Origin of the sequence: Sulfurimonas sp. HSL-1716 (assembly GCF_039645975.1) — a bacterium.
In the GTDB taxonomy this organism is placed as follows: domain Bacteria; phylum Campylobacterota; class Campylobacteria; order Campylobacterales; family Sulfurimonadaceae; genus Hydrocurvibacter; species Hydrocurvibacter sulfurireducens.
The window spans coordinates 1-115,343 of sequence record NZ_CP147918.1 but is presented as its reverse complement, the minus strand read 5'-3'; the positions used below and the strand labels follow the sequence as shown (position 1 = coordinate 115,343).

The 115,343-nt window shown below is 42.2% G+C and carries 116 protein-coding genes and 6 tRNA genes (1 of these 122 running past the window's edge); 39 read left to right on the top strand and 83 right to left on the bottom strand.

Annotated features, from left to right (window positions below; translation table 11 throughout):
• The 4 genes in view from WCY03_RS00610 to WCY03_RS00595 are tightly spaced (at most 1 nt apart) and all read right to left on the bottom strand, a layout consistent with a single transcriptional unit that may run on beyond the window.
• On the bottom strand, positions 1-684 hold the 5' portion of the coding sequence (locus WCY03_RS00610; RefSeq protein ID WP_345993069.1) for an ABC transporter ATP-binding protein. It extends 6 nt beyond the left edge of the window; the window shows 684 of its 690 coding nt (coding positions 1-684); its start codon is at positions 682-684; the stop codon falls past the left edge of the window.
• Between the two features lies 1 nt (position 685).
• Positions 686-1,834 carry an ABC transporter permease gene (locus WCY03_RS00605; protein WP_345993068.1) on the bottom strand — a complete coding sequence of 383 codons (1,149 nt, stop codon included), beginning with the start codon at positions 1,832-1,834 and terminating at the stop codon, positions 686-688.
• A complete protein-coding gene (locus WCY03_RS00600) occupies positions 1,831-2,976 on the bottom strand; it encodes an efflux RND transporter periplasmic adaptor subunit (protein WP_345993067.1) in 1,146 nt (381 codons plus the stop codon). Before WCY03_RS00600 ends, WCY03_RS00605 begins: the two co-directional genes overlap by 4 nt.
• On the bottom strand, positions 2,973-4,232 hold the full coding sequence (locus tag WCY03_RS00595; RefSeq protein WP_345993066.1) for a TolC family protein: 1,260 nt from the start codon (positions 4,230-4,232) through the stop codon (positions 2,973-2,975). Before WCY03_RS00595 ends, WCY03_RS00600 begins: the two co-directional genes overlap by 4 nt.
• A 236-nt stretch (positions 4,233-4,468) precedes the next feature.
• On the opposite strand from WCY03_RS00595, the gene WCY03_RS00590 reads away from it, so the two are divergent.
• A complete protein-coding gene (locus tag WCY03_RS00590; protein WP_345993065.1) occupies positions 4,469-5,038 on the top strand; it encodes a bifunctional precorrin-2 dehydrogenase/sirohydrochlorin ferrochelatase in 570 nt (189 codons plus the stop codon).
• On the top strand, positions 5,035-5,415 hold the full coding sequence (locus tag WCY03_RS00585) for a hypothetical protein (protein ID WP_345993064.1): 381 nt from the start codon (positions 5,035-5,037) through the stop codon (positions 5,413-5,415). The genes WCY03_RS00590 and WCY03_RS00585 overlap by 4 nt, the downstream gene beginning before the upstream one ends.
• 14 nt (positions 5,416-5,429) lie before the next feature.
• Here WCY03_RS00585 and WCY03_RS00580 read toward each other — a convergent pair whose 3' ends face one another.
• The 11 genes from WCY03_RS00580 to WCY03_RS00530 all read right to left on the bottom strand — a co-directional run bounded on the left by WCY03_RS00580 (position 5,430) and on the right by WCY03_RS00530 (position 14,882).
• Positions 5,430-5,717 carry a hypothetical protein gene (locus WCY03_RS00580; protein ID WP_345993063.1) on the bottom strand — a complete coding sequence of 96 codons (288 nt, stop codon included), beginning with the start codon at positions 5,715-5,717 and terminating at the stop codon, positions 5,430-5,432.
• Between the two features lie 8 nt (positions 5,718-5,725).
• Positions 5,726-6,112: a chaperone NapD gene (locus tag WCY03_RS00575; RefSeq protein WP_345993062.1), complete on the bottom strand. Its 387-nt coding sequence runs from the start codon at positions 6,110-6,112 to the stop codon at positions 5,726-5,728.
• A gap of 2 nt (positions 6,113-6,114) precedes the next feature.
• The gene (locus tag WCY03_RS00570) at positions 6,115-6,567 is read right to left on the bottom strand and encodes a PAS domain-containing protein (RefSeq protein ID WP_345993061.1); all 453 of its coding nucleotides are present in this window, start codon (positions 6,565-6,567) and stop codon (positions 6,115-6,117) included.
• An 11-nt stretch (positions 6,568-6,578) separates the two neighbouring features.
• Positions 6,579-7,529 (bottom strand): PQQ-binding-like beta-propeller repeat protein, encoded by a 951-nt coding sequence (locus WCY03_RS00565; RefSeq protein ID WP_345993060.1) that lies wholly within the window; start codon positions 7,527-7,529, stop codon positions 6,579-6,581.
• Entirely contained in the window at positions 7,526-8,008 is a 483-nt protein-coding gene (locus WCY03_RS00560; protein WP_345993059.1) for a ferredoxin-type protein NapF, read from the bottom strand. The genes WCY03_RS00565 and WCY03_RS00560 overlap by 4 nt, the downstream gene beginning before the upstream one ends.
• 5 nt (positions 8,009-8,013) lie before the next feature.
• The gene (locus WCY03_RS00555; protein ID WP_345993058.1) at positions 8,014-8,718 is read right to left on the bottom strand and encodes a nitrate reductase cytochrome c-type subunit; all 705 of its coding nucleotides are present in this window, start codon (positions 8,716-8,718) and stop codon (positions 8,014-8,016) included.
• A gap of 15 nt (positions 8,719-8,733) precedes the next feature.
• Positions 8,734-9,549 (bottom strand): quinol dehydrogenase ferredoxin subunit NapH, encoded by an 816-nt coding sequence (napH, locus tag WCY03_RS00550; RefSeq protein WP_345993057.1) that lies wholly within the window; start codon positions 9,547-9,549, stop codon positions 8,734-8,736.
• Positions 9,549-10,340, bottom strand: a complete 792-nt coding sequence (gene napG, locus WCY03_RS00545; RefSeq protein ID WP_345993056.1) for a ferredoxin-type protein NapG — start codon at positions 10,338-10,340, stop codon at positions 9,549-9,551. Before napG ends, napH begins: the two co-directional genes overlap by 1 nt.
• Before the next feature lie 25 nt (positions 10,341-10,365).
• Positions 10,366-13,179, bottom strand: coding sequence for a nitrate reductase catalytic subunit NapA (gene napA / locus WCY03_RS00540; protein WP_345993055.1), 2,814 nt, complete (start codon positions 13,177-13,179; stop codon positions 10,366-10,368).
• A 120-nt stretch (positions 13,180-13,299) separates the two neighbouring features.
• Complete coding sequence (locus WCY03_RS00535) at positions 13,300-14,298, bottom strand: type IV pili methyl-accepting chemotaxis transducer N-terminal domain-containing protein (protein ID WP_345993054.1); 999 nt, start codon at positions 14,296-14,298, stop codon at positions 13,300-13,302.
• Entirely contained in the window at positions 14,295-14,882 is a 588-nt protein-coding gene (locus tag WCY03_RS00530; RefSeq protein ID WP_345993053.1) for a Crp/Fnr family transcriptional regulator, read from the bottom strand. Before WCY03_RS00530 ends, WCY03_RS00535 begins: the two co-directional genes overlap by 4 nt.
• Before the next feature lie 193 nt (positions 14,883-15,075).
• Here WCY03_RS00530 and WCY03_RS00525 point away from each other — a divergent pair, with 193 nt between their 5' ends.
• Positions 15,076-16,392, top strand: a complete 1,317-nt coding sequence (locus WCY03_RS00525) for an alginate export family protein (protein ID WP_345993052.1) — start codon at positions 15,076-15,078, stop codon at positions 16,390-16,392.
• A gap of 134 nt (positions 16,393-16,526) precedes the next feature.
• Here WCY03_RS00525 and gltX read toward each other — a convergent pair whose 3' ends face one another.
• Positions 16,527-17,915, bottom strand: coding sequence for a glutamate--tRNA ligase (gene gltX / locus WCY03_RS00520; protein WP_345993051.1), 1,389 nt, complete (start codon positions 17,913-17,915; stop codon positions 16,527-16,529).
• 92 nt (positions 17,916-18,007) lie between these two features.
• Here gltX and WCY03_RS00515 point away from each other — a divergent pair, with 92 nt between their 5' ends.
• A complete protein-coding gene (locus WCY03_RS00515; RefSeq protein WP_345993050.1) occupies positions 18,008-18,844 on the top strand; it encodes a peptidylprolyl isomerase in 837 nt (278 codons plus the stop codon).
• 57 nt (positions 18,845-18,901) lie between these two features.
• Here the strand turns inward: WCY03_RS00515 and WCY03_RS00510 are convergent, their stop codons facing one another.
• Together WCY03_RS00510 and accB are read right to left on the bottom strand one after the other, a co-directional pair.
• Positions 18,902-20,242 (bottom strand): acetyl-CoA carboxylase biotin carboxylase subunit, encoded by a 1,341-nt coding sequence (locus WCY03_RS00510; protein ID WP_345993049.1) that lies wholly within the window; start codon positions 20,240-20,242, stop codon positions 18,902-18,904.
• A 3-nt stretch (positions 20,243-20,245) separates the two neighbouring features.
• The gene (gene accB / locus WCY03_RS00505; protein WP_345993048.1) at positions 20,246-20,695 is read right to left on the bottom strand and encodes an acetyl-CoA carboxylase biotin carboxyl carrier protein; all 450 of its coding nucleotides are present in this window, start codon (positions 20,693-20,695) and stop codon (positions 20,246-20,248) included.
• Between the two features lie 72 nt (positions 20,696-20,767).
• Between accB and WCY03_RS00500 the strand changes: the two genes are divergently transcribed.
• The 3 genes from WCY03_RS00500 to WCY03_RS00490 all read left to right on the top strand — a co-directional run bounded on the left by WCY03_RS00500 (position 20,768) and on the right by WCY03_RS00490 (position 22,350).
• Complete coding sequence (locus WCY03_RS00500; RefSeq protein WP_345993047.1) at positions 20,768-21,199, top strand: dCMP deaminase family protein; 432 nt, start codon at positions 20,768-20,770, stop codon at positions 21,197-21,199.
• Positions 21,200-21,241: 42 nt separating this feature from the next.
• Positions 21,242-21,745 carry a GAF domain-containing protein gene (locus WCY03_RS00495; RefSeq protein WP_345993046.1) on the top strand — a complete coding sequence of 168 codons (504 nt, stop codon included), beginning with the start codon at positions 21,242-21,244 and terminating at the stop codon, positions 21,743-21,745.
• A gap of 113 nt (positions 21,746-21,858) precedes the next feature.
• Entirely contained in the window at positions 21,859-22,350 is a 492-nt protein-coding gene (locus tag WCY03_RS00490) for a GAF domain-containing protein (protein ID WP_345993045.1), read from the top strand.
• 3 nt (positions 22,351-22,353) lie between these two features.
• On the opposite strand, the gene asnB is transcribed toward WCY03_RS00490, so the two are convergent.
• A complete protein-coding gene (asnB, locus tag WCY03_RS00485) occupies positions 22,354-24,153 on the bottom strand; it encodes an asparagine synthase (glutamine-hydrolyzing) (RefSeq protein ID WP_345993044.1) in 1,800 nt (599 codons plus the stop codon).
• On the bottom strand, positions 24,153-24,722 hold the full coding sequence (locus WCY03_RS00480) for a class I SAM-dependent methyltransferase (RefSeq protein WP_345993043.1): 570 nt from the start codon (positions 24,720-24,722) through the stop codon (positions 24,153-24,155). The genes asnB and WCY03_RS00480 overlap by 1 nt, the downstream gene beginning before the upstream one ends.
• 142 nt (positions 24,723-24,864) lie before the next feature.
• Here WCY03_RS00480 and WCY03_RS00475 point away from each other — a divergent pair, with 142 nt between their 5' ends.
• The 5 genes from WCY03_RS00475 (at position 24,865) to WCY03_RS00455 (ending at position 30,530) form a co-directional block, all read left to right on the top strand.
• Positions 24,865-25,803, top strand: coding sequence for a hypothetical protein (locus WCY03_RS00475; protein ID WP_345993042.1), 939 nt, complete (start codon positions 24,865-24,867; stop codon positions 25,801-25,803).
• Positions 25,804-25,856: 53 nt separating this feature from the next.
• Positions 25,857-27,197: a hypothetical protein gene (locus tag WCY03_RS00470; RefSeq protein ID WP_345993041.1), complete on the top strand. Its 1,341-nt coding sequence runs from the start codon at positions 25,857-25,859 to the stop codon at positions 27,195-27,197.
• Positions 27,198-27,214: 17 nt separating this feature from the next.
• A complete protein-coding gene (locus tag WCY03_RS00465; protein WP_345993040.1) occupies positions 27,215-28,237 on the top strand; it encodes an LPP20 family lipoprotein in 1,023 nt (340 codons plus the stop codon).
• A 119-nt stretch (positions 28,238-28,356) separates the two neighbouring features.
• Positions 28,357-29,103, top strand: a complete 747-nt coding sequence (locus WCY03_RS00460; protein ID WP_345993039.1) for a DUF481 domain-containing protein — start codon at positions 28,357-28,359, stop codon at positions 29,101-29,103.
• A gap of 11 nt (positions 29,104-29,114) precedes the next feature.
• Positions 29,115-30,530, top strand: coding sequence for an aldehyde dehydrogenase family protein (locus WCY03_RS00455; protein ID WP_345993038.1), 1,416 nt, complete (start codon positions 29,115-29,117; stop codon positions 30,528-30,530).
• 3 nt (positions 30,531-30,533) lie between these two features.
• On the opposite strand, the gene WCY03_RS00450 is transcribed toward WCY03_RS00455, so the two are convergent.
• Positions 30,534-31,775 (bottom strand): EAL domain-containing protein, encoded by a 1,242-nt coding sequence (locus tag WCY03_RS00450; protein WP_345993037.1) that lies wholly within the window; start codon positions 31,773-31,775, stop codon positions 30,534-30,536.
• Positions 31,776-31,962: 187 nt separating this feature from the next.
• Here WCY03_RS00450 and alaS point away from each other — a divergent pair, with 187 nt between their 5' ends.
• The 3 genes from alaS to maf are packed head-to-tail and all read left to right on the top strand — an operon-like array spanning position 31,963 to position 35,589.
• Positions 31,963-34,512 carry an alanine--tRNA ligase gene (gene alaS / locus WCY03_RS00445; protein WP_345993036.1) on the top strand — a complete coding sequence of 850 codons (2,550 nt, stop codon included), beginning with the start codon at positions 31,963-31,965 and terminating at the stop codon, positions 34,510-34,512.
• Complete coding sequence (locus WCY03_RS00440) at positions 34,512-35,048, top strand: hypothetical protein (protein WP_345993035.1); 537 nt, start codon at positions 34,512-34,514, stop codon at positions 35,046-35,048. The genes alaS and WCY03_RS00440 overlap by 1 nt, the downstream gene beginning before the upstream one ends.
• Positions 35,038-35,589: a septum formation inhibitor Maf gene (gene maf, locus WCY03_RS00435; RefSeq protein WP_345993034.1), complete on the top strand. Its 552-nt coding sequence runs from the start codon at positions 35,038-35,040 to the stop codon at positions 35,587-35,589. The genes WCY03_RS00440 and maf overlap by 11 nt, the downstream gene beginning before the upstream one ends.
• On the opposite strand, the gene WCY03_RS00430 is transcribed toward maf, so the two are convergent.
• The 17 genes from WCY03_RS00430 to rpmJ form a co-directional block, all read right to left on the bottom strand.
• A complete protein-coding gene (locus WCY03_RS00430; RefSeq protein WP_345993033.1) occupies positions 35,581-36,654 on the bottom strand; it encodes a methyl-accepting chemotaxis protein in 1,074 nt (357 codons plus the stop codon). The two genes, maf and WCY03_RS00430, sit on opposite strands and share 9 nt — an antisense overlap.
• 67 nt (positions 36,655-36,721) lie before the next feature.
• Positions 36,722-38,638 (bottom strand): transketolase, encoded by a 1,917-nt coding sequence (gene tkt, locus WCY03_RS00425; RefSeq protein WP_345993032.1) that lies wholly within the window; start codon positions 38,636-38,638, stop codon positions 36,722-36,724.
• Positions 38,639-38,643: 5 nt separating this feature from the next.
• Complete coding sequence (locus WCY03_RS00420) at positions 38,644-39,492, bottom strand: polyprenyl synthetase family protein (RefSeq protein ID WP_345993031.1); 849 nt, start codon at positions 39,490-39,492, stop codon at positions 38,644-38,646.
• A 12-nt stretch (positions 39,493-39,504) separates the two neighbouring features.
• Entirely contained in the window at positions 39,505-40,464 is a 960-nt protein-coding gene (locus WCY03_RS00415; protein WP_345993030.1) for a PDZ domain-containing protein, read from the bottom strand.
• Entirely contained in the window at positions 40,461-40,769 is a 309-nt protein-coding gene (locus WCY03_RS00410; protein ID WP_345993029.1) for a YbaB/EbfC family nucleoid-associated protein, read from the bottom strand. Before WCY03_RS00410 ends, WCY03_RS00415 begins: the two co-directional genes overlap by 4 nt.
• The gene (gene panD / locus WCY03_RS00405; RefSeq protein ID WP_345993028.1) at positions 40,770-41,135 is read right to left on the bottom strand and encodes an aspartate 1-decarboxylase; all 366 of its coding nucleotides are present in this window, start codon (positions 41,133-41,135) and stop codon (positions 40,770-40,772) included.
• A 17-nt stretch (positions 41,136-41,152) separates the two neighbouring features.
• Positions 41,153-41,527: a (2Fe-2S) ferredoxin domain-containing protein gene (locus WCY03_RS00400; RefSeq protein WP_345993026.1), complete on the bottom strand. Its 375-nt coding sequence runs from the start codon at positions 41,525-41,527 to the stop codon at positions 41,153-41,155.
• A gap of 116 nt (positions 41,528-41,643) precedes the next feature.
• Positions 41,644-42,939 carry a UDP-N-acetylmuramoyl-L-alanyl-D-glutamate--2,6-diaminopimelate ligase gene (locus tag WCY03_RS00395; RefSeq protein ID WP_345993025.1) on the bottom strand — a complete coding sequence of 432 codons (1,296 nt, stop codon included), beginning with the start codon at positions 42,937-42,939 and terminating at the stop codon, positions 41,644-41,646.
• Positions 42,929-43,522: a hypothetical protein gene (locus WCY03_RS00390; RefSeq protein WP_345993024.1), complete on the bottom strand. Its 594-nt coding sequence runs from the start codon at positions 43,520-43,522 to the stop codon at positions 42,929-42,931. Before WCY03_RS00390 ends, WCY03_RS00395 begins: the two co-directional genes overlap by 11 nt.
• Positions 43,523-43,536: 14 nt before the next feature.
• Positions 43,537-43,812 carry a NifU family protein gene (locus tag WCY03_RS00385; RefSeq protein ID WP_345993023.1) on the bottom strand — a complete coding sequence of 92 codons (276 nt, stop codon included), beginning with the start codon at positions 43,810-43,812 and terminating at the stop codon, positions 43,537-43,539.
• Between the two features lie 81 nt (positions 43,813-43,893).
• Positions 43,894-45,126, bottom strand: coding sequence for an aldo/keto reductase (locus WCY03_RS00380; protein WP_345993022.1), 1,233 nt, complete (start codon positions 45,124-45,126; stop codon positions 43,894-43,896).
• A gap of 124 nt (positions 45,127-45,250) precedes the next feature.
• Positions 45,251-45,601, bottom strand: a complete 351-nt coding sequence (gene rplQ / locus WCY03_RS00375) for a 50S ribosomal protein L17 (protein ID WP_345980061.1) — start codon at positions 45,599-45,601, stop codon at positions 45,251-45,253.
• A gap of 18 nt (positions 45,602-45,619) precedes the next feature.
• The gene (locus WCY03_RS00370; RefSeq protein WP_345993021.1) at positions 45,620-46,612 is read right to left on the bottom strand and encodes a DNA-directed RNA polymerase subunit alpha; all 993 of its coding nucleotides are present in this window, start codon (positions 46,610-46,612) and stop codon (positions 45,620-45,622) included.
• Positions 46,613-46,636: 24 nt separating this feature from the next.
• The gene (gene rpsD, locus WCY03_RS00365) at positions 46,637-47,263 is read right to left on the bottom strand and encodes a 30S ribosomal protein S4 (RefSeq protein WP_345993020.1); all 627 of its coding nucleotides are present in this window, start codon (positions 47,261-47,263) and stop codon (positions 46,637-46,639) included.
• Between the two features lie 11 nt (positions 47,264-47,274).
• On the bottom strand, positions 47,275-47,667 hold the full coding sequence (rpsK, locus tag WCY03_RS00360; RefSeq protein ID WP_345980058.1) for a 30S ribosomal protein S11: 393 nt from the start codon (positions 47,665-47,667) through the stop codon (positions 47,275-47,277).
• A gap of 11 nt (positions 47,668-47,678) precedes the next feature.
• Complete coding sequence (gene rpsM / locus WCY03_RS00355) at positions 47,679-48,041, bottom strand: 30S ribosomal protein S13 (protein WP_345993019.1); 363 nt, start codon at positions 48,039-48,041, stop codon at positions 47,679-47,681.
• A 2-nt stretch (positions 48,042-48,043) separates the two neighbouring features.
• Complete coding sequence (rpmJ, locus tag WCY03_RS00350; protein ID WP_345980056.1) at positions 48,044-48,157, bottom strand: 50S ribosomal protein L36; 114 nt, start codon at positions 48,155-48,157, stop codon at positions 48,044-48,046.
• 219 nt (positions 48,158-48,376) lie between these two features.
• Here rpmJ and WCY03_RS00345 point away from each other — a divergent pair, with 219 nt between their 5' ends.
• Complete coding sequence (locus tag WCY03_RS00345) at positions 48,377-49,222, top strand: S1-like domain-containing RNA-binding protein (RefSeq protein WP_345993018.1); 846 nt, start codon at positions 48,377-48,379, stop codon at positions 49,220-49,222.
• Between the two features lie 4 nt (positions 49,223-49,226).
• On the top strand, positions 49,227-49,436 hold the full coding sequence (locus WCY03_RS00340; protein ID WP_345993017.1) for a hypothetical protein: 210 nt from the start codon (positions 49,227-49,229) through the stop codon (positions 49,434-49,436).
• Positions 49,437-49,494: 58 nt separating this feature from the next.
• On the opposite strand, the gene WCY03_RS00335 is transcribed toward WCY03_RS00340, so the two are convergent.
• The gene (locus WCY03_RS00335) at positions 49,495-50,706 is read right to left on the bottom strand and encodes a porin (RefSeq protein ID WP_345993016.1); all 1,212 of its coding nucleotides are present in this window, start codon (positions 50,704-50,706) and stop codon (positions 49,495-49,497) included.
• Between the two features lie 401 nt (positions 50,707-51,107).
• Between WCY03_RS00335 and WCY03_RS00330 the strand changes: the two genes are divergently transcribed.
• Complete coding sequence (locus tag WCY03_RS00330) at positions 51,108-51,737, top strand: NAD(P)H-dependent oxidoreductase (RefSeq protein ID WP_345993015.1); 630 nt, start codon at positions 51,108-51,110, stop codon at positions 51,735-51,737.
• A gap of 17 nt (positions 51,738-51,754) precedes the next feature.
• On the opposite strand, the gene WCY03_RS00325 is transcribed toward WCY03_RS00330, so the two are convergent.
• Both WCY03_RS00325 and WCY03_RS00320 read right to left on the bottom strand, forming a co-directional pair.
• Positions 51,755-51,991 carry a DUF465 domain-containing protein gene (locus tag WCY03_RS00325; protein WP_345993014.1) on the bottom strand — a complete coding sequence of 79 codons (237 nt, stop codon included), beginning with the start codon at positions 51,989-51,991 and terminating at the stop codon, positions 51,755-51,757.
• A 48-nt stretch (positions 51,992-52,039) separates the two neighbouring features.
• The gene (locus WCY03_RS00320; RefSeq protein ID WP_345993013.1) at positions 52,040-52,498 is read right to left on the bottom strand and encodes a histidine phosphatase family protein; all 459 of its coding nucleotides are present in this window, start codon (positions 52,496-52,498) and stop codon (positions 52,040-52,042) included.
• Between the two features lie 113 nt (positions 52,499-52,611).
• Here WCY03_RS00320 and WCY03_RS00315 point away from each other — a divergent pair, with 113 nt between their 5' ends.
• Positions 52,612-54,408 (top strand): diguanylate cyclase, encoded by a 1,797-nt coding sequence (locus WCY03_RS00315; RefSeq protein WP_345993012.1) that lies wholly within the window; start codon positions 52,612-52,614, stop codon positions 54,406-54,408.
• A 3-nt stretch (positions 54,409-54,411) separates the two neighbouring features.
• Here WCY03_RS00315 and WCY03_RS00310 read toward each other — a convergent pair whose 3' ends face one another.
• The 10 genes from WCY03_RS00310 to WCY03_RS00265 form a co-directional block, all read right to left on the bottom strand.
• On the bottom strand, positions 54,412-56,010 hold the full coding sequence (locus WCY03_RS00310) for a cation:proton antiporter (RefSeq protein WP_345993011.1): 1,599 nt from the start codon (positions 56,008-56,010) through the stop codon (positions 54,412-54,414).
• A 95-nt stretch (positions 56,011-56,105) separates the two neighbouring features.
• Entirely contained in the window at positions 56,106-57,323 is a 1,218-nt protein-coding gene (trpB, locus tag WCY03_RS00305) for a tryptophan synthase subunit beta (RefSeq protein ID WP_345993010.1), read from the bottom strand.
• A gap of 65 nt (positions 57,324-57,388) precedes the next feature.
• Positions 57,389-57,649 (bottom strand): hypothetical protein, encoded by a 261-nt coding sequence (locus tag WCY03_RS00300; protein WP_345993009.1) that lies wholly within the window; start codon positions 57,647-57,649, stop codon positions 57,389-57,391.
• 63 nt (positions 57,650-57,712) lie between these two features.
• Positions 57,713-58,690, bottom strand: a complete 978-nt coding sequence (locus tag WCY03_RS00295) for a sensor domain-containing diguanylate cyclase (RefSeq protein WP_345993008.1) — start codon at positions 58,688-58,690, stop codon at positions 57,713-57,715.
• Between the two features lie 169 nt (positions 58,691-58,859).
• A tRNA-Asn gene (locus WCY03_RS00290) sits at positions 58,860-58,934 on the bottom strand.
• A 12-nt stretch (positions 58,935-58,946) separates the two neighbouring features.
• A tRNA-Ser gene (locus WCY03_RS00285) sits at positions 58,947-59,037 on the bottom strand.
• 34 nt (positions 59,038-59,071) lie between these two features.
• Positions 59,072-59,161, bottom strand: a tRNA-Ser gene (locus WCY03_RS00280).
• Between the two features lie 29 nt (positions 59,162-59,190).
• Positions 59,191-59,264: transfer RNA gene (locus WCY03_RS00275), tRNA-Cys, on the bottom strand.
• Between the two features lie 25 nt (positions 59,265-59,289).
• Positions 59,290-59,376, bottom strand: a tRNA-Leu gene (locus tag WCY03_RS00270).
• Between the two features lie 40 nt (positions 59,377-59,416).
• Positions 59,417-59,491: transfer RNA gene (locus WCY03_RS00265), tRNA-Gly, on the bottom strand.
• A gap of 131 nt (positions 59,492-59,622) precedes the next feature.
• Between WCY03_RS00265 and ilvD the strand changes: the two genes are divergently transcribed.
• Positions 59,623-61,308 carry a dihydroxy-acid dehydratase gene (ilvD, locus tag WCY03_RS00260; RefSeq protein ID WP_345993007.1) on the top strand — a complete coding sequence of 562 codons (1,686 nt, stop codon included), beginning with the start codon at positions 59,623-59,625 and terminating at the stop codon, positions 61,306-61,308.
• Between the two features lie 37 nt (positions 61,309-61,345).
• On the opposite strand, the gene WCY03_RS00255 is transcribed toward ilvD, so the two are convergent.
• Positions 61,346-63,568, bottom strand: coding sequence for a TIGR03545 family protein (locus tag WCY03_RS00255; protein WP_345993006.1), 2,223 nt, complete (start codon positions 63,566-63,568; stop codon positions 61,346-61,348).
• A 68-nt stretch (positions 63,569-63,636) separates the two neighbouring features.
• Between WCY03_RS00255 and WCY03_RS00250 the strand changes: the two genes are divergently transcribed.
• Positions 63,637-63,861 carry a hypothetical protein gene (locus WCY03_RS00250; protein WP_345993005.1) on the top strand — a complete coding sequence of 75 codons (225 nt, stop codon included), beginning with the start codon at positions 63,637-63,639 and terminating at the stop codon, positions 63,859-63,861.
• Here the strand turns inward: WCY03_RS00250 and WCY03_RS00245 are convergent.
• The 8 genes from WCY03_RS00245 to WCY03_RS00210 all read right to left on the bottom strand — a co-directional run bounded on the left by WCY03_RS00245 (position 63,858) and on the right by WCY03_RS00210 (position 70,622).
• Entirely contained in the window at positions 63,858-64,277 is a 420-nt protein-coding gene (locus tag WCY03_RS00245) for a hypothetical protein (RefSeq protein WP_345993004.1), read from the bottom strand. The two genes, WCY03_RS00250 and WCY03_RS00245, sit on opposite strands and share 4 nt — an antisense overlap.
• Positions 64,278-64,322: 45 nt before the next feature.
• Complete coding sequence (locus WCY03_RS00240; RefSeq protein ID WP_345993003.1) at positions 64,323-65,309, bottom strand: argininosuccinate synthase domain-containing protein; 987 nt, start codon at positions 65,307-65,309, stop codon at positions 64,323-64,325.
• 38 nt (positions 65,310-65,347) lie between these two features.
• Positions 65,348-66,997, bottom strand: coding sequence for a DNA primase (gene dnaG / locus WCY03_RS00235; protein ID WP_345993002.1), 1,650 nt, complete (start codon positions 66,995-66,997; stop codon positions 65,348-65,350).
• Positions 66,998-67,006: 9 nt separating this feature from the next.
• On the bottom strand, positions 67,007-67,597 hold the full coding sequence (locus WCY03_RS00230; protein ID WP_345993001.1) for a DNA-binding protein: 591 nt from the start codon (positions 67,595-67,597) through the stop codon (positions 67,007-67,009).
• A 9-nt stretch (positions 67,598-67,606) separates the two neighbouring features.
• Positions 67,607-68,107, bottom strand: coding sequence for a YajQ family cyclic di-GMP-binding protein (locus WCY03_RS00225; RefSeq protein WP_345993000.1), 501 nt, complete (start codon positions 68,105-68,107; stop codon positions 67,607-67,609).
• Between the two features lie 102 nt (positions 68,108-68,209).
• Entirely contained in the window at positions 68,210-68,899 is a 690-nt protein-coding gene (locus tag WCY03_RS00220; protein ID WP_345992999.1) for a 2Fe-2S iron-sulfur cluster-binding protein, read from the bottom strand.
• Entirely contained in the window at positions 68,896-69,054 is a 159-nt protein-coding gene (locus WCY03_RS00215) for a hypothetical protein (protein WP_345992998.1), read from the bottom strand. Before WCY03_RS00215 ends, WCY03_RS00220 begins: the two co-directional genes overlap by 4 nt.
• Positions 69,033-70,622 (bottom strand): FAD-dependent oxidoreductase, encoded by a 1,590-nt coding sequence (locus WCY03_RS00210; protein WP_345992997.1) that lies wholly within the window; start codon positions 70,620-70,622, stop codon positions 69,033-69,035. Before WCY03_RS00210 ends, WCY03_RS00215 begins: the two co-directional genes overlap by 22 nt.
• A 150-nt stretch (positions 70,623-70,772) precedes the next feature.
• On the opposite strand from WCY03_RS00210, the gene WCY03_RS00205 reads away from it, so the two are divergent.
• Both WCY03_RS00205 and WCY03_RS00200 read left to right on the top strand, forming a co-directional pair.
• Positions 70,773-71,204, top strand: coding sequence for a methyltransferase (locus WCY03_RS00205; RefSeq protein ID WP_345992996.1), 432 nt, complete (start codon positions 70,773-70,775; stop codon positions 71,202-71,204).
• Between the two features lie 9 nt (positions 71,205-71,213).
• Complete coding sequence (locus WCY03_RS00200) at positions 71,214-72,122, top strand: AEC family transporter (RefSeq protein WP_345992995.1); 909 nt, start codon at positions 71,214-71,216, stop codon at positions 72,120-72,122.
• Here the strand turns inward: WCY03_RS00200 and WCY03_RS00195 are convergent.
• From WCY03_RS00195 to purT, 3 genes are read right to left on the bottom strand one after another with little or no spacing between them, the layout of a single operon-like run.
• Complete coding sequence (locus WCY03_RS00195) at positions 72,119-72,523, bottom strand: VTT domain-containing protein (protein WP_345992994.1); 405 nt, start codon at positions 72,521-72,523, stop codon at positions 72,119-72,121. The genes WCY03_RS00200 and WCY03_RS00195 overlap by 4 nt on opposite strands.
• Entirely contained in the window at positions 72,520-73,440 is a 921-nt protein-coding gene (locus WCY03_RS00190) for a D-2-hydroxyacid dehydrogenase (RefSeq protein WP_345992993.1), read from the bottom strand. Before WCY03_RS00190 ends, WCY03_RS00195 begins: the two co-directional genes overlap by 4 nt.
• A gap of 2 nt (positions 73,441-73,442) precedes the next feature.
• Positions 73,443-74,606: a formate-dependent phosphoribosylglycinamide formyltransferase gene (purT, locus tag WCY03_RS00185; RefSeq protein ID WP_345992992.1), complete on the bottom strand. Its 1,164-nt coding sequence runs from the start codon at positions 74,604-74,606 to the stop codon at positions 73,443-73,445.
• Positions 74,607-74,690: 84 nt separating this feature from the next.
• Here purT and WCY03_RS00180 point away from each other — a divergent pair, with 84 nt between their 5' ends.
• Positions 74,691-76,958 (top strand): diguanylate cyclase, encoded by a 2,268-nt coding sequence (locus WCY03_RS00180; protein WP_345992991.1) that lies wholly within the window; start codon positions 74,691-74,693, stop codon positions 76,956-76,958.
• Here WCY03_RS00180 and WCY03_RS00175 read toward each other — a convergent pair.
• The 3 genes from WCY03_RS00175 to WCY03_RS00165 form a co-directional block, all read right to left on the bottom strand.
• The gene (locus WCY03_RS00175) at positions 76,939-77,604 is read right to left on the bottom strand and encodes a DUF234 domain-containing protein (RefSeq protein ID WP_345992990.1); all 666 of its coding nucleotides are present in this window, start codon (positions 77,602-77,604) and stop codon (positions 76,939-76,941) included. The two genes, WCY03_RS00180 and WCY03_RS00175, sit on opposite strands and share 20 nt — an antisense overlap.
• Before the next feature lie 309 nt (positions 77,605-77,913).
• On the bottom strand, positions 77,914-78,126 hold the full coding sequence (rpsU, locus tag WCY03_RS00170; RefSeq protein ID WP_345980027.1) for a 30S ribosomal protein S21: 213 nt from the start codon (positions 78,124-78,126) through the stop codon (positions 77,914-77,916).
• A 71-nt stretch (positions 78,127-78,197) separates the two neighbouring features.
• Positions 78,198-80,981, bottom strand: coding sequence for a helicase-related protein (locus tag WCY03_RS00165; protein ID WP_345992989.1), 2,784 nt, complete (start codon positions 80,979-80,981; stop codon positions 78,198-78,200).
• A gap of 203 nt (positions 80,982-81,184) precedes the next feature.
• Here WCY03_RS00165 and WCY03_RS00160 point away from each other — a divergent pair, with 203 nt between their 5' ends.
• Genes WCY03_RS00160 through WCY03_RS00150 form a run of 3 tightly spaced genes read left to right on the top strand, consistent with a single transcriptional unit; the run spans position 81,185 to position 82,629 of the window.
• Complete coding sequence (locus tag WCY03_RS00160) at positions 81,185-81,499, top strand: hypothetical protein (RefSeq protein ID WP_345994091.1); 315 nt, start codon at positions 81,185-81,187, stop codon at positions 81,497-81,499.
• The gene (locus tag WCY03_RS00155) at positions 81,489-81,812 is read left to right on the top strand and encodes a DUF309 domain-containing protein (protein ID WP_345992988.1); all 324 of its coding nucleotides are present in this window, start codon (positions 81,489-81,491) and stop codon (positions 81,810-81,812) included. Before WCY03_RS00160 ends, WCY03_RS00155 begins: the two co-directional genes overlap by 11 nt.
• The gene (locus WCY03_RS00150) at positions 81,805-82,629 is read left to right on the top strand and encodes a mechanosensitive ion channel domain-containing protein (RefSeq protein WP_345992987.1); all 825 of its coding nucleotides are present in this window, start codon (positions 81,805-81,807) and stop codon (positions 82,627-82,629) included. Before WCY03_RS00155 ends, WCY03_RS00150 begins: the two co-directional genes overlap by 8 nt.
• Here the strand turns inward: WCY03_RS00150 and WCY03_RS00145 are convergent.
• Both WCY03_RS00145 and WCY03_RS00140 read right to left on the bottom strand, forming a co-directional pair.
• Positions 82,626-83,735 carry an MFS transporter gene (locus tag WCY03_RS00145; RefSeq protein WP_345992986.1) on the bottom strand — a complete coding sequence of 370 codons (1,110 nt, stop codon included), beginning with the start codon at positions 83,733-83,735 and terminating at the stop codon, positions 82,626-82,628. The two genes, WCY03_RS00150 and WCY03_RS00145, sit on opposite strands and share 4 nt — an antisense overlap.
• A 4-nt stretch (positions 83,736-83,739) precedes the next feature.
• A complete protein-coding gene (locus tag WCY03_RS00140) occupies positions 83,740-84,204 on the bottom strand; it encodes an RDD family protein (RefSeq protein WP_345992985.1) in 465 nt (154 codons plus the stop codon).
• Positions 84,205-84,274: 70 nt separating this feature from the next.
• On the opposite strand from WCY03_RS00140, the gene WCY03_RS00135 reads away from it, so the two are divergent.
• The 4 genes from WCY03_RS00135 (at position 84,275) to WCY03_RS00120 (ending at position 90,422) form a co-directional block, all read left to right on the top strand.
• On the top strand, positions 84,275-86,137 hold the full coding sequence (locus WCY03_RS00135) for a diguanylate cyclase (protein ID WP_345992984.1): 1,863 nt from the start codon (positions 84,275-84,277) through the stop codon (positions 86,135-86,137).
• 209 nt (positions 86,138-86,346) lie between these two features.
• Positions 86,347-87,858 (top strand): DUF4080 domain-containing protein, encoded by a 1,512-nt coding sequence (locus tag WCY03_RS00130; RefSeq protein WP_345992983.1) that lies wholly within the window; start codon positions 86,347-86,349, stop codon positions 87,856-87,858.
• Positions 87,859-88,020: 162 nt separating this feature from the next.
• Positions 88,021-88,506, top strand: coding sequence for a transglutaminase-like cysteine peptidase (locus WCY03_RS00125; RefSeq protein WP_345992982.1), 486 nt, complete (start codon positions 88,021-88,023; stop codon positions 88,504-88,506).
• Entirely contained in the window at positions 88,503-90,422 is a 1,920-nt protein-coding gene (locus WCY03_RS00120; RefSeq protein WP_345992981.1) for a LapD/MoxY N-terminal periplasmic domain-containing protein, read from the top strand. Before WCY03_RS00125 ends, WCY03_RS00120 begins: the two co-directional genes overlap by 4 nt.
• Here WCY03_RS00120 and WCY03_RS00115 read toward each other — a convergent pair.
• Positions 90,419-90,871 carry a hypothetical protein gene (locus tag WCY03_RS00115; RefSeq protein ID WP_345992980.1) on the bottom strand — a complete coding sequence of 151 codons (453 nt, stop codon included), beginning with the start codon at positions 90,869-90,871 and terminating at the stop codon, positions 90,419-90,421. The genes WCY03_RS00120 and WCY03_RS00115 overlap by 4 nt on opposite strands.
• A gap of 255 nt (positions 90,872-91,126) precedes the next feature.
• Between WCY03_RS00115 and WCY03_RS00110 the strand changes: the two genes are divergently transcribed.
• The 4 genes from WCY03_RS00110 to flgE all read left to right on the top strand — a co-directional run bounded on the left by WCY03_RS00110 (position 91,127) and on the right by flgE (position 97,005).
• Positions 91,127-92,584 (top strand): flagellar hook-length control protein FliK, encoded by a 1,458-nt coding sequence (locus WCY03_RS00110; protein ID WP_345992979.1) that lies wholly within the window; start codon positions 91,127-91,129, stop codon positions 92,582-92,584.
• A 10-nt stretch (positions 92,585-92,594) separates the two neighbouring features.
• A complete protein-coding gene (locus WCY03_RS00105; protein ID WP_345992978.1) occupies positions 92,595-93,260 on the top strand; it encodes a FlgD immunoglobulin-like domain containing protein in 666 nt (221 codons plus the stop codon).
• A 2-nt stretch (positions 93,261-93,262) separates the two neighbouring features.
• A complete protein-coding gene (locus WCY03_RS00100; RefSeq protein ID WP_345992977.1) occupies positions 93,263-94,531 on the top strand; it encodes a flagellar hook-basal body complex protein in 1,269 nt (422 codons plus the stop codon).
• A gap of 68 nt (positions 94,532-94,599) precedes the next feature.
• Positions 94,600-97,005: a flagellar hook protein FlgE gene (flgE, locus tag WCY03_RS00095; protein ID WP_345992976.1), complete on the top strand. Its 2,406-nt coding sequence runs from the start codon at positions 94,600-94,602 to the stop codon at positions 97,003-97,005.
• Between the two features lie 22 nt (positions 97,006-97,027).
• On the opposite strand, the gene WCY03_RS00090 is transcribed toward flgE, so the two are convergent.
• Genes WCY03_RS00090 through WCY03_RS00080 form a run of 3 tightly spaced genes read right to left on the bottom strand, consistent with a single transcriptional unit; the run spans position 97,028 to position 99,184 of the window.
• Positions 97,028-98,125, bottom strand: a complete 1,098-nt coding sequence (locus WCY03_RS00090; protein WP_345992975.1) for a deoxyguanosinetriphosphate triphosphohydrolase — start codon at positions 98,123-98,125, stop codon at positions 97,028-97,030.
• On the bottom strand, positions 98,125-98,352 hold the full coding sequence (locus WCY03_RS00085) for a hypothetical protein (RefSeq protein WP_345992974.1): 228 nt from the start codon (positions 98,350-98,352) through the stop codon (positions 98,125-98,127). Before WCY03_RS00085 ends, WCY03_RS00090 begins: the two co-directional genes overlap by 1 nt.
• Positions 98,345-99,184 (bottom strand): FAD-dependent thymidylate synthase, encoded by an 840-nt coding sequence (locus WCY03_RS00080; protein ID WP_345992973.1) that lies wholly within the window; start codon positions 99,182-99,184, stop codon positions 98,345-98,347. The genes WCY03_RS00085 and WCY03_RS00080 overlap by 8 nt, the downstream gene beginning before the upstream one ends.
• A 79-nt stretch (positions 99,185-99,263) precedes the next feature.
• On the opposite strand from WCY03_RS00080, the gene WCY03_RS00075 reads away from it, so the two are divergent.
• Positions 99,264-99,713: a rhodanese-like domain-containing protein gene (locus WCY03_RS00075; protein ID WP_345992972.1), complete on the top strand. Its 450-nt coding sequence runs from the start codon at positions 99,264-99,266 to the stop codon at positions 99,711-99,713.
• Here the strand turns inward: WCY03_RS00075 and WCY03_RS00070 are convergent.
• The 5 genes from WCY03_RS00070 to typA form a co-directional block, all read right to left on the bottom strand.
• Complete coding sequence (locus WCY03_RS00070; RefSeq protein ID WP_345992971.1) at positions 99,710-100,351, bottom strand: protein-L-isoaspartate(D-aspartate) O-methyltransferase; 642 nt, start codon at positions 100,349-100,351, stop codon at positions 99,710-99,712. The genes WCY03_RS00075 and WCY03_RS00070 overlap by 4 nt on opposite strands.
• The gene (locus WCY03_RS00065) at positions 100,344-101,063 is read right to left on the bottom strand and encodes a carbon-nitrogen hydrolase family protein (protein WP_345992970.1); all 720 of its coding nucleotides are present in this window, start codon (positions 101,061-101,063) and stop codon (positions 100,344-100,346) included. The genes WCY03_RS00070 and WCY03_RS00065 overlap by 8 nt, the downstream gene beginning before the upstream one ends.
• A gap of 24 nt (positions 101,064-101,087) precedes the next feature.
• Positions 101,088-102,107: a ribonucleotide-diphosphate reductase subunit beta gene (locus WCY03_RS00060; RefSeq protein ID WP_345992969.1), complete on the bottom strand. Its 1,020-nt coding sequence runs from the start codon at positions 102,105-102,107 to the stop codon at positions 101,088-101,090.
• A gap of 90 nt (positions 102,108-102,197) precedes the next feature.
• Positions 102,198-102,614: a hypothetical protein gene (locus WCY03_RS00055; RefSeq protein WP_345992968.1), complete on the bottom strand. Its 417-nt coding sequence runs from the start codon at positions 102,612-102,614 to the stop codon at positions 102,198-102,200.
• Positions 102,615-102,747: 133 nt separating this feature from the next.
• Entirely contained in the window at positions 102,748-104,550 is a 1,803-nt protein-coding gene (gene typA, locus WCY03_RS00050; protein WP_345992967.1) for a translational GTPase TypA, read from the bottom strand.
• Positions 104,551-104,694: 144 nt separating this feature from the next.
• Here typA and WCY03_RS00045 point away from each other — a divergent pair, with 144 nt between their 5' ends.
• From WCY03_RS00045 to WCY03_RS00035, 3 genes are read left to right on the top strand one after another with little or no spacing between them, the layout of a single operon-like run.
• Positions 104,695-105,369, top strand: a complete 675-nt coding sequence (locus WCY03_RS00045) for a response regulator transcription factor (RefSeq protein WP_345992966.1) — start codon at positions 104,695-104,697, stop codon at positions 105,367-105,369.
• 12 nt (positions 105,370-105,381) lie between these two features.
• On the top strand, positions 105,382-106,773 hold the full coding sequence (locus WCY03_RS00040) for a HAMP domain-containing sensor histidine kinase (RefSeq protein ID WP_345992965.1): 1,392 nt from the start codon (positions 105,382-105,384) through the stop codon (positions 106,771-106,773).
• On the top strand, positions 106,770-108,017 hold the full coding sequence (locus WCY03_RS00035) for a CCA tRNA nucleotidyltransferase (protein ID WP_345992964.1): 1,248 nt from the start codon (positions 106,770-106,772) through the stop codon (positions 108,015-108,017). Before WCY03_RS00040 ends, WCY03_RS00035 begins: the two co-directional genes overlap by 4 nt.
• On the opposite strand, the gene WCY03_RS00030 is transcribed toward WCY03_RS00035, so the two are convergent.
• From WCY03_RS00030 to dnaA, 6 genes are all read right to left on the bottom strand, one after another.
• Positions 108,001-108,471, bottom strand: a complete 471-nt coding sequence (locus WCY03_RS00030) for a hypothetical protein (RefSeq protein WP_345992963.1) — start codon at positions 108,469-108,471, stop codon at positions 108,001-108,003. The genes WCY03_RS00035 and WCY03_RS00030 overlap by 17 nt on opposite strands.
• Before the next feature lie 23 nt (positions 108,472-108,494).
• Positions 108,495-108,878, bottom strand: coding sequence for a preQ(1) synthase (gene queF / locus WCY03_RS00025; protein ID WP_345992962.1), 384 nt, complete (start codon positions 108,876-108,878; stop codon positions 108,495-108,497).
• Positions 108,875-110,275: an EAL domain-containing protein gene (locus WCY03_RS00020; protein WP_345992961.1), complete on the bottom strand. Its 1,401-nt coding sequence runs from the start codon at positions 110,273-110,275 to the stop codon at positions 108,875-108,877. The genes queF and WCY03_RS00020 overlap by 4 nt, the downstream gene beginning before the upstream one ends.
• Positions 110,276-110,280: 5 nt before the next feature.
• Complete coding sequence (gene gyrB, locus WCY03_RS00015; protein WP_345992960.1) at positions 110,281-112,593, bottom strand: DNA topoisomerase (ATP-hydrolyzing) subunit B; 2,313 nt, start codon at positions 112,591-112,593, stop codon at positions 110,281-110,283.
• Between the two features lie 113 nt (positions 112,594-112,706).
• Positions 112,707-113,774: a DNA polymerase III subunit beta gene (gene dnaN, locus WCY03_RS00010; protein WP_345992959.1), complete on the bottom strand. Its 1,068-nt coding sequence runs from the start codon at positions 113,772-113,774 to the stop codon at positions 112,707-112,709.
• A 189-nt stretch (positions 113,775-113,963) separates the two neighbouring features.
• A complete protein-coding gene (gene dnaA, locus WCY03_RS00005; protein ID WP_345992958.1) occupies positions 113,964-115,280 on the bottom strand; it encodes a chromosomal replication initiator protein DnaA in 1,317 nt (438 codons plus the stop codon).
• Positions 115,281-115,343 lie beyond the last annotated feature (63 nt).

Genomic DNA, 115,343 nt, shown 5'->3' with positions numbered 1-115,343 from the left:
GAATATAATTTTTTTATTTTCGATCTTCATTACCCTGTCGCAATATTTTAGCATCCTTTCATCGTGAGTCACCATAATGATGGCCACATCCTGTTCTAAAGCTATCTTTTTTAGCATTTTCACCACACTAACGGCACGTTTTGTATCCAGCGCCGCGGTCGGCTCATCGGCAAGGATGATCTTTGGATTGTTTGCCAGAGCTCGGGCGATCGCAACTCTTTGATTCTGTCCTCCTGAGAGCTGAGAGGGCTTATTGTAAGCTTTATCGGCAATATCAAAATACTTTAACAGCTCCATGGCATCCGTTTTCGCTTTTTCATCGGAGATTCCGCCGGTCTGCGGTACCAAGGTAACGTTTTCTATGATATTTAAAAACGGGATCAGATAATGTGCTTGAAATATGAACCCTATCTTTTCACGGCGAATCTTTCTGGCATCATTTGTCAGCCAGCGGTTTTCATACACCTTTTCCTCTCCCAGCCATATCTCTCCCGAGGTCGGATCGATCACGCAGCCTATCATCATTAAAAGAGTGGTCTTTCCTGCTCCGCTGGGAGCGACGAGAGCGATCAGCTCTCCTTTGTATATGGTAAAGGAAGCTCCCTCTATGACGCTTACGAGATTGTCGTTTTTTCCAAACTCTTTTACAAGGTTCTCGACACGGATACTTTGCTTTGCATTCATCTCAACCTCCTATCGCAACCGTGGGATCCGCATGCATCACTTTGCCTACACCCACAAACGAAGCAAAAACGGAAGCGATCAAAACGACCGCAAAAAGAGACAGGGCATCGGGGATCTCCAATACGACCCTTTTAGGAAATTTGTCATAAATAAGATGAGAAAAAATATTCCCGAAGATAAAAGCGAAGAACCCGAGCAAAACGGTTTCCTGGACGATCATCTTTATGATAATGAGATCGGGTATCCCTATGAGCTTCATGATAGATATCTCTTTTATTTTTTCCAGAGTCATCGTATAGATGATAAGCCCTATGATAATAGTGGATACCACGACAAGGATCGCCGTAAAAAGCCCTATCTGTTTGGAAGCTTTTTCAACGACGTTTTTTGTCAAAATGGCGCTTTGCTGTGCATCGGTATAAACACTTTGATGTTTCCATCGCCGTATCCTCTGTGCCGTCTCTTTGATGTCATAACCTTTTTTTACGGTCGCTGCTACCGCGTTTACCGTATGGATATCTTTTTCTTCAAAGATTCCTCTGGCTCTGTCGTTTCTTATGTTTGCGTTTGAATAGCTAAACTGCAGCTGCTGGGCATCTTTGAGACTTATATATATGAGAGGCTCGCCGCCGGATGCGACCGCACCTCTGGTGGTGCCCACGACCGTATAAATATCTCTGCCTATCTTCAGTCTGTCATTGAGTTTAAAGCCTGTCTCAGAGGATACAACCGCTTCATAATGAGTCTTTTGCAGCATACGTCCGCTTACAAGAGTATTTGGATCTACAGGGTTTAAACTGCCCAAAGGATCAAATCCTACCGCCATTACTCGGACAGCCTGCCCTTTTATATAAAGCTGCATGTTTTGAAATGTCAAAGCTTCGGATTTGTCAATGCCGTCAATAACCTTTATGGTGTCTTTTAAATCTTCATGTATGCGGGAGGCTTCTGCAAACGGTCCTAAAGTATTCTCCTGAACGATCCACAGATCGGCATGTATATCTTTTAGCAGTATCTGCGCGTCTACCATCATTCCTCTATATACGCCTATCATGATCAAAACGATCCCAAGCAGCATCCCGACGCCCATGGCAGTCACAATAAACTTTCCCAAAGTATGGGAGATATCTTTTTGTGCCAGATTCATCATAAGCGGACCTTTATCCCTTCGCTCAGAGCTTTCTTCTTCGGATCCGATACGATGATCTTCGTAGTCTCGTCGATCCCCGATTTTATGCCTGCAAATCCGTTTGATTCGGCTATGATCTCAAGTATTTGAAAATGTGCCGTAGAACCCTTGACTACCCAGACACCGCTCTTTTTGTTTTTTTTAACAAGCAGTGCCGTATCCACGAGAAAGAGATCCTTTAAAACTTTTGTCGTGATGGATACTTGAGCCTGCTCGTTCAGATAAAAAGGGATCGGCAGATCGTCAAATGAGACATCAACCTCCCGTTCCTGGGTTACTGCGTCGCTTATTGCCGCTATCCTCGCGACTTTGCCTTCAAACTTTTTATCTTCCTGAGAACGAAGGGTTATGAGGGCTTTCTGACCGGCTTTGATATCCGCGCTTATCCGTTCATCTACGTAGGCCTTGATCCATACGCTTTTTGGATCCGCTATTTTCACTATACTCTGTGTCGGCAATACATTTTGAGCGGCTTGAACATTTTTTGATACGACATAACCACTGATGGGTGCATAGATATGATATCTTGAAAGCCTGACCTCCATCGCTTTTATATTTCGTTTTGCTCTTTTGATCTCTGCGTCGCTTGAATTGGCGCGAGCCCTGCTTGCAGCTATCTGTGCATTTATGCTTTGCAGATCAGCAGCAGCTTTGTCATATTCTGCCTTTGCCGCGTATCTTTGTTTGTAAAGTTTCTCATATCTGTCATACGTGATCTTTATCAGCTCTTTTTGGGCTTTTAGACTTCGCGTTTCTTCTCTTAAAGCGATCGACTCGGATCTCGCTTTTGCCAGCGAAGCTTTCGCTTCTTCGAGCTGCAAAGGAAGATCGACAGGATCTACGGTCGCTATCAATGCGCCTTTTTTTATCCATCGGCCCTGATCCGTCAAGATATCGGTGATCTTTCCGCCGGTCTGTGCACCGATCTGATAAATATCTTTTGCATCTACGGTACCTATCCCGAAAACTTGAACACGGAGATATCCTTTTTTGGGATTTACTATCCGGTATGTCGTTTTTGGGATATAAACTTTAAAGTAAAAAAGTGCCGATCCTGCCATCATGAGTACAGTTATCGTAAGTAGTTTTTTCCAGTTCTTCATTTTTGTACTCCTGTAAGATATTTAATACGGTTTTGCGCCATCGCAATACCGTAGTATGCTTCCAAAATCTCTAATTTTGACGAAAGATACGAGCTCATGGCATCTAGCACTTCTATATATGTGGACAAGCCCTCTTTGTATCTGGCTTCAAGCAGCTTCTTCGTACTGAGGGAGGCTTCGAGCTGGGCATGTTTTGCCTGCAGCGTATTTTTGTACTGCGCAAGATCTATTATGAGCCCTTCAAGCTCTTCGCTAAGCGCTAGAGATTTGGAGGCTTTTGCCTCTTTTGCGGCGGCTGTCTCGATGCGGGATATCTGTTCTTGCGCGCTTATTTGCGATCCCGTATAGATGGGTATGTTCAAAGTCACTCCGACAACGCCCGTATCGTAAGCGTTTAAAGTATCAAAACGGGTATATGAGGCGACGGCGTCTATCGAACCGTAATGCGCGGCTTTTGCCGATCGATGTAAAAGAGTGTCTTTTTGTATGGTTTTATCGTAGATCTTGAGCTGGATATTATTTTCAAGCATCTCCTGTTTTAATTTTTTTCTGTTTTTCTCCAGATCTTTTACTTCCGTTAAAAGATTGTTTTCGAACTCGGCTTCAAAATCGATTTGCTCAGCGGTATATAAAGAGAGTGTCGCTATCGTTTTCATATAGGAGGACTCTGCCGCTCCCAACGCATCTTTTGCCGCATAAAACGCAGACAAAAACCTTGTCGAGTCCGAAGTGGTTTTCAATCCCTGCTCCACAAACGCTTCGGCCTGCTCATAAAGCTCTTTTTTTGCCTGCATATCTTTTTTCCGCACTCTAATGATCTCTTTTTGTATCACAACCGTCTCATAAAGCGATTCGACCCTGTATATCATAAGGTTCTTTGCCTCTTCGACGGAAAGCCGTGCAATATCCTTCTGAAGATCTGCCGAGTGTATCAAAGATGTCGTTTTTGAAAAATCCCAAACCTTTTGACGCAGAGCTACGCCAGCCTGCCAACCGCCCTCTTCAACGGTGCGAAACTTACCGTTTTGAGGCAGAGCGAATGTACGCCGAAAATCATACTCCGCTTCAAAATCGATATGCGGCAGGTATGCAGAACGGGCAAGCTGATAGTTTTGTTCGCTCTTTGATACCTCCAGCATAAAAGTTTTGATATCAGGATGAGAATACAGTGTTTTTTCTATGCACTCTTGCATGGTCACCGTCTGTGCCCACAACGACGATATCATTGCTGTTAAAAAAAAGAGGTGTTTCCTCATGACAAAATCCTGTTTCGCAGATTTTGATATGGTATACTCTTAATGTTATTGGAACATTAATACCAAAAAAAACCAAAGACATAGTTACGCTATAATTTTTACGAAGATCTCATTTACGTTTACAAGGGATCGGCAGCAGCTGATATTGACTTGTGTCAAGCCAAAGATCATACTCTTTTGGATATGCTGTCTCTAGTAATTTAATGATTTTTTACAATATGAAAAAAGGTTGTGTTTTGAGCTATTTTCCGGCTTTTATGAAATTGGACGGACGTAAGATACTGATTGTCGGCGGCGGTAAGATCGCATATGAAAAGCTGGAGCATCTCTTATGTTTTACAACGGACATAGAAGTGATCGCCCAATCCTACAGTGCACCGATGCTTGAACGTATCAAAGAAAGAAACCTTGCATACGAACAGCGTGCATACCTCCAAGGAGACATCGAAGGCTTTTCTATCGTCATCGTTGCCGTGGACAACATCCCTTTACAAGCCGAAATATTTGAAGAATCAAAGAAACACAACTGCCTATGCAATGCCGTAGATTCGGTAGACTATTGTGATTTTATCTTTCCTGCATATATCAAGAAAGATGATCTAACCATAGCGATCTCGACTTCCGGAGCCTCTCCGGCACTGGCAAAACATCTCAAGAAATATCTGTTTGATCTGATCCCTTCGGGGATCTCTGATTTTTTACGCGAGATGAAGCAGCTGCGTTCCTCCCTTCCAAAAGGAAAAGAACGTATGCAGATGCTTGACAAAAAAGCACAAGATTATATTAATACATGGAGAAGATCATGAGCAACGTTAAAAGAGGATTGTTTTTTGGAGCATTATTTGCATTCCTGGTTATGGGAGTTGTCGCTATGAAACAGGCTATGCCCGAAGCAAAAAACCCGCATATGTACAAAGAGCTGAAAGTATATATGCCTTATACCCTTGAGAAGACCATAGGCGGTCTATCGATAATAGATAAACGTGACGGCAGTAAAGAATCGCCTAGTGCCGCGGATGTAATGCTGCGTCTTGACGAGTTGGAAAAAAACTGGGGGAAAAAACATCTTAAAGTAGTCGACAACGATGTCGTGATATTAAACGACGCAAATCAAAGCGTCGCAAAAATATTTATCAAAGATAAAAAAGAACGCGCTTTTCTAAAACGCTTTTTTGGCATCTAAAGATTCTATAAGTATTACTTCATAGAATCTATACTTTTGCCTGTTTCTTTTTCGACCTCTTGTTTTAATTCGGCCATCTTAAATCTGATGTCATCCATAACATAAGGCGGAACGTCCTGGTCTTTGTACCAGTTAACGGAATCGACATGACCGCCGTATTTTTTGCCGAGCTCTTCGACCATTTTCGTATACTCATCTATACTTTTGCAAATAACGACTTCGCTATCAACCATGTCTTTGAGTTCAATAAACCATTTTTGATCTTCATCGACCTTTATGGTCGACGTAAATATAACACTCATACTTCCACTTACCTTTCTGTCGTATCAAAAGTTTTTGCAAAAGCTTCCAGATCTTTTTTCTTCAAGTCACCGTTATACACGATTTGAGAAGGATCGACGATCTCGTTGTCCAAGACTTTAGGCACGACTTCACCGTCTTCAATGACCTTCATATGTCTTTCTAGTTCCTCTTCGCTGTAGGACATATGCATATCTGCTGCTATCACATGCGGAAGCTCTTCGATCACACGAAGTTTTTTTAACTCGTCTGAAACACTTTCTCCCTCAATCGTAACGACGATACGCCCTTTTTCATCATGGATATGATAATCACATACACCGCAGTTCTTGAGGCTTTCAAGAACCTCATCCAAATATTTCGGTACTGTTTGTACTACTATACTTGATACATTCATAACTAAATCTCCTTTTCATAAATAATTTTTCTTATATCTTCGCCATTATCTTTACGTATTTTATCATACAGCTTCTGATACTTTAATTTGTCTTCGGCACCTATCGGAGTTCTTAAAGATTTGTACTCGACAAGTTCACCGTTTTTATAAACACCCGAGACTATCGTGTGGACCCAATAAAATCCTCTGTCTTTACGAAAGTTCTTTACGATTCCTACCCATTGTTTTTCAGCTTTTATAGTATTCCATAGATCAGCAAAAACGGAACGCGGCATGTCAGGATGTCTTATGATGTTATGGGATCTGCCGATAAGCTCGTCCATACTATAACCGCTTATCTCGCAAAATGTCTCGTTTGCATAGGTTATGATACCGCTCAGATCTGTTCTGGATATGATCAATTCGTTTTGTGGGATCTCCGTTTCAATTAAGAATTCGCTTTCATAAAACACCATGCCAAACTCCGTTATTTAATTTCATAGATATTGATTATCTTGTTGTTGCTAGACACTAAAAACTCGTTTTCATTGATGAAAATTATATGAGCGGGAGTCATTTTATTTCCACCGAACGTTCCGATCTCTGTTTTTGTTGCAGTGTTGAAAATCGTCACATTGCCGTTCTCGTCACTTGAATATCCTGCCAGTTTACCGCTTGGAGAGAGACCTACGCTGTATATCATAAAATCCGAACTTTTATAGTATGCGGAGTTTGTGTTTCGATTATAGATCACGGTTCTTCTGTCCTGCCCCGCACTGACGATGATCCCTTTTTTATAATCAACCTGAAAGACGTTATCCAGATTCTCTCCCGTCAGTGTTTTTATCAAAGCACCGTTTTTCGTGTCAATAATCTTTAAATCTCCGCTCTCATCGGCTACGACCACTCTGTCTTTTCTTTCGTTCAATGCAAAATCAGAGAATTTCGATCCTCCTGCGGGTACACGCCAGTTCTGTTTTCCTTTTTTGATGTCGTACGATATCAGTTCATCGCCCAAAAGCCCCAGCAATATCGTATCTTTGTCTAAGAATTTCGCCTTCTCTATGGAAAGAGACATGGATGAGGGAATGACGATCTTGTTCTTACCGTCTTCATTTATATAGACCCTTCTATATCCATGTTCGGCTTCTGAGAGGATCAGCAAACGGTCTTTATCGACATCGACGGAGTATATTTTGGCATCGACGAGATCGCCCATAAAGTCTTTTACTTTATCCACTTTTATGGTCTTTAAAAGTTTATCGTTGCGCATATCAAAAATATCCAGACTGCTCTGCGTCGTACCGACATACAGTTTGCCGTCATGGATAACCATATCCGTCACCCCGCCCGTTGCCGTATATGTAAGACATGGATTTAGTATCGATCTGGCGAACAGCGTACCCGTAAACAGTACTATAAATAGAAATTTTTTCATTCAATCACCTTTATGTCTATCGATGCCGCAGGACAGACATTGATGCAAAAGCCGCAAGCCGTGCATTTGGAATCATCGATAACTGGCATGAACATCGCCTGAAAATCAATGGCGTTGTCAAGACATGGATCTTTACACGTAAAGCACATAATACCGCTCCAACTGTAACATTTTTTTTTGTTTATTACAACCTTGGCGTTAATATTCTTTTTATTTTCTAAAACAAGAACCCCGTATTCGCAGCTGTGGGCACACTCATCACAATATGTACAGCCGTTTTTTGAGAAATCGATATACGGTGTCTTATCGCCCGCGATCTTTATAATCTCCTCTTTACAGACAGTAGCGCATTTGCCGTCGCATTTTTCGCACTCGCTGTAAAAAAGAGACTCGTCTTCATAATAAGGCGGTCTGATGTAACTCTCTTTCTTCTTTTTGATCGAAGAAGTAAGAGAGCTGAAAAGCTCTCTTCTATTCATAATGATTAATGTCCAAACAACGGCTTACCGGCTGGAGAATTTTCATTAGCAACATCTTTTGCAGTTACGCTTGAATCTTTACCGAGTGTATCTAGATCATCGGTAACAACTTCATTCCAGTGTGATCTGTACGCACCGTCTTTACTTATGTACTGTGGTTGGAATTTATTTTCAGTAACAAGTTTTGCATTTGCCTGCGGAGCATGACATTGTGAACAGTTAAATCTTCCCGGGTATACATCGCTTATTTTTTTGATGCTTACCTGATTTTGAAGATTATCAACCCCTTTTACAAGTTTGCCGTCAACGATTTTGTTAACCGGTCTCATATCCAAAAAGTGTGACTGCGGGATCGGTGTTGCACCCATGCTAGACGCAACATCCGGCATATGACAGCTTAAACATTGGTTGTTGCCTTTTTTGATCGGAAGCATACCGTCAGTGTCATGCGGGATCATAGGCGGAGCATCCTGGAACGCTCTTTTGATTTTTTTACTTGTTCCCGGTGCATCTGTACAGTACAGTGCCACAGGTACCGTAGTACCTTTCTCGGTGTATAAACTTGTATTTCTATAGCTCAACGCTTCTTCTGAAATTTTCGGCTTTGCAGTTGCCTCGTTTGCCGGCGTTGCATTTGAACCGCTACCACACCCAATCATTAGAAGTGCCGTAGTAGCCAAACCGATAGTTATCTTACTTATTGTTTTCATCTCACTCTCCTACTATTATTTTTTTACTAGTGACTTAATAGAAAATCCTAAAGCATCATCATCGCATACCTCTATACATCTCGCACAGTTCGTACACTCTCCCGATAGGACAGGCAAGCTTTCTTTGCCTACCATACCGAGAACCTGTTGCTCAGGACAAACGACTTTACATTTCATACATAATGTACAATTAGCCTCATTATGATGCACTCTTATTAAACTAAATTTACCAAGCAGCGAATAAAATCCGCCTAGCGGACATACATGACCGCACCATCCGTTTTTTAAAATCAAAAGGTCGAACAAAAATATGACGACTATTGCCGCCCAGCCGAATCCCAGACCGAACACGATCCCTCTATGAACCATAGATATAGGAGATATAAACTCAAAGGCCGTCAGTCCCATAACCGCAGAGATCACAAGGCTTAGACCCAATGCCCAGTACCTGATGTTTCTCGAAGCCGGCTGTTTATTGCCTTGTACGCGCTTAATATCAAGAACTCTTCTTGTATAGTTGGCCGCATCGGTTACCATATTTATAGGGCAGACCCAGCTGCAAAACGCTCTGCCGCCGATCAATAGATAAAATATTGTCGTCACAGCTACGCCTATCAGCAGGTCCGTTGCCAAAGTTGCACCCGCAGCAAGCATTTGTAATGCTGCATAAGGATCACTCACCGGGATCGTATTAAATATTTTCGACGAGCTGAGATTACCTCTTAAAACGGTCCAGCCCCAAACATTTCCACCAAAATATAAAACCAAAAGTCCTACCTGCGTCAATCTTCTTAAAATAAGATATCTATAGTTTTCCCATAGCTTTACCATTAGTATAAATCCTTCAGCCCGCTATTTAAAGAATCTATCGCACTTTTTTTGTTTATTTCCGTCGTGCTTTTGATCGCTTTAGCGTTTTTCAACCGTTTCTCGTCTTTTTTATCCCAGCCTTTTATATAATAATCTCCGGCTTTACCCATCGCTACTTCACGAGGAAGTATATGGATGGCGGGTTTTTCTGTTACACAGGCATGCTCACAAAGACCGCAGCCCGTACAAGCGTTGCTGTGTACGATCGGTGTCATATATGCGTGCTTGCCCGTTCTTTCGTTTTTCTGGTATTCGATCGTAATCGCTTCACCGAAAATCGGACATGCTCTGTAACATGCATCACACTGGATACCCCAAAAAGCGATACAACTCTCCGCATCCACTACAGCAAGTCCCATATCGGCGACTTTGATGTTTAGATGTCCGTCGGTCGTTACGCTCTTTTCATTCAATGCTCCCGTCGGACAGACAGGTACACAAGGAATATCAGGACACATATAGCAAGGGATATCCCTAGGAATAAAGTACGGCGTTCCAAGAGGTCTGTGATCTCCCGGACGAGCCAGCATCAACGTATCGTAAGGACAAGCTTCAACACAAAGCCCGCACTTTATACATGTACGAAGAAAATCTTTCTCTTTTAAAGCTCCCGGCGGACGTAAGAGCAATTGAGAGGCTTTCGCCTCATCAATAAATGCGCTCCATACAAATCCTCCAAGTACCGTGATTCCGACACCTTGAGCCATATTGAAGATAAACTTTCTTCTATCGCTGATATTCTTTTTTTCCATTACAGGATATTCCTTACGCTACTACTTACGCTTTATAAATTTTTACGGCACATTTTTTATAGTCTGTTTGTTTAGACATAGGACAAGTTGCATCCAATGTGACCTTGTTTATAAATACACGCTCATCGAACCATGGAACAAATACAAGACCGCGTCTAGGTCTATTTCTACCACGTGTTTCAACACGAGCTTTGACCTTACCACGGCGAGATTCTATCCATGCAAGTTCGCCTTGTTTGATACCTTTGTCTTCTGCATCTTTAGGGTGCATATAACATAGAGCTTCCGGTACTGCACGATATAGTTCAGGTACACGCATAGTCATTGTTCCTGAGTGCCAGTGCTCTAGTACACGACCTGTACATAACCAAGTGTTGTACTCTGCATCCGGTTTTTCCGGTGGATCCATATATGGACGTGCAAATATCTTCGCTTTGTTTTTCAGAGCTGTTTTAGTTTTGTTTTTAACGCCGTTTAGATCACCATACGGTAATGCTTTTGCAATTTTTCCATAGAATGCAAACTCATCGTTTGTACCTTTTGTTTCTTTTGCAGCATACGGATCGTATTTCGCGTTGAATCTCCATGGAGTTTCTTTTCCGTCAACAACCGGCCATTTAAGACCACGAACTTTGTGGTAAACATCAAACGGTGCCAAGTCATGTCCATGACCGCGCCCGAATGCAGCATACTCTTCCCAAAGGTATTTTTGGATAAAGAATCCGTATCCTTTAAATACTTTTCCGTCAGAACCGACGACATTTCTGCTGTCTCCGTATCCTTCAGAGTTGTCATAACCTTGTTGAATAGGATCGTTTTGATCAAGTTTGTATGCTTTTGCGATTTTATTTGCAAAAAGGATTTCATACATAGTAGTGTCACCACTGTATCCCATCTCTCTAGCTTTGTCTCTTACGTCTGCCAATGGAGTTTTTCTTGGACCTGAAGGAGCATATCCTCCCCATAGATCATCTACAGTAAAGCGTTTTGAAAGCTCAACCCATTGCCAAGTATCACTCATCGCGTCACCTACCGGAAGAACTTGTTGTCTCCAGTGTTGTGTACGGCGTTCTGCATTTCCGTATGCACCCCATTTTTCATAGATCATCGCCGATGGCAAGATAAGATCTGAAACTTTTGCAGATATACCAGGATATCCGTCAGAAGTTACGATAAAGTTATCCATTTCACGAGCTGCTTTGATCCAGTGGCTTGCATTCGCAGAATCTTGATAAGCGTTACAAACGTTAACCCACGCGAATTTAATCAGTCCGTCTTCGATATCTCTATGGATTTTCATGATGTGCTGTACACCGACACCGTTTAGAGTACCGTCAGGTATCATCCATTTTTTCTCAGCGATTTTTCTGTGAGCAGGAACTTTAACCATCAAGTCTGCAGGAAGTCTGTGTGTAAACGTACCGACTTCACGTGCAGTACCACAAGCTGAAGGCTGTCCAGTCAATGAGAACGCACCAGAACCAGGTCTAGCTTGTTTGTTTAGCATAAAGTGAACGTTATAAGCTAGAGTATTGTCCCAGCTTCCGCGAGTATGTTGGTTCATACCCATTGTCCAGAAAGATACTACTTTTCTGTCTTTTTCTATGTATAGATCTGCAAGAGCTTGAAGTTTTTTCTTGAACTCTTCAATATCTTCATCAGGGTCACCTTTTGAAATCGATGCTACATAGTCAAGTGTATACGGCTCTAATGATTTTTTGTACTCCTCAAAAGAGATCTCCCAGTGAGCAAGAGTACCCGCAGTATTTTTCATAGTATCACCGGCTTTATATCCGTACGGTGCCAATGCAGGAGCTTCAGTATCAGAAACTGCTTTACTCATCTCTTTAGAGTAAGTTTCCATCTCTTTTGCATTGTATTTGCCTTCTTTGTAAGACTTTTCGCCTGCTCTTCTCATACCGTATCCGATGTTAACAGGACCGGCTGCGAAAACAATATGTTTCTTAATGAAATCCCAATCGATCACGTCTGGATGATTGTATACGATCTCTCTTGCTACATAGTTCCAAAGTGCAAGGTCGGTATTTGGAGTAAAGATGATCTCGATATCTGCCAAATCCGATGTTCTGTGTGTATAAGTCTGGATAGAAACAACTTTTACACGATCCGGTGCAGTCAGTTTTCTGTCAGTTACACGAGACCAAAGGATCGGGTGCATTTCCGCCATGTTTGAACCCCAAGAGATAACAGTATCTGTAAGTTCGATATCGTCATAACAACCTGAAGGCTCATCGATTCCGAATGTTTGATAGAAACCGACAACCGCAGATGCCATACAGTGACGAGCATTCGGATCGATCGCATTAGAACGGAAACCTGCTTTCATCATTTTTTGAGCTGCATACCCTTCCATGATTGTATATTGTCCCGATGCAAATACACCGACACCTTCAGGACCGCTCTCTTTTAGAGCTTTACGGATATTTTTTTCCATTTCGTCAAAAGCTCTTTTCCAAGAAACAGGAGCAAACTCTCCATGTTTATCGAACTCGCCTTTGCTGTTTACTCTTAAAAGCGGTTGCGTCAGACGATCCGCTCCATACATGATTTTTGCATTAAAGTAACCTTTGATACAGTTAAGCCCGCGATTAACAGGCGCTGCAGGGTCTCCTTTAACAGCAACAATCTTACCGTTTTTGGTTGCCATCATAATACCACAACCGGTACCACAGAAACGACAAGCCGCCTTATCCCATCTCCATCCTGCTTCCGCTTCGTCAGCAGCAGCTTTAAGATCCGATGGTATTGATATGCCTACAGCCGCTGCCGCAGATGCTGCAGCAGAACTTTTTAGGAAATCTCTTCTTGAGAATGACATAATTCCCTCCCCTATTATTAAGATTTAAATTTTACCTTCAAATCCTATCATTATTTTAAACTACTGTACTTGATGTAGATCAAAAATGAAATCTTCGTTTAAGAATAGGGAGTAATCTGTTTATTTTGGGGTACACTCTATAAGCAGTTTGTTCAGCTCGTCGCTTAAGCGTTTCAATTTATTTGTCGAGCTGAAAAGTTCTTCCGTAGATTGAATAGCCATATCTTCGCTCGCGCTTAAATGTTTGAGTAAAAGAGTATTGTCCGAGAGCTCGTCTAAAATATAGTTCAGCTCTTCTGTTATCTCTTCAAGTTTTACAGAAGCATGTTTTGACTGCGATACCGCTTCGTTAGAATGTTCTATCGCGCTGTTTATCTTGTTTATAAACAGGTTCACGATATCGCTCATCTCTACTATCTCGCTCTCCACTACGTTGTTCAATGGTTTTAACTCGACATTGTTCGGCAGGCTGGAGAGACTTTTAGTGTGCTCTATAAAAGTCAGGGCATTGGACTCCATGCTTCTTAGTTTCGATATGATATATATTATTAAAACGATAAGGATAAAACCTGCACTGTATTGAAGGTTTTCTATATTTTTTATCTTGTTCTCACTCAGCTCCGTAAGCATAGCCACGACCCGGTCAACCTCTTTTAACAAAACCGTATTGTTGACGAATATATTGTCTACAAGCCCTTTTAGCTCAGGACTGTTTTGATCTTCGCCCGCTATTTGTTTAAACCTTACTATATCGTTGTAAAAACCGTTCCACAGATGATCGACCTTATCCAGCTGAACGGATATCGGAGATTCGGAAAGTTCTAAAATATCCTGCAGTCCTTCATACTGTTTGATATATTTGAAGTTTTTCATAAATTCGTTTGTGGAAACATCCAGATCCGTATAGTTTGCGTTCTTGCTGTAATATATGTAAAAGATATCTTTTGTGATCTTTTGCGTAAGCATCCTCTGCTTTCCGGCTATATTGATAAGCAGGGCATCTTTTGTGTTTTTTTGATTAAGATATATACTGATACTGATAAGACTGAGCATCAGTGTCACCAGTACGGCGCCGTAGATCTTTATCTTCGTTGTGATTTTGATGTTTTGTTTTTTCATTGGTCGTTTCCGGTAAAAATATTTCGTAGCTCGGTTCTGTTTACGATAACTACATCCGTTTTTTGAAGATCTATAACCTTTTGTCTTTTTAGTTTATGAAGTATTCTGGATAAGGTCTCCGGCTGTATATGCAGCATTGCTGATACGTCTTGTCTTTTCAGTTTATTAAAGGTTTGCAGATCCTCATACAGCATGTATGTCACTCTGGCCGTCGCATCGAATATCAACTCTCTGTTTATGATGCAGTGCAGTTCATGCGTTTGGCGCAATATCTCTTCAATAAACTTGTCCGTCAAGAGGCTTGTATATATGAAATGTTCTTTAAACTGTTCATAATCTACCTCTAATACTATACTGTCCTCTACGAACTCGGTATTTGCATAACAATGGATATCATTGTTACTTAACGACGAAATCTCCGAGATCAGTTTGTTTTTATAGACATAGCTCAAAAATATCTCGTTCTCGTATCTGTCCACTTTATAAGTCCTAAGCAGACCCTCGACCAAAAAGAATATTTTATTGCTTATATCATCTTCATAATATAATACATACCCCTTTGGGTACTGATGTATTACCGACATTTCACTCAACTTTAAAAGGTTGTCTTCGTTCAAACTTTTAAAGAAATCCAATAATTTAATATAATCCAATGTATTTGTCATTAATAGTATAATACCAAATTAAATTAAGATTTTCTTGATGTAAATCAAATTAATTGTAATGCATCAGTGTTATAATTTCCGCTGATCCTATATTTTAACACAAGGAAATGAAATGAAAAGATTGTTATTATCGATGGCTGCAGTGCCGTTGATTCTAGGGGGGTTAAGTGTTAGCGCGAGTGCTGATGGACTGAACATATTAAGCAACGTAAAAGCTAAAGGGGAGATCCGTGCTCGTTATGAGAACGCAGATGTAAAAGACAACAACTTGGACAGAGCGCAAGCTTTTACTACTCGTACTACTTTAGGCATTAGTGCGGACCTTTTACAAGTTGACGGACTTTCTGCTTACTTGGAAGCGACAAGCGTTAACGCTTTCGGTTATAAAAATTATAACAGTACTGATAACGGTAAAACGCAATATGATTTTATCAAAGATCCACAAACAGCTCGTATGACTCAAGGGTATGTCGATTATAAAATGGGCAAAACTTTGGTACGTGCAGGTCGCCAAATGGTAAATCTTGACAACCAACGTTTTATCGGTGCGGTAGGCTGGAGACAAATGTTTCAAACATTTGATGCGGTTGCCGTTGTAGATAACAGTATCGACAACCTTTCACTTTTAGCCGCTTATGTGTATGGAAGAAACACTATCCTTGCAGATACGGAAGCAACAGATACAAAATCTGTTTTACTACATGCTTCATACAAAGTAATGCCTGAGCTGACTATCACTGCATACGACTATATGCTCTCTTTACACGGATATGGTAGCGACACTTACGGTGCTGCTTTAACAGGAAACATAGATGCAGGCATGGCAAAACTTAACTACCGTGCAGAGTATGCAAAACAAACTGATGCATCAATTAAATATCAAGAAAATTCAACAAATTATACTGGTACTACCGCGTCTACTCAAGCTGAGTATAAAAATCTCTACAAAGCTGACGCGCAATACTATAACTTGGATTTAGGCGCTAATATCTCTGGCGTATTAGTCGGTGCAAACTATGAGTACTTAAGTGGTAAAAAGATTGGTGAACCTGCTGGAGGAAAAACAGCATTTGCTACGCCTCTTGCAACTGGTCATGCATTCAACGGTTGGGCAGATATGTTTTTATCTACACCGACAGGCGGTTTGATCGATACAAACGTTCGTCTTGGTTATAAAGCAAAAGGTTTCGGTAAACTTTTAGGTGTTTATCATTCATTTAGCGCTGATAAAGATATGGCTAAAACAAGCGGAACTACAAAAGATCTCGGTTCAGAGTTCGATGCTGTATACGTAAACAAAATCCCTGGCGTAAATAACCTTACAGGTATGGTAAAATATGCGTCTTACAACAAAGGGAAAGCAACTGGTTATACACATGACAAAACTGTTACTTGGTTGATGCTTGACTACAAATTCGCTACAAAATAATCGTAGAGGATAACGACCTATTTTAAAAGCAAAGAAATTTCTCCTTCTTTGCTTTTACCCGCCATTCTTACAATCCAATCTTTCTGATCGTCTAAGCTATTAAAATTTATATAATCACTAAAAAGTTATATTATTTAGCTGTTTGCTTCTATTGCAGAGGTTATGCGCTGCAATGTTTCATCACGTCCGATCACGGACATCACGACATCCAGACCTGGACCCGAGAGTTTTCCCAGCAGCGCTACGCGCAGAGGCTGGCCTATCTTGCCAAAGCCGATGGCTCTCTCATTTACAAGCTCTTCCATCACGCGGTGGTAGTCAATTGGAAGATGAAGATCTTCGCTCTTTTTCAGTCTCGCAGCAAAGTCGTTCAATATCTCGAAAGAATCCTCTTTAAAAGCTTTCTTGACCGCTTTTTCATCATATACGACGGGTGCTCCCAGGACTTCACTGATCAGATCGGCGAGATCCTGCAATGTTTTTGCGCGCTCTTTTAAAGCGTCTAGCAATATCTCTCTTTTATCATGCGAGGAGAGCACCAATCCGAAATACTCCAGCAGTTCGGAAAGCTCGGGATTTTGCATGTTTTTTATGTAATGTGCGCTCAGCCAATCGAGTTTATCGACATTGTAGATGGAGGCCGAACGGTTGATATCCTTGGGATCAAAAAGCTCCATCATCTCCGTCATAGAGAATATCTCCTGATCTCCGTGGCTCCATCCAAGACGAACCAGGAAGTTTAAAAGTGCTTCGGGTGTATAACCGAGATTTTTGTACTCCATGACATCGGTAGCTCCGTCGCGTTTGCTTAGCTTTTTTCCTTGAGAGTTATGGATCATCGGCACATGATAGAATTTGGGTATCTCAAAACCTAAAGCTTCATAGACCACCATCTGTTTTGGCGTGTTTGAGAGATGATCGTCACCGCGGATGACCGTATTTATACCCATAAGTGCATCATCGATAGCCACGACAAAGTTGTATGTCGGACTTCCGTCGGCTCTGGCAATGATGAAATCATCAAGAATATCTTTTACCTCAAAGGTTACATCCCCTTTGATGCCGTCTTGCACCGTTATGCTTCCTTCTAGCGGAGCCTTTATGCGCACGACCGGCTCGACACCCTCCGGCGGAGTTCCCGTAAAATCGCGGTACCGCCCGTCGTACATCGCACGTTCTTTACGTGCCATCTGCTCTTCTCGAAGCTCGTTAAGCTCCTCTTTTGACATATAACAGTTGTAAGCTTTACCCTCGTCTAGCAGTTTTTGGATATATCTTTTGTAGATATCCATACGCTTTGACTGATACTCGATTTCGCCGTCATGCGAGAGTCCTAGCCACTTAAATGCCGCAACAATAGCATCCGCCGCTTCTTGAGAGTTACGGGTTAAGTCGGTGTCTTCTATGCGCAAGATGAATTTACCGCCGTTTTTTTTGGCCCAAAGATATGAAAAAAGTGCGGTTCTAAGGCCTCCGATATGCAGATATCCCGTAGGTGAGGGTGCAAAACGTGTAACAACCATAATAAGCCTTTTTATAAAGTATGTAATTTTAGATAATCATTGGTTAAAAGCGGGTAAAATAAGATTTCAAATTAAATTAAAAAGCGACTTACATGTATAAAATCATATTTTTGATACTTTTCTCTCTGGCTCTGAATGCAAAAATGGTTGACGGCGTAGCCATCTTGGTACAGGATGACCCCATAACGACGATGGACATAAAAAAGATGATGCATGACTCCCATCTGGATCAGAGCAAAAGCATAGATATTCTCATAAGAAAAAAACTGCAAGAACAGGAGATACGATCACGTAAAATAGAAGTGAGCAATGATGAAGTGATCGATGAGATAAAAAATATGGCACGCCAAAACAATATGAACGTCAACCAGTTTTATGAAGCTGTCGCCAACAGCGAGAACCTGACATCTTCAGAAATACAAAAGAAGATCAAAGAGCGTCTCGTCAACGAAAAACTTTTCCAATCCATCGCGTTTTCTCATATGGAAGAGCCCGATGAGCAGGAGATAAAAGATTATTACGAACTCAACAAAGCGAAGTTTAACCACCCGCAGAGCTTTACAACGATCGTATACGAATCTAAACGCAAAGATCTGCTTCAAGAAAAGATAGACAATCCAATGTTCTATTCACCCGAGATATCACACCGTGATCAGACCCTCGAATACAAAAAGATATCGCCCCAGCTAGCAGAGATGCTGGAAAAAACTCCCGTAAACGGATTCTCCGCCGTTATTCCAAACGGTAAGGACGGCTATCTCAGCTTTTATGTCCAAAGCGTTGCTAAAAACAAAGAGACGCCTCTTGAAGATATAAAAGCTCAGGTCACGAATATGATCATGAACGATAAACGAGAACAGGTTTTAAAAGAGTATTTTGACCGCGCAAGACTAAACGCGAACATACAAACGATAAGAATGCCCGAGTAAAAAATAGAAAATTAACGAAGAGAGAAGATATATGAACATAAGTTCATATATCGGTTTTTAGCCTTTATACCCGTCTAAGTATTTCGTATCGAAGTTGTTGCTTAGGAAATCGGGGTTTTTCATCATCTTTTTATGAAACGGTATCGTGGTCTTGATACCGCTTACCTGAAACTCGCTCAAAGCTCTGTGCATTCTAGCGATCGCCTCAGCTCTGTCTTTGCCGTAAACGATAAGCTTTCCTATCATCGAGTCATACGTCGGAGGCACGATATAGTTTGCATGCGCATGCGTATCTATACGAACATCTTTTCCGCCCGGTGCTATCCAGGTGCTTATCTTTCCTGGACATGGAAGAAATTTGATCGGATCTTCTGCCGTGATACGGCACTCGATAGAATGTCCATGAAGAGTTATCTCCTCTTGTTTTGGGAGCTCTTTGCCTTCTGCTACTTCTATCATCATTTTGACAAGATCAAGCCCGCTTACCATTTCAGAAACGGTATGTTCTACCTGAAGACGCGTGTTCATCTCCATAAAATAGAAGTTCAGGTCAGCATCGAGCAGGAACTCAAAAGTTCCGGCACCCTCATACTTGATGAACTCGCCTGCACGAACTGCCGCGTCATGAAGCCTTGTTCTTACTTCGGGAGTCAACACGACGGCCGGAGACTCTTCTATGAGTTTTTGATGTCGACGCTGCATGGAACAGTCGCGCTCACCTACATGGATCACGTTTCCATGAGAATCTGCCATGATCTGAACTTCGATATGACGAGGATTTTTGATGAATTTTTCCATATAGATGGTTCCGTCGCCAAACGCAGTGATCGCTTCGCTCTCAGCTGCTAAAAATGCGTTTTCAAGGTAGCTTTCGTCTTCAACGACACGCATACCGCGCCCGCCGCCGCCCTGAGCGGCTTTTAAGATGACCGGATAGCCGACCTCTTTTGCTCTTTTCTTTGCATCTTTAATGTCGGTGATCGCACCGTCACTTCCCGGGACTACGGGAACATTCGCTTTGACCATAACATCTTTTGCTTTTGATTTGTCGCTCATAAGAACCATGATCTCAGGAGTCGGTCCTATGAATTTGATCTTATGATGCGTACATATCTCGACGAAATGCTGATTTTCACTTAAAAAACCGTACCCCGGAAAGATCGCGTCACAACCGCTGATCTCCGCGGCAGATATGATGGAAGGGATATTCAGATAACTCTGAGAGCTCGGTCCGCCGCCGACACAGATAGCTGCATCAGCCAGTTTTAGATATTCACTGCCTTTGTCTGCCGTCGAGTAGATAGCGACAGCTTCTTTGCCCATCTCTTTGATCGTTCTGATCGCACGAAGAGCTATCTCACCGCGATTTGCAACAAGTATACGTTTTATTTCTGCCATCGATTAAATCTTTTCTACTACAAATAACGGCATATCATATTCGACCGGCTGACCGTCACTCACCAATACGTCAAGGATCTTACAGTCAAATTCGGCTTCAAGCTCGTTCATGATCTTCATCGCTTCGAGTATCGCCAGAGCCTGACCTTTTTTAACGGTATCTCCTTTTTTAACGAATGCAGGAGAGTCCGGTGACGGAGATGCATAAAAAGTACCGACCATTGGAGAAAGGATCATATCGCCAGAAATTTCGACAGCAGTTTCACTTGGGGCTGCAACTGCAGCGACGGGTGCAGCAGCAACAGGTGCAGCAGCGACGGCAGTCACGGGAGCCGCAACGGCACCGACTGCTTTTTCAAGTTCTATACTAAATTCATCTTTCGCAATTTTTAATCTACTTAAACCACTTTCATCAAATTCGCGCATAAGCGCCTTTATCTGTTTCATGTCCATTTTAAGTCTCCAAAATATATATTAAAATTTTGCGATATAATACCATAACAAATATTAAATTTCAGGGCAGATATGCTAAGCGATATAAATTTTATCAATATAGCCACAGAGATTGCAAGCGCTTCAAAATGTGTCTCTAAGCAGGTAGGTGCCGTCATCGTAAAAGACGGAAGAATACTCAGCACGGGCTACAACGGAACACCCGCAGGATATACAAACTGTAACGACCATTGGGACGGAGAGTATACAAAAGAGCATCACGATTGGTCCAAGACCTACGAGATCCATGCCGAGATGAATGCGATCATCTGGGCTGCAAGAAAAGGAATAAGCGTAGAGGGAGCGACCATCTACGTTACGCTGGAACCCTGCAGCGAATGCAGCAAGAACCTTATCGCCAGCGGTATAAAACGCATAGTGTACGCAAAATCTTACGAACATACACATTCGGAAGTCATCTCAAAATTTATAAAAGACAACGGTGTTGTTATAGAAAAACTCTAATATCTCTATAACATCCGTAAATAATAGCAGCGGAGAAAGATTATGGATAACAGTTCTAGATATGCAAAATTGACGGAATTTGGAAAAAAACTGTTAGGAAAACCCTCTTTGAACGACGGCTTGGTCTTGATCTCAAAAACGGCAAAAGACCTGCTTAACGCCGACAGATGTTCGATCTACATATACGACAGTGAAAAAAACGAGTTATGGACAACATTCGCAGACGGAATAAGCAGGATAAGAATATCCGCCGATGAGGGTTTGGCCGGATATACTATAAAAGAGAGAAAACCCATCATCAGCAATGACCCTTACAAAGACAGCAGATTTTTAAAAGAGATAGACCATAAAACCGGCTACATCACAAAAAACATAGCGACTTCTCCTGTCTTTAGTTCGGACAGAAAGATCATCGGTGTTTTGCAGCTTTTAAATAAAGAGGGCGGTTTCAACAAGGAAGATACAAGATTTATGATATTCTTTTCTCACTATATCAGTACCTATCTGGAACTGGCGTCGATGTTTGAAGATGAAAACGAAGAATAAAAGATGCAGGAGAAAACTTTCAAGAAAAGGGTATAATTACCCCTATGCGATCAAAATAAAACAGCGGACAAACAATAGAAGAATTAAAAAACAACTACTAATGAGGATGAGAGATGCAAAGGTTTACGGAAATAGCGAAATTTGGTAAGCAGCTTATTGAGACGCCCCATATGGATAATGCCCTTGAGCTGATATCTATCGAAGCCAAAAGACTGCTCAACTGTGAAAGATGTTCCATATTCCTTGTCGATTACGATGCCGATATGCTTTGGACAAAACACAGCGACGGGATCGGCCGCATCGCTATATCCATAGACTCCGGAATCGTCGGACATACTTTTAAATCAAAAACTCCTCAGCTTGTAAACGACCCTTACAACAATGAATTCTTTATGCCAAACATCGATAAAAAAACAGGCTTTGTGACAAGAAACATCATTACCACGCTTATTTTCGACTCAAATCACGAGATCATAGGAATAATTCAGCTTCTTAACAAAATAGACGGTGATTTTACTGCCGAAGATATGAAAATATTGAACTTTTTTTCCAACTATGTCAGCGGTCCGCTGGAACTATCCCTCATACAGGAAAAATCGATCTGAATTTTATAGCAGGTTCTTCTTGATCCACCAAGAGAGTACGTAGAGTCCCCAGACATGCTGTTTAAATCTTCCTCTTTCTGCCCGTTCGATATATTTTTCCAACACCTCTTTTTTAAACATCCCCGTCTGCTCGTTCACTTCTTTGATCAGAGATATTCTTCCCGAAGCCATAAGCCATTCCATATAGGGGTTTGAGAAACCTTTCTTCTTACGTTTTAGTATCTCTTCGTTCAAATAGGGTGAAGCGATCTTTTTTAGGATCGATTTTGTGATACCGTCTTTATAACGCAGACTTGGAGCAAGCCCAAATATGTTCTCTGCCAGATGATGATCCAAAAAAGGCGTACGCGATTCTATGGAGTGCGCCATACTCACATGATCGAGCTTTCTCAAAAAATGTTCCGCCTGAAAGATGTTTAGATCAACATAGCTGTACCAGGTACTCTCATCGGTATGCAGACTGCTCTCAAATCTGTCTCTGTAGGGTTTGAGATATTTCAAAGATTCATTGTCTCTTATGTTTTGACGTAACAGTTCGTTCTTTTGCAGATCCGTGAATTTTTCTCCGGAAGTACGAAACAAAAGCGTATCTTCCCAGATACGCTTATACCATTCCCACTCCCTGTTCATCGAAAAGTTTGAACGAAAATATTTCTTGAGCCAGTTTTTATGCATAAGTCCCGAAGCTTTTTGTATATCGAGGTACTCAAAATACTGCCTGTAGCCCAAAAAGAGCTCATCACTTCCCTCTCCGCTCATCACGACTCTGTACCCCTCTTTTTCAATCTCTTCAAAAAGCAGATACAAGGGAATCGCAGCAGGATCGTTCAACGGCTCGTCAAGAGTATCGAACACTCTGTCGCTTGCTTCTATAAACCTGTTTTTATCTATCTCGACGACGCTGTTTCTTACACCCAAAAATTCTGCCGTCACAGCCGCATTTTTGCGTTCGTCGTAATTACGGTATTCATCGTATCCCAGCGTAAAAGTATGCAGCAAATGCCCCCTCTTTTTTGCAATGGCTGCGATAAAAGCACTGTCTATTCCGCCTGAAAGAAGCGAAGCTGCCGGCACAGAGGAGTTTAAACGTATACTGATCGAATCAAAAAGACTCTTTTCTATCAGCTTTAAGGCAGTATCTTCATTACTTATCAAGTCCGGCTTTACATTCAAAATATCATAATAGCGTTTTATCTCAATCCTATTGTGCCTGTATGTAAGATACTCTCCAGCAGCGAGTTTTTGTATCCCTTTGAAAAAAGTGTGCGGCGGCGTGGGTGCCAAAAACGAAAGATAGCTTAAAAGTGCGTCATTATCCAGACTGCGGTGTTTTAAAAACGGGACAAGTGCCTTGATCTCCGAAGCAAACACAAAGCTTTTTCCTTGATGGTAATACAGAGGTTTTTTGCCGAACCTGTCGCGAAAAAGATAAAGCGTATCGCCGTCTTTGATCGCTATAGCAAACATTCCGCGAATATGCCGGACGAAATCTACCCCCCATCTGAGATACGCGGCCATCAGCACTTCGCTGTCTCCGCTGCTTTGATACTCGAACTCCAGTTCGCGCTTGAGCTCTAAAAAATTATATATCTCGCCGTTGAAGCTTACAATGATATCCTTGTGGCGCAGCGGCTGGCGCGCGGTTGCAGATGTGTCCATGATGCTTAGAAGATTGTGTGCGAAAAAGAGGTCGTTTTCTTGTACGACACCGCAAAAATCCGGTCCGCGATGCTGCATCAGTGACAAGGCATATCTCGCTTTTTGCTCTTCGTACTCTCCGATTATGCCAAATATTGCACACATTACTTATACATCCCCACCGACATGTCTTTTTGCAGGTACCCTTTTCGTATCTCTATCTTCGCACCCAATTGGCGAGCGAGTTCTCTGATCTCTTTCTCTTTAAAATAATTATACACCAGAGATTCGTCTTCCCCTTCTAAAATATTAAAAAGAAATCCTTTTTCCGACGCGCCGTAACAGTTGCGTATGAACTGGTACGTCTCGAACTTCTGAAGTATGTTCATCGCCCCGCTGCACAGATAATAATCCGCATGCGGAAGTTCGTCCGTACAGGCATCGAGCTTTAATATCTCGCATCCGGTCCTGTTTTTTGCTTCTTTGACCATCTCGTCCATTACGTCTATGCCCGTATAGCGCAGCGGTTTTTGTTTCATGTAGCCGTACATGTCCCCAAATCCACAGCCGACATCTACAATTCTGCATGCGGTTATATCCTCTTTTAACAGTGAAAGAAGGATCTTGAACCTTATCTCCTGATTGCGCTCGCTGTTCCAGTGCAGAGCCCTGCAAGTAAACCCGTGCTTTTCCAGCGATGCTTTGTAAAATTTTTCGTTCTCTATTCTTGGCATGAACTCTTCTAAAATATTTTTTGTAGTGTATCAAAACTATCTTTTAAGATTACAATACATTTATCTTGTTTTCAGTCATCTTTAAATCTGAACAAATTATACTTGTTAATTATTATTAACATTACTTATAGAGGAGAGTGTTTTGTATCGTAAATATCTAGTTTTAGCCCTTAGTTTCAGTGCACTGCTTCTTACGGGATGTGCAGCAGGCGCAAAGATAGCCATCCCTTCATATTCGCCGCCGAGGGAGGAAGCAAAGATCAAAAAAATGATCACCAAAGACGATAAGATCCCAGAAGGTGCATATATAGCTATTGCCATAAACCCCGATGTACTGAACATAAAAAGAGCTCTCCCGAAAATGAGAGATTATCTTATAGACAATATCAAGACCAAGCTTACGCAGACAAACTTCATCGCACTCAATCCAATAGCAGGAGAAAACGATGTCGTCTTGATCATGAGCGTAGAGAACTACCAGTACAATACGACGGCACATAAGCGCTCGCTGGAGCTTGAGATAAACTTCACTCTTTCACGCGGAGCGGAGGAGTTTTTGTCCAAATCGTACAAGACGTCTAAAAATCGCCAGTCAAAAGACGTCATAAGACTGCCGTCTGAAGCAGAGCTCGCGTCCGAAGCGGCAAAAGACGTCGTAGAAGATTTCGTGGCAGACATATCCCCGCTCAAAACTTTTCAGCTGCGTGAGTTCAAAGCGCTTCCCGATGATATCTCTTACGCGATAGATTACGCCAAACGAAGAAATTACAGCGGTGCGATAAAAGCTATGGAAAGCTATAAAGGCGGACGCGATATGAATTTCTACTATGATCTTGCAATCCTGTACGAGGCGCAGGCAAGCGTGAGCGAAAACCTGCAAGGACTGGAAAAAGCGGACGAATACTATAATATGGCTTTAAGCAAAGGCGGTTCAAAAGATACGCTTGTCATATCTGCAAAAGCACGTTTTGACAACTTTTATGAACTTTTGAAAAAGACCAAGGCTCAAGATGCAAAAAATCAGGGATTGATCAAAAACCGAAACGGGGAACTTGGCAGATCTGCCGATGAGTTTGAATAAATATATAAATAACAAAGGAAATAGATAAACAAATGGTGAGATTAAGATCTGTAATGATTCAGATAAGTGCAGCAGCTGCGCTTCTTGTAAATATGACCGGGTGCAGCGCCATAAAAGAAAGCTTGGCTAGCCAGGTAGAGGTTCCTACGCTTGAAAAACAGGTGAACCGTGTCGCTATCGGAATGACGATAGTCCGTGAGAACAACGTTATGAGCAATTTGATGGAGATATCGGGAGATGCGGTATGGCCGCGCCTGATCGCAGCGGATCTCAATGCTACCGAGCAAAAATATCTCGCGGCAGTCTTAAAGAAAGATCCCTATTATATGACCGTTCGTTACAGTGAGCCCATTCAGCGCAAGATGCTCGGCTGTTCGGCAGGCATGAAACAGCTCAACGATATGACGGGATTTGATATAAGTGCCATCGCCGGCGCCGTAGCGGACCCTATCTCTCCGCTCACGTACAGAGCCGTGCAAAAACTCGAAATCCTATACGGCAAAAACAGAGCAAACTGGCCCGATCCGTTTGAGTTCGATCCGGCGGCGGAAAATTTCCTCTCTTTTAAAAATGCGAAACTAAAATTGGTCGAGGCAAGTACGACCGATGCCTACAAAACGCTTGACGAAGCATTGATCGCACTTACTCCGACAAACTATCAAAAGGATCTGACCCAGGCAAAAGACGAGATGCTAAAAGCACAAAAAAACGTCGCTTCGCTAAAAGGGCAGGAGGGATCTTTAAAAACCGTACTAAATCAGGATCAAGAAAAAAGATCGACTCCTGCAAAAAATCCCGGTTATACTCCGCTGAGCGAACAGGATAAAAAAAATATAAACGATCAGTTAAATGATCTGGCGGCACAGATCACTCAAGCCGAAGCGGATGCCGATGAAAAACAAAAAATATATTTTACCCTCTTAGACGATGCTTCGACGGCTTTAAAATCCGATATCAAGCTGGATAAGGAACAGGTAAAGCTTGCCCGTAACGTGAATATCGTTTCAAAAGAGATTGAAAACGGCGCAGATGAAGCATACTCCGCATTCGGGGTCGCTCTTGCAAACGTAGGCACACAGCCGATACTGCAGAATTTTCCGACAGAATTGGTATCTCTAGCCCGTGCGGCTGCGCGATTCCCTCGATTCGCCGAACAGTTCAAAATACGTATAGAACGTCTAACGAAGAATGCCCTGTATTTCCTGCCTAACATGGGAATGGGGTCATACTACGCGCATAAACAAGCAGCGGTCGCAGCCAAATACGAAGAGATCACAAACATCATAGTCGAAGCAGCGGATGCTAAGGCAGAAGCGGACAAAGCCTCTGTACAAGATGCAAAAGAGCAAAAAAACGAGGACAATGCAACATCTACACAGCAAGATGTAAAATAAACGATATAGGAGACAACATGAAAAAACTTAGAATGATTGCACTGTTTTTAGGATTGCTGATATTTGCGTCATGTAACGGAGCTTCTGAGTCTCTGCCGCAAAATACGGCGGCTGCGGCATGGATAAACTCGCCGCCTGGCGATACGCCTGCATACTACTACGGCGTTGGCGAAGGCAAAACGCAGACCGATGCCAAAAATAACGCTCTTGCGGATATCTCATCACGTATCTCCGTCTCGGTAGATTCTACATTCACCTCAAGCCTTTCTGCTTCAAGGCTCGGCGATAACGAAGATGTCTTAAGCAAGGTAAAACAGGATGTCGTAACAAAAGCAAAAGAGATAGAATACTCCAACGTCGGCATAGAAGAGAGCTACGATGACGGAAAAAGATGGCATGTTTTAGTAAAAGTGAACAGGGAAGATCTTGCGCGTACTTACATCACAAAGCTAAAAAAAGTGGATGAACGGATAATGAACGAATGGGAAATATTCTCAAGTTCTACCGTTTTTGAAAAACTAAAGCTCAGCAATAAAATAAACGCCATGCTAAACGAAACCGATAATTACTTTCCCATCATCAAGATCATAAAACCGAACTTCAATGATTCCAGATATCTTAGCAGATATAAGATGTACACAAAAGAGATAAGAGAAGCTCAAAACGATCTTGTCTTTAAAATACAATCGGACGAAAACTCAAAATCTCTTGCATCTCTGATACGCTCCGAGCTGAGTCTGGAAAACTTTAAGTTCAGCGACAGGGCATATAACGTCTTGATAAAGATACGAACCCATGCCGTAGCAAAAAGGATAGCATCTGCAAACCCGCAGTTCGCAAAGATGGTCTGGGCGTTTAGAACGACGACGATCGAAGCTTACGACAAAACGGGCAAACGCGTCTCCAATGCGGTCGTCAAAACAAAATCCGGTTCGCCTGACGGATTCAGCGATGCTCTGCAGCGCACAAAAAAATATGAAGATATCATCGCACGCGAAGGGATCATCTCTTTTATAACCAACGGAAATCAGAAAAAATAACTCCAAAATACTCTTTACATGTAATCATAATCTTTGCTTACATGTAAACCCTAAAACTTCATCTTAGCATACTCAAATCTCCTTTTCAGTAGAATGGCATAATTTAAAAAAGGATAGAGATGCGTTTATTAGTACTACTTCTCACTTGTTTAACATTTTCATATGCCGTCGTTTCGATAGAACCCGTAGAGATAGGGAAAAAACCCGGGGTTAGCGGGGAGCTCGAAGCCTCTTTTGAGACCACAAGAGGAAATACCGAAAAAGACGAATACAAAGGCGGTATAAACATACAGTACGACAGCAATGAAAGCTACGTCACATGGGGTGAATTCACCGCGAACTACGCAGAAGCTTCAGGCGTGAAAAACACCAACAAAACCTATGCGCATCTACGATATATTCATACATATCTCGACAATAAAGATATCAATTGGGAGACTTTCGTGCAATCTGAGACGAACGAGTTCACCAAGATTCAAGAACGCTTTTTACTTGGAGGAGGTCTGCGTTTTCATCTGCTTGACAAGGCGATCGGAAATGCTTTTGTCGGAACGGGACTCTTTTACGAACACATAGACTATACCACCTCTTTTGACAAAAAAGAGGACAATGCCAGAGCAAATATCTACCTCTCCTACTCCAAAAAACTTGGCAAAGATGCAAATATCGCATATATCGGATATTATCAGCCGAGGATCGATAGTTTTGATGACTATATTATCTCAAATGCGGCCGAACTGAAAGTACATGTCTATCTTAAACTTTTCATATCGCTGAAACTGTTTTATAATATAGATTCAAAACCGGCTTTGGGCGTAAAGAAAGAGGATTTCTCGCAAACAACGAGTCTGATATATACATTTTAGGAGGTCTTGATATGGATGCAAAGATATATTTCGGTTCAACAGAGGACACGAAAGAGGTTTTTTCCGACAGACGCAGTCCCTTTAGCGGCGAAGTGGTGAGCCGTGCTCCCCTATGCAGTGCCGATGATGCAAAAAAAGCACTCAAAATAGCGCAAAACGCAGCCAAAGAAGCAAAACACTCGACGCTTTGGCAAAGGTGTTCATGGCTTTTGGACGTCGCCTCCAAACTGCGCGAGAACAAAGAGGATATCGCAAATACTATAACCGATGAAGTGGGCAAACCCATAACTTTCTCGCGTATCGAAGTGGAACGTGCCATAGAAACCATCACACTCAGCGCGGAGACGATGAGAACGATGCACGGCGAAACAATCAACACCGATGCAATGCCAAGCGGAAGAAAAGCGGTCTCCTATTTTGTTAGAGAGCCTGCCGGAGTAGTAGTGGCTATCACTCCTTTTAATTTTCCGCTGAACCTCATAGCCCATAAACTTGCCCCCGCGCTCGTCTCGGGCAATGCCGTAGTCTTAAAACCGACACCCGAAGCACCTCTGACGGCATATAAGTTTGCAAAACTCTTTATAGAGAGTAAATATGCCATCAAAGATGCCCTTAGCGTCGTTTACGGCGATGCGGAAGTGGGAAGCGCGCTTATAACCAGCGATATCCCCAGAGTCGTCAGCTTTACTGGAAGCGTACCTGTCGGTGAGATCATCACCAAAAGCGCAGGGATCAAAAAAGTAAGTCTGGAACTCGGAGGCAATGCCGCAACCTACATAGATAAAAGCGCCGACCTTGCATACACGGCGCAAAAATGTGCGTTGGGCGCTTTTGTGAACTCCGGACAAGTCTGTATCTCTTTGCAGCGTATCTACGTAAACAGTGAAATATATGAAGAGTTCGCCGCCAAAATGGCAAAAGAGACCGCCAAACTCACAGTCGGTTCTCCTTACCACGAAGATACGTTTATGGGACCGCTGATAGACGAAGACGCCGTCGCCAGAGCAAAAAACTGGGTAGAAAGCGCCGTAAGCGAAGGTGCTTCCTCTCTTTTGGAGGTCAAAACAGACCAACGGCTTTTTTGGCCATGCGTCATGACGAACGTCACGGATGAGATGAAGATCGTCTGCGAAGAGGTGTTCGCACCAATCGTATCGCTTATCAGGGTAGATGATTTTGACACTGCAAAAGCGAAAATGAACGATTCTCCTTACGGCTTGCAGTTCTCTGTCTTTACAAATGACCTCTCTCTTGCCAAACGTGCGATCGAAGAACTTGAAGCAGGCGGTATCATCATAAACGACATACCGACGTTACGATTTGACATACAGCCCTACGGAGGCGTAAAACTAAGCGGTGTCGGACGAGAAGGTCCGCGCTTTGCCATTGAAGAGATGACAGAGATAAAATCTGTCGTTATTAACTAAACCCTAGCTTGAAAGGCCGGGGTTCTCAAAGCTGTTTACCTCTTTTATACTTTGAAGGACGATATTTTTAATCACATTGTCTTGAAGTCTATGTCTTTTTTCAAACTCGGATATCGCATATGTATCAAACGCTTCTATGTCGCGCACCAATGAAAATATGTCACCAAGAATTCCCTCATCGTAAAGGATCGCATATTTCACCTCATCGGAAACATGCATATCCTCAAGTACCGTCTCCAGTTTCACGCTGAAAATGGTATCTACAAGAGAGAGCACTCCCACAAAATAAGCTTCTCCCATCATATTGCTGCCTGCATTTTTATCTACTGCTTTTAGGATGTTTTCCATCAGTTCCGTTCTGCTTTTCACCATAAGCATAAGAGGTGATTTCATGTTGTCTTTGGAAACGGATTTTGAATATATCATAAGCATAAGCCATTGTGCAAGCGGTATGCGGCCGACAAGAACCAGAATATGATGAATGGACGAGATCCTTTGTCTAAAATGAAAAACACCCGAGTTTATGAACTGCAGAAGCTTGACCGTTATCTCATGATTTGCTTCGAACTCTTTTGTAATCTCATCTATGCTCACATCTTCTAAAAGAAGATTATAAAGTTTCAGTATGTGCGATTGCGACGGTTCATATCTTTCATTTTCTATGATCTTGGGTTCTGCAAAAAAATATCCTTCAAACCATTCGCAGCCAAGCTCTTTTGCCAATATATAATCTTTTGTCGTCTCTATTTTCGTAGCGATAACCGTAATATTATATGACTTTAGCTTTTTTATAATATCCTTTACATTGGAGGGCATCCCCCTCTCAAAGTCTATCTCCATATGAGTCAGTTCTTTAAAGATTACGGCATATCTGTCCATCTCCAGCAAACTTGCATTGTTGATACACAGCTGATAGCCTTTTGCATGCAGCTGCCGTATCCGCTCGACCACTCTTTCGCTCATATCTTCCTTACTGAGCAAAGAGAAGATAAAAAACTCTTTGGGCACAGTAAAGATTATGTCATGCATCAAAAATTTTTCATCGATCTTTATAAAAGCTTTATGATCTCCAAGCAGAGATTTTGTTCCAAATACGTTTAAAACACTGTTTATGACCGAAGCGCTCGCATGTCTGTCTCCGTCTATATTGCTCTGCTTGTTTTTATCTCTGTATAAGATCTCATAAGCACATATAGCGGAATTACTGTCAACTATCGGCTGACGTCCCAAATATACATTTTCCATCTTCAATCCTTCGCACAGCTCCCGCAAAACTCATTTTTGTAACGGGAATTTTATAAGAGAACCGCCTTTTCAACAAACAATTTTAATCACTGTATGTTGGTTTCGTTTTTATTATATTCAAGATTATATAAAAGATTAATTGCAAATAAGATATAATCGCCAAATTTTACATGCGAGAATAACTATTATGGATATCAGAGAAGAGTTTTTAAAATTTTTTGAATCGAAAAATCATGCAAGAGTAGAGAGTGCTCCTCTTGTTCCAGATGATGCGACGCTGCTGTTTAACAATGCGGGGATGGTTCCGTTCAAATCGATTTTTACGGGAGAGGTTCCTGCCCCTGCAAATCCGCGTGCTACGTCATGCCAGACCTGCGTACGCGCCGGAGGAAAACACAATGACTTGGAAAACGTAGGGCACACCGCACGCCACCATACATTCTTTGAGATGCTTGGAAACTTCAGCTTCGGCGATTACTTCAAAGAGGACGCCATAGCCTACGCATGGGAGTTTATAACCGAAGTACTGAAGCTCGATAAAGACAAACTCTGGGTAACGGTCCATGACAGCGATGACGAAGCCGAGCTTATCTGGCAGAAACATATCGCAAAAGAGCGCATCATGCGCCTGGGTGATGATGATAACTTCTGGCAGATGGGTGACACGGGTCCATGCGGTCCGTGCAGCGAGATATTTTACGATCAGGGAGCAGAACACTTCAACGGACCCGAAGACAAAATGGGAGGAGAGGGAGACAGATTTTTAGAGATCTGGAACCTTGTGTTCATGCAGTATGAGCGCGATGCAAAAGGCAATCTGCATCCGCTTCCAAAACCGTCCATCGACACGGGAATGGGGCTGGAGCGAGTCGTAGCCATTACCGAAGGTGCTACAAGCAACTACGGCTCATCTTTGTTTATGCCTCTTATAAACCAAGTTTCGCAGATGATAAAAAAAGAGTACGTCTACGAGAGCGGTGCATCTTTTCGGGTCATCGCAGATCACATCCGTACGGCAACCTTCCTGCTTGCTCAAGGTGTGAACTTCTCAAACGAAGGGCGCGGCTACGTTCTTCGCCGTATCCTCCGCCGCGGTGTACGCCATGGGTATCTTTTAGGATTTAAAAAACCGTTTATGTACAAACTTGTCGATACCCTTATCTCCGTTATGGGTAAAGAGTATGGATACTTAACCGAGAAGGCCGATGCCGTCAAAGAGCAGATAGAGCTCGAAGAGGCAAGATTTTTTAAAACCATAGAGTCGGGAATAGAACTTTTCAATGAAGAGCTGAAAAATACACAAGAGATTTTCAGCGGAGAGGTGGCGTTCAAGCTTTATGATACTTTCGGTTTCCCTCTGGATCTCACAGAAGACATGCTCAAAGAGAAACATCTCAAACTCGACAGCAAAACATTCGATGCGCTTATGGAAGAACAGAGAACTCGTGCAAAAGCTGCATGGAAAGGCAGCGGCGACGAACATGCCGCAGGAGATTTCAAGACGCTGTTGGAAAAGTTCGGAGAAAACAGTTTTGTCGGTTATGAAAACCGTTCATACGATTCAAAAGTTCTGGCACTGCTCAGCGAAGATTTTGTAAACGTCGAGCAGATTCATGCAAGACACACGGGCTGGGTACTTTTAGACAACACTCCGTTTTATGCGCAAAGCGGCGGACAGGCAGGAGATATCGGTGTCTTGAGCGGGTATGCAAAAGTGCTTGATACCAAAAAATTCCATGGGCTTATCCTGAGCCATATCGAACTAACGGAAACTTTACAGGTAGGTGACACCGTCAAAGCCGTGGTTGACATCTCAAGGGGCGAAGTGACAAAACACCACTCTGCGACCCACCTGCTTCACGCAGCGCTTTACGAAACTCTGGGATCGCATATATCCCAAGCGGGCTCGCTTGTCGAAGCCACGCGTCTGAGATTCGATTTTTCACATCCAAAAGCGCTTACTGCCGATGAGATAGCTCAGATAGAAGAAACCGTCAACTTCCAGATCATGCACTCCATCTCGGGAATGACCAAAGAGATGGATATCGAAGAAGCGAAAAACAGCGGAGCAAAAGCCCAGTTCGGCGAAAAATACGGCGACAGGGTCAGAGTCGTCAGTTTCGGCGACGCTTCGGTAGAGTTCTGCGGCGGGACGCACGTTCAAAACACAACCGAGATAGGAACGTTCATCATCGTAAAAGAGAGCGGCGTGAGTGCGGGTGTCAGACGTATCGAAGCGGTCTGCGGCAATGCGGCGTACAACTACATAAAAGCACAGCGCCACACTCTAAATACGGCAAAAGAGAGTGTCAAGAACCAAGACCTGCTTGCAGGCATAGAGAGACTCAAAGAGCAGGTGCATACGCTCAAAAATGAACTGGTAGAAGCACATAATGCTTCAAAAGAGAAGATAGACGTTCAAATGATCGGAGCAACGGCTGTCGTGATCGAGCAGATAACTGCCGGGGACATCAAAGAGCGTATTGACGAGCTTAAAAATCAACACGAATCTATCTGCGCGATGCTTTTCCAGGTAAAAGAGGACAAAGTTCTCATCGCAGCGGGGATCAAAAATTCTGCCGTTAAGGCGGGCGATTGGATCAAGATAGTAGCTCCTGTTCTTGGCGGCGGCGGCGGCGGAAGACCGGACTTCGCACAGGCGGGAGGAAAAGACGTAACAAAGCTTCCTGAAGCCAAAGAGGTTGCAAACGACTTCATAACGAAAGCTTTGTCCTAATGAAGCATCTTATCTATGCAGTCTTTGCCGAATACAAGAACATCGTCGTCTTTTTGCACATCCTCAGCGCCGTTATCTGGGTCGGAGGAATGATCGCTATGCGTTTTGCGGCACACCAATCCATCCAGATGATAGACAGTGTTCCCGAAAAAATAGAACGCTCTTCATATGCACTCAAAAGACTCTTTAGCATCGTTGCTCCGTTTGTCGTCATCCTTATAATCACGGCTGTGATCATGGCCGTAGGATACGGCTTTAGAGATTCCGCGGTGGATGCGAGCGGACATGTTTTAAACAACTACGCTATGTTTGTCTACAACATGGTGCATGTAAAAGAATCTCTCTGGGTCGTTATGACGGTGAACTTCCTTGCGATGGTTCTAAAGCGCAACAAGGCCGCAAACCTTATTTTAAACGGCGATCTTATCGAAGCTGCTTCAAAACTTAAGTTTATCGCCAAATATATGGTTCCTCTCAATATACTTCTGGGACTTGCCGCGATCTATCTGGGCGTATTTTTGAGAAATGCGTATTAGGCTTGCCTCCTCTTCACAGACCCGTGCAAAACTTTTAAAGAATGCCGGTATAGAGTTCCTGCAAGAAAGTGTAGAATTCGATGAAGATTCCATTGTCGCCAAAGATGCAAAGAACTTCGTTTATCTGGCAACACTGGGAAAATATGAGGTCAACTTCAAACATTTCGGTATCGACGAACATCCTCTTTTAGTAGCCGATACGGTCGTATCCACAGGCGGCAATATCTTAAGAAAAGCGCGCTGCGCAGACGAAGCCAGAAATATTCTTCTAACCCAAAGCGGCAGCATCACTTCCATCATTACCTGCTTGATCTATCACAGCAAAGAGGTAAAGATCATAGATATATCATCCACTGATTATCTGTTTGAGAAATTTGACGAAGACGCCATGGAAAAGTACATTGCAAGCGGCACATGGCGGGGAAAAGCCGGTGCCTGTATGGTAGAGGGGTTTTGTAAAAAATATATAAAAGAGGTTCGCGGCTTTGAAAGTACTGCGATGGGGCTCACCATCGAAGTATTTAAGCCCTACCTACTTTGAAGCATCCCTGACGGCTGCTAAAAGAACTTCAAACGCTTCATCGCTTGATTTTTCCACATCTTTCATTCGTGCGAGTCCTTCGTTCTCTTTTCCTGATGTCCAAAGCTCAACCTCTTGTTTGATACCCTGATGAACGTTCGAATGGTGTCTTGATATGACGTTTACTTCTTTTCCATGATCTTTTAAAAGCGTATCTGTTATAGTAGCGAACCATTTGCCGAATCTACAGCTGTGCTCATCAACCACATCGATAGAAGTTTGATCTATCATGGCTTTATAGCCTTTTAGTTTAAGTGCTATATGATCGATCTTTCCGTTACTTACATGCAGCTCGTTCGTAAGAGCTTCTGTACTTTTTTGGATGCTTCTCGAGTTGCGTCTGACAGCAGAAACATTCTCTCTGAACCCGTCAAGAATATCCATGACTTTACCTGTCTCTTCCATGAACGTATTGCTTATCTCCATCATAGAGTTTGAGTTTTGTTTAAGTCCGTTTATATTTATCTCGACCTCTTGCGTCGCTTTTTGAGTACGTTCGGCAAGCTTTCTTACCTCATCGGCAACAACGGCAAAACCGCGTCCGTGTTCACCCGCGCGCGCGGCTTCGATGGCGGCATTCAAAGCAAGCAGGTTGGTCTGATCGGATATATCTTTGATAAGGTTGATAATATCGGCGATCGACATAACGCTCGAATTTAAAGAGTTGGAATCATCTCCGAGCTGGTTGGAGTATTGCTGGATACTATCGATCGAATTCGCGATAGTATTTGTCTCCTCCTCTACATTTTCCATTCTATTGACCGTCTTGTCGTTCAATTCATTGATCGAAAGAAGTTTTTGAAGATTGTCTTCGATTATTTTTTGCAAGAACAGCGTACCTGCACTGTAGCTGTCAATAATCTCATCTACCAGCTCCGGTGTCTTACCTTCGTCTTTTGGTTTAGAACTTTCACTTTGCAAATGTGCTATTTTGCTTTTTAATTCTTCATTTTCCGTCTGAAGAGCTGCCAATTCGGCTTCATACTTTCTCTCTATCTCTGCAATCTTAGCACCTGAGCCAAACATAAACAATTCCTCCGATCATTATAATTTAAAATATTTTATCACAAATAAAAAATTTTTATGGTAAAACTTATATTTTTTCGACTATCTTTTGAGCCGTAAAACCGAATTTTTCAAACAGATCCCCCGCAGGTGCAGATGCACCGAAACTGTTCATGCAGATAACTTCATCGGCAAACCTGTACCATTCCATTCCGCGGGCAGCTTCGATGGCTATTTTTTTCGTATCTGGTATTATGATACCCTCTATATACTCTCTATCCTGCTCTATAAAAAGATCAAAACACGGTACGCTGACAACATTTACTTTTTTACCCTGTGCATTTAAAAGTTCTTTTGTTTTCAGCGCCACTTCTACCTCGGATCCCGATGCCATCAGTGTTATCTTCGCATCGTTGTCAGAAGCTAAAAGATATCCGCCTTTTGCCATATCGCCTTTTACGCACTCAGGCAGGACGGGGAGATTCTGACGAGAACAGACGAACGCGGACGGAGAGTTTTTCATAGAGAGCGCCACTTTCCAAGCTGCAATGTTTTCTGCGCCGTCAGCCGGACGCCATACATAAAAGTTCGGCAGCGCTCTAAATTGGCTCAGATGCTCTATCGGCTGGTGTGTCGGGCCGTCTTCACCCACACCGATGCTGTCATGCGTCCAGATAAAGAACTGCTGGATACCGCTTAAAGCAGCTATACGGGTAGATGGCTTCATATAGTCGGAAAACACAAAGAACGTCGATGAAAAAGGCATTAGCGGTCCGTATAGGGCCATAGCGTTCACGATAGACGCCATAGCGTGTTCACGGATACCGAAGTAAATATTTCTTCCTTTTGGAAATACGCCCATATCGTTTAGCGTCGTTTTGTTTGACGGGCCAAGGTCAGCCGAACCTCCCAAAAAGCTTGGAAGCGCGCGGGCGATAGCGTTCATGATCTTGCCGTTCGTGTTACGGGTAGCATCCGCCTTGTCAAAAACAGGCCATTGGATTTTTGAGAAATCAGGGTTTTGCAATGCGTCAAGCGCGGAGTTTTGTTCCATCAAAGGCATCGTCTTTTGGCTGTGGATCCATTCGCGCTCCAGCAAGTCGCCCTTTTCTATCGCACATCTGAATCTTGCCATCACGTCTTCTGGAACAAAGAATTTCATCTGCGGATCAAAACCTGCTTTTTCTTTTGCTTCTTTTATAACGGCATCACCGAGCGGAGCACCGTGAGAATGGTGTGAACCCTCCAGCTCGCACGCGCCTTTTGCGATCGTAGTATGTGCTATGATAAGGGCAGGTTTTGCGCTTGCTTTTGCACTCTCTATGGCACTGTTTATCTCCTCGTAGTCATGCCCGTCACATTCAAAGACGTCCCACTCCTGCGATTGGAATCTTTGTCGTATATCTTCACTGATACTAAGAGATGTAGAACCCTCTATCGTGATGCAGTTTGAATCGTAGATAAGGATCAGATTGTCCAGCTTGTTGTGTCCCGCGATCGAACATGCCTCATAACTGATCCCCTCTTCCAGATCACCGTCGCCGCATAGACAGTATACGTTATGATCTATCAGTTTGGCGGTCTCGCTGTTTACCTGAGCTCCGACGAACTTGCTTGCCATAGAAAAGCCTACGGCATTGGCTACACCCTGTCCCAGCGGACCCGTCGTTATCTCTATGCCCTTCGTATGCCCGTATTCCGGATGCCCAGGTGTTTTAGAATCCAGCTGGCGAAAGTTCTCAAGGTCTTCTACCTCTAAGCCGTACCCCCAAAGGTAGTAAAGAGAGTAGATAAGCCCCGTTGCATGTCCTCCTGAAAACACTAACCTGTCGCGGTTGAGCCATGAAGGATTTTTCGGATTATGGCGAAGATGTTCACTCAAGACCACCGCAACATCTGCCAGACCCATCGGTGCACCCGGGTGTCCTGAATTTGCGGCCTGAACCATATCTGCTGCTAAAAATCTTATACTGTCTGCCATCTTTTGGCGCATCTCGTTTGCCATGTTGTCTATCCTTTATGTCTGTTTATGTAGTTTGTTAAAAGCGGTGAAAGTTCTTTATAAAGTCTTTCATCGAAACTCTGCATCATCTGTGTTAGTTCATCAGCCAAATCGTCAGCTTCTTTCATCGCCTCGTCAAGTCCAAGCACCGTCACGAAACTGTTCTTGCCGTCATCATTGTTCGTTGTTTTTCCAGCTTCATCGTCGGTTTGCGTCACATCCAGGATATCGTCTTGGATCTGAAACAAAAGCCCGAGTTTGATCCCAAAATCATATATTTCCTCTTCAAGTTTTTCTTCACCTGCTATTATCGCACCCATCTTCAAAGAAGCGGCGATCAGCTTCGCCGTTTTGTTTATATGCAAGAGTTTTATCTTGTCCACGGAAAGTGGCTGATTTTCAAAATAACAGTCTATCGCCTGCCCCAGTACCATACCCGTAACCCCGCCGTTTACGGAAAGCTCGCGGATAAGTCTCACTCTCGTATTGTCGCTGAAAGGAGCGTTGCTGAGTATCTCAAATGCGTAAGTATTCAAGGCGTCGCCGGCAAGTATCGCAGTAACCTCGTCATAGCTTACATGCAAAGTCGGATGCCCGCGGCGAAGCGAGGCATCGTCCATTGCGGGCAGATCGTCATGAATCAGCGAATAGGTATGAAGCATCTCTATTGCAAGCGCGGCATGCATTGCTCCTTCCGTCAAAAGCGGATTAAATGCGTTTACGACGCCCAAAAGGAGTGCCGGACGGAAACGCTTACCGCCTGCTTGCAGCATACTGTGCAATGCATCCTCGTAATACGGATGAAAACTCGGTGCTTTTGGTAAATGACGCTGTAAAAAAGTTTCAAAATTATGCATAAGGAATTTTAACTAATTTATATGCACAAAAAACTGAAATCCGTCTCTTTGAAAGAGAAAAACCATATCTTCCGTTTTCGTTCCGATAGCAGCAGGAATATCATCTAACGAACCTATTTTATTGCCGTTTATACTAAGCAGTTCATCACCTTTTTTCAATCCGTATCCTACAACACTTTTAAGAGTCAGATCATCATTGAAGTAAAACCCTTTTTGTTCTAAAAAAGTATCGCTTATCAAGCCGCCGCCGAATCTTTTATATATCTTCACATCGAAATTGAGGCTCTTTTTATCTCTTAAAATCTTTATTTTGTGAAGCGATCCGATCTTTGCAAACAGTATGTTCTGCATAAAGCGCTCTGCACTTGCGATCTTTTTTCCGTCAAACTCTACGACGATGTCTGCGACATGAAACGGGTTGCCTTTCAAAAAGGGATCGATCTTCGTAATACATCTTTTTTCATCGATTCTTATACCGATATCTCCGTAATCACTGCTTTTTGTGTTTAAGAAGTGAGAGAGGTAGCTTTTTTGTATGATACCTCTGGACGTTACAAGTCCTTCCAGATTGCAGCAGCTGCTGCTGAGAAAACTAGGAACAAAAGGAACTTCACTGAATTTCGCCAAGCTGTCAAGGCCCAGCTGCGCAGCGGTGATCTTTCCTTCTAGTGCCATCTTGTCATCGACCACGGCCAAGCCGGAAGGAAGATGCGTGCTAATCTTAAACGGATAACGAAATCCTTCCAGCCCGCTGATAAGATACAGCCCCAGAAATTTGTCCGCTTTTATGATATTGCCGACAGGCAGTGACTCTGAAAAGACCAGTCTTTGAGTTTTGCTGACGGGTATATAAAGCGAATTATTTACAATGGAGTGCGAATCTTTTATTTTTTGTTCGCAGGAGAAATATCCGCCTTTGCATGAGGCCAAAAGCGGTGTCAGTGTAAAGAGAAAAAGAAAAAAATATCTCATTTTGAGCCAAATGGGTTTATGCCGCCGAGCATTCCCATCGCACTGTTTTGTTTATTTTGCTCAACCATCTTTAAAAGATCGTTGTAAGCACCTATAAGAAGTATCTGCAAAGCTTCTTTGTCTTCCAAAAGAGAATCGTCTATCAAGAGGTCGATAACCTCTCCTTTGCCGTTTGCGACTATTTCGACCATTCCTCCGCCGGTTTTGACGGTAAAGGTTTTAGAATCCAGCTCGGCTTCAAACTGCTTGGCTTGTTCTTGCATGGAGGATAACATTTTTGCCATATCTCCCATATTTTCAAACATTTAGATGCTCTCTGCTATAGAATCTATATTGTTGTCTTCATCTACGATAACGACTCTGGGTTTGTAACCCTCAAGCTCTTTTTCATCATACGTCGCATACGCTACGATGATCACTTTATCGCCTTTGTGAACTTTACGCGCAGCAGCACCGTTTAAACAGATATCGCGTTTGCCGCGTTCTCCTAAAATGATGTATGTTGAAAATCTTTCACCGTTGTTGATATTTAATATCTCGACCTTTTGCCCTACACGCATCTTCGAAGCTTCCAAAAGCTCTTCGTCGATCGTGATCGAACCGACATAGTTCAAATTGGCATCCGTCACTGTCGCACGGTGTATCTTGCTATATAACATCTCTATCGTCATATTCTTAACCTTAAAATTTAGCGTCCCATCTGAGCTTGCATATCAGACGGAGATATCGGGGCATCCCAGAGTTCATCGGAGATCACATACTCCTCGACTATTTTTCCGCCGATGATATGTTCATCGATTATACGCTCAATCTTCGCTTTATCCAGGCCGACATACATCGTATGTCCCGGTTCCACCAGCATCACCGGTCCGACATTACAGCGATTCAGACATGAAGTACGAATGGGTTGAACTGTTCCCATTATACCTTTTTGCATCAAAGTTTGCGCTAAAAATTGAAATAAGTCTTGTGTATCGGGATTAACACACGACGGTTTTGGCATACCCGGAGGCGATGACTGCTCGCACTTGAAAATATAAAAAGCCGGTTGAGGAATTCCCATGATAATAGTTCTCCATCTAAAATTTCGCGAATTATAGCAAAATTACTATGATAATCTTTAGTATATGCCACTTAAAACACAGATATAAGCAACTTTTCAATCTAAATGAGAAAAATTTACTTGATATGAAGCAGTTCTCTTACAACTTCTCGATCGTCAAAAGGCAGATATTCGTCATAGATGATCTGATATGCTTCGTCGCCTTTTCCAAGGATAACGACGACCTCATCGTTCTCCTGTTCGTCCAGCGCCATCTCTATGGCGCGTTTTCTGTTTGGCTCGACTACGACATTGCTTTTGTCCTCTATGCCCTCGAGTATCTCTTGTATGATCTCATCGGGATCTTCATGGCGCGGGTTATCGCTTGTTATATATATCTTTTTTGCAAGGCCGGAAGCGACTTTCCCCATCAATGGACGCTTTGATCTGTCTCTGTCTCCGCCTGCGCCGAAAACCACAAGGAGCTCTTTTTCTTTCAATGCATTGAGAACCTGTGCCATTCCATCAGGCGTGTGCGCAAAATCCACTATCACGTTAGGCGTCTGACAGACCTGTTCCATTCTGCCGCTTACACCCGCAAAATTATCCACGACGTCGGCTATCTCTTCTAAACTCTTATCCGTCACAATATCCACTGCAGCAATCGCCGCTAAAAGATTGTAAAGATTGAAAAAACCGTGAAGCGACGCTTGAAAAGGAACGACTTTATGAAAGTTTTGGATAATACCGCTTGAGCCTTCGTTCAACGAGTATGCCATCAGTTTGTATGTAGCGGGATTTTCTATACCGTAGGTAAAGGTATTCTTGATATTAAACGACGCTTTGGGCTCATCTTTGTTGATGAGCTTTTTACTTTCGTCTTGAAAAAAACTGTTTTTTACCAAAGTATATTCGGCTAATGATTTATGAAAATCAAGATGGTCCTGAGTTATGTTCGTCAGAATCTTTAGCTCAAAATCTATCCCTTCGATACGTTTTTGCACGATCGCATGCGAGCTGACTTCCATGACAAAATATTCACATCCTTCACGCACGGCCTGATAGATATGGCGATAGGTGTTTAAAACGCTCGGTGTAGTAAGAGACTTGCCTTCACCGACCCCATCGTTTAAAAAGAATCCTCTTGTTCCCTGCATCGCCGCTTTATAGCCTAAATCAAGCAGCATGGAGTAAATGGCGCTGGCCGTCGTCGTTTTCCCGTTGGTACCCGTGATCCCTATAATCTTGATACGGTCAAGCCCGAAAAGATGAGCGATATCTTTTACTTCGATGATCGAACAGGCACCCTTGTCTATGGCAGATGACAGATATTTTTCATTCTGAAAGGTTTTAACAAAAGCCGTCTCTTCATCACATTCTTCGGAGTTTTCCGTTACATATCTATATGGCTGGTTTGGAAGTTCAATTTTCAATATTTCTCGCTTGTGCCAAGCGTTTTAGCAACTCTCTTAGCTGGTTATCGTTAGGGTATACCGAAAGTGCGCTTTCTAGGTATGAAAGCGCCATCTCTTTAAATCCGTTATTCATCAGTTTGCCTAAAAAGTCGACAAAATCCTCTTTTTCTGAGATTATCACTTTTGTCGAGAACATTATGTTCTCAAAAACTCTTTTAAAATCACCCTCATCTTTTACTAAAGAGAGAAAATCTTTATAAAGTATCCCGTTTTCCTGTTCCAATCTATCTTTTAAAGGCTGTGCAAAAACTGTTTTTAGCTGATCGAGCGTTCCGTCGATGGTTTCAAGGATCTCGGATATGACCTGATCTGCCTGCTCTTTATCTTCATCTTTTAATATCGTATAATAATCAAAAAGAGCTTCGGCGCCGTCCTCTCCGCTCATTGCCATCTCGGCGAGTATCGCACCGTTGTACGCCTCTTTGGAATCCGGATAATCATGCAGTACTTCGGCAAAATATCTTAATGCCTTGTCATAATCCGATTTTAAAAAACTGTCATTTGCAAGAGATAGAGTTTTATATTTACTGATTTTACTCATGCATTTTTCCTAATTTATAATTTATCTATATCGTTTTCCATACCTATGGGTACATTAATAACTGTCAATTCTGGATGTATATCCATTTTAAGCTGTCTTTCTACACCGTATTTCAGTGTATTTCCGCTGCTTCCGCATCCCACGCATGCACCGCGAAGCTGTACATACACGGTAGAATTTTTAACTGTAATAAAAACTATATCTCCTCCGTCAAGCGCAAGCGACGGACGAACTTTTTCTATTACGTTCTTAACCGGTTCTATTAACTCTTCATCTGTAAACGGTATCATCTTACACCTTATATATATTATATATTTATTTCATAAAATATGAAAATATTGCTTAACAAGTGATAAAAGATATTTTTTCTGTCAATTTTTAAGGAGTTCGTCCCGAATTGACAATATATCTGCGACATATATCGGCTTTCTGGCTCCGACCAAAACATAATCGATATTTTCGTTATCGAGCAAAAATCTAAATGCGCAGTGCTGCAAAGAAGTCCTGCATGACTTAAACTCCTCTTTTAACGCGATTCTTGTGTTTTTTGCGCATTCATAGGCCACCATTTTGCCATATTCTTGCAAAAAAAGATCTATAAGCTCGATCAAAACAGCTCTGTTTTCTTCATCAACCGACTGCAGAGATCTTTTAATATGAGGAACTATCTGCGAATACAAAAACAGATCATATTCACCGATCCATCCGTATTTATGTTTGCTTTGATCCAACTGGGAGATCAGGTTGGATATCGCTCTTAAAGGCTCATTGTCAGTCATTTCAAGCAATTCGTTTAGATGATAATAATACTCTCTTGGTTCCTCATAATCCGCCAGTCTGAACATTCGTTTTTCTTTTTGAGCGTTCAGAGGACGGTTTGCAAGAACTCTGAGCCCATTTTCTTTCGCCCAGGCTGCACATCTCAGCCCTTCGGTTTCAAGCATGTTTATCGGCAGTTCTATGGTCGTAAACCCGTGCTTTTTATTTCTCAGCTCCCGTGCCGCATCGGCCGCAAGCGTCAAAAGATCTTCATACGGCAGGAACTCTTCGTCATCGTGATGTTTGGAAAAGCTGTTCGAACTGATGCCGTAACTTTTGATCCTGCCCGTTCGTATCTCCTCTTCCAATGCCAAAAAAGCATCGAAAAGCCGCCGATACATCCCCTCTAGTCTCTCCTCTTTCTCTACACCGCGGTTTATACCGTCTAAGATATAATATTCGGGATTATGGAGCAGCAGACAGTCTATACTTTCAATCTCTAGTCTCTCGAGCGACTGTGATATCTGATCTTTTATAAATGATTGGGAGATAGAGTGATAGCAGTTTTGGCTGTACTCAACAACCTCTTCGAATCGATTTTCATTGTGACGCATCAGCGTCGATCCTTGTATATAGCCTGCTTTAGAGACGATCTCGACACCATTTATCTCCTCATCGCTAAGAAGTTTCATAGCCTTTGCGATCGCCCGTTCGGCTTCGCCGTCCATATAATTAGTAGAGGTATCTATTACTTTAATACCGCCTGCAATAGCTTCGCGCAGTGCTTGAATATGCTGAGGGTTGTGTTCGCTTATCCTGTACGTACCAAATCCGAAATCTGCCATAATATTCTCTTTTAGATAATTGAAACATCTAAACAGAACTGTTGTTCATAGATTTCAATTAATTCTTAATTCTATTGTAGTATGAAAGTTTCGGGCAGAGCCCGAGAAGAGTCGAATCAGCAGATTATACTAATTCGATAAACGCCATAGTAGTAGCATCACCACGACGAATACGAGTTCTTGTTATACGTGTGTATCCACCTGCACGTTCTACATACTGCGGAGCTATTTCGTTAACAAGTTTTTTTGTTGCTTCTTTGTTTTGTAAAGCTGCAAATACTGCACGGTGAGCGTTCGCGTCGCCTTTACCGGCAGTTGTGATTAGTTTTTCAACAAATGAACGAAGCTCTTTTGCTTTTGGTACAGTTGTCTCTATCTTACCATTTTCAATTAATGCAATACTTAGGTTTTTAAGAAGCGCTCCACGGTGAGCACTTGTACGACCAAGTTTGCGGTATCCATGACGATGTCTCATCTAAAATCCTCTTTAAGCTTACTCAGCTTCTATTTTCTTTTTTAATGAACTTACCAAATCATCTGAAAGATCAGCACCGACTGCAAAACCGAACTCTTGCACTTTCTCTAGTATCTCTTCGAATGATTTTTTACCTAAATTCTTAACATTTTTAAGATCGCTTTCACTCATTAAAACGATCTCGCCGATCATCTTGATGTTTGAACGATCCAAACAGTTAAAACTTCTAGCACTTAGACCCAGCTCTTCGATACGAGCCGTAAGTTTTTTCAGTTCTGCACTCTCTTCTGCACGTTCGATAGAAACAGGAGTTTTTATACTGATCTCACTGTTAAACACTGCAAGCTGCGCATACATAACCTCTAAAGAGTTTCTAAACGCGTCAAGCGGTGAAATCTGCCCGTCTGTGACTATGTTAAGTACAACTTTTTCAAAGTTCGGATTGTCTTCTACCAAAACATTTTCTATTTTATAAGTTGCTCTGCGTACCGGAGTGAAGAAGGTATCAAGAGCGATATAACCCTCTTTCAGGCTGTCTCTGATATCTTCGCTCGGTACATATCCGATACCTTGGTTTATGATGATGCTAAAGTTTAGCGTTGCATCTTCATTTAGCGTTGCAAGGAATGCTTCAGGAGTAACAACTTCTACTTCATCACTATTAAGATCACTCCCTTTTATTTCGCATGGACCTACAAAACTGTAGTTTGCTTCAACCGCCGTTGCACCGTTTTTTAGTTTAAAACGGATACCTTTTAAGTTGATAATAAAATCAGAAATATCTTCAAGCATACCGCGCACCGAGTCGAACTCATGCTTAGCACCCTCTATTTTAATAGCTATCGGAGCGTATCCGACAGAACTACTTAATAGGAAACGGCGAAGCGGGTGAGCTAAAGATACAGCATAACCCGTCTCGAATGGATAAGCGATGATATTCGCTTCGTTATCACTGATCTGCTCAACCACAAACTCTTGCGGAAGAAGCGGAGTAGTTTTTATCTTGTTCATTCTCAAGCGCCTTTTTTTGATTTATTATTTCGAGTAAAGCTCAACGATTAAACGTTCTTCTACCGGAATTATAACCTCTTCACGTTCTGGTAAACGTGTAAAGATTCCAAACACTTTATCAGCATCAATATCAACCCATGGAGCCAAACCTGTTTGGTTCGTCAACTCGATTGCACGAAGAATCTGAGGATTTTTCTTGCTTTTTTCACGGATCTCAACTTTTTGACCAGGTTTAACAGCGTATGATGGGATATCAACGCGTTTACCGTCAACAAGGACATGACCATGATTTACTAATTGGCGTGCAAAACGACGTGTACTAGCAAATCCCATGCGATAAAGTACGTTATCCAAACGAGTCTCTAAAAGAGTAATAAGGATCGAACCTGTATTGCCGTTACGGCGGTTAGCTTCTTGGAACAATGTACGGAACTGCTTTTCAGAAACACCGTACATGAACTTCGCTTTTTGTTTTTCGTTTAACTGTAAACCATACTCAGATATTTTTTTACGACGCTGACCGTGTTGTCCCGGTGCATAAGGACGTTTGTCTAAAGCTGATTTTCCAGCCAGACGACGTTCACCTTTAAGCGCCAAACTTACACCGAATCTACGTTCGATTTTTTCTACTGGACCTCTATATCTTGCCATCAGTAATCTCCTTAAACTCTACGACGTTTTGGTGCACGGCAACCGTTATGCGGTAATGGTGTAACATCTTTCATGAATGTAACACGGATACCTTCGATAGCACCTACGGCCTTAACCGCTGTCTCACGACCTGAACCAGGACCTTGAACTCTAATACCCAGCTCTTTTATACCATGAACTTTTGCTTTTTCTACTGCTGCTTCAACTGCTTGTTGCGCTGCAAACGGAGTAGATTTTTTGGAACCTTTAAAACCAAGACTTCCAGCAGAACTCCATGCGATCATATTACCCATTTCGTCAGTAATAGTTACAAGAGTATTATTAAATGATGCAGAGATGTGAACCACACCGCGTGCAATGTTCTTTTTTACTACTTTTTTACGTACAGCTTTTCTTTTTGCCATCTAATAATTCCTTACGCTGAGCCGACAGTTTTACGCTTACCTTTACGAGTACGCGCGTTTGTCTTAGTTTTTTGTCCACGACATGGTAATCCACGGCGGTGGCGAAGTCCACGATAAGAACCTAGTTCCATCAATGCTTTAATATCCATTGCAACTTGTTTACGAAGATCACCCTCGACGATGTGAGAATCTCTGATCTCTTTCGTGATAGCCGCAACATCTTCTGAGTCTAATTCATGAACGCGTTTATCAGGATTGATTCCTGTAGCTTCTAGAATTTGACGTGATTTGTGAAGACCGATACCATAAATGTATGTCAGTCCGTACTCTACGCGTTTTTTCTTAGGTAAGTCCACACCTGCGATACGTGCCATTCTTATCCTTGTCTCTGTTTATGTTTAGGATTTTTACAGATCACTCTGACGATCCCTTTTCTCTTAACGACTTTACAATCGTCACACATCTTCTTTACTGAAGCGCGTACTTTCATTGAAAGCTCCTGTTCTTTAAATCTTTGCCGCTTATTGAGGTTAAATACCTTTAACCAATACTTGTGTCTACACCAACTTGTACAGATACAAACATTCACTTATTGTGTACAAAACAGCAAAGCGGATGCGCATTATATCAGAATAAATGTAAAATATATATTAAACGAAAATTGATGCGGATACTGATATAATGCCCCTATTACATGTAAAGGTATCTTTTGACTCAAAACGAACATATTCTTATCGGCCGCGTAAACACGCTCTTGGTCGACAGGTATACCTCTCCGGGGCTTTATCTCGTCGCAGCAGACGGTGAAGACGTACTTCTTCCGAATCAATATTATAATGAAAGCATGAAGGTCGGCGATCTGCTTGACGTGTTCGTATATACGGACAGCGAAGACCGTTTGGTTTCAACGACACTTAGACCGGCGGCAATGGTAGACGAGTTCGGACTTTTCGAGGTAGTGGATACGACAAAATTCGGAGCGTTCGTGAACTGGGGACTTCCAAAAGACCTTTTTGTCCCTAAAGCTCTGCAAAAGCAGCCATTTCAAATCGGCGATAAAAAGCTGCTCCGCATCGTCATCGACGAGCAGACGGACAGGCTCATCGGAACTCAAAAATTTGTTAAATATCTTGATGACAAACCAAAAGGGCTTTTTCGCAACAGCGCAGTCGAGATACTTATATATGACGAAAGTCCGCTTGGATATAAATGTATAGTCGATAACAGGTATAACGGGCTTGTATATAGAAACGAAGTGTTTGAGAGCGTCCATATAGGCGATAAAAGAACGGGGTACGTCAAAAATATCCGAAATGACGGGAACATCGATATATCGCTGCAAAAAATTGGGCAGGAGAGAAAAGATGATTCCTCTACAAAAGTATTAGAGCTTATAAAACAAAACGGAGGAAGTATGCCCTACAACTACAAAAGCGATGCCCAGCTTATCACGGATGCTTTTGGTATGAGCAAAAAAGTATTTAAACACTCGTTGACCGTCTTACAGGAAAAAAATCTCATCGAGGTCAAGGATACGGGGATATATTTAAAGTAAACGCATGGCTAAAAAGAAGAAACCTACAATCGAACTGAGCGATAAGAAAATATCGTTCACAAGAGATAATACGACCTATAAACTTATCCGTTTTTATCAAAAAGATATGACCGTTGATGTGATGGTATATGAAAGCGACGTAAAACAGGGTCAGCAGAAAATAGCTTTCGCACAACTGCCAAAAGAGTTAAAAAAAGAGCTGCATCCGAATTAAAAATGAGGAGAGCCGCCCGAAGGCGGCAGGAAATGAAATAGTAATAAAGACCGTTTATTTAAAACGCGTAGTTAAGCTGCATACTGATGCTTGATTGATGATGCTTAGTTGTAATGTCCTGACTTGCAAAATTTGTAAACGTTTCTTTTGTTTCCGGAGCATACGCATACGCCAAGTCAAGAGAAGTCGTTTTACTGAAATTATATGTACCACCCACAGCTATATGAGATTGAACTATAGCAGGGAATCCCAAAAGATTAAATGTGTTTATAACCGGTCCTGATAAATTTACACTATTTGTAAATGTTGCAGACTTTTCAGAAATTGGACTTTTAGAGTAGTTATAACCAATACGCGCAGACCAATCATCTGTCGCATACTCATAACCGACAGAGATAACGTTTTGATCATCCCATTCAAAATCTTCATACCCTTTTGCAGACGACCATTTAATCTGTTTATAATCAACTGCTACCGTGCTTTCTCCAAATTTGTAACTTGCACCAATACCGATTTCTGCAGGAGTAGAGAGTTTATCATTTGTATACCCGCCATTGAAAGGAGTTACTGCAGTAGACAATACGCCTTTGTATTCCATATCTATTTGAGATTTATAAACCGCTCCTACAGTCAAGCCTGACATTTCATACGCCAACCCTATGCTATATCCGAACTCCAGATCCTGTGCTACTCCTGCACCAACGATTACCGATGTATTTGGGTTTTCATAGTTGATATCTAAAGATCCATATTGGATAATTGGCGTCACAGCCACACTCAATCCGTTATTTTTATAGGCCAGAGGCACACCGAACTGCATGATCTGCAGGTTTGTGACCATTTGCATTTGTGTACCGCCACTTGCAGCAACAGCTGTAGTACGATAATCAACACCCATACCGCCGGTTCCCCACATACCGATACCCCAGTAGAAGTTATCATTTACTTTTGAAGCTAAAGAAACCTCCGGGATAACGTTCATATCAGCAGCACTATTTGCACTCGAATCTGGACCGCCTAAATTATTTGTGTTGCTAACTTTCGGCATGAACAAAGTACCGCCGAATGAGATCTCTGTTCCCTCTACAGATGTGATCAAAGCAGGGTTTACCAAAGCCGATTCGGCACCATGACTCATACCGATACCAGTTCCTGCCATACCGCGGGTTTTTGCACCTTCACCGATAAGTGTTGCACCGTTTGTCGCGAACGCAGAAGTCGTTCCTAGAGCTAAAGCAGCTGCTACTGCTAATTTGATTGTTTTTTTCATTTTATCTCCATTTAGAGGTTTAATAGATTTTGTTCAAACGATTCGTTAGTTCGTTTTGACTACAAGCATTATAAGTGAGGAAAAATTAGCTGAAACTTAAACTAAATTTAAGAATAATAAGCGTTTATTATACGTTCTATAAAAAATATCAAAAAAAATTGATTTATGATAGTAGATATAATAAAAACTTATCAAAAGCAACCAAAAAGTTCATTATTGTTGTTTTTTTAACAAAAATAAACTTTTTGATAAATTTCACTGTTTTTTTGAATATTATCAAATTTTTATCACAATTGTGAATATTTGTAACATTTTTATCACATTGCTATATAATTTGTTAACAAACTCTTTTTTATAATAGAGTATTATTATCTAAAAGAACGAACAAAACAGGAGATATTATGAAAAATGAATTTGTAAATGCCATGAATTTCAGACATGCCTGCAAGATATTTGACGAGAACAAAAAAATATCGCAAGAAGATATGCATTATATTATGGAGATGGGAAGGATATCGCCCTCATCCTTCGGTATGGAAGCCTGGAAATTTTTAGTCATTACCAACGAGGAGCTCAAGGCAAAGCTTCGTCCCGTATGCTGGGATCAACCGCAGATAACCACTTGTTCGCATCTTGTTGCCGTGCTTGCAGGGATCGAAAACGTCAAACCGCAAAGCGGCATACCTAAAAAACGGTTTCAAAGACGCAATATGCCCGATGACAAACTTGACTTTTACCTCAACCTTTACGAAGATCATTTAAAAGAGACATTGAGCAGCGATGAAAATATATATGCATGGACGGCGAAACAGACATATATCGCAGCGGCAAACATGATGACTGCTGCGGCATTTATAGGCATAGATTCCTGCCCGATAGAGGGGATGGACATAAATGCCGCCGAAGAGATACTCGGTCTTGACACTACGAAGTATAGATTGTCTATGTTCTTACCGTTCGGGTATAGGATAAAAGAACAATCCAAGCAACTCAGACTGCCTTATGAGGATATAGTAGAATATATAAGATAATCCATCATAGCGATGGATTATAGATTGTGCTCTTTTTTGTAGTTCAAGATGATAGCGTACGCTTCGTCTTTTAGTTTCAATTTCTCTTTTTTAAGTTTTTCCAGCTCGATGTCGGTTAGAGGCATATCACCGTTTTCGCCTTTTGCAATCTTATCATCGAGTTCGTTATGACGATCAAAAATCTTTAAAAAATGAGCGTTTGCCGCTTCATTTTCTTTCATATGTGTAATAATGTCGCGATATTCGTGTAGCATTGGTGTTCCTTGGTATATTTTTAAAATCTTAACATATTTATACTTACTTTAGCGGTATCTTTTGGGATAATCAAAAGATATAAGTTCTTTACTTTGAGGATCGATTTCAACTATCCCGCACGTCGGAATGTTCTCATGAAAACCGACCAAACGCTCTATGAACATGTTTAATCCGGGATTGTGCCCGATGATAAAGACCGTTTTATATTTATGATCGATATTTTCGATTATTTCCTGCAAGTCTTTCACATCTGCTTCGTATATCCGCTCTTCATATACTATAGGTTTCGTGAAATTCACCGCTTCGGCGATGATCTGTGCAGTTCTTTTTGCTCTGAGCGCGGGGCTGGATATGATAAGATCGGGGATGACACCTTTTTTTCTAAGCAGTGCACCCATAAAAGGGGCGTCTTTTTCCCCTCTTTTGTTCAAGGGTCTGTCATAATCATCTAATGCCAGATCTTTCCAGCTTGATTTTGCATGTCTTATAAAATAAAATCTTTTCATAACATATATTTGACTAAAATAATACTGATAATCCACTTAATTAAAAACAATGATAAAATATGAAAAAAAGGAGACGGCTATCTTTAGCATAAAAGATATCTTACCGAAACAATATGTTTAAAATACTCTTTTTCACTCTTTCGCTGATGCTTTTTTCATATGCCGATACATTAAGATTGGATCCGCAGATGAAAGGGGTGGCAACCTCTTCAAACATCTCTTTTTTTGAAGATACTACGAAAAAGATGAATATCAAAGAGATCATGACGCAAAATTTTAAAAGAGGAACTCCTTTTCGTACGAATAAAGGAGCAAGCCGGTCTGATTGGTGGATAAGACTTCATGTCCAAAATCCCACGGACAAAGCCATAGAGTGGGTATTAAAATTCAATTACCGTCAATTCGACACGATGGAAAGCTGGCAATTCGACGATACAGGCCTTCTGCTTGCCCACTCTATAAAAGGCGACCACTATCTAAACGTATCTAAAACATCTTTCAGTCAACGCAATACATTTGATTTTATTACCTCATCAAAAGCAAAAAACACGATCTATATTAAGCTCTCCTACGCCGATGCCGGGGTCATGGAGATGTTTAACTCCGTCTGGAGCAAAAAGGAGTTCATAAGTTCGCAACACTTTTACATCGATCTTCTGGTAGGGATCATGAGTGCTCTTGGCATATTGCTTTTTTACAATATCTTTATCTGGTTCATTCTTCGAAAAAAAGAGTACTTTTGGTATAACGCTTACCTTATAGGCGTTATCTTCGCCATATTGACCTTTAATCAGGTGGGGGCAATCTATTTATGGGGCTCATCACCTTACCTTATCGATATGATGCCTTTTATCTCTGCTGTGATCATGTTCATCTCTTTCATGCAGTTTACACGCACGTTCTTGGAAACGAACAAACTTTTACCTACCGTAGACGAGCTTTTAAAAGTATTGATCCTAGTAAATATAATAGGTATCGTCTTAGCCCATATCGGCTGGCGCCTTTTGGCCATACAGATGATTCAAGCCATCTCTTTTACCTTTATGTTCTTTCCTCTCATAGGCCTTGTGCTCTGGCATCGCGGATACAAGATCGCAAGAGGCTACACGATAGCTTCAAGTGTTCTCTCGATCACCGTTATAATCTCTATTTTGCGCGTATCTGGGATAGTAGAGACCAGCGAATTTCTGTTTTGGATAGGAAGATTCGGATTTATTCTCGAAGGGGTACTGCTCTCCATAGCTCTTGCGGACAGAATCACGATCTTGGAACATAACTACAAAAACGAACAGGAAAAGGTCAAGCACACTTTAGAAGAAGCAAAAAAAGCGTTGTCGTCCGAAGTAAAAAAACGAACGCATGAGCTGGAAACTCAGACAAAAAAAGCCGAAAAGCTCGCTAGAATAGATGAGATGACCGGTATATGGAACAGAAGGGCTTTTTTAGAACACGGAGAAAGACTAATAACGGACACAGCCTCTTATCAGGCTCCTTTTTCTTTAATCATCATCGATATAGACCATTTTAAAAAAGTAAACGACTCTTACGGACACGAAGCCGGTGATCTGGTACTTAAAATATTTTCACAAGAGATCAAAAATAACATGCGCGATACCGACTTTTTCGCAAGAATAGGAGGAGAGGAGTTTGTAATCCTGCTTCCAAATACCACCTCCAAGCAGGCTTTGAAAAAAGCGGACCTGTTATTAGAAAAAATAAATAAGATGGATATTCCTTATAACGGATCTGTTTTAAGGGTCACGGTCAGTATGGGTGTCGCGGAATTCATTCATACGGATGACAACATCTATACACTGCTCTCAAAAGCCGATAAGGCACTTTACAGTGTGAAAAATAGCGGACGTAACGGCATCCGTCTGTATCATAGCAAGATTTCAGAGGAAGAGTAAAGATCATTTGTTCAGTGCATGGTTTACCAGCAAATTCGATATCTCATGGCTTACGTCTACAAACTCCAGTTCATTCAAATCTTTCAAGCTTTTCTTCTCTTCTGCGCTGTCTACTTTTATGATTATGTTCGCATGCGGAGAAAAGCCCAGTATCGCTTCGCTGATTAGCCGTTTGTTATGTTCACTGCTTACCGTTATGATGACGGCTTTTGCCTCATCCACGGCCAAAGATTCCAAAACGGGCAGTTTGTTGAGATGCCCGAAATATGCCATATACCCAAGTTTTCTGGCTAAAAGAACATGTTTCAAGTTATCCGAGATGATGATAAAATCTGCATTTTTTGCTTGCAGTTCGGCTGCAATCCTTCTTCCCAAAGTCGAATACCCCGCAACAATGATATGGTTTTTTAGCCCGATAGGAGTAATGACGTCCGACTCGTAAAACTCTTTTTCAAAATAGGATGAGAGTTTGTAGATATTGCTCAGCACTATAGGTGTCAATATCATCGAGATGACACTCACCAGTATTAAAAAGCTCGCCGTTTCATGGCTTATAAGCTTATGAGAATCGGCAAGGGCAAAAACCGCAAAAGAGAATTCGCCGATCTGGGCCAATGCCAAAGCGGTCTTTGCAGAGGTGTTTTTATCCGAATTTCGTCTGATAATCGCATAGATGACGATCGATTTAAAAAGCATGGCAAGCACAAAAATAAAGATGATGATATGTATGTTTTGCAAAAAATAGACCACATCTATCTTTGTCCCCACACCGAAGAAAAAGACACCAAGCAGCAGATCTTTATAGCTTACGATGTCCGACTCGACTTTCACGTTGTATTTGGTATCGGCGATAATCATCCCTGCTATAAAAGCTCCCAGCGAGTAGGTAAACCCCATAGTATGCGCCAGCAAAGCAGTTCCTATCACGATAGAGAAAACGGAACCCAAAAACAGCTCCTCTATCTGCGTTTTTGCCGAAAATTGAAGCAGTGCGTTTACTATCTTTTCTCCGACGGTAAACATAAAAGCAACTACTAAAACAGCCGATATCATCGTTTGCAACAGCACTTCGCCTATGGAAAGATGATGGTTAGACAAAAAAGTGATAAGCAGCAAGATGGGGATGACGGCAAGATCTTGAAATATAAGTATACCCATCGATTTCTGCCCGTAAGGCGTGAGAATATCTTTTGATCTTTTCAGATATGTCAGTACGATGGCGGTCGATGAGAGCGAAAACGCCAAAGAGACGATAAGCGAAGTATTGAAATCCAGTTTAAAGAGATAATAGGAAAGCAGAAATATCACTACCACACTCAGCAGCACCTGCAGCAGACCGTTTGTGAGCAGGATATCCCTCATCTTTTTTATTTTGCCGAAACTCAGCTCCAATCCGATGGTAAACATCAAAAAGACGATGCCGAACTCTCCGATGAGTTCAAGCGAGTAGATATTCAGCCCGTTAAAACCGAAGATATAACTGATGATAGTCCCCGTAAGGATATACCCGATAATGTGCGACACGCCGAATCTTTTGAGGATGATGTTAAGCACCGTCGCGATAGCCAAGGTTAAAAATATTGCAAGTAGTAGATTTTCCATAAACGAATTATAGACCGATTGCGATGAAACTTTGGAAAAAGAGTGTATAAAAACTATGCAGTATAAGCAGCCGTTTTACTTAACGGCCGCTCTTTTTAAAACTTTGCGTTTGGGATCGGATAGTTCTCAACGACAAAATCTATATCTTTGTCGCCGCGGCCGCTTAGGTTGACAAGGATCGTTTTGTCTTTTGGCAGCTCTCTTGCCAGTTTCATCGCGTAAGCGACGGCATGTGCCGATTCAAGTGCAGGGATGATACCTTCAAGCTGAGAAAGTTTATAAAACGCATCGACCGCTTCTTCATCATTGCTTAGTCCCACTTTTGTGCGCCCTATCTCTTTTAAATACGCTTGTTCCGGGCCGACAGATGGGTAGTCGATGCCCGAACCGATGGAGTAAACGGGTGCGGGTTCGCCGTTGGCGTCTTTGAGCATTATGGAATTGAACCCGTGCATAACGCCTTCGCTTCCGTATGTAAGCGTCGCCGAATGATCTCCGAGCTTCTCGCCTCTTCCCATAGGCTCTACGCCGTAAAGGTTCACCTCTTTGTCATCGATGAATGCCGAGAAAATCCCCATAGCGTTGCTTCCTCCTCCTACACATGCCACTATGTTGTCGGGCAGTCTGTCTTCGTGTTCAAAGAACTGTTCTTTTGCTTCAAAGCCTATGACCGATTGAAAATCCCGCACCATCATGGGAAAAGGGTGAGGCCCTACCACAGAACCGATACAGTAGATGGCAGTGTCTGCTTGTGGAACATAACTTTCAAAAGCACTGTCGACCGCTTCTTTAAGTGTTTTTAGACCATGAGTCGCAGGAATAACGTTCGCACCCAATATTTTCATACGCACAACGTTGGGATGCTCTTTTTGAATATCCACTTCCCCCATATGTATCTCACACTCCAGTCCAAAGTACGCCGCAGCCGTTGCCAGTGCCACACCATGCTGCCCCGCACCCGTCTCTGCGATCACCTTTTTTTTGCCGAGATGCTTTGCCAGTATCACTTCTGCCATACAGTGGTTGAGCTTGTGAGCGCCTGAGTGGTTCAGGTCTTCGCGTTTAAGGTATATCTTTGCACCGCCGCAATGTTCGGTAAGGTTTTTTGCGAACGAGATGGGAGTCGGGCGTCCTTGGTAATGTTTTCGGACATATTTCAACTCCTCTATAAAAGCGGGAGAATTTTTAAGTTCCTTGTATGCTTTTGTGATCTCGGCAAAGGGGCCTTCCAAAACAGGGGGAATGAAAGAACCCCCGTATTTACCGAAAAAGCCCTTTTCATCCGGATGAGATTCTAAGTACGACTGCTTCATAGCATTTCCTCATATAATTGATTTTGATTATTATAGAGAAATGCTCTTTAGTGTTTTTTTAATGGCTACTTTTTATCACTGTTTTTGTATTGATTCTTGTACTCGTTTTGGTACTGGTTTCTTATCTGCTCTTTGTCGCCCGTACCGTCTTTGAGACGTTTTTGATCTTGAGTCTTTGTTTTTGTTTGCGTAGTGTCTTTATACATCGACTTGTGCATTGAGCTTTGTCCGCCCATACCGCCGCCCATGCCGCCACCGCCGCCTCTTGCTTCAAGAGAAAGTGTTCCGAGTAATAATACAGAAAGAATAATTAACATAGTTTTCATGGCTAATCCTTTTTTTGGTATATATAAGTATAAAACAAAACTGTTAGCGGAGTGTTAATTTTGTCATGAAGATATCTTATTGCGGCCGGAGTGTTTTGATTGATACATTTTATCGTCGACGCGCTTTAATAAGTTCTGAAGAGATTCATCTTTGCTATACTCGACCACTCCCAAGCTGATGGTCACCTGGTTTACATCTTTAAACCGATGGGAAGCAACAGCACTTTTAACTCTTTGGGCAACTTCCAGTGCATCGGAGAGATCGGAAAATGGCAATAAAACAAGAAACTCTTCCCCGCCGTATCTTCCTATTTTATCGATCTCTCTGATCACTTGGCTTATAACTTGCGTGGATTCTTTTAACACATAGTCCCCCGCATCATGACCGAAAGTATCGTTTATTTGTTTAAAATGGTCAAAATCGTACATAATAATCGAGAGCGGTTCCTCTTTACGTTTTGTGCGGTTGATCTCCTCTTCAATCTGGTTCATGATAGAGTAGCGGTTGTAGCACTCTGTTAAAATATCTGTCGTAGCAAGTTTTTCAAACTCAAGCTTTTTCTGCTGAAGAGCTTTTTCTGCATTTATTCTGTCCGTGATGTCCTCAAGGATCCCCTCTATCCACAATAACTTGCCCGAGCTGTCGTTAACGGCATGATCTGCCACTCTGACAAATCGTTCTTCTTTACGAACGGGATGGATAAACGACATAATGGTCAAATCGCTGTGCTGCTGTCCGCTTTCATAGGCTTCAAGACTTTTTGTCCCCACTTCAAAAGAGTCGCCCGTCCACTCCAAAATCCCGTCAAAAGTTTTTCCTAAAATCTCTTTTGGAGGAACGCCGAGTATATTTTCCATGTTTTGACTGAAATAGACAAATTTCAAATCCGCACCCATACGGTATGCAAAAAAATTCTCTCCCAGATCTTCGACGATAGATTCATATTTTTCTTTAGCTTCGATCAGCTTTTGCTGCTGTTTGCGAAATCTGAAATAAATAAAGATGATCAACAAAACTAAGATCAGAATAATATATATCATTTGTTTTTCTCGCCGTTAATTAACAATCATTATATCTAAATAATTATAACTTATTCAGATATATAACATCTGCGATAAAGAGGATTTTATTTGAATGCATTGATGTAAATAAGTATGCCGGATCAATTTTAAGTTTTATTTGAAAGTTTGTTATTTAGGGGTTTTAAAGTGGCTCCGAATACTGGATTCGAACCAGTGGCCAAGTGATTAACAGTCACCTACTCTACCGCTGAGCTAATTCGGAATATGCCAAAAGTGGTGGACAGAGAGGGATTCGAACCCTCGGTACCGTTACCAGTACGCATCCTTAGCAGGGATGTGGTTTCAGCCAACTCACCCATCTATCCAAGTTTTTATCGATTATTTTTTTGTCAGTATCAGTGGTGGACAGGGTGGGATTCGAACCCACGGAGGTATGACCCTCGCCGGTTTTCAAGACCGGTGCATTCAACCAAGCTCTGCCACCTGTCCACTAAAATTTTTGTAAGCTATTGATAATATGGAGGCGCCACCCGGATTTGAACCGGGGATAGAAGCTTTGCAGGCTCCGGCCTTACCACTTGGCGATGGCGCCGCGGTTCATATTATTTTCAATATTATGGTGCCCGGAGCCGGACTTGAACCGGCACAGTGTTACCACCGAGGGATTTTAAGTCCCTTGCGTCTACCGATTTCGCCATCCGGGCAGATACATACTTATTAAACAAAAAATAATTTCTTAATTAATGGAGCGGGAAACGAGGTTCGAACTCGCGACCCCAACCTTGGCAAGGTTGTGCTCTACCACTGAGCTATTCCCGCAATTACAACAAAATTACTAACTGTTGGGGCGGAAGTATAGCAAATTTTTTTTGTGATGTAAAGAGTTTTTAGTGATTTTTTTCAAAAAGTGTTATAATCGCATTAATATAATAAATTTAACAAGGATTTTTATGCGCAGCGACACAATAAAAAAGGGATTTGACCGCACTCCGCACCGTTCACTCTTGCGTGCGACGGGACTAAAAGACGAAGATTTCAACAAGCCGTTTATAGGCGTTGCAAACTCTTATATAGATATCATTCCGGGGCATTTTTTCTTACAAGAATATGGACGTATCGTCAAAGATGCCATCCGCGAAGCGGGAGGGGTTCCTTTTGAGTTCAATACTATAGGTGTAGACGACGGAATCGCAATGGGGCACGACGGTATGCTTTACTCTCTTCCTTCACGCGAACTTATCGCAGACTCCATCGAAACCGTTATGAACGCACACAAACTCGATGCGATGATATGTATCCCTAACTGCGACAAGATCGTACCCGGTATGCTTATGGGAGCGCTCCGCGTCAACGTACCGACCATATTCGTCTCGGGCGGTCCTATGAAAGCGGGCCACAAGAAAGACGGTACGCCTATCGACCTTGCCACCGCTTTTGAAGCCGTAGGTCAGCATGCCGAAGGCAATATGAGCGATGAAGAGCTTTACGAGATAGAGTGCGAAGCTTGTCCGAGCGGAGGAAGCTGTTCGGGAATGTTTACCGCAAACTCCATGAACACCCTTTGCGAAGCTATGGGTGTCGCCCTTCCCGGTAACGGTACCGTCTTGGCTATGACGCCAGAGCGTATAGAGATGGTAAAAACCGCGGCTAAGCGTATCGTCGAGATGGCAAAAAGCGAAGACAGCAAATGGAACATGCGCAATATCGTCAATGCCGACGCGATCCACAACGCTTTTGTCATAGATATGGCTATGGGCGGATCGTCTAATACGGTTTTGCATATGCTTGCTATCGCCAAAGAAGCCCAAGTGGATTTTGATATAACCAACATCAACACGATCGGCCAGAAAGTAGCGCACATCGCTAAGATATCGCCGTCACTTTCTACCGTGCATATGGACGACATCAACCGTGCCGGCGGTGTAAACGCTGTTATGAAAGAGGTCAGCCGCCGCGGAGACATCCTTCGCACGAATGTCATGACCGTTACCGGAGAAACACTTGCCCAGCGCATCAAGGATGCCGATATCAAAGATACGAACATTATCCACAGAAATGAGGACGCCTTCTCCCAAGTGGGCGGTCTTTCTATCCTTTTTGGCAATCTTGCCGAAGAGGGCGCGGTCGTTAAAACAGCCGGTATCGTACCGGGTATGCGCCAGTTCAAAGGCACTGCCGTATGTTTCAATTCACAGCAGGAAGCCATCGCCGGCATCATGGGCCACAAAGTAAAAGCCGGAGATGTCGTCGTCATACGCTACGAAGGACCAAAAGGCGGACCGGGAATGCAGGAGATGCTCGCACCTACGGCACTGATACAGGGAATGGGACTTGGAGAGAGCGTCGCACTCATCACTGACGGACGTTTCTCAGGAGCGACTCACGGTGCAAGCATAGGACATGTAAGCCCGGAAGCAGCTGAGGGCGGTATGATAGGTCTCATTGAAGACGGTGACGAGATAGAGCTGGACGTCGATGCCCACCTGCTTCAACTGAATGTGGATGCTGAAGTCTTGGAGCGCCGCCGTCTTCACTTTAAACCTGTAAAAAAAGAGATTCCTTCAAAATGGCTCAAACGTTACAGCTTACTCGTCTCCAACGCTTCAAACGGTGCAGCTTTAAAAACCGAGCTGTAACCGCTAAAGATTGCCCCTTAAAGGGGCAGAATAATCCTTAAAACGGAAGCAATCCTTTTAACATACTTCCCGAAGAACCTTTGCCAAGACCGCTTGACTGTGAGAGAAGTCCGTCAAGAGCTCCGCTTTGCGAACCTACAAGCGAATTGATATCAGGCAGTCCCGATGCAGTTCCGCCTAAGCCTTTTAGCTGATCTTTCATCTTATCGTTTAACATCGTTTTAAGTTGTGCTTCATATTTTTTCGCCTCTTTGGCAAAGACACCGTTTAACGCTTCCGATATCTTTTTATCCAAGTCAGTGCTTACATGTACTGCGGGAGTCTCCAAACTTCCCGTCGCATCCGTTTTTACATGAAAGTTTTTTACACTTGAAAGCGTATCGTTTACGATATCGGCATATTTTTTATCAAGACCCTCAAGAGAGATAACGGCATTTTTAAAATTAAAACTGCTCGCTAACTGCAATTTCGAGAGGTCATAAATATCTGCTTTACCTTCAAGGGCGATGTTGCTCTTTTTGATGCTGAGCGATGAGAGGGCAAGATCGTTTGAAGCGATGTTTTTTGCACTGAATACGACACTTTCATGTGCTTCTTTTCCCAGTCTGTCGTCTTTACCGTTCAATGCGAACTTCTGAACGACATCACCGTCACTTGTCACTTTAAACGTGGTGACCTTGCCTAAAAGCTTTTGATCATCCGTTATATCGTTGATAACACCCGTAAAACTCTGCGTTTTAAACTTTCCGCCGAGTTCGACTTTTGCTACGTAGATATCAGGTGAAGGAGTGTTCTCTTTGAACTTGATCCACCTTCCCTCTCCGCGCGGAGGTTTTGGAGGCTCGATCTTCTTCTCGGTTTTCATGTAAGGTGCCGCCAGCGCATAGTATCTTTTCGCCATCGCTATATAGTGTTTTACCCTGTCGCCGAATACCGCTCCCACGACGTTGATCGCACCGTTGCCGTCAAGCGAATAAGTGCTTTTGAGGTTTTTATAATCATCAGCCGGAGCGTTTTTCACCTCAGCCATCAGTGCTTTGATGTGCGCCTGATCTTTTGCGAAGTCCTTTTTGATAGATGCCAGCTTTGCTTTGTCTGCATCTATTTTCTTTTTAAACTCCGCTATTTTATCTTTGAGCTTCAAAAGCTCTGCCGGATCTTTTGATGAAGAAGCCGATTTGATGGCATCGAGATCTTTTTTATAACCTTCAAGCGCATCGGCACCGAACTGCTCTTTTGAGATCTTTTCCCATTTCGCTTTTATCTCCCCTATCTCCTTTTGAGCCTTGTCGTAGACTTTTACGGATTTAAGATCAGCGTTTGCCAATACCTCTTTTGGAGTAGGGAGTTTAATATCGGGCATCTTAAAAGCCGATTCTGTTTTTGAAAGTTTTTTTGCCGTTTGTTCTTTTGTGGCGAGGTGTTTTGGATTTGAACTCGGCGTATCGAAACCGATGCCCGTCATCTGTACCAATTCCATATGCTTTTTATGCAAAAGCAGTGCATTAAAATCAAGATCGGCGATGATATCGGCGATACTTACGCTGTTCGTCTTCCCGTCGTTATTTTGGACTTCAAGACCGTTTACATGTAAAGAAGCATCGCTAAAACTTGTCTTCACGCTTTTAATAAGAACATCTTTTCCCGTGGCTTTTGAAATCCCTTTTTCAAGTGAAAGTTTTATAACAGGGTCTATAACGAACATTGCTGTGACTGTAACCAAGGCTCCGAGTCCAGCAAACACACCCACACCCAAGATGCGAAAAGCAGAATCTTTCTTCTCGCTTTTTTTCAAGATACCGAGTTTTGCCAAAAGCGGATATCTGTCCAGAAATGCGCTTATCTTGTCGCGAGAGGTAAGAATAATCCTGTTTAGGACTATATATAGAGGAAGCGCCAATATCGCAGCTGCTGCAAACGAGCCCAAAACTATGGTGTTATTAAAATATGTCAGACGCATAATGCCGCTGTTATACATCGATGTCCACAAGCCCTTTAAAGCCGCTGCGTTTAAAAGCCAATAGCCGAAAGATTCAAAGAGAGGATCAAAGATATACCCCACACCTGCAAAAAATGCGGCCGAGATCAAAAACAGCCCGAAATGGATGTTAAGCAGCAGTGCCAAGAAGAAAATCACTACGGTCTGTATCCCGCTTATGGGGGTCAGTCCCATGATCATACCCAAAACTATCGCCAATGTTACCTGCCAAGGAGTCTGTCCTGAATTTAACGCTTTGAACAGCTTGATTATAAACTTCATTATGTTATCCTTATAGATAATTTATCTGATAGTTTAACATAGTTATCTTTTTTGTCGATGTGAGTCTTATGAAAAATATTGTATTGATTTTATTAATGTTTGTCTTTACCTTTGCGAACGACCAAAGTGAATGTGAAAAGAGGGATTTTATTCCAAAAAGCAAAAATACGGCAAAAAAAAGCGAGATCCAATGCCGCTGCGTCTGCGACAAAAAAATCTCCAACCTGCAGAGGATGAAGACGGCCATAGAGTTTTATAAAAATTCTAAGATATATAAGTTTTCCAACCGCTAGGCGTCGAGTCTGTCTCTATCCAAAAACAGCAGATCTGTCGAAAAGTTTTTGCTTATGTTCGTCTGCAGTTCTTCTAAGAGAGTGTATGAGTCTTCACCGTCTATAGGATAACTCACCATAGAAGATTCTATATATGAAGCAAAGAACTCTTCAAACATATCCTTTACTATGGTTGCACCGTATTTGTCGGTGTACTGCAAGATAAAAAAATAATGGTTCTCATATGACAAGATAGCATCCGATGAACGCAGAATCTGCTCCAGACTGACAGATATCAGCCCTTGCGAAAAATCCGCAAAGTTACAGTATAAAACCGTCATGCTCTCGGCTCTGTTCTCATCTACCCTTTTTGCAAGTCCTATGCTTAGCGTAAGCAAAGAGATAATATCTTTAAATGGAAATTTGACCCCTGCCATAGAAATTCCTTATTTTATGATTAGCCTAGTATATATTTAATATTCTTATAAAATAGTAAAAGGCTTTATCTCCTCTCTTGAAGCCAAAGGAGAGAACTCCGCTTCTTCGTTGTCAAAAGAGACGACATATTTCTCATCCGCTTTTGTTTTACAGTATGTAAGCACGATTCTTGCCGCCAGTTCTCTATCTTTTGGCGTAGCGGATTTAGAAAGCAGAGAGTGCGGCCCCGGTATGCCGACGGTTCTTAGATGTATAAATTTATCGTTATCTATCTCCTGAAGTTTTTCATTCTCCTCTTTATTGCGTCCTACTACGAGCTTTGATCCGTCGAGCAGACGAAGATGGCGGCCGTATTTTAAAACAGGGATGTCTTTTATCGCAAACGTATCGTAAGCGATAAAATCCCTTATCTTTTTTGCAAAATTTTCGTCCGTGAGCAGACATCCGCCGCCGGGACTTTCAAAGTCTTTCAAGCCAAACTTCTCCACCAGCTCGAACTGTCTGTCGCGGCTTCTTCCCATGATCGCTTCGAGCTTTTCTCTCTCAACCAGCCCCTCTTGCTCGGCGATCGTCGGTGCCAAAAGTTTTGCAGACATCGGACGCAGAAGAAGCCCGTCGCAGTTGCTTTCGTTTAAAACGGTCTGCAGCGCGTCTTTGTTCTGACTCATCGGACGCTGTCCCAGAACCTCGCCGCTGATGAGAAAGCTCGCTCCCACATCGGACATGATCCGTTTTGCCACCTCAAACATCTTTGAATGACAGTCTATGCAGGGATTGAAATGTTTGCCGTAACCGTATTTCGGGCTGAAAAGAACATCTTGCAGATACTCGCTTTGGATATCGATGATACGAAGCTCCGCTCCCACTTGATCACACAGGTTTTTCATATGTTCATACCTGTCTTTCGTAGCACCGAAACCCGTGTTGATGTTACACGCGATAACATCTATACCCTGATCGATAATGAGCTTGATAGCGAGTATGGAATCCAGACCGCCGCTAAAGAGTGCGATCGCTTTTGTTTTTGACATATTTTTCCTTGATAAGGCACATGGGCCGCTTAAGGAGATCACCCCTCGTAAGCGACTAGTTCACCTCTTTGTAATTTTGTAATTTTACCACGAATAGAGCGTATCAAAAAGGCTTTTTGCTCAAATGCCATATCCGACTTCAGTTGTATTTTTTTATACTCCTGATTATAATGTTTGATTAAAAAATTGATAAGTTCTGCTTTTAGTTCATCATAGCTTTTATGAGAGATTATACTCTCGTCCACGGAGATAGCCATCAGCTCCGGTGCTTCTGTTTGACCCGAGATAGCAAGCCGAAACTCCCTTTGATGAAACTGCAGGATCGAAGGATCGATGGCATCGAGTATCTGATCTGTCAGTTCCGGGTATTCCAAAACCGTCTTGATAAGCGAGAGTTCCCACATATCTTTTTGCGGCGTACGCACATCTTTTTTGTTCGAATAAACAAGATTGTGCGTATTGACGTTCACGACCGACGAGCTTATGCCGAGCTTTTGGGCAACTTTGCCGCGATACTCCTCTTGAAGCAGCGCAGGAAGCGTCTTTAGATATCCTACCGCCTCTTCGAGTGCGCTGTGTTTTGCTTTTGGATCTCTGATATCGTAACTTTCGATAATATGGTCCACGACAAAATCTATGAACGGTTTTGGACGTCTGAACAGATTGTTCAGCTCCTCTATCTGACCGTTTTTTACCATATCCGCAGGGTCCATACCGCCGCTAAAGAGCACTACCCCGCCGCTAAAGCCGGAAGTGCTTAAAAGCTTTGCCGCTTTTAGGGCGGCGGCGGCTCCCGCACTGTCTCCGTCATATGCCATCACCACTTTAGGTTCACCTTTTCTCAGCAGCGGAAGATGTTCTGGTGTAAGCGCCGTTCCGAGTGTCGCCACGGCATTGGTAAATCCCGTCTGATGCAGCATGATAACATCGAGATAACCCTCTGTTATGATGATCTGCTGTTTTTTATGGATGCTTTCTTTTGCAAAGTTATAAGCATACAAAAGCCTCGATTTATTAAAAAGCTTCGTTTGTGGAGAGTTAACGTACTTTGCCTGATGCCCCGAGATCGTACGTCCGCCAAAACCGACGATGGTACCGTTTGTCGCCTGAATAGGAAAAGTTATGCGCTCTATGAACCTCGCAAAGCTCTTGCCGTTGTCATGTCCTGCCACACCGACCTCGATGGCTTCGTTCATCGTAAACATATTTTTTTGTATATATGAAATCGTCTGTACCGAGCCCGGTGCATACCCGATACCGAATTTTTCTATACTTGATTCAAATATACCGCGATCTTTCAAATATGACAGCGCTTCTTTATTATGGGTCAAAAGCGTCTGGTAGTACTCATTTAGCCTATCGAGAAGCGGTGAGCGTTTCTGCTGGTTTTTGTTATCCGTATAACGAAGAGAAAAGTTGTACTGACCGGCGAGTTTCTCTATGGCTTCGGGATAGCTCAGCTTTTCATATTCCATCACAAAACGGATACTGTCGCCTCCCGCGCCGCACCCGAAACAGTGGTATATCTGTTTCGAAGGACTTACGACGAAACTCGGCGATTTTTCATCATGAAAAGGACATGGCGCTTTGAAGTTTGCGCCATTTTTTTTCAGTTCTATGTAGGATCCGACGACGTCAAGAATGTCGAGTCTGGCCTTTAACTGCTCTATTGAGTCATTGGATATCATCTAGGTCTTTCAAATAATATCGCTGTAACCGTACTTTTTCGGGTTTACAAAAAGTTTATTCTCTTTTATGATGATCCTGTCATCTTTACTTGCGAGCTTTTTAAATCGCGCTATCACTTTTTCCTGTCTTTTTTGTTTCAGCCCCAGCGATTTTAGATATTTCTTAAGGGATATTTCCCCCTCATCAGAAACATCAATGATTTCGACACTGGAGATATCGTTTGGCATGCTCTGCGCCAAAAATTTTGTAGAGATCGTCTGAAGAATACTTTTTAGCTGTTCGTCTTTCTCTTTATAGATGTTCTCTATCTTGATGCGCTCCTCTATGAGCATCTGTTCTTTTTGATCACGCAGCGAAGAGTTATTTCTTTCCAAACGTTCGACTTTTTCCTGAAGCGTTTTGTTCTGCTCTTCCAAAAATGCATAATACTTGTCGTCGCCTGCAGATGTTTTTACGTCTTTTTTCACATCATCGACTATAACATATTTGACGCCGTGTTCTACTATGGACGCCAGTGTTCCGCGTCTGATACGGTTATGAACAGCTTCTTTGGATACTTTGAAATGGTCCGCTGCTTCTTGAATCGTAAGTTTTGCCATCATCTTCTCCTAACGCATATTTTCATAAACCAGGGGAGCTTCCCATTCCATAGACCGTATAGCTTTCATGACTTTTTGAAGATCGTCTATCTGTTTGGATTTAACACGGATAGCATCACCCTCTATTGCAGCAGTCACTTTGAGTTTTAGGTTTTTTATCTCGGCAACGATCTTTTTGGCCTCTTTTGACTCTATGTAGTCGACCACCTTGTATGTCGCTTTTCTCGTATTGCCGCTTGCGTTTTCTATTTTTGCCTCTTCGAGTACTTTTGAAGAAAGAGAGCGTTTTAGAAGTTTTGATATCACGATATCGTAAAGCGCTTCGAGTTTGTTGTCGCTAGAAGCCACAAGGACTAACGCCTTCTCTTTCTCTTTGTAGCTCACCTCGTACGGCGTGCCTTTAAAGTCATACCTGTTCGCAACCTCTTTATCGACTAGATTAATGGCATCTTTAAACGCCTGCATATCGATCTTTGCCGAAATATCAAAAGAGTGTTCTTTTGCTGCCATAACATCCCCTCACAACTGTTTTAGTAATTATAACAGATAAAGCTTATCCTCCAATTATGATGCTTATAAGAGATTTTCATATCTTCTTCGATTCCGACTGCGTCAAAAAGACAATCCGCCTCCGAAACTTGATGCAAAATTCGGATCCATATATCCCATCATGCCGCTTTTGTTTCTCAGCATCACGATATCCTGTTTTGGAGCGATCCCCTGAGGACACACCAAGACACACTCGTTGCAAAGCGTACAATCGTAGATGCCGTTTGTCTGCACTGCCGCGATCGTTGCGGAGATATCTTTTTGTCTGACATCGGCTGCATACTTCCAAGACCTCGTCAATGCAAAAGGACCGATAAACTCGCCATTTACCGCATACACAGGACAGGCGCTGTAGCATGATCCGCACAATATGCAGTCGCTTTGCAATTCGTTTAACTCGGCGTCTTTAACGCTTACATGAAGATTATCCGAAGTCGGTATACCCCATGCACGAGCCACTTTATTAAATGCATACGCTTTATCCATATCTACCACTAAATCACGTAATACAGGAGCATTTCTCAGAGGCTCTATAAGATCGCCGTCTTGCAGTTTATAAGCACACGCCAGTACCTCCTTGCCGTTTACCCTCATGGCACAACTGCCGCAGACACTACTTCTGCATCCCGATGAAAATGCCAAGGTGCTGTCCTGTTTTGTTTTTATATGGCTTAAAATTTCCAGAAGAGTAATATCGCTTTGTTCGACATCATAACTGACGAATTCATCGCCTCTTTTAATATCAACTCTCATTCGTCGCATTGCTCTCTTTCGTAAAAATCATCATCCATCAATTCGTCTTCGCAACACCCTTCGCCCCAGTTGTCGTCTTCTTCACCGTAGACACAATTCGATTGTACTTTCTCCTGAGTATTTTCAAGAGTTTCTATTTCATTAAATCTATACACAGCTCATCTCCGTTTTTATAGTAAATCGTATTTGTTTGAAATGCATCATCCTCGTTTGGCATATCCTCACGGAAATGTGCGCCTCTGCTCTCTTTACGCTTTATCGCTCCAGCAGCCACACTGAGAGCGATCTCTATCATGTTTTTAAACTCCAAGAACTCTACTAACTCCGTGTTATAGACTGAGTTTGTATCTCTCACACCCATTAAAGGAATCTGCTCTTTTAGCTTTTGAACAAAAGAGAGTGCAGTTAAGAGCCTTGGCTCATCACGTTTGATGCCGACATTTTCATAAAAACACTCAGCCAGTTCATCTCTTTTTTTATAAAAATCGACGCTGCCTGCAGAGTTTTTCACATCCTTTAAAAAGTCATCATGACTTTGGTGTCCTGCTGGAGTATGCGTACTCTGCTTTGCAAAAGATGAAGCGTTTTTACCTGCCTCTCGTCCAAAGACGATAAGTTCCAAAAGCGAGTTTCCGCCAAGCCTGTTTGCTCCGTGGACTTTATGGTTTGCACACTCTCCAACGGCGAAAAGACCTTTAATGTTCGTCTGCGAATCCGCATCCACCGCAATACCGCCCATCGTATAGTGAGCGACCGGTTTTATAGGAATAAGATCATACACGGGGTCGACGTTTTCATACAGCTTTGCAAGCTTTCTCTCTTGAGGAAGCTGATGGTCTATGAACTTCTCTCCCAGATGGCGGATATCTATGTAAACCTCACCGCTTTTTTGTATCTCTTCATGTATTGCACGGCTGACCTTATCCCGCGGTGCAAGCTCATCTGTGAAACGCTCGCCCTCTTTGTTTAAAAGATGACCGCCTTCACCTCTGGCACTCTCAGAAATAAGGATGGATGAATTTTTGAGTCCCGTCGGGTGAAACTGTACGAATTCCATATCGCTGAGTTTTGCACCTGCTCTTAATGCCGCCGCTATGCCATCACCCGTAGAACCGACGGCATTGGTCGAGTTTTTACCGTAGAGACGGCTGTATCCGCCGGTCGCAAGTATCACGCTTTTTGCGTGGTGCGTCTCTGTCTCACCCGTTTTCATATTGAGCACGACCGCTCCACCGACTTCGCCGTCCTCTACAATGAGTTCAAGCAGAAACCTTTCGCTCAGCATCTCTATGTCGTTTGCATTGCACTGATCGTACAGTGTATGAAGAATTTTGAGTCCTGTATAATCCTGAGCGTAACACGCGCGCGGCGCACTCGCTCCGCCAAGACGACGTTGAGCGATGTTGCCGTTTTCATCTCTGCTAAAAGGTACGCCTATGCGGTCAAGCCATAAAACCGCATCGACGCCTTCGTCACAGAGCTTTTTCACCATCTTCTCGTCCGCGATGCCGTGAGCCGATTTGAGCGTGTTTTCGTAATGGCTCTCTTTGCTGTCTTCTTTCGCATTGGACAAAGCCGCATTTATGCCGCCTTGAGCCATGCAGGTTTGTGAACGGGTAGGGTAGTTTTTTGTCAGTACTTTGACATCGGCACCCGATTCTTTGGCGCTCAGCGCGGCTACAAGACCTGCACCTCCAGCTCCGATAACTAAAACATCTTCCATATAAACCCCTGCTTATAAGTATAAAAAATAGAGATATACCGCATCACCTATGAAATATATATCTATCTTCTTGTAAAAGCGATTTTACAAAACCCCAACTTTATATATGGTATTGTTTTGAAATTAGAGTAAATCTGCTAAGATTACTGTATGAAAAGCCGTATCTTAGTATTTATCCAGTTTGCCACAATATTTTTGATGCTGCTGCCTCTTGGCGGTGACATCAAGCATCCGTACGCTGGGATCGTGTTGATCCTCGTCGGGCTTCTCATCGGTCTTGGGGCTTTGTACAAAAACAGGCTCGGCAATTTCAATATAAGGCCCGATATAAAAGAGAACTGCGTATTTATAAACGACGGCATATATGCTTACATAAGGCACCCGATGTATTCATCGGTATTGACGGGTATGTTCGGCGTCCTCATAGCGTATGCCAACATCTACACTGCATTTTTGTACTTGATACTTTTCATCGATCTTCTCGTAAAAATGTTTTACGAAGAATCTTTATGGCACTGCAAAGATGAAAGATATGATGCCTATGCCAAAAACACCTACCGCCTCGTGCCGTATATTTTTTAAGGGTCAAGCTTGAGTTCTATTATCTATTCTATCCTCAGCGTCTATATCTTCATAGCAATGGGATTTCTTGCAAAGATGAGCTTTAAAGAGAAAATCGACGACAAAACCATTACCATCATCAACGTCTATTTTCTGCAGGTGTTTTTGACTTTCTGGGGTCTGCTGCTTCGCCCCGTGGACATCACTCTGCTTTATGCACCGAGCGTGTACTTTGTCATTGTGCTCATCGTACTTTTTGCATCTGTAGTTACGGCAAGAAAGATGTTTTCTGATCAAAAAGAACGCTCTATCGCTACGGTTGCCGCCATCATAGGCAACACCGGCAATCTCGGGATCCCTCTTAACATCGCTATCTTCGGTGAGGCTTCCATTCCCTACACGACGGTCGTGAACCTCGTAAACGTCTTTGTGGTCTATACGTTTGGAGTTTATTATTATTCGCGCGGAAACTTCGATGTGAAGACTTCGGTAAAGAACATCGTAAAGCTTCCGATCCTCTGGGCGGCCATTATCGCCATTACCCTCAGCGTAAACGGCTACAGACCGAGCGAAACCATAGAGACGATGCTGATGATGGGCGCATACGCCTCTATGACGATGCAGCTCTTTTTGTTCGGCATCTATCTTTACGGCACAAAAGTTCAGGAGATCAGCAAACGGCTCATTGCCCTTGTGGTATCTGTGAAGTTCATCGTCTTACCTCTTGTAGCATTCTTGGTACTTATGCAGCTCGACCTTTCACCGATGATAAAAGGGCTTGTATTCATAGAACTGATGATGCCCCTCGCAGTGGCCAACGTCAATCTCGCTTCGCTTTACGACTGTTCACCGAAGGTCGTGACGGCGTTAGTGTTTATGACTTCGGTTATGTTTCTGGGAGTTGTATTTATTGCTACGAAGATCATTACGTTTTTTTAACTAAAATACAAAACAGCCACGTACCTAGCAACTCTTAAACTCGCCGCAATAACCAAAAAATAAAAGAAGTTGAGTCTCACCATTCCGGCAACCAAAGTGAGCGGATCACCGATGATGGGAAGCCAGGAGAGTAAAAGGGCGTAGTAGCCGTAATTGTGTCCTACATGGTAAGCTTTTTTACCGCTCTTGCTCTTTAAGAGTTTGTCTTTTGTTTTCTCATAGAGGAAGTAGCCGAGATAATAATTTAATATGACGGCTAAAATATTTCCCGCCGATGCCGCAAGAAGTGCGGTATGTTTGTCCAATCCTCCCTCGACCGCCGTGAACAGGGCTATCTCTGAGGAGAAAGGAAGAATGGTCGCGGCCAAAAAAGCCGAGAAAAAAAGCGAAAGGGCTATCAAAGTGAACGGATGTTCTCTATGGTAGAGGCGATGAGCGTGTCACGCGCTTCTTTGGACGTCCAAGCGATGTGCGGGGTTATATAAAGATTGTCTTTGTTCTTTACATGCAAAAGCGGATGTCCCTCCTCTATCGGCTCGCGGGACAGTACGTCCAGACCCAAAGATATCTTTCTTTCGTCTATGATCTTTGCCGCATCCGCTTCGTTTATGATCCCTCCGCGCCCGAGATTCAATATGACGACACCCTCTTTACATCCGAGCATCTTTTCATAATCGAGCAGGTTTGCGGTCATCTCGTTTAACGGCGCGTGGATAGTGATAATGTCGCTTTGTCTTAAAAGCTCGTCAAGTTCGACGCTTTTAAACTCGGAATCCAGATTTTTTCCGCTTGTCGAAAAATAGCTGACATCGGCTCCAAAAGCCTTTGCCAAGAGGGCCACTTTTCTACCGATCGTTCCAAGTCCGATGATCCCCCATTTTTTACCGCTGATCTCAAAGAAAGGACGGCTCACATCGGTGAATATCCCGCTTCTGCTCCAAGCTCCGCTCTTTACGCTCTCATCATAGTATCTTGAATGCCCGATGAGATAAAACAGCATGGAAAAAGTGTGCTGTACAACGGAGTCCGTCGAATAACCGGCGACGTTTCTGACCTCAATACCACGCTCTTTTGCGGCCTTTAGATCGACATTGTTCATCCCGGTGGCGGCGATGCAGATAAGTTTGAGATTTTTGCTCTTTTGCATAGTGTCGGCGGTTATAACGACCTTGTTTGTCACTATAACATCGGCGTCGGCTATGCGCTCGTCGAGTTCATCCGGTGCCGTCATTTGATATATACTGACCTTGCCGAGCTCGTCAAACCCGCTTAGATCGGTATCCCCGAACGTCACGGCATCGAGTAAGATTATCTTCATTTTTAGACGTCTTTGATCTTTGTTATAAGTTCGCGGGCCTGTGCGAGCGCGGCATCCACTTCATCGAGCACAAGTGCAACTGCCATACGGCGTCCTTTATGCGATTCGGGTTTGCTGAAGATTCTGACAAAGGAGTTTGTACTAAAAAGAGTTTCATCCGCATCGACTATCGGCGCATAAGAATGTTTTTGTGATTTAAAGGCCGCAGACGCTCCGTCTCCGTAAAACGTAAAGCCTAAAGGAAGGCCCAAAACCGCGCGCAGGTGAAGCGCAAACTCGCTCTGGCTTTGCGTGATGAGCGTCACCATCCCCGTATCGTGCGGGCGGGGACTAACTTCGCTGAAATAGACCTCATCCCCTTTAACGAACATCTCTACTCCGAAAAGCCCGCGCCCGCCCAAACCGTCGGTTATCTTTTTTGCGATCTCCTGAGCATTTGCTTTTGCTTTGTCACTCATACGCATCGGCTGCCATGAGAAGACATAATCCCCGTCACGCTGCTCATGACCTATAGGTTCGCAAAAAACCGTTTCTTTGCCGTTACGGACCGTTAGCATCGTTATCTCATAGTCAAAATCGACGAATGCTTCGACGATAAGCTCGCTTGCATCGCCTCTGGCTTCCTTTGCCATCTCCCAGGACTTCTCAACGTCTTCAGCACTTCTTGCTACGCTTTGTCCGTGACCGGAGCTGCTCATAACGGGTTTTACCACACAGGGAAATCCGAGTCTTTGTGCCGCTTCTTTCAGACCTTCAAGCGTGCTGACGAACTCGTAAGGACCTGTTTTAAGACCAAGTTCTTCCGCAGCAAAACGGCGGATGTTCTTACGGTTCATCGTTTTGTTTACCGCATCGGCATTGGGAATAACGTTAAAACCCTCTTTCTCGGCATCAAAAAGAGCCTCTATACTGATCGCCTCTATCTCGGGCAGAATATAGTCCGGTTTTTCACGTCTGATGATCTCAAGCACTGCTTCGCGGTCTTGCATATTTACGACATAGCTTCTATGGGCTACGTGATGTGCAGGAGCGTTTTGGTATCTGTCCACTGCTATGACTTCAAGCCCTAGGCGCTGCGCTTCTATGGCTACCTCTTTGCCGAGCTCACCCGAACCAAGAAGCATGATACGCTTTGAATTACTTTTTAACGGAGCAGAAAATTGCATTAAAAATCCTATATTAAAATTATCGCAATTGTAACATAAGTGCCTAGCAGAAAAAATTAATCTATCTTTTGATAAAATCCTGAAATGTTGAAAGTTATTATATTTTATATTTTATTGGTGTTTTCGTCTCTTTATGCGGATAATAAGCTGCAAAACGTAACGCTCCAGCTGCAATGGAAACATCAGTTCGAGTATGCCGGATTTTATGCTGCTGAGGAGAAGGGTTTTTACAAAGAGGTAGGTCTTGACGTAAGCTTTAAAGAGTTTAAAAACGGCATGCATCCGGTAGACGACGTTTTAGATACCAAAAACGCATACGGCATAACCTATTCCGATCTGATCGTAGATTATCTCGACGGAAAACCCGTAGTCTTCGTAGCAAATTTTTTTAAGCACTCGCCGCTTGTCCTTGTCGCTCAAAGCAACATAAAACTTCCCAGCGATCTTAAAGGCAAAAAGATCATGGGGATAGAAAACACCATAAAAAGTACGGCTTTTTTGATGATGTTCAAAGATTTCGGCATGAATCTTGGCAGCTTTACCAATGTACCTCCGAGCTTTAAGATCGACGACTTCGTAAATAAAAAGATCGACGCTATGGTCGTTTTTTCCACAAATGAACTTTTTTATCTTGACAAAGCCTGCGTAAAGTACAATGTCTTTAATCCCTCGAGCTACGGAACCGAGTTTTACGACGTCAATCTTTTCACGTCAAGAGACGAGCTCATAAACCATCCAAGAAGAGTAGAAAATTTCAAAAATGCAAGCATAAGAGGATGGCAGTATGCATTGACGCATAAAGAGGAGATCATAGACCTCATCTTGAAAAAATATAATACGCAGCACAAATCCCGTGCAGCGTTGGAGTTCGAAGCCAATCAGATCCAGCATGCCGTTCTTCCTTCCATCTTTCCCATAGGAAGTATAGACCCCGTGCGGGTAAGGATGATGGCCGAAGATTTCAAAGAGATGGGTCTTGTATCGACGGAAACCGCGTTGGATTTTAGCAACTTTATCTATGAAGACAAACATTATGCAAGCGACCTTACAAAGGAGGAGAAAAGCTTTCTTATCTCAAAAGGACCTATCAAGATGTGCGCCGACCCCGACTGGATGCCTTTTGAAGGGATCAAAGACGGCAGACACATAGGTATAGCGGCCGACTTTTTCAATCTCATCAGAAAAAAATCCGACATCAAGATAGAACTTTATCCTACAAAAACATGGCAGCAAAGCGTCAATGCCGCAAAAACGAGAAAGTGCGACATCTTCTCTCTCGCATCTTCGACACCCAGCCGTTTAAAATACATGCAGTTTACCGATCCGTACATAAAGCTGCCTCTTGTTCTCGCTACAAAAATGGATAAACCCTACACATACAATTTTTATGCACTCAAAGACAAAAAGATCGGCGTCGTAGGAGGTTATGCTATCGGTGAGATACTTCGCCGCAAATACCCCAATATGGATATCGTAGACGTAAAAAATATTCACGATGGATTGAAAAAAGTCGAGAGAGGCGAACTCTACGGATATGTCGACAATCTGATGGTACTGGCATATACAATCCAGCATGAATTTACCGGGCTTTTAAAAATATCCTCAAGAGTAAACGAGAATGTCGCCCTTGCGATAGGTACAAGAAACGACGAACCGCTTCTTCATACGATATTTGAAAAACTGGTCCATACGGTTTCGGAAAAAGAGAAACAGGAGATCTACAACCAATGGGTCTCTGTAGAGGAAACAAAAGAGATGAACTACGGTTTCATAATCAAACTGCTTTCTGTCATATTGATCATATCTCTGGCGTTTTTATACCACTACTTCAGACTAAAAAAATACAGTGCCGAGTTAAAACGATTATCTGTCACAGATTCTTTGACGGGCATTTATAATAGGATGAAGACGGACGATATCTTGCAATACCAATACGACCTTTTCTCAAGATATAAAACACCGTGCGGAGTCATTATGCTTGATATCGACCATTTTAAAGAGGTAAACGATACGTACGGCCATCAAACGGGAGATTACGTGCTCCAGCAGTTCGCTCAAATATTGAAAAACAGTATCAGATCCACCGACATAGCAGGCCGCTGGGGCGGAGAAGAGTTTTTGATCATCTGTCCCAACACGAACATAGAACAGGTGGAAAATGTCGCGAACAACATAAAAGACAAAATAGCCGCTTACCATTTCGCAAACAATGTAAAGCATCTGACGGCGAGTTTCGGCGTCAGCTGTTTTGGTGACCGAAAAAATATAGACGATGTGATAAAAGCTGCCGATTCTGCCTTGTATACATCAAAAGAAAAAGGCAGAAATCAGGTTACAAAAGCAGAGATTTAAAATTTTTAAGAGTAAAAAGTCTGACATTCTCGCTCTTTAAAGATTTCAGTTCGTTTGAAAAACCTCTTTTTGCGACGATAACGAAAACATCCGCTTTGAGTCTTGCTCTTTTTGAAAGCTCCTGAAGCTTTGCTATCTCGCTCTTTTTGAGCTTTGCATTCGTGTATCTGCATGAACCGACGATCACTTTTTTAGATACCGTTTTTGCAAAAAGATCGATCTCCGTTTCTCTGTCCCAATAGGATGCTATCTCGGTTATCGCATCATCGGCGAAACTTTTTTTGACGACTTCAAAAGAAAGCTCTTTGAACACCGCCTCGCGCAGCTCGGCTATCTTATTCTCATATCTTTGGTTGAACTCGTCATAATTACCCTCTTTGATCCCTTTGAATATCGGTGCGACAAAGGCAAACCAAAACCTCAAAAAAGGGGTCGTGAAAAGAAGCTTGTCGCTTATCCTCTCGTCATTCACCCAGCTTGTGAACTGTTTTCTTGATCTGAGCAGTCTGACAATGCGGGTATCCATCAGCTTTTTAGCAATCTCACCGGCGTTCTCATCGGATATCCTGGCTCTTTTAAATGCGGAATGAATACGTCCATCCCCCATAGCCAGACCCGTAAGCACTGCACTGTACTCCACGTCCACAAGATGAGAGACCTGCTTATGAAGGAAATTATAGTTTGTAAGGATATGTTCTACAATAAGTTCATACAGAGGTTTTTTGATATCTATCTTGATATCCGCTCCGCCAAAAACAGTGAAATATTCCAGTGCTGCTTCAAGGTCGTCGAACTTGTTTTTTGTATAAAATGAGCGAAACTGTTCGGATAATGGATTGTTAATTGAAAAAATGGTCTAGCCTTTTTTATAGGTGTCGTTAAAATTATATCAGATTAAACGGTTGGCAGAAGGAGAGTTTACAGAGGTGAGCAAAAAGCCCCGAAGGGCTAATTACTACAGGCGTGATTCATAACGTCTCATCATATAAAGACGTTTTAGCATTTTCTTACGAGCGCTAATTTTGTCTTTCTTACGCTTTTCGGTCTCTGTTTCATGGAAACGGCGAGCACGAGCTTCAGTAACAATCAGATTTCTATCTGTTTGTTTCTTGAAACGGCGGTAAGCTGCATCAAAATTATCGTCATGACGTAATACGATACCAGGCATTCACATCACCCACTTTCTTTAAAATTTTTGAACGCGAATTGTAGCATAATAATCGCAAAAATACCAGTCCCTCATCTTTTACTGCTTTTATGCTTATAGTTCTTTCTAAAACAGCTCTGACAAATGCCGTAATTGGAGTTGAGCGGAAGCGGCTTCGTACAGAGTTTACATCTTGGAACGAAATGGCTGTTTTTAAGCGAGTTTTCTATATATCTGTTTAAAACACCCCTGAAATGCCTTGCATTGTCCGCATCTACGAAGAAATCTTCAAATCTGTAACTGAGCCACAGATACAGCGTGATCTCTTTGACCCGATCCTCTATCTCAAGCAGCTCGTCCATCGTGCTTGCAAACTCGCTTTTGAGTTCCGGCGGAAGGTAATAGATAGGCTCACGCTGTTCGAGTTTGTGGACGTAGCGCTCAAAAGACGCCATGATGTAGGGTGATTTTAAAGTTAGCGGAGCGGAAGCCAGATGATACTTCTCGGCGATATCGAGATTGTAGCCGTCGACTATCTTCGCGGCTTCAAGCATTGTTTCTATGTTTTCAGCGGTAAAGGGTCCGTCAAACTTCATGTTCTCTACAAAGAACTCCAATATCTTTGCCAGCGAATTTTCTTCCAAAATGGAGCCTACCAGCCTGATATGATCGAGATTTGCCATCACTTTAAAAGGAATATCCACCTCTTTGGCGGGTTTTGACATATTTTTTTCTATCACATGCAAAGCGTCGTTTTTAAGCGCACCGACATACCCTATTTCGTTTAGTCCGTATCTTCCCGCACGCCCCGCAATCTGATGCACTTCCGAAGGGGTAAGAAACCTGTCTTTTTCTCCGTCGAATTTCACAACCTTTGAAAAAAGTATGGTCTTGATGGGAAGGTTCATCCCCATCGCTATCGCATCGGTAGCTATTAAAATATCGGTCTCTTTTTCACGGAATCTTCTAGCTTCTTCGCGTCTTACTTCCGGCGAAAGGTTTCCGTAAACAACACTTACTTTGAAGTTGCGTGAGAAGTTCTGCTTCAAACGCAGAACATCCTTTCTTGAAAATGCGATGATGGCCGTCGCAGGTCTGACATCAGCGATAGCGGTTGCCGTTGTGAGCAGCTTGAGAGGGTTTTTTCTCTCGAATTCGACGATGGTGAGTTTTTCTCCCAGATACTTGGCAAGCTCGATTATCGCTTCTTTGGCGTTGACCGAACCCGTCATGATGATCTTTTTTGCCGGTGCCCCGATGATGGCGTTTGCCCACGCCCAGCCGCGGTCGCGGTCGTCTATCATCTGTACTTCGTCGATGACGCACACATCTACGTCGACATCGAAGTTAAGCATCTCTATGGTCGAACTGATATGTGTCGCTTCTTCATTTATGAGCTGTTCCTCTCCCGTAATAAGCGAAGCATCCACACCGCTTGCGTTCAAGTCCTCATACCCTTCCAGCGCCAAGAGTCTTAAAGGTGCAAGATAATAACCCGTATCCGCATTTTTTAAGACTTTCAAAGCCTCGTAGGTCTTTCCGCTGTTAGTCGGTCCGATATGCAGTATCAGCTCTCTTTTCATGGAGCGTGCAAGCGGAAAAAGATTTTTAAAATCTCTTATCGTACGTGCAAGAAGCATCTGGCGCTGTCTTTTTAAAAGCTGTTCCTGGATAGATTTGTTAAAAGCGTAAATGATCTTTCTCTGCGTCTTTGGAGAGATGGACAGAGTGTTGTCCAGGTATATGAACAGATGTTCATATACCATCTCCAAAAGCTCTGCTCTTGGCAGCAGCAGCAGGGTTGAGGCTTTTTGGCACTCCTCTACAAGCAGGTTAAACTCGGACCTGAAATCCTCTTCCTGTTCAGTTCTGGCTTTTTTAATCAATCTGTCGAGAGAGAACTTTTCACCCCTCCAGATGTTCTTTAGTATCTTTTGAAGTTCTATGGTCGTATGCACTTCATAATCGATACTTTTGTCAAGCTCGTTAAAGACGAACTTGGCATCCGTGATCAAAACGACATCCGCTTCGCTTACATAAAGATCGCTTACATCCGCATTGGCTTTTAAAACGGCTTTTAAAACATTTTTGTTCAGAGGAGGAAGCTTCAGATCAGCCGTAGGGTTTGCAGTTTTTAAAGCATTTAGTATCTGTTCGTCGCTTAAGTAAGGGTGCGGCTGCTTAAGATTCTTGACAAACTCGTCCACATCCTTCTGTTTTTTATCGGCAGTTCTTTGTTTTAAAGAGGATATCTTTTTGATCAAAGACTCCTCATCCTTTTGCATCAGCTCGTCAATATCTATCATAGCTGTTTTTAAGACCGTTATCTTTTTAAAGCTCTGCTCTTTGAAGGTAATGGCTACAGAAGCGTTGAACTCCAGCCTGTCCTCAAGATCAAACGTCCCCTCAAGCGCTTTTTGCAGTCTCTGTTTTTTCTTCTCAAATCGCAGGTGCTGAAGCTTGGACTCTATTTTTGCATAGCTTATCTTTTTTGTCCTGACATCCAAAAATATCCCGAAAAGTTCCACTCTCTCTTCCGGAGTGATGTCTTTGAACTCTTCTAAAAGAGACTCTATCTTCTCCTCTTTTTCCATGCTCGGCTCTGCTGGGGCAAGCGGAGGATAGAGGATCTTGTCCTCAATAAAAAAATGCAGTATATCCTCGCGCACCGTCATATCGCCTGTAGACCAAAGCTGGCGAAGCGCGCGAAGAAGCTCTTTTTTTGTAAATTCTACGTCATACAGACCTATTGTGTGAGCAAGCTCGATGAGAGTCTTCTCTCCTACCCGCTCTATACCGACATCAAATGGATCACCGCCAAAAAAGTTTCGTATTTTTATATTTATCTTCGTCGATTTTTTATTTTTCTTTGCCATACGAAATTGTATCCTATTACAGACATCTTAGATGCCTCTATAAAGTATAAATATTATACTATATCCTGTAGGCAAATCGAGGCTGAAAACAATAAATACGCAATATAATAAAGCGTAACAAGTGAAAAACTAGGTTTTACTCTTAAAGAGGGAGTAAATCTAATAATATATAATTTCTAAAAAAGTAAAATATGGGAGAGAATATGGATTTTCCTGATGAATGGACGCAAAAGGAATACCTTGCAAACAAACAAAAACTCGAAAAAGAGGGTATAAAAGTTCTGCTAATAGACACCATACTCTCCTCCATAGAAAAAGCCGACAGTGTCGTCTACAACCCTTACGAACTCAAAAAAGAACCAAAAGGAAGCGTCTTCGTCTTTTACTGCGATACGGGAAAATCGACCCTTGACAGACTGCCGGAGTTCAGAAAAAAATTCCCCGATCATATCTGCATCTCTTTAAAGGGAGGAAGAGGCTATTGGAGGAAAAACTTGACGGCGGCAGATGAACGCTAAGTATCTCGACGAGTTCTTGAAATGTCTTGAGGAAAAGCGTTTTTACGATGCTCACGATGCGCTTGAAGCGCTCTGGTTTCCGCACCGTTTCGAAAAAAATAACGAGATCGCCCTTCTAAAAGGCTATATCAACGCGGCGGTAAGCTTTGAACTCATAAAGCGCGGAAGAAAAGATTCAGCTCAAAAGGTTTACAATAATTACCTGAAATATAAAGATTTACGCCCGCAGATAGACTCCGTATATTCGCATAAATATGCAGAGATAGAAAAAAAGATAGAAAAGCTAAAACAAGAGGTGTCATCAGATGTTTAATTCACATGATTATACGAAATATATAGATATGGCCGTAAACTACGTCAGCGAATACAGTTTCAAAGTCTTCGGTGCACTGGCGATCTTCATCATCGGACGATGGGCTGCGCACAAGATAACGGCCGTATCAAAAAAGCTGATGATAAAATCAAAGCTCGACAAGACCCTGGTTGAGTTCAGCGAGAGCATCGTCTACTTCATCCTTTTGCTCGCCGTCATCATGGCAGCGCTCAATACACTGGGCGTGGCGACGACATCCATCGTAGCGGTTTTCGGTGCCGTGGGTCTGGCCGTAGGTCTTGCTTTAAAAGATTCACTTTCAAACATCGGTGCAGCGGTGCTTATCATGATGTTTCGCCCCTTTAAGATCGGGGATGTCATAGATGCAGGCGGAGCACACGGAACGGTAGAGGATATCAACCTCTTCTCCACGACCATCAGTCCCGTCGATAACAGAACGATAATCGTCCCCAACTCCAGAATAATAGCCGCAAACATAACGAACTTTTCTAAAAAAGAGCAGCGCAGGATAGACCATATCATAGGTATCGGATACGATGCCGACCTCAAGCTCGCAAAAAGCGTCCTTTTGGAGATCTTGGGAAACAACGAACGGATACTCAAAGAGCCGGCTCCCTTTGTCGGTGTGAGCGAACTGGGAGAAAGCAGTGTAAACTTCACGGTTCGTGCCTGGGTGAAAACGGATGATTTCGGAGAGGTTAATTTTGCTCTTTTAGAGGAGATAAAGCTGACGTTTGACGAAAAAGGGATCACCATCCCTTATCCGCAGATGGACATCCATATAAATAACGACTAGCTTGCATATGCTGTTTTTTTTGCTTCATGCCTTACAAATAAAAATGCGGTAAACGCTACAAACGCAGAACTCAAAAACAGGTACGTGCTGAAATACTCATATACGTACCCGCTGTAAAGTGCACCCGTAAATCCGCCGAGTCCGTACGTTATGCCCAAAAAAAACTGCTGTGCGAGCTTTCTTTTTTTATAAAGCGTGAACAGATAGCTGATCGCCGCCGAATGAAAAAGCGCAAAAGAGAGGGCATGGATGGACTGTGTAAAAAACGATACTGCAAGGCTCTGCGGGAACAAAAACAGAAGCAGCCACCTTAGAGCGGTCATAAAAGTCGTGAACTGAAGGATACCGAGCAGGTTTTTTTGCAAAAGACGGCCCTGAAAAAAGAGCATGAACACCTCCATGACTACGCCGAAGCTCCATAGATAAATAGTCATGTCCATACCGATGCCGTGATCCGTTTCATAGATAGTAAAGAAGTTGTAAAAAGGACCGAAGCTCACCTGCATCAGCGTTAGTCCCGCCCACAAGCTCCAATGGGAAAAGATATTTATGTTCCCGCTTTGCGAAGTATCGGTATCTTCACTCTCTCCCGATTCGTTTTTTGCCACCAGATACCCGAATATTGCCGTCATTACACTCATAAAGATGAGATAAAATACGGCGATATCCACACCGCTGAGGTATTTCACAAGGACGAGCGCCACGACGATAAAACCGATGGAACCAAAAAGCCTCACCTTTCCGTAACGCTCTTTTGTTATGACGCTGAGCGCTATCACCTCCACATAAGGCAGAAGAAGACTCAGCCCGATCCCAAAAAGAATGTTTGTAAATACCAGTGCATAAAAATTATGAAGAGCCGCATAAAAGAGTACGGATGAAACGACTATGATCAAAAGAGCGGAGTTAAACGCTTTTTTGTTGAGCTTCATCCCTTTAATGAAAGCAAAAGGCACCAAAAAGCGCACAAGCGGAGCGGTTGCGAAAACTATACCTATCTCGACACCGCTGTATCCGAGCATGGAGAGGACTTTGGGCAAAAAGATGACATAGATGCCGACAATAGCGAAGTAAAAAAAATAAAAAGCTGAAATCAGAATCTGCATAAAATCAAGAGCGGTTCTCTACCTCGACCGTAGAGCTTAAAATATCATGCAAAGCACGCTTGTCTTTTCTGTAAAAAGGAAGCAGCAGACCCAAAAGGGTCGTGGCGGTAAACAAAAAGGCCGCAAAACGCCAAAATGCTCGCAAAAACGAGATATTGTGCAGGGTTTTTGCATCTACGACTTTCATATCGTAAGCTTTTTTACCCGGAGTCTGACCCGTTCTTGCGATAAATACCGCATAGATGATCCCGTACAGGGTCACCCCGCTGAACTGCGCAAGCGCAGAGGCTTGAAACGCCTCTTTTCCGTTTAGAACGACGTAAGTGATGATATAGAGTATAGGTGTATATATCATGAACAGATCGGTTATGAAACCTTTTATCTTATCGGTATACTTCGGGTAAACGACGCGCTGTTTTGCGTCAAAACTCTTATTGATCTTTTTTTGTTTTAATTTTCGCCATCTCATGGCGTAATTATAGCCTACTTTATTTTCATATCGATATTAATGTTATAATACATATAAGAGGGGTTTACTTATGAAAAATAAAAACTTTAAACTGGTATTTACTCTGTATTTCATTATTTTCGGTGTTTTCATAACAGCTCTAAGTACTCTCATCAGCTACAACGTACATATGGTCAATATACAAGACGTCATAGAGCGTTATGCGCAAGAGATCTCCTACAGCAAAATCAACGACTACCTCAAACCAAATATCGACAAAATGAACTTCCTCGCAGAAGCCCTAGCCAACGATAAGACGCTTATAAACTACGTAAAAACCAAAGACCCGAAAAAACTGGCCGAACTGAACAATCTCTTCTTGACCGTTGCCAACTCGGAAAAAAATATCATGCAGGTCAGATATATAGATGCAAAAGGAAAAGAGATGATCCGCGTCGATAGGGACAACATGCAAAGCTTTCCCCATATAATCCCCCGGGCAAAACTACAGGATAAAAGTCTGCGCGATTATTTTATAGCCATAAAACAGATGAACAAACAGAAGATCTGGCACTCCGACATCGACTTAAACATAGAAAACGGTAAGATAGAAGTTCCCTACAGACCTACCTTCAGGATCGCCGTTCCTCTTTTTGAGGATAATAAATTTGCCGGAACCGTTATCTTAAACATGCTCGTCCACCAGATGTTCTCCGCTATTCAGAGTTCGCCTATCTTCAATATCTACATCATCGACAAAGACGGCAATTATATCGTTCATCCCGATGAAAAATATTCATGGAACAAATATACCGAAGTCAAAAGAAAACTGTACGAAGATTTTCCAAAAAGTGCTTCAAACATCCTCTCCGGCGGCATAAAAGGAAAAAACTTTTTTGCGTATAAACTGAACCAGATTTTGCAAAACGACGATGGAGCCGTCTTGCTGCTGCAGCCGAAAAAAGAGATAGAAAGATCTCTAAAAAATGAAAATCTGCTCACATCGGCCATCGTGGCTCTGCTGAGCGTTCTTTTAAGTATTCCTCTTGCCATGTATGCGGCAAGGGCACCTTCGAAACTTCAAAAAACACTTCAAGACACCAACCTCGATCTGCAGCGTTTTGCACAAATCATCGACAAATACGTCATCACGGCGACCACTAATCTAAACGGTTTCATCACGGATGTCAGCAGCGCTTTTTCCAAAACGAGCGGTTACTCCAAAAAAGAGCTCCTCAACCAAAACATGAATATCATAAAAGACGAGGATACCCCAAGAAGCGTATATAAAGATATCTGGGACACCATCTTAAGCGGCCGCCAATGGAACGGAGAGATCAAGAACAAAACAAAAAACGGCGAAAGCTACTGGCTGGAGCAGACAATCTTCCCCATCAAAACCATAGATGACAAGACAATCTCCTTTATGTCGGTAGGCACAGAAATCACGGCTAAAAAAAGACTGGAGGTCATCTCTACGATCGACAAACTGACCAACGTCTTTAACAGACGCAGAATCGACGAACTTTTAAGTCTGGAAATAGAAAAAGCGCGAAGATACGGCGAAGTATTCTCTCTTGTTCTCATAGATATCGATCACTTTAAAAAAGTCAACGACACCTTCGGTCATCATACGGGTGACGAAGTTTTAAAAGGTGTGGCCGCTATTTTGCAAAACAATATCCGAAAACTCGATTTTCTGGGAAGATACGGAGGAGAAGAGTTTATGATAATCTGTCCGGAAACCGGTAAAGACGGTACTATGAGCCTCGCTGAGGATATCAGAAGAAAAATAGACGAGCATGCCTTTGCCACGGTCGATCATGTGACGATAAGTATGGGCGTTACAACCTACCGAGACAAAGAGGATGATGAGGCTTCGCTCTTTAAAAAATGTGATGCCGCTCTTTATCTGGCAAAAAACGAAGGAAGGAACAGAGTTGTTCACAAATAATTTTTATATAACATTTACAAACCGTTAACTTAATCATCTTATACTTTTAAATCTCAAATATGTTCTCCCCTTAACATTTTTGAAGATTTTCATTTTATACACTCCTTAAAAATTTAAAGTGTGGCTAAGCCGATTTACCCCCTTTACTTCGCTTAGCCCCTTTTTATCAAACTCCTCTCAGTTACATCCAAATTTGATATAATCCCGATATGAATATAATTTTAACTACTTTGAACTCGCGTTTTACACATTCATCACTCGGACTCAGATATATTTGTGCAAATATGCAGGAACTTGCAAAAAAAACGAAGATCCTTGAGTTCAGTATCAATGACGCCATTCAGAGTATTGCTGAAAAGATACTCGACGAAACTCCCTTTATCGTAGGCATAGGCGTATATATCTGGAATGCCGGCGAAGTAAAAGAACTCATAGAAATTATAAAAAAGGTTGCTCCAAAAACCGTCATCATCCTAGGCGGCCCAGAAGTAAGCCATGAGCCTTTTCGCGTCGATTACACCAAAGCAGATTTTATCATCCAAGGCGAGGGCGACACCGCATTTTACAGGCTTGCAAAAAAGATAGTTTCGGGTGAAAAAACGGATGAGCGCATTATAAAACCCGTTATGGAAAACCTCAAAAAATTAGCGCTGCCTTATCGACTCTATACTGATGACGATATTAAAAACCGCTACATCTATGTCGAAGCTTCGCGCGGATGCCCCTTTATGTGCGAGTTTTGTCTCTCTTCGATAGATAAAAAGATACGCAACTTCGATCTGGACATACTTATAGAGGAGTTTGAGGAACTGTGGCGAAGAGGAGCGAGAAACTTCAAGTTCGTGGACAGGACGTTTAACATAAATATACATCTTGCAAACAGGATACTCGATTTCTTTTTGAGCAGGGATGAAAAATTCTTTGCACATTTTGAAGTCATCCCCGATCATTTTCCCGATTCCATAAAAGAGAAGATCTCTCTTTTTGGTCCTGGAGCTTTGCAGCTTGAGATCGGCATTCAAACACTCAACGGCGAGATCGCAGACAACATCAGCAGACCTATGAACTTTGAGAAAATAAAAGAGAATATCGAGTTCTTGGAAAAAGAGACAAATGCACATATCCATCTGGACCTCATTGTAGGGCTTCCCGGCGAAGATCTGAAGAGTTTTGGCAAAAACCTCGATACACTGGTAAAAATGAGCAGCTGCGAGATCCAGATAGGCATTCTAAAAAAACTCTCCGGCACGACCATATCACGCCATGACAAAATTTTTGAAATGGTTTACTCAAACACCCCGCCTTACGATATTTTAAAAAATGCACAACTCAGCTTCAAAGATATACAAAACATGAAAAGATTCTCAAGATTTTGGGATATCTACTATAACAGCGGAAACTTTAAAGACTCCATGCAGTTATTAAAAACGGACGATGCCGTTTATGAGAATTTTTATGATTTTAGCTTGTGGATATATGAACAGACCTCATCCACATATAAAATATCGCTGGACAGACAGGCATCACTCCTTTTTATATATCTTACTGAAAAGAAAAATCTGAACAAAGACACTGTCGCGCAAGCTATGATAAACGATCTTCTGAAAATAAAGGGGAGAATGCTCCCTGAATATCTCAGAGGGTTTTACAAAGAGGAAAAAAACGAGCCCAAAGAGAAGGCGGCGGCATTCAACAAACGTCAGGCAAAGCATCATCATTAGAGCATAAGATTATATGATATAATCTTCCCTATGTTTTTTAAGCACATATTAGTCTTATTACTGCCATTTACATTTGCGGGGGCGGAGGCGTACGTATCGCCATCCCTCATCAAAAATGTAGAGAAAAAGTATAATAAATTTGCCCGGAACAGATTTATCTATATGCAAGAAAGACTGGATGAATTAAAAAATAAGAGCATAATAATCAAGCTAAACACCATAAACACTTTTTTTAACCAAGTCAAGTATGAATCGGATATGAAAAACTATCATATGTCTGACTACTGGGCTACACCTTGGGAGTTTTTAGCTCGGGATGCGGGAGATTGCGAAGATTACGTCATCGCAAAATATTTTGCGCTCAAATATCTCGGCATCGATCCCAAAAAGATGTATTTTACATATGTAAAATCCACCCAGTTCAAAGAAGCACATATGGTATTGACATATTTTGAAACACCCGCTTCAGAACCGCTTATTTTAGATAATAACAACCGCTTTGTACTTCCGGCAAGCAAACGCCCTGACCTTATACCTATCTATAACTTCAACGGCGACGTGCTATCGAAAAAAGCGAAAAAAGCCCATCAAAAAACCACACAAAAGTGGGATGATCTGGTTCAAAACACAAAAAAAGGAAAAATATGACGCTTTATAAACAGCTATCTTTTTTGGTCACTCTTTTACTGATAAGCATATTTATCATCGTATTGGGAGTAAATTTTAAAAACTCCATAGATTCCGTGCAGGAACAGCTCTATAGCGATGCAAAAAACACCGCTACATCTTTGAGCCTTTCTCTTGCAAGCGCAAACGGAAATATCTCCATGATGTCTACGATGATAAACGCGAACTTTGACAACGGAGCTTATCAGGAGATCACCCTTGTGGATATGCAGGGAGAACTGCTTTACGAACGCCATAGCGAAAACAGCTCGATAGACGTCCCCAAATGGTTTATGAACCTTGTTCCCATCAAGGCTCCGGTCGCTTCGGCAAATGTATCGGCAGGATGGAATCCTATAGGCATTTTGAACGTCCAAAGTTCTACTTCTGCGGCATATACGCAGCTATATAAGATCCTCTACTCATTGACCATCTCCTTTTCTATAACGTTCATCATCTCCATCGCGTTTCTTTATCTGCTGCTGAGCATACTTTTAAAACCGCTTCAAAATATCCGTTTTCAGGCCGAAGCTATCTCGAACAACAGATTTATCATTCAGGAGAAACTGCCGTATACTCTGGATTTCCGCGAGGTGGTAAAGGCCATGAACATAATGGTACAGAAGGTCGAAGAGATATTTAACAAAGCCAATGAAGCTCTCCGCCGCCAATCGGAACTGATGTACAAAGATGAAGCCACAGGTCTTTACAACAGAAAATATCTGATAAACAAACTGCCCGAATATTTAAAGATAGACGCAGGAGTGCCCAGCGGAATCTGCATCATGCTGGCGATAGAAGGCGCACAAGAGGCAAACCGTCTTGTAGGCCGTCAAAAAGTCGATAAACTGTATGGAGATATCGCAAGAATGCTCAAGCAGCATTCAAAGGATTTTAAAAACTCCATAGTCGTACGTATGAACGGTACGGAATTTTTTATTCTTCTTCCTTCCTGCAGTGAAGAGAACGGCATCTCTTTGGCCCACTATATGAGTCATGCCAGCGATATCCTGCTTAGCAAGGAGCTGGACAGAAAAGTGACTTACATCACGTTTGGTGTCTATGAGTATCATCATAAACAATCGGTTTCACATCTGCTTGGAGCATCCGATTACGCACTTTCTCAGGCGAAACTGGTAGATAAGACCCATGTTTATTTTCATAAGGCCGAAACGACCCATGAGATCATGGGCAAAGAGGAGTGGCGCAAAACTCTGGATTTTGCCATCGAACACAATACGATATATTTTGATACCTATAAGGTTATAGATACCGTAACGAAAAAGATCATACATAACGTACTGAGCATCTCCGTCATAGGGTACGACGCGCAAAAATATCCTTACGGCAAATTCATAGCACCGGCGATCACGCTTGGACTTGATATCGAAATATACAAAAAAGCCGTCTTGAAAATATTCAAAGAACCGAATGCTAAACTTAAAGGTTCGACCTGTTCGCTCAGACTTTCCAGTCAATATCTCGACGATCCGATGACGTTTGCCGAATTAAAGCATATCCTAAACAGATATGCCAAAAACCTGCCGTTTAAACTGATCATCGAGCTTCCCGACAAGGTTTTAAGAAGTGCTTCTGAGAATCTGCAGCTCTATAAGGACCTTTTCGAACTGCACGATATACAAATCGGTATATTTGAGTTTATAGGGGAATCGGAAGATTATACATACCTAAAAGAGTTACGTCCCTCATATATAAAAGCGGAGGCCGACTATTTCCTTGGCCTGACGAGCCAAGATCTGTCCTCGCTTCAGGTCATAACAGATTCTATCGGTACGGATCTCATAGCCACGGGCGTCATAGCTCCCGAGTCTTTGGAGAAACTGCAAAATATAAACATACACAAAGTTCAAGGACACATAACGGAGATGCTCGATTAGGCACCTCTGGAGTTCAACCCTTTTGTGATGGCATCGTTGATCTCTTTTAGATAATCGGGATTCATAGCCGAAAGTTCTTTATCAAATTTTACGATCATCTTTGAAGTCGCATTCTTATGCCTGCATATCGTAAAAAGAATATCCATATATTTGTTAAAGTCGGGATGAGCGCGGACACCGAGTCTTGGATGTATGTTCCCATGATGCTGTATGATAAGGTCAAGCGCTTCTTCCAGTTGTTTCGTAGTGCTTCTCTTATTTTTAATGATCCTTCTTAAGGATTCAAAATCGCGCTGTTTATTTATCTCTTCTTCGGGTACGACATCCGAAGATGTTTTTTGTATTATTGTTTTACTTACCTCCGTGCTTGGCGCCACTATTAAAAATACCAGAACGATCAAAACGATCAAAAGTCCCAAAACAGCCATAATGAGGTTTAATGTAATCATACGGTTATTGTAACAAATTTTTTCATATTTCAGCTTGATTTGTTAGTTGTATTTATAAGTAATATAAGTGATAGGAAAAATAGGCGACACCTATCACTTAAGGAAGAATGAAATGAAATCGTGCCGACAAACACGATACAGAATTTTATATATTCATTATTACACATTGATTACAAACAAAATACGATACTTTGGAATAGAAGTTGCTTCTTCATAAAAAACTCTCTAATGCAGGGAGATCTTCGGAGAATAGATATGATAATGATAGCTACAAAAGCGGAAAAATCTTCTTCACCTTCACAACTGCCTCTAACGGATAAATCCTCGAGCGGCGATTCAAAAGATTTTTCTAAACTTCTGCAATCTATTTCATCTTCATCTGCACAGAAGACGGACAAAAAATCTTTAAAAGAGGGTGCGTTGCTGCTTGAGCTGAATGATTCTAAAGAAACCGCAGACGTAAAAACAGATACAAAAGAGAGCTCAAAAAAGAGCGAGCTTCTCTCGCTTTTAAAAAACGATGCTACGCAAGATTCAAAAACTTTCATCATCAATCCGCAGGCAGCCGCGGCTATGGATGCAAAAACCTTGAAAAATGCGATCAAAGATGCAAAAGAGTATCTCAAAGACCAGATAAAAAACAGCCTCGCTTATAAAAAAGGCGAGATTAAAGAGCTTCCAAAAACCACAAAGGGTTTGGTAGCGCTTGCCAAAAAAGTCGGTATAGACGTAGAAAAAATAACACTCGAAACTGTTCAGGTGAAAACCGGCAAAGAGATGAAAAATATCAAACTCGACAGTACCGCCAAAACTGCACAAAAACAGGATGACAAACCCGAAGTAAAAACCGCTGCTTCACAAACTGCATCTACACTTTCAAAGCAGGAGCCTTCACAAAGCGATTCCCTTAGCAAAATCCCTTTGTTCAAAACATCGCAAAATCTTGCATCTTCCTTCTCCACGGCCGAACTGGTAGATAAAAAACAAAATAAAGGCGAAAAAAACGTCAGTAAAACGGAGAGCACTCTGATCGCGCTCCTTCACGGAAATAAAAATATCAATAAACAGGCTTTATCAGCGGAACTGAAAACACAACCAAAAGCAGAATCCAAGATAGAATCCAAACACAAAGCCCATTCATCTGTTTTAAGCCAGCTTCTGCATGGAGATTCTCAAGACAACAAAGATACGAAGATACACGCTCAATCTGATACACAGGTCATAAAACCTGTTTTTTCAAATGCACAGAGCACTTTGCATGTAAAAGAGGCTGATCAGGATCTCGGGGCCAAGATACATGAAGCCAAACAGATGGTGAAATATCTCGCCCATGATATAAAACAGGCTATCGAGGATTATAAACCGCCTTTTACAAGGATAAAAGTAAAGCTGAATCCGGCAAAACTCGGCGAGGTCGATCTGACTGTTGTTCAGCGCGGCAAAAACGTGCATGTGAATATCTCATCGAATCAGAGCGCCATAAATACGCTCGCTCAAAACGCAAGCGATTTGAAAGTTCAGCTTAATCAAAATGGAATGAATAATGCTTCACTAAACTTTAACAGCTCCGCTGACAATCAAAGTCAACAGCAGCAACAGCAAAACGGCCATCATAAAGAAAATGCTAAAAAAGCTTATGAATATTTCGATAATGATGAAGCAAACGAAGAGGTATTAAGCTCTTTGGAAATCGTGATACCACGATACATATAAAGGATACATTATGACAACCGTAGATACGACATCATCGACATCATCGAGCCTAAGCACCCAGTCATCGGGAACAAATCCTAACGGTATACTCGGAAAAGATGACTTTATGAAACTGCTTCTGACCGAGATGCAGTATCAAGATCCGACCGCTCCGATGGATACGGACAAAATCTTGCAGCAGACATCTCAGCTGGCGACACTCGAGTCCACGGACAACACAAACAAAGCATTAGAAGCTCTTTCGGCGTCTTTGCAAAACTCCCAGCAGTTCTCGACGATATCGGCTATCGGCAAAATGGCCGATCTGGGATATGATACGGTCGCAGCAAACGGCGACGGTACATCTACGGATTTTGAGATGTATTTCCCGTCTGATGCTCAAAGCGGCACTATCACCATTACCGATACCGACGGCAATACAGTCGATACGATAGACGTAGGAACAAACGCCAAAGGCGTCTATCAGTTCACATGGGACGGCAGAGATACCGCAGGCAATATTGTCGATGCGGGTTCATACCATGTCAATGCCACATATCTGGACAACAATAACCAGACACAAAGCACCAGAGTGGGTGCATACCCTATAGAATCAGTAAAATTCGACGGTGCGAATACTCTGCTTAGAGTCGGTTCCGGTTTTGTTTCTCTTGCGGACATCAAAGAGGTATACTAACCATGAATCAGGCGTTTTACACCGGTATCACCGGTCTGCAAACACAGCAGACCGGAATCGACGTAACCTCTAACAACCTTGCAAATATCGACACCGTAGGTTTTAGAGGCGATACCGTAGAGTTTAAATCTTTATTCGAGAATGCTCTCTCAACTACTTCTGGAAGCTCTTCTGTAAACTCCAGCGTAGGTTACGGTTCGGGCGTTCAGGCAATACCTACATTGATGCAGACGGGTTCATTGATGCTGACCGACAGCGCTACCGATTTGGCAATTAACGGCAACGGCTGGTTCGGGGTTCAGGGCAACGGACAAACTATGTACACAAGAGCCGGCAATTTTTCCTTCGATGCTTCAAGAGATCTGGTTAACGGCGACGGGCAGTATGTTCTTGGGACACTCACAAACAATTTTGACACAAACAACATCCTGACTTCAAAAGAGACGACCGCCCAATTAGGAGATGCAAGTGCTCAGACAAGTATTAAACTGCCCGAGACTTTGACATATCCCGCAGAACCTACGACGCTTACCTCTTTTAAGGGTAATCTCGGACAAGACGACGTAGTAAGAAAAATGGGGGCTACGATGGTCGACAGCCAAGGAAACAGAAACGTTCTCAATCTTACCTTCACAAAAACCGTACCTCAACCGGCGATAGGTTCATCCTGGGACGTTGTCGCTACCGCCACTTCGCCGGTTACCCTTAGCGGTACAAGTACGCTTTACGACACGCAAAGCGGCGTGCTTACATTTGACGATACGGGAGCGCTAGCCGGTTCGACTCTCAGCAGTATCAATAATAACGGAACTACCGTCAGTATCGATTTTGGAACCGGTTATGACGGGATCATCTCCAACATAACGCCCATAACGGCTTCAAGCCAGTCAAACGGTCTGGAAGCGGGAGAGCTCGTCGGATACGATATAAACCAAAACGCCGACGTTATCGCGACATTTACGAACGGCAGACAGGCTGCTATGGCAAAGATCGGGGTTTTTCATTTTCAAAACGATCAGGGACTGCAAAGAGTGGACGGTTCACGTTTTGTAGAAACTCCAAACAGCGGCCAGCCCATATTTTACCAAGACGCAAACGGAAACAATATTCTCGGCGCAGGTGTCGTAAACAATAAACTTGAAAGTTCAAATGTAAGAACGGATGTCGGATTAACCGAGCTTATAGCCTACCAGCGTGCGTACGATGCAAGTGCAAAATTGATCACGACAGGTGATCAGATGATACAAAAAGCATTGCAGATGCATAGATAGCATTTGAGACAAACAAATGGAACGTAAATTGCTTGATAATCTCTACTTAATAGCAGAAAGGATTTAAAATGTTAAAATCATTATATTCTGGCGTATCAGGACTCCAATCGCATCAAATAGCGATGGACGTCGAATCAAACAACATAGCCAATGTCAATACTATCGGCTTTAAATATTCTCGCGCAAATTTTTCAAACCTCTTGGCACAGGTCAATCAGATAGCAACTGCCCCTCAAGGCGACCTTGGGGGTAAAAATGCCACTCAAGTCGGTCTTGGTACCACTGTGAGTTCCATGACGCGTATCCATTCACAGGGTTCCGTACAAAATACCGATAAAAATACCGACTGTGCCATACAGGGCGACGGATTCTTTATCGTCAGCGGCGATGCCGGAAAGACCTTGCAATACACCCGTTCGGGAGATTTCAAGTTTGACGCGTCGGGTAACTTTGTGGACAACAACGGATTCGTTATTCAAGGCTGGCTGCGCGACGAGGCGACCGGCAAAGTGGATTCTACCGCACCGATTACTTCCATAAGTATCCCGCCTGGACTTACGACTCCCGCAAAAGCAAGTACGCAGATAACGCTAAAAGCGAATCTCAACTCCGGTGACACCGTACAAACTTTCAGTGCTATAGATGGACTCGATCAGTTCGAACAGGCAGTCGATCTCAATCGTGACGGCATACTGGATCAAAGCGACTCTCTTGCCACACCTCAAGCGGTATACGATAATACGTTCTATCAATCCAATCCTGCAGTGCAAGGTGACGGTAATGCAGCCACCAATACGGACGGTATCAGTGAAAATTCTCCGACACATATCTTTACCGATTCTGACGGAAATATCATCGAGCGCGGTGAAGATATGGGGATCATGACAAACGGAAGCGGAGAAAGCTTTCTTCTGCAAAGCGGTTCCGTACCGGATCAGGGTCAAGGTGAATGGATGGGATTTAGAACGGCTTCGGTTACATCATCCACCGGGGGAACGGCAGCTGACGGTACTACCGATGCAGGTGCATTGGCTCTTTCACTTGGCGATATAAACGTAAACGGTTTTGACGTTCCGGCGGTTACGACAGCAGCCGCAAACACTTCAGAAGACAATGCTATAGCTATCGCAGCAGCAATCAATACGTTATCATCCAAAACAGGTGTAACGGCGATCGCCGTCGATACCGGCAGCGGATCAAAAGATCATATCCAGCTTATCAATGATAATACCGGTACGACAAAAAATATCGATGTCACCGTGACGGTTGCCGGCGATCCTTCCGGTTTGGCAAGCACGGATGACGATACACCGATGAAACAGTTCAGATATACTGACGCATCCGTTAACGCCGTCGGCTGGGATGCATCGGCAAGCACATACTATTTTACGACAAGTGAAGATCTTCGCCAGGGTATGCAGACACTTATGCGTAACTCTCTGCCGACAGGCGGTGGTGTTACCGACGCAACCAATACTGCAGATATCCTTGCGGGCACGAATCATATAACTACCGCGGGAACCGGTCCGTATGTTACCGTCGACAGTACCGGGAAGTTTCAAATCCACAATCCGGATACCGGCGGAACGAACTATGATCTAAATGTACTCGTTACTAGTATCGTAGATGCCAATACTACCGAGAACGTAAAGTTCAACCAGACGATCCAATCGATAAGCGGTGCGCTTCCGACCGGAAGTGCAGGAACCCGTGCATCTCAAAGTTTTAACGTTCCGACACACTCGTCAAGTATAGACGTGTTCGATTCACTCGGTTCAAAACACACGGTAAAAATAGATTTCAGAAAATCGGAGTTCAATCCGACAACAGGAAGTACTTGGAAAGTCATGATAACCGTACCGGAACCGGGTGTCATAAATATAGCCGGCGGTGCAACGGGTATGCCGACAAACATAATCGAAGGTGCAGTAACATTCGGACCAGACGGTTCTCTTTCGACCTTTACCCCTCCGAGTATCAACTTTACGGCAAACAACGGTTCTACTCCTAACCAAAGTATCAACCTTGCCGTCGGTACGGCAAACGCGTTTGACGGACTTACGAGCTTCGACAGCAAATCGGCAACTTCGGGTATAAGTCAGGACGGTTATACGGGCGGGGATCTCGTAGGTATACGTATCGATCAAAGCGGTACGCTTGTAGGATCGTTCAGTAACGGTAGAAGCTTCGGTCTTGCACAGATAGCGATGGCAAAATTTGCGAACAACGAAGGTCTTGCCACAGAGGGCGGAAATATATATTCGCAATCTGCGAACTCGGGTGATCCGATCATCGGTACAGCGGCAAACGGCGGACGCGGATTTATCCAAAGTTCCGCACTTGAAGCGTCAAACGTCGATCTTTCACGCGCGCTTACCCAGCTGATCATCATCCAAAGAGGTTTCCAGGCGAACGGTAAAACTATCACCACCTCCGATCAGCTTCTTCAGACTCTTATCGGTCTAAAACAATAACATCAAATATAGGCTTTAAGGCCTATATTCTTCCATATAACTCATTATAAAGCTTTATCGCATATCTGTCGCTCATTGAAGCGATGTAATCGGCTACGACTCTGTATTTTTTTCTTACATGTAAAAGCTCTTTATAGTAATTCGGAAGCAGATTCTGCTCCTCCATCAAAGCGCTGTAAAGACCTCTAATGGCCTGCTTTCCGGCATACATCTTTCTTATGATCTCCTTGCTTTGGTAGAGTTTTACAAAAAGCAGTTTTTTAAGTTTCTTTATCTGTGTTTCGAGCTCCTGATCAAAACCTACGGGAAGACTCTCTTTAGCGTCGATCGCAGCCGTTAAGATAGTACTGTTGTCAATCTTGTCTTTAGAGTAGTTCAAAAGCGAATATACGAGATGGTTTATAAGATGGGAACTGAACCGGTATCTGAACATTTCACCGTTTTGGCTGTCTATTCCCTCGTCATGCACCTTTTGGAGTATAAAAGAGACGAGTTCGCTCTCTTTTAGATCATCAAAAGTGATAAGGCCCGAATTTATACCGTCGTCTATATCATGACTTATATAGGCTATCTCATCGGCACGATCAACCACCATCGCCTCTATGGAGGGGTGGGTGGAAAGATCGAACTGTTCGTCGATTATCTTGGGCAAAAAGGATTTTTTGTATGGATAGGAGTGTTTTAATATCCCTTCCAATGTCGCAAAAGTAAGGTTTAAACCGTCAAAAGCGCTATATCTTTTCTCCAGCGAACTGACCACCCTGAAACTTTGAAAATTGTGCTCGAAGCCGTTTTCATGTCCGTCTTTTTTCAGGCATTCGTCAAGTGTATCGCCGCCGATATGCCCAAAAGGGGTATGCCCAAGATCATGCGAAAGGGCTATGGATTCTGCCAGTATCTCCTCAAGCCCAAGACTGTTGGATATGGAGCGGGCGATCTGTGAAACTTCGATAGAGTGCGTAAGACGGGTACGAAAAAAATCGCCTTCATGATTTAAAAAGACCTGTGTCTTGTACTCAAGCTTTCTAAAGCTTCCCGAATGGATGATACGATCGCGATCCCTTGAAAAAGGCGAACGAAAATCATCTTCTACCTTAAAAAAACGCTCTTCCGCTCTCATCACTTATCTTCTGCGGGAGCAAATTTTATGATCTCGCTGTCATTATGCTTCGGTTTTATCGTAGATGCTTTTTCTGCCGCTTTCTCATCGTATTTTTTGCACTCCTGCGGCACTACCTTGTTTGGATCAGAACGTATCTGGTCGCACATCGCAGCAGTCACGGTGAAATAGCATCCGCTAAAGGCAAACGGCAGTACAAACATGCCTATATGTAAAAGTTTACGCATCCGATTTTCCTTTTTTTATTATCAAGTCTAAATATTTTTTAGGTGTGACTTTCATCATCTCCTGTGCAAGCCATTTTATCTGAAAGTATGCCGCCCCGCTGTCTCTGAGCGTGAAATAGTTTTTCAAACTTCTGAGATTGAACGTCACCACCATATCGACTTTCAGATTGTCCGTTACGATATGTTTAAAAGCATCTCCGACATTACGCTTTTTTTTGCCTTTTTGCAGTGCGTCAAACAACGCTTCGGACGCACCTTTATGCTCATCAAGCAAAGGCAGGGAGCTCTTTGCGACGGCGATAGAGTAAAAATCTTCCACCATCTTCAGCTGATACAAAAGTTTATCGAACATAGCACCTATCTCTATACGGTTGTATGCTTCATCGGAAGTCACCAGCATATCAAACGCCAATACTTTTCCTGTGAAAAACGCTTTTGGATCTGCATCCTCAAGCGAAGCCACAAACGCATTTATGACAGAGCTCATAGTGTACCTCGTACTCCGTACGGAGATAGCCTGAATACGGTGGCGGGCATGCTCTTGAAGTACGCCGCGGCTGGTTCCTCTGATAAGATAACTCAGATTCGCATGCTCTAAAATAGAATGATGAAAATAGGTCCATGCCAGATCATCGAGCAAAGAGGATTCTTCTATAGCGTTTATATCGCAGCACATAGCTTCGTCGGGCATACTGTGTTCGATACACTTTATAACCTCGTTCTCGCTGTTTTCAAATGAATCGTAACAAGTCCTTGCCGCCGCTTCGGCGACGCCGATCCCCGTATTTTGCAAAAGAACTACTTCCGGTTTAGAATAATTGATCCCATACATGCTGCCACTTTCTTTTTTATTCTTATTATATCCAATTATATGGTATTCTTTTTGAATCCCATATTTGTAAAGGAAAAAGATGAAAAACGTAAATACAAAACTTGAAGAGTATGTAAAAAGATGTGACGAAGTCTTTCTTTCCGAACATCTAAAAGCGCTTATCGACGAGGCGAATCAAAGCATAGAGTCAATCGAGGTCGAAGATCTTTACAACATCACAAAAGATATCGTCCTTGTCGATGTCAGAGAGCCGGAAGAGTTCAGCTCAGGCTATATAAACGCCCCTACGGTATTGACCATTCCCAGAGGAAAACTTGAATTTATGGCCATAGACAAACTGGCCAAACAGTTCGGACAGGATGCTCCTATCGTGACCTACTGCCTCAAAGGCCCCCGCGGAGCATTGGCGGCGCTGCAGCTTAAAAAACTCGGCTTCACCGATGTCAAGAATCTTAAAGGAGGCATCTTGGAGTGGCTTTCACAAGGAAACTCCATTCACAGTTATCTCGGAGAACTGACGCTGGTCTAATATTTTTGCACGCCGTCTAAAATAGGTACGAAATCACACTCTTCGAGCTCCTCTTTTACAAAGGAGGAGCCTTTTTTCGTAAAACGGGCAATGACCTGCTTCTCCCCCTTTTGAAGAGGAGCGACCAATATCCCGCCGTCCGCAAGCTGAGAAAACAGTTTTGGCGGTATCTCTTTTGCAGTAGCCGAAAAAAGTATCCTGTCATAAGGCGCATACTGTATCCAGCCGTTTTGTCCGTCATCCGTCCTTGTATGGACATTGTTTATTCCTAACGTTTTAAAACGCTGTTTTGCTTCAAGCAGAAGCGACTCTATACGCTCTACGGTGAAGACTCCTCGAAAAAGATGTGAAAGCACGGCGGCCTGATAACCGCTCCCACAGCCAACTTCCAAAACTCTGTCGGCCCCCTTTGGCTTCAGGTATTCCGTCATCTTTGCAACCGTAAGAGGCGAACTTATCCATTGTGCCGAGCCCATCGGCAAAGCGTCTAATTTATATGCGTTATGTGCAAATCCCCGCGGTACGAAAAACTCACGGTTTGTTTTTGAGATGGCTTCAAACACCTCTTTGGAGATAGGAAATTTCTTCTCTATCTCCTGCGCCAAACGCGCTGTTTTCATAGCTGTTATATTATCCAATACCTACATCCAGATACCGGCGCATGGCACGCACCTCTTTTTTATCATAATCGATTTTCAGACAAGCTGCACTCCCGTTTCTTTTGTCTTCGCCAAAAGGGGTTATTATGCCGCTGAGCTTCGTGCAGTCCTCGTTTGCGCTGTCGCTTGCAACCACATAACACTGGTTGATTATCGCCAGACCCTGCGTTATAACTTTAAAATGTTCGGTACGAAGGACTCCCCACCAAGACGGGGTCGCTATGATATCCGCGCCCTCCAGCTTTTTCCATAACTCTTTATAACGAAGTTCAAAACAGATAAGCACACCGAGTTTTAATCCGTCTACTTCGACTATTTCAACCTTCTCGTCACTGTCCTCGGCAAAATAGTTATGCTCGCCTCCGTAACGGAAAAGTCTGGCTTTACCTCTTTGATAAACTACTTCGCCGTTATGAAAGATCTTTGCCATGTTATATACTTCGCCGTCTATCTTTTCGATGATCGTCAAAATGACTATACGCTTCTTTGAAACTTTTTTTATCTCATCGGCAGCATGAGAAGCAAATTCGACGACTTTGTCAAAGTTCTCATAATCAAAACCGGTCAAACATACTTCCGGCGCTACAACCAGTGCATCTTGAGGAGTTTCTTCTATCAGTCTTATAAGGGTCTTTAAATTTTCTTCGTAATCGGATATTGTCTTAAAGGAAAGAGAGCACAGAGAACGCATCAGAACGTTCCTGTCTGCAAGGGTCTAAAAGTCATCAAAATTCAAGCTTCCTTTTGAATAGTTTGTTACCGTTCCTTCAAAGAAGTTCGTTTTTTGATCATTGAACTTGGCAAAATCTTCGACCCATTTGATAGGATTTGAAACGTTATAGATCTTTTCAAATCCGACGGAGGTCAAACGATCGTCAGCCAGGAATTTTATGTATTGGTCGACTATCTCGTTTGTCAGACCCAGAATCTGCCCTTGTGTAATGTATTGACCCCATTGGCTCTCAAGTTCTACCGCTTTTTTAAACATCTCTATAACTTCTGCTTTTAACGTCTCTGTAAAAAGATAGGGCTTGTCGCGGCGAAGCGTATTGATAAGATTTTTAAAAAGTACCAAGTGAGTTACTTCGTCACGCTGAATGAAACGTATCATCTGTGCAGAACCGAGCATTTTCCCCGAACGCGCCAAAGTATAGAGATAGGCAAAACCGCTGTAAAAATAGATCCCCTCTAATATCTGGTTGGCAAAACAGGCTTTTAGAAAGTTTGTTTCGCTCGGTTCTTTAGCAAGCTGTTCATATACTGCGGCGATTGCATCGTTTTTATGCTTAAGCATCATATCTTCACGCCAAAGATCATATATCTCATCCGAATTTTGAGAGATGGAATCCACCATGACCGCATAGCTTTGAGAGTGAAGTGCTTCTTCAAACGATTGACGTACCAGAATAAGATTTACTTCCGGAGCAGTCACGTACGGATTGATATTATCTATAATATTGTTCGTTTGAAGCGAATCCATGAAGATAAGCTGCGAGAGAGCCTTGTCATAAGCTGTTTTTTCGGCATCAGTAAGATTTTTATAATCGTTTGCATCACGCGTCAGGTCTACCTCTTTTGGAAACCAGGTGTTATTTAACATGACTTCCCAGAGATTATAGGCCCATTGATATTTGATATCGTTCAGCTCGAAGATCCCCGTCGGATTTCCGCCGAATATCTGACGATCGTTGACATGCTCGTTTGATTCCGGATTATATATCTTTTTTCTGTTCATTTTTCTCCCCTAAGTAGTATGTGATTATAGTAGCAATCTCTTTAAGAAAAGTTTATTGTCACAGAGGAAAAAAATATTTATTTTTTATAGTTATTTCGTAAGTCTCCAGCTGCCTTTTATAAATCTCAGTTTTACGGGCTTTCCGTCGATAAGTGCTGTTTTATTATCTTTATCTCCGCCCTCTTTTATAACTATGTTTTCACAGTTGATCATGGACATCTTTTCTCTTAAAATCGACATCTGATTGTCATAGATCTTTTTAACGCTCTTGCGCTGAGGCTCGGGAAGTGCGTTGATCTGAGACTGGGCATCCTCTTTTTTCTTTTGGCCGAGCTCTATCTGTTTTGCCAGCTCCTCATCGGCATATTTTTTGAGTTCCTCAAAATCCAGTTTTTTAAGAGCTTTGCATACATGGACAGCCGTCTCTTTAGGATCGCCTCTGTTTGAGCTGCATCCGCTTGTAAACAGGATCAAAATACCGGCGATCAGCAGTATGTATTTTTTCATGACACCACCTTTTGTAATATAGTATCATTAAAAGAGAGTAATTAAAAAAAGTAATATATAATTTGATATAAAAAGAGTTGAAAGAGTGTGCAAAACAGTTACATGTAAGTGCTTACATGTAACGATGTTTTTATTATTTACGAGCGTGGCGTTTACGTTCTGTTTCTGTCAGATAACGTTTACGGATACGGATGTTTAAAGGCGTGATCTCTAGTAGTTCATCATCCTCTATCCACTCCAGTGCACGCTCCAGGCTGTTATTACGAGGCGGAACAAGTTTTATAGCCTCATCCGCACCGGACGAACGTACGTTTGATTGTGCTTTTCCTTTAATAGGGTTAACGGCCAGATCGTTTGAACGGGAATGTTCACCCACGACCATACCTTCATAAACTTTCTCTTGCGGACCGACGAAAAGTACACCGCGGTCTTGAAGGTTAAAGAGCGAGTACGCAAGCGTAACACCGTCTTCCATAGAGATAAGCGCACCGTACTGGCGAGACTCGACAGTACCGCTGAACGGTCTGAAATCCAAAAACGAGTGGTTCATGATACCTTCGCCTTTCGTATCTGTCAGGAACTGTCCTCTAAATCCGATCAATGAACGGGCAGGAATCTCGAATTCGATACGCTGGAAACCTTCGCCCATAGGGATCATGGATTTCATTTCGGCCTTGCGTTTACCAAGACGCTCAATAACGGTACCGCCGAACTCTTCAGGAACGTCGATCACAAGGTGTTCGAACGGCTCACATTTTACGCCTTCGATCTCTTTTACGATGACTTCCGGACGGCTGATACCGAATTCGAAACCTTCACGGCGCATATTTTCCGCAAGAATAGTTATCTGAAGCTCGCCGCGCCCGGAAACTTTAAACTTCCCTTCTCCGATCACTTCAAAACGCATCGCGACGTTTGTTTTCATCTCCGCCTCAAGACGGTCTTTGATCTTGTTTGAAGTTACATGTTTTCCTTCGGTTCCCGCAAGCGGTGAATCGTTTACGGAGAACACAACGCTGAGTGTCGGCTCTTCGATATGCATCGGATCAAGCGGTGTAGGGTTGTTAGGATCACAGATGCTGTCACCCACATCAACCGTTTCTAAACCTGCAAACGCAACGATATCTCCAGCTTCTGCTTCTTCGATCTCCATACGGTTCAACCCGTGAAAACCGATAAGTTTTGTAATACGCCCTTTGACAAACTCACCGTCCGCTTTGGCAAGAACGATGTTGCTTCCCTTTTTAATCTTTCCGTTGAAGATACGGGAAATTCCGATCTTTCCTACGTAGTTGTCATAATCAAGCGTAAAAACTTGAGCTTGAACAGGATTTTCTCTGTCGCCGTCCGGCTCAGGAATCTCTTTTAGGATAGTTTCGAAGATACACTCGAAGTTACCGTCCGGTTCGCTCATGTCTAGCTTGGCGATACCGTCACGCGCAGCAGCATAGATAACAGGGAAGTCTAACTGATCTTCCGTTGCATCCATTGCGGCAAAAAGGTCGAACATCTCATCAACTACGCGGTCAGGCTCTGCTGAAGGTTTGTCGATCTTGTTGATAACGACGATCGGTTTTTTTCCAAGGGCAAGCATCTTTTTAACGACGAATTTCGTCTGCGGCATAACACCTTCATACGCGTCTACAAGAACCAAAACACCGTCTACCATTTTAAGTACACGCTCAACCTCTCCGCCAAAGTCGGCGTGGCCCGGAGTGTCGATAATGTTGATTTTGTAATCTTTGTAACGGATAGCCGTATTTTTTGAAAGGATCGTGATCCCTCTTTCCTTCTCTAACGCGTTAGAGTCCATAGCTCTCTCATCGTGATGTTCGTGAGCTCCAAACGTTCCTGATTGCTCTAACAATCCGTCAACTAGCGTCGTTTTACCGTGGTCAACGTGCGCGATAACGGCGATATTTCTAATCTTTTGCAAAGGATTTCCTCTGTATGGGATAAATTTTGGTGCGATTATATCCAAATTATGCTGTTATTTTTGTTATGCATCCCTACCTAAAGCCGTAATCAAAGAGTAATCATAATTTTGATATCATATATAAAAAAGTGATCTAATCCCGAAATGAAAAATTTAATCGTAATCGTCGAAGACGAGGAAGACATACTGGAGCTGATAGAATACTCTCTCAACAAAGAGGGATTCGAGACCGTAGGCTTTTTAAATACAAAAAACGTCAAAGAGCTTCTTGAAGAGGAAAAGGTCGATCTTATCATCATGGACCGCAATCTTCCGGGAGTCGAAGGCAGCGAATTTATCGCAGGTCTAAGAAAAGAGGGTGTACAGACACCGGTCATCTATCTAAGCGCAAAAAACAGCGACGAAAACATAGAAGAGGGCTTTATCAGCGGAGGAGACGACTATATTACCAAACCTTTTAACATGAAAGAGCTTCTTCTTAGAATAAGAGCCGTTTTAAAACGAACGAATCCCGTATCTATGTTAAAAGAGATAACATACAAAGATATAGTTCTTAAACTCGATTCACGCACGGTTTTGGTCGATGACAAAAAAATAGAGCTCACGAAACTCGAGTTTGATCTTCTGCTCACGCTCGTACAAAACCAAAATATCGTACTCGATCGGGATTATCTGCTTGAACATGTCTGGGGAAATGATGAGATATATCAGGACAGAACGGTCAACGTCGCCATAAACCGCTTAAAAGAAAAAATCGATCCTACAAAAAGCAAAGAGTATATAAAAAGCGTCCGCGGCGTCGGATACACTCTTTATTAAAAAGGAAAACGTTTGCTAAAACTCCACAGATATTTCCTATACAATTTTTTAGGTCTGTATATCGCGACGCTTCTTATCACGTCCGTCGTAAGTTATTTCGCTCTAAAATCGATCATCCTTGAAAACTCGAAGAAAGAGCTGATAGACATTATAAACATTATAGATCTCAATCTGCCAAACATTGATAACGTAAGCCGCTTTATAAAAAATATTCACACCGTTTCTGCCAAGCGCATCACGATCGTCAATGCCGACGGAACCGTTTTGGCTGAAACAAACTTCGACAAACAAAAGATGGAGAACCATCTCAGAAGAATCGAAATACTACAGGCAAAAGAATCGACATACGGTTCCTCAATCAGAAAATCCGCAACGCTGCACCATCAATTCCTATATGTGGCAAAATATATAAAATACAAAGACTCCCACAGATATATAAGGGTCGCCCAAAATCTAAACACTCTGGAAGAGGAGTTTTACAGCATATATATAAAAATCATTTTCGTGTATGCCGTCTTTATCCTTCTTGCCCTGTTCATTACAAGCAAGATAAGTAAAAAGGTGAACTACGATATAAACCAGATCGCTTTTTATCTAAACGAGATATCCAATAAAAATTATAAGGCAATAGTAAAAACAAAATATTTTTACGAGTTTTTACATATTTCGCTGCTGTTAAAAAACCTTGTCAAAAAACTGGCGAACCGCGAAAAGAAAAAACGTAAGAACGAAGCGAAAATGAGACTTATCAACAAACAGAGAAACGATATACTCTCGGCCATCTCGCATGAGTTCAAAAATCCTGTGGCGGCCATCATGGGGTATACGGAGACTATCCGTGACGATGAGAACATCAATATAAAAATACGTAACAAATTCTTAGACAAGATCTTTTCCAACGCCAAAAAGATCTCGTCAATGATAGACAGACTCGCACTCTCCATAAAACTTGAAAACAACGATCTCTCCATATCGGCCAGCGAGTTTGATATCTATGACATCTGCGTCGATACCGCCAATAATCTCATGGCAAAATATAAAGAGCGAGAGATCATACTCGATCTGGAACACTGCAGAGTCCATGCCGACAAAACGATGATAGAACTGGTACTGATAAATCTGGTTGACAATGCCTTAAAATACTCCGAAGATTCCGTTCAGATAAAGATATCCGACTGCGTATTGTCCGTAAACGATCATGGGGTCGGTTTTGAAAGTTCGGAGATCGAAAAGATCACCTCGAAGTTTTACAGGGTAAAAACGAACAGCTGGGACAACTCGATGGGTCTTGGGCTTGCCATCGTCTCTTTCATATTGAAGCTGCACCACACGGAACTTATCATAAAAAGCGAACCGAACGTGGGTTCATCTTTCGGATTTGACTTAAAACCGCTAATAAAATGATAAAGATACCCGAGTTTCTCGCCCCCGCAATAGAAGCCCTGCACAGTAACGGTGCTACCGCCGTACTTGTAGGCGGTTATATAAGGGATACCCTTTTGGGAAAGGATTCAAAAGATATCGATATCGAGGTCTATAACATCTCCGGCTTCGATGAGATGGCCGAGATATTAAAACCGTTCGGACGGCTGAGTGTCGTGGGAAAAAACTTCGGCGTTTTAAAACTCTTTTTGCAAGATTACGATATAGATTTTTCTCTTCCGAGAATCGAAACAAAGATCTCACCCGGCCATAAAGGTTTTAGTGTCGTTTTGGATTCAAAACTTCCCTACACCCAGGCTGCAAAGCGCAGAGATTTTACAATCAATTCTGTGGGATACGATATAAAAACGGGTTCTATTCTGGATCCTTATAACGGGATCATGGATCTGAAAAACAGAATCCTCACCTATGTCAACAAAAAAACGTTCATAGAAGACCCGTTGAGAGTCCTTAGAGCCGTCCAGTTCTGTGCAAGGTTTAATCTTTCCTGCAGTCTCGAACTAATAGAGTTATGCCGTTATATCTGTGATAACGATCTTATAACACAACTCCCAAAAGAGCGCATTTACGAAGAGTTTTTAAAACTTCTTTTAAAGGCAAAAAAACCTTCTCTCGGCTTTACACTTTTTGATACTTTTCATCTAAACAGATACTATCCCGAGCTTTCCCTTACCAAAGACTCCCTTAGATATATCGATAACATGGCTTCTTTAAAGACGGGCGATTTTAAAACGGATATTATCCTTATGCTGAGTGTCCTTACCTTCGATCTTGATACTGCTGCTAATGTAGAATCGTTTTTGCATAAGTTTTTGAATGAAAAACATATAATACAAGAGGTATTGAATCTTTATATTCATAAAAATTTTTTGGAGCAGATATCTTCTGATATTATTACCGATTACGAGATCAATATCTTAAGCACGAAAGTGAATATAAAAAATATTTTATTGGTAAGCGAAGCAAGAGAATCCAAATATGAAAAGATCAAAGAAAAAGCTTTGATCCTGAATGTTTTTACAAATAAGCCAAAACCTCTCATCATGGGGCGCGACCTGATCGATCTCGGGCTTGAACCCTCTCCCGTTTTTTCAGATATATTAAACACGCTTTACGATGCTCAGCTCAAGGAGTATTTTTTAACTTATGACGAAGCGAAGATATGGCTGAAAAAATATCTGAAAAGATTTAATCTTTGCCGATAACGGACATCTTGTTTAGATAGTTTAGAATCTGTTCGATCAATGAAAGAGAGTGTTGTGCCGCTTTTGTCAGTTTATGCATGTATATATCTTTATTTCTAGCATCATAATCTTCTATGAGATCTCTGTACATCGTGATAAACTTCTCGATCAGCTCTACTGCTTCAACGGAAATCTTTTTATTTTTTGCCGCAGTTATGACCGTCTCGAAAGCTTTTTTGAGCTTTGTGTCGTTATCCTCTTTTTCTAAAAATCTTTTTTTTGTTCTCTCGTCCTGATATGTCAGTTTTTTTAGAACCTCTATGATTGTATATTCGTCCACTTTAAAGCGCGTAATCTGTCCGAGCAGCAGTGAACGTAACTCCGTCAATCCGGCTTTGGATATATATTCAGCAAGCTGTTTACTATCATTTTTTGAAATAGACTCTTTATCTTTTCCTAGTAGCTTTTTTAGCATGCATGCCTCTTTTTTAGTTTATATCACAGCTCCACTTTGGAACTATCTATCTCAATTACCGTATGAACATTTCCTCTCGGATTATAATCGGCAATAATTTTAAGATATTTCGGTTTTAGTTTCGTCTGTAAAAGTTCATATATTTCGTTTGCGCCGTTTTCATGTGAAATATATCTGTTTCTAAACGAATTTATATACAGTTTTATGGCTTTTAATTCTATGACCCAGTCGTTTGGAGTATATTCTATATAGATCGTCGCATAATCCGGGTATCCGCTTCTTGGACACAAGCAGCTAAACTCCGGAAGCGTCATTTTGATGAGATAATCGCGTTTATGCTCATTTGGCCATATCTCAATATCCTTCTCGATATCAAACTCCGTTACTATCTTTTCACCGTATTTCAATGTGTTTCTCCTTTAAAATTATCCAGGTATTTCCCCTGAATGATATCTATTCCGATATCTTTTGCAATATTATAGAGCTCTTCCTCTTCTATCATCTTTATCCAGGATCTTGAACCCAGAGAATTCACGCTGATATGAAGACCTTCCAATATCTTTTTATATCTTTGCGATTTCAGGTTTTTGGTATATCTGGAATCGAATCTGACCATATCGACCTCTATCTCCCTAAAATAAAGGCTGCTCGAATGGTATTCTCCGAATCTGTCTATAGCTATAAATATGCCCATTCTTCTCAAGCTCTGTATCGTCTGATTATAACGTGCTATATTATTATAGTAATCGATCTCGGAAAGTAAAAAGACTATTCTCTCTTTTATTTTCGGATATGTATCCATAAGTCCTTTAATATATGATAAAAAATGGGGATCTCTTATCGTAGTCGGAGATATCCCAAAAGAGCAGAGCCTGTCGTCCAAAGATATCTTTTTCGATACTTCGTCTAAAAGCATAAGATCGTACTCTTTTGCAAGACCAAGCCTGTTTATGACCGGAATAAAAACTTTTTGATGAACGATCTTATCCTTGATCATAAGTTTTACCGACAGATCTTCCAAAAAGATATTTCCGTTTTTATCATAAACATTTTGACCGTATATCTTAAAGCTGCTGTTTTTGACGGCATCGATTATGGATATCTCCAAATCGTTTGGATCTATAACATCTTCATCCTGCGTAATCTTTTTTGAAGATTTATTAAGTATCTGTTGTTCAAAAAGATAATCTATCAGATAATCCAGATTTTTTGAAAAATGGTTATCCGTAACGGACCCGATGACCTGCACCTCTATATTATTTATCAGAAAACTTGAAAATTTCATACACATGATATCTATTACGGGCAGATGTTCCTCTTTGCTTCCCTCCAGACCTATTAGAAAATCTCCGCCTTTAATATGACCGACCGGAAAGCTGTATAACCCTTTTGTGTACAAAAACTTTGTTAGCTCTTTGACTGTCCGGTTAAGTATCATATCACCGTTTTTTATCCCGTAGGTTTCATTTATCGCATAAAGGTTTTCTATAGATATCAATACAAGCGAATAGTTCTCTTTTGAGATCTCTTTTTTTAAAAATTTATATAAATATTCACGCGTAAACGTATTGGTTATGGGATCTGTTATCCGTTCGTCGAATCCTCTGTATATCATATATAAAAAGAAATATATCATGATTGCAAGTATCAGTGTAGCACCGATATAAAAGGATGATGTTATACTTTGTGTAGGCTGATTTATAAAAGCAAAAATAGACAGAAGACCTAAAAAAAAGATAGGCAGGCCCATTCTCAGAGCCAGTTTAAATCTATTTTCCCTCTCTTTTTTTTCAGGCAGTATCATAAAAGTTATACGTCTAGATGTTTGACATCTTTAGCGTGTGTCTCGATATAGTTACGGCGCGGCTCTACCTCATCGCCCATAAACAGTGTAAATGTATCCGAAGCAAGCTCTGCATCTTCGATCGTTACACGTAAAAGAACTCTGTTTTCCGGGGTCATGGTAGTTTCCCATAACTGTTCGGGATTCATCTCACCGAGACCTTTATAACGCTGAATATATGAACCTTTTTTCGCAAAATCCTTCACCTCTTCGAGAACTTTTATCAGATCGCCTTCGATCTTGATATCCCAGTCTTTTATTTTTTGATAGATATAGTTCGCTTCATTGAAATAAGGAGCCGAAAAGAGGTCGTCATTTATGATCAGCTCTTCCATACCGCCTTTTGTCTGGACAAATATATGGATCTGATCTTCTGAAATAGAATATGTCAGAAGATTGTTACTGTTAACTTCCAAAAACTCTTTTACTTTTTCAAACATCTCTTTTGTAGGAAGTCCGATAAGATCCGGGTTTTCTATGAAATGTCGGATAAGATCGATCAATGCATATCTGCGTTTTAAAGCGTCCAGCGAAGTTTTATAATGATCTACCATTTTAAAAAACGCGATAAGATCGTTTTGACCTATCCCTTCGATAGGATAAGATTCGACACCGTTTTCGATCAAGAAATCGTTCATATGTCTGTCGTCTTTAAAATAGATCTCTTTTTTACCTTTTTTATATCTGTAAAGAGGAGGCTGTGCAAGATAGAGATAGCCGTTCTCTACGATATGGCGGAAATGGCGGAAGAAAAACGTCAGAAGCAATGTTTGAATATGCGAACCATCAACATCGGCATCGGTCATAATGATGATCTTATGGTAACGAAGTTTCTCTTCGTTATATTCATCGCCTATTCCGCAGCCAAGAGCCGTGATCATATTTGTGATCTCTTCGGATTTAAGTATCTTGTCGAGTCTTGCTTTTTCGACATTAAGTATCTTACCTTTAAGAGGCAGGATCGCTTGAAAAACTCTGTCGCGTCCCTGTTTTGCAGAACCTCCGGCAGAATCCCCTTCCACCAGATAAAGTTCGGAGATTGTAGCGTCTTTGCTTTGACAATCGGCAAGTTTTCCTGGAAGCGTACCGACACTCATAGAATCTTTTCTACGGGTCAGATCACGCGCCTTTTTAGCAGCTTCGCGTCCTTTTGCCGCTAAAAGTGATTTTTGTACTATCGCTTTAGCTTCGATCGGATTCTCTTCAAAATACTTGCTTAGTTTTTCGTATGTGACCTTTTGTACCAGAGGTCTTACGTACGTATTTCCGAGTTTTCCTTTTGTCTGACCTTCGAACTGAGGCTCGGGAACGCGAGCGGATATAATGGCGATCAGACCTTCAGAAGCATCTTCACCGCTTATTTTGACATCTTTCTCTTTTGCGTTTCCGTTTTTAGTGTTATAGTTTGAAATGACACGTGTAAGTGCGGCGCGGAAACCGGCTTCATGCGTTCCGCCGTTTGGAGTACGGATATTATTGACAAAACTGTAAACCTTTTCATCATAACCGTCGTTATACATGAAAGCGATATCTACTTCAATATCTTCTATTTTCTCATTATATTCGTATGCAGATGCAACTTTTTCTTTTTTATTCAGATCTTCGACAAACTGAGTTATACCGCCTTCAAAATGATATTCCTCTTTTTTATCTTCTCTTTCATCTATAAATATTATTTTTATTTTTGGGTTCAGATATGCAAGCTCTTTAAAACGGCGTGAAAGGTATTCGTATTCAAAGTTTATGGTTTCTGTAAAGATCGTAGAATCCGGTAAAAACTCTATGGTAGTTCCGTGTTTGCGTGTAGTTCCCGTAACCTCTAAAGGCTTTTGCGGAATACCCGATTTAAACTCCTGATAGTGTATCTGACCGTCTCTATGAATGGTCATTTTCAAGTCTGCAGATAAGGCATTTACGACAGAAACACCTACTCCGTGAAGACCTCCTGAAACTTTATATGTGTCTTTATCGAACTTTCCTCCGGCATGTAATACCGTTAAGACGACCGTAGCTGCCGATATCCCTTCAGTGGGATGCATTCCTGTAGGAATACCGCGTCCGTTATCCGATATTCTTGCAGTACCAGCTTTAGTAAGCTCTACAGTGATCGTATCACAATATCCTGCCATCGCCTCATCGATCGAGTTGTCAATGACCTCATATACTAAATGGTGAAGTCCGCGGTGACCTGTATCACCGATATACATACCCGGACGTTTTCTTACAGCTTCGAGTCCTTTTAAAACTTTAATGTTACTTGCACCGTAATTTTGTTCCATATCTGCTCCAAAGAGTATAAATTGTTTTTATTTTATCTAAAAATTGCTAAGAAATTGATTTTTTATGACAAGTTGTAAGAAAAGAGTCCCTATAGAGACTCTTTTGGGAAGATTTATATGACTATAGGCATTACGATCGTTTTAAAATTATCGTCTGTTAAAACAAAAGGCAAATTGGAATCGTTCAAGCCAAGCGTGAATTCCTGGTTATTGATCTGTGCCAGAAAATCCAAAATATATCTGCTGTTGACTGCCAATATGAACGGCTCGTCAAAACCGGTGGTATGAGATATTTCTGTTTTTGCTTCGATATTGTCGTTGCTTAAACTTTCAAAGATTATTTTATCTTTATGCAGAGTCAGCTTCATATCATTTGAGATAGTCGTTATCTGTTTGATAGAATCGATTATGATCGATTTTGGAAGCAGGATATTTTTTGCTATCTCTTTAGGGATAATCCTTGAATAATCAGGGAATTTTCCGTTTATCAGTTTCGTATAGAAAGTGTATTGATCGGAACGAATGATAAGATAAGTATTATCATAATAGATCTCTATATTATCGAAAAATAGTTTTTGTATCTCTATGATAGCTTTTTTAGGAATAATAATAGAGAGCACGTTTTGTGTAGAGTTATTGATATTTACGAGTGCCAGACGTCTGGTATCTGTAGAAACAAAAGCGATGCTGTCGTTTTTAATATCTATCAATGCGCCGTTTAGTTCAAATTTAGGATTATTTGAATCGATGGCAGGCGTTATTTTTTTGAGTGATTCTATCAATGTATGTGAATCGATGGATATTTTTGGTTTTCCTTCGTAGTTCGGAAACAAAGGAAATTCATTCGATAAAAATGTAGGAAGTTTGAAGTTTGAACTGGCTTGAGAGATATGAAGAATATCATTTTTAGTTTCTAAGGTGACATCAGAGTCTTTTAGTATTCTGATGATATCCAGTAGTTTTTTACCGTTTGCGGTTACCTCTCCGTCTTCTATCGAGTTTATCTGCTCAACGCTCACGTCCAGACCTATCTCATAATCGGTGGCTTTTAAAGTTAAAACAGAGTTTTGGACTTTTATGTAGACATGGGATGTTATCTGTGAAGTATCTTTTTTTTCTAGAAACGGCTGAGAGGATATTAGTATATTTTCCAGGATAGATTTGGCTATTGTGATTTTCATCTAATTTTCCTATTTATTTTTAAATTTTTAGTACGTAGTAGTAGAGGGTTGTGAGTATGTGAATAAATCGGCAACAACCCAATATACGGCAACGCATCCATGTGAATCTACATACAGGTATCTTTCACATCTTTTCACTGTACAAATTATATCTTTTTTTTCTCCAAGCTTACAACTAAATCTTTTTAATTACGATGTGGATTTTATTTTGTTGTTTAATTCCTCTATTTTTGTTCTGAAATCTTCATCGTTTTTGATAAGCTCGTTTATTTTTTTCATAGTGTGTGAGATGGCCGTATGGTCTTTCATTCCGAAATATTGAGCAAGCTGAGGCATAGAGTTTGTGGTGAGATCGCGGCATAAATAGATAGCGATGCGTCTCGCATAGACGATGTTTCTGGATCTGCTCTTTGATTTGATCTCGCTTGGTTTCACGTTTAACTCTTTTGCTACGATGTCCATAATAAGGTCGATCGTAATGTTTGCACGGTTTTCACGCTGCTGCTCTTTTAGAACGTTCTTGGCAAATTCGATATTGATATCGATATTCATCAGTTTTGCATAGGCATGAAGCTTTGAGAGTATGCCCTCTATTTCACGTGCATTGTTCTCTATGATGGTTGCGATGTAGTTGATAACATCGTTATTGAGCTTAATACGGTTGATCTCGCATTTTTTCTTGATGATGTTGATCTTCGTTTCGAGTTCCGGCGGCTGGATATCTGCTATAAGACCCCATTCAAAGCGGCTTTTAAGCCTCTCTTCAAGACCCCCTATCTGTTTTGGATGTTTATCCGACGTGATGATGATCTGCTTTTTGTCGTTTTTCAGCGCTTCAAACGTGTGAAAGAACTCCTCTTGCAAAGAATCTTTGTTGCTCAAAAACTGAATATCGTCAATGAGCAGGACATCACATTTTCTGTACTTGTCTTTGAATCTGTCCATATTTCCGTTTCTAAGGTGGCGCAGGAAGTCGTTTAAGAACTGTTCGACGGATGTATAGATAACGTTTTTACCCTGATTTTGCAGTACGTTTCCTACCGCCTGCATAAGGTGGGTTTTTCCGATCCCAACGCCGCCGTAGATGAAAAGAGGGTTATAGATATCTCCCGGTTTTTCACTTACGCTTTTTGCTGCTGCATAAGCGAACTGATTGGAGCCTCCTACGACAAAGTTATCGAATGTATGAGAAGGATTGAGCAGAGAGTGTTTTATCTTCTCTTTATCGACAACATTTTTTGCCGCCTTTACGGACGCGTCGATTTTGGATTTTAGAGTTATTATCACATGGACCTTGTTTGAACCGTATACTTCAAAAAGATGAGAGATCTTTTCACTATATTTTGTTTTTATATAGTTTGCTATCAAAGTGTTGGGTGCATAGTATACGGCGTTATCGCTGCTCGATCTTTTTTCATCGAAGAAAAGTTGTTTTATATATCTGTCATATTCGATCTGGGGTATCTCCTCTTTGAGTTTAAGAAGAACTTTTTCGCCGATATTCATAAATTGCCTTATGTGAATGATGTGTGAATTAAACATGTGAATAGTATCATCAATCACTATAGA

Bases quoted from the DNA above. Each gene is read 5' to 3' on its own strand.
- WCY03_RS00605 (WP_345993068.1), bottom strand. From the start codon at position 1,834: ATGATGAATCTGGCACAAAAAGATATCTCCCATACTTTGGGAAAGTTT.
- WCY03_RS00600 (WP_345993067.1), bottom strand. From the start codon at position 2,976: ATGAAGAACTGGAAAAAACTACTTACGATAACTGTACTCATGATGGCA.
- WCY03_RS00595 (WP_345993066.1), bottom strand. From the start codon at position 4,232: ATGAGGAAACACCTCTTTTTTTTAACAGCAATGATATCGTCGTTGTGG.
- WCY03_RS00585 (WP_345993064.1), top strand. From the start codon at position 5,035: ATGAGCAACGTTAAAAGAGGATTGTTTTTTGGAGCATTATTTGCATTC.
- WCY03_RS00580 (WP_345993063.1), bottom strand. From the start codon at position 5,717: ATGAGTGTTATATTTACGTCGACCATAAAGGTCGATGAAGATCAAAAA.
- WCY03_RS00575 (WP_345993062.1), bottom strand. From the start codon at position 6,112: ATGAATGTATCAAGTATAGTAGTACAAACAGTACCGAAATATTTGGAT.
- WCY03_RS00570 (WP_345993061.1), bottom strand. From the start codon at position 6,567: ATGGTGTTTTATGAAAGCGAATTCTTAATTGAAACGGAGATCCCACAA.
- WCY03_RS00565 (WP_345993060.1), bottom strand. From the start codon at position 7,529: ATGAAAAAATTTCTATTTATAGTACTGTTTACGGGTACGCTGTTCGCC.
- WCY03_RS00560 (WP_345993059.1), bottom strand. From the start codon at position 8,008: ATGAATAGAAGAGAGCTTTTCAGCTCTCTTACTTCTTCGATCAAAAAG.
- WCY03_RS00555 (WP_345993058.1), bottom strand. From the start codon at position 8,718: ATGAAAACAATAAGTAAGATAACTATCGGTTTGGCTACTACGGCACTT.
- napH (WP_345993057.1), bottom strand. From the start codon at position 9,549: ATGGTAAAGCTATGGGAAAACTATAGATATCTTATTTTAAGAAGATTG.
- napG (WP_345993056.1), bottom strand. From the start codon at position 10,340: ATGGAAAAAAAGAATATCAGCGATAGAAGAAAGTTTATCTTCAATATG.
- napA (WP_345993055.1), bottom strand. From the start codon at position 13,179: ATGTCATTCTCAAGAAGAGATTTCCTAAAAAGTTCTGCTGCAGCATCT.
- WCY03_RS00535 (WP_345993054.1), bottom strand. From the start codon at position 14,298: ATGAAAAAACAAAACATCAAAATCACAACGAAGATAAAGATCTACGGC.
- WCY03_RS00530 (WP_345993053.1), bottom strand. From the start codon at position 14,882: ATGTCGGTAATACATCAGTACCCAAAGGGGTATGTATTATATTATGAA.
- WCY03_RS00525 (WP_345993052.1), top strand. From the start codon at position 15,076: ATGAAAAGATTGTTATTATCGATGGCTGCAGTGCCGTTGATTCTAGGG.
- gltX (WP_345993051.1), bottom strand. From the start codon at position 17,915: ATGGTTGTTACACGTTTTGCACCCTCACCTACGGGATATCTGCATATC.
- WCY03_RS00515 (WP_345993050.1), top strand. From the start codon at position 18,008: ATGTATAAAATCATATTTTTGATACTTTTCTCTCTGGCTCTGAATGCA.
- WCY03_RS00510 (WP_345993049.1), bottom strand. From the start codon at position 20,242: ATGGCAGAAATAAAACGTATACTTGTTGCAAATCGCGGTGAGATAGCT.
- accB (WP_345993048.1), bottom strand. From the start codon at position 20,695: ATGGACATGAAACAGATAAAGGCGCTTATGCGCGAATTTGATGAAAGT.
- WCY03_RS00500 (WP_345993047.1), top strand. From the start codon at position 20,768: ATGCTAAGCGATATAAATTTTATCAATATAGCCACAGAGATTGCAAGC.
- WCY03_RS00495 (WP_345993046.1), top strand. From the start codon at position 21,242: ATGGATAACAGTTCTAGATATGCAAAATTGACGGAATTTGGAAAAAAA.
- WCY03_RS00490 (WP_345993045.1), top strand. From the start codon at position 21,859: ATGCAAAGGTTTACGGAAATAGCGAAATTTGGTAAGCAGCTTATTGAG.
- asnB (WP_345993044.1), bottom strand. From the start codon at position 24,153: ATGTGTGCAATATTTGGCATAATCGGAGAGTACGAAGAGCAAAAAGCG.
- WCY03_RS00480 (WP_345993043.1), bottom strand. From the start codon at position 24,722: ATGCCAAGAATAGAGAACGAAAAATTTTACAAAGCATCGCTGGAAAAG.
- WCY03_RS00470 (WP_345993041.1), top strand. From the start codon at position 25,857: ATGATTCAGATAAGTGCAGCAGCTGCGCTTCTTGTAAATATGACCGGG.
- WCY03_RS00465 (WP_345993040.1), top strand. From the start codon at position 27,215: ATGAAAAAACTTAGAATGATTGCACTGTTTTTAGGATTGCTGATATTT.
- WCY03_RS00460 (WP_345993039.1), top strand. From the start codon at position 28,357: ATGCGTTTATTAGTACTACTTCTCACTTGTTTAACATTTTCATATGCC.
- WCY03_RS00455 (WP_345993038.1), top strand. From the start codon at position 29,115: ATGGATGCAAAGATATATTTCGGTTCAACAGAGGACACGAAAGAGGTT.
- WCY03_RS00450 (WP_345993037.1), bottom strand. From the start codon at position 31,775: ATGGAAAATGTATATTTGGGACGTCAGCCGATAGTTGACAGTAATTCC.
- alaS (WP_345993036.1), top strand. From the start codon at position 31,963: ATGGATATCAGAGAAGAGTTTTTAAAATTTTTTGAATCGAAAAATCAT.
- WCY03_RS00440 (WP_345993035.1), top strand. From the start codon at position 34,512: ATGAAGCATCTTATCTATGCAGTCTTTGCCGAATACAAGAACATCGTC.
- maf (WP_345993034.1), top strand. From the start codon at position 35,038: ATGCGTATTAGGCTTGCCTCCTCTTCACAGACCCGTGCAAAACTTTTA.
- WCY03_RS00430 (WP_345993033.1), bottom strand. From the start codon at position 36,654: ATGTTTGGCTCAGGTGCTAAGATTGCAGAGATAGAGAGAAAGTATGAA.
- tkt (WP_345993032.1), bottom strand. From the start codon at position 38,638: ATGGCAAACGAGATGCGCCAAAAGATGGCAGACAGTATAAGATTTTTA.
- WCY03_RS00420 (WP_345993031.1), bottom strand. From the start codon at position 39,492: ATGCATAATTTTGAAACTTTTTTACAGCGTCATTTACCAAAAGCACCG.
- WCY03_RS00415 (WP_345993030.1), bottom strand. From the start codon at position 40,464: ATGAGATATTTTTTTCTTTTTCTCTTTACACTGACACCGCTTTTGGCC.
- WCY03_RS00410 (WP_345993029.1), bottom strand. From the start codon at position 40,769: ATGTTTGAAAATATGGGAGATATGGCAAAAATGTTATCCTCCATGCAA.
- panD (WP_345993028.1), bottom strand. From the start codon at position 41,135: ATGACGATAGAGATGTTATATAGCAAGATACACCGTGCGACAGTGACG.
- WCY03_RS00400 (WP_345993026.1), bottom strand. From the start codon at position 41,527: ATGGGAATTCCTCAACCGGCTTTTTATATTTTCAAGTGCGAGCAGTCA.
- WCY03_RS00390 (WP_345993024.1), bottom strand. From the start codon at position 43,522: ATGAGTAAAATCAGTAAATATAAAACTCTATCTCTTGCAAATGACAGT.
- WCY03_RS00385 (WP_345993023.1), bottom strand. From the start codon at position 43,812: ATGATACCGTTTACAGATGAAGAGTTAATAGAACCGGTTAAGAACGTA.
- WCY03_RS00380 (WP_345993022.1), bottom strand. From the start codon at position 45,126: ATGGCAGATTTCGGATTTGGTACGTACAGGATAAGCGAACACAACCCT.
- rplQ (WP_345980061.1), bottom strand. From the start codon at position 45,601: ATGAGACATCGTCATGGATACCGCAAACTTGGTCGTACAAGTGCTCAC.
- WCY03_RS00370 (WP_345993021.1), bottom strand. From the start codon at position 46,612: ATGAACAAGATAAAAACTACTCCGCTTCTTCCGCAAGAGTTTGTGGTT.
- rpsD (WP_345993020.1), bottom strand. From the start codon at position 47,263: ATGGCAAGATATAGAGGTCCAGTAGAAAAAATCGAACGTAGATTCGGT.
- rpsK (WP_345980058.1), bottom strand. From the start codon at position 47,667: ATGGCAAAAAGAAAAGCTGTACGTAAAAAAGTAGTAAAAAAGAACATT.
- rpsM (WP_345993019.1), bottom strand. From the start codon at position 48,041: ATGGCACGTATCGCAGGTGTGGACTTACCTAAGAAAAAACGCGTAGAG.
- rpmJ (WP_345980056.1), bottom strand. From the start codon at position 48,157: ATGAAAGTACGCGCTTCAGTAAAGAAGATGTGTGACGATTGTAAAGTC.
- WCY03_RS00340 (WP_345993017.1), top strand. From the start codon at position 49,227: ATGGCTAAAAAGAAGAAACCTACAATCGAACTGAGCGATAAGAAAATA.
- WCY03_RS00335 (WP_345993016.1), bottom strand. From the start codon at position 50,706: ATGAAAAAAACAATCAAATTAGCAGTAGCAGCTGCTTTAGCTCTAGGA.
- WCY03_RS00330 (WP_345993015.1), top strand. From the start codon at position 51,108: ATGAAAAATGAATTTGTAAATGCCATGAATTTCAGACATGCCTGCAAG.
- WCY03_RS00325 (WP_345993014.1), bottom strand. From the start codon at position 51,991: ATGCTACACGAATATCGCGACATTATTACACATATGAAAGAAAATGAA.
- WCY03_RS00320 (WP_345993013.1), bottom strand. From the start codon at position 52,498: ATGAAAAGATTTTATTTTATAAGACATGCAAAATCAAGCTGGAAAGAT.
- WCY03_RS00315 (WP_345993012.1), top strand. From the start codon at position 52,612: ATGTTTAAAATACTCTTTTTCACTCTTTCGCTGATGCTTTTTTCATAT.
- WCY03_RS00310 (WP_345993011.1), bottom strand. From the start codon at position 56,010: ATGGAAAATCTACTACTTGCAATATTTTTAACCTTGGCTATCGCGACG.
- trpB (WP_345993010.1), bottom strand. From the start codon at position 57,323: ATGAAGCAGTCGTACTTAGAATCTCATCCGGATGAAAAGGGCTTTTTC.
- WCY03_RS00300 (WP_345993009.1), bottom strand. From the start codon at position 57,649: ATGAAAACTATGTTAATTATTCTTTCTGTATTATTACTCGGAACACTT.
- WCY03_RS00295 (WP_345993008.1), bottom strand. From the start codon at position 58,690: ATGATATATATTATTCTGATCTTAGTTTTGTTGATCATCTTTATTTAT.
- ilvD (WP_345993007.1), top strand. From the start codon at position 59,623: ATGCGCAGCGACACAATAAAAAAGGGATTTGACCGCACTCCGCACCGT.
- WCY03_RS00255 (WP_345993006.1), bottom strand. From the start codon at position 63,568: ATGAAGTTTATAATCAAGCTGTTCAAAGCGTTAAATTCAGGACAGACT.
- WCY03_RS00250 (WP_345993005.1), top strand. From the start codon at position 63,637: ATGAAAAATATTGTATTGATTTTATTAATGTTTGTCTTTACCTTTGCG.
- WCY03_RS00245 (WP_345993004.1), bottom strand. From the start codon at position 64,277: ATGGCAGGGGTCAAATTTCCATTTAAAGATATTATCTCTTTGCTTACG.
- WCY03_RS00240 (WP_345993003.1), bottom strand. From the start codon at position 65,309: ATGTCAAAAACAAAAGCGATCGCACTCTTTAGCGGCGGTCTGGATTCC.
- dnaG (WP_345993002.1), bottom strand. From the start codon at position 66,997: ATGATATCCAATGACTCAATAGAGCAGTTAAAGGCCAGACTCGACATT.
- WCY03_RS00230 (WP_345993001.1), bottom strand. From the start codon at position 67,597: ATGGCAAAACTTACGATTCAAGAAGCAGCGGACCATTTCAAAGTATCC.
- WCY03_RS00225 (WP_345993000.1), bottom strand. From the start codon at position 68,107: ATGGCAGCAAAAGAACACTCTTTTGATATTTCGGCAAAGATCGATATG.
- WCY03_RS00220 (WP_345992999.1), bottom strand. From the start codon at position 68,899: ATGAGAGTTGATATTAAAAGAGGCGATGAATTCGTCAGTTATGATGTC.
- WCY03_RS00210 (WP_345992997.1), bottom strand. From the start codon at position 70,622: ATGGAAGATGTTTTAGTTATCGGAGCTGGAGGTGCAGGTCTTGTAGCC.
- WCY03_RS00205 (WP_345992996.1), top strand. From the start codon at position 70,773: ATGAAAAGCCGTATCTTAGTATTTATCCAGTTTGCCACAATATTTTTG.
- WCY03_RS00190 (WP_345992993.1), bottom strand. From the start codon at position 73,440: ATGAAGATAATCTTACTCGATGCCGTGACGTTCGGGGATACCGATCTA.
- purT (WP_345992992.1), bottom strand. From the start codon at position 74,606: ATGCAATTTTCTGCTCCGTTAAAAAGTAATTCAAAGCGTATCATGCTT.
- WCY03_RS00180 (WP_345992991.1), top strand. From the start codon at position 74,691: ATGTTGAAAGTTATTATATTTTATATTTTATTGGTGTTTTCGTCTCTT.
- rpsU (WP_345980027.1), bottom strand. From the start codon at position 78,126: ATGCCTGGTATCGTATTACGTCATGACGATAATTTTGATGCAGCTTAC.
- WCY03_RS00165 (WP_345992989.1), bottom strand. From the start codon at position 80,981: ATGGCAAAGAAAAATAAAAAATCGACGAAGATAAATATAAAAATACGA.
- WCY03_RS00160 (WP_345994091.1), top strand. From the start codon at position 81,185: ATGGATTTTCCTGATGAATGGACGCAAAAGGAATACCTTGCAAACAAA.
- WCY03_RS00155 (WP_345992988.1), top strand. From the start codon at position 81,489: ATGAACGCTAAGTATCTCGACGAGTTCTTGAAATGTCTTGAGGAAAAG.
- WCY03_RS00150 (WP_345992987.1), top strand. From the start codon at position 81,805: ATGTTTAATTCACATGATTATACGAAATATATAGATATGGCCGTAAAC.
- WCY03_RS00145 (WP_345992986.1), bottom strand. From the start codon at position 83,735: ATGCAGATTCTGATTTCAGCTTTTTATTTTTTTTACTTCGCTATTGTC.
- WCY03_RS00140 (WP_345992985.1), bottom strand. From the start codon at position 84,204: ATGAGATGGCGAAAATTAAAACAAAAAAAGATCAATAAGAGTTTTGAC.
- WCY03_RS00135 (WP_345992984.1), top strand. From the start codon at position 84,275: ATGAAAAATAAAAACTTTAAACTGGTATTTACTCTGTATTTCATTATT.
- WCY03_RS00130 (WP_345992983.1), top strand. From the start codon at position 86,347: ATGAATATAATTTTAACTACTTTGAACTCGCGTTTTACACATTCATCA.
- WCY03_RS00125 (WP_345992982.1), top strand. From the start codon at position 88,021: ATGCAAGAAAGACTGGATGAATTAAAAAATAAGAGCATAATAATCAAG.
- WCY03_RS00120 (WP_345992981.1), top strand. From the start codon at position 88,503: ATGACGCTTTATAAACAGCTATCTTTTTTGGTCACTCTTTTACTGATA.
- WCY03_RS00115 (WP_345992980.1), bottom strand. From the start codon at position 90,871: ATGATTACATTAAACCTCATTATGGCTGTTTTGGGACTTTTGATCGTT.
- WCY03_RS00110 (WP_345992979.1), top strand. From the start codon at position 91,127: ATGATAATGATAGCTACAAAAGCGGAAAAATCTTCTTCACCTTCACAA.
- WCY03_RS00105 (WP_345992978.1), top strand. From the start codon at position 92,595: ATGACAACCGTAGATACGACATCATCGACATCATCGAGCCTAAGCACC.
- WCY03_RS00100 (WP_345992977.1), top strand. From the start codon at position 93,263: ATGAATCAGGCGTTTTACACCGGTATCACCGGTCTGCAAACACAGCAG.
- flgE (WP_345992976.1), top strand. From the start codon at position 94,600: ATGTTAAAATCATTATATTCTGGCGTATCAGGACTCCAATCGCATCAA.
- WCY03_RS00090 (WP_345992975.1), bottom strand. From the start codon at position 98,125: ATGAGAGCGGAAGAGCGTTTTTTTAAGGTAGAAGATGATTTTCGTTCG.
- WCY03_RS00085 (WP_345992974.1), bottom strand. From the start codon at position 98,352: ATGCGTAAACTTTTACATATAGGCATGTTTGTACTGCCGTTTGCCTTT.
- WCY03_RS00080 (WP_345992973.1), bottom strand. From the start codon at position 99,184: ATGTATGGGATCAATTATTCTAAACCGGAAGTAGTTCTTTTGCAAAAT.
- WCY03_RS00075 (WP_345992972.1), top strand. From the start codon at position 99,264: ATGAAAAACGTAAATACAAAACTTGAAGAGTATGTAAAAAGATGTGAC.
- WCY03_RS00065 (WP_345992970.1), bottom strand. From the start codon at position 101,063: ATGCGTTCTCTGTGCTCTCTTTCCTTTAAGACAATATCCGATTACGAA.
- WCY03_RS00060 (WP_345992969.1), bottom strand. From the start codon at position 102,107: ATGAACAGAAAAAAGATATATAATCCGGAATCAAACGAGCATGTCAAC.
- WCY03_RS00055 (WP_345992968.1), bottom strand. From the start codon at position 102,614: ATGAAAAAATACATACTGCTGATCGCCGGTATTTTGATCCTGTTTACA.
- WCY03_RS00045 (WP_345992966.1), top strand. From the start codon at position 104,695: ATGAAAAATTTAATCGTAATCGTCGAAGACGAGGAAGACATACTGGAG.
- WCY03_RS00035 (WP_345992964.1), top strand. From the start codon at position 106,770: ATGATAAAGATACCCGAGTTTCTCGCCCCCGCAATAGAAGCCCTGCAC.
- WCY03_RS00030 (WP_345992963.1), bottom strand. From the start codon at position 108,471: ATGCTAAAAAAGCTACTAGGAAAAGATAAAGAGTCTATTTCAAAAAAT.
- WCY03_RS00020 (WP_345992961.1), bottom strand. From the start codon at position 110,275: ATGATACTGCCTGAAAAAAAAGAGAGGGAAAATAGATTTAAACTGGCT.
- gyrB (WP_345992960.1), bottom strand. From the start codon at position 112,593: ATGGAACAAAATTACGGTGCAAGTAACATTAAAGTTTTAAAAGGACTC.
- dnaN (WP_345992959.1), bottom strand. From the start codon at position 113,774: ATGAAAATCACAATAGCCAAATCTATCCTGGAAAATATACTAATATCC.
- dnaA (WP_345992958.1), bottom strand. From the start codon at position 115,280: ATGAATATCGGCGAAAAAGTTCTTCTTAAACTCAAAGAGGAGATACCC.